We start from the raw sequence: 115343 nt of genomic DNA, 5'->3' as shown, positions 1-115343 counted from the left end.
AATGCAGCATCCCCCGTTCACTTGAGTTAATGTTAATTTGATCCTATGAACTCCTTATTATGTATGGGGTTTAACCTTTAAAAGCCGATCCTTTGGGGGATCGGCTTAATTGTATTCCTTAAATTTGTCTGTTCTCCACGGATTTCATACGGTTTTGATCATCAGGCAGCCGGTCATTACTGTTTTCCTGACCTGCTTCTACTTCACCGTGGGCGGAGACAGCCCGGGCAAAGTTTGTGAACTGCCTTTTTTCGTCATCCTGCTCATGCTTAAGCTTAAGAAGCTCTTGCGGATCCTGAGTTGTCATCGTGTAACCTCCTAAGAAATCGAATCAATCTGTTGATTCACACTACAGAAGTTTTCCATTATAACGCCCAGCTTATGCAAGAAATTCACAATCCTTTATGTAATCGTATAATCCAGCATTGTTTAACCTGCCAGCGCTTTAATCCCCTGTATACAGAAATAGACCCCGAATCCGATCAGAGAGATGCCTGAAATCAATGAAACCCACTTTAGCATATGATCGTTCAAATAACGGCGCAGCCCCGTTGTCAGAGAAGCTACAGTCAGATCCCAGAGCGCCAGCCCAAAGAATATCATACTGCTGTAAATGAACAGGTGTGCGGTACCATAAGCCGAAGCGGTTTTTGCCAAAATGGAGCCATAGATGCCAAGCCAAAACAAAATAGACAACGGGCTTGTAATCGACACCATAAAACCGGTCATAAAGCTTTTGGTTAACGACTCTTTATTGCGCATAGTGGCTTGAATATCAACTTTGTTAGCAGTGCTAATACTCTCCACCCCGGAATAGACCAGTACTAATCCTCCAAAAAGCCATAAAAAAATTTGAATTTCTGGCATATTCAGAAACCGGACCATTCCAAGATAAATAAGCAGCATAAATATGCCGTCAGCGATCATCGAACCGGCCCCGACACTCCACGCATTCCAGAATCCATTCTTAATTCCCTTGTCTAAACGTGCAGAATTTACCGGCCCCATGGGCGCAGCTAATGTTAAACCCAAGAAAATATAACTTAGAAGCAACTGGACGCTCAACCTTCCTCACTCCCCCATAAAAGGTAACCTTGTACACTTTATGTTCTGGAGCAGCGGATCATACATCTTGTACCTAAACAATGCCCATGTTGGACAGCTTTTCCAAGGGACTTATAGCAATACATTAAGGCTCCAATTTAACTTGAACAGGAAGTTGTTTAACATACTTATCAGATTGCTTCATGCGTTTAATCATTTCCTCATATTCAGTTCTGTAGGGTGCAATGTTTTTTATTTTTTTGAAGTTTTTAATGGAGGTCGCTGTCCCGTCCTCAAACCCCTTTTTACCGGGAATAAATAGGATTTCATCATTAAAGAATGAGCCGGACGGCAAATAATACCGGACTCCAATTGTATTGTGCTTAGTGTTCAGCAAATCCTGACCGAATGCTGTGAATCCTAAGCTTTTCAAATCAATTCCCATAAGGTTTGCAATCGTGGGGAGGATATCTGTTTGCCCCCCCGTAAGCTCAACTCTTTGTCCGGAGTGTTCCCCCGGCAGATGAATAAGGAGCGGAATGTTTAGGGTGCTGATCTGCTTGTGATAACGGATGCCAAAGGTCTGGCTGATCTTCTCGGGATTATATTTCTTTTTGCTTAGTCCGAAATGATCCCCGTATACGACCAGAACACTCTGGTTCCAAAGCCCGGCATGTTTGAGCTTCTCAATAAAGGTGCCAAGCGCATAGTCCGCATAGTTAACAGCCGTCAGATAATTACCCAGTAGTTTTCCGTTCAGGTCCGGGTTTAACTTCAATCTCCTGCTGGCCTTAGGTATATTAAAGGGAGAATGACTCGATACAGTAACCAGTTGTGCATAAAACAGCTTGTTGTTTCGATGCAAAGACTGCAGCTTTTCGATAGCTACCGTATACAACTCTTCATCAGAGGCTCCATAACGGTTAAAGATTTCCTGCTTAAAATAGGGTTTATCATAATACTTATCGAAGCCTAATGCCGGATACAACCGGTCCCGGTTCCAAAAGCTTACCTCATTAACATGGAAAGTGTTAGCAATATACCCCTTGGCGTGCAGTAGCTTTGCTAGGCTGGGAAGGTCGCGGTCAGCGTATCTGGACGACATGGCTGGATCACCAACCGGGTAAATAGAAGTGTTGCTCGTAAATTCGGCATCTGAGGTATTCCCCCGCCCTATTTGTGAAAAAACATTAGGGAAATAGAAGCTTTTGGCCGCTAGCTTATTTAAATTTGGAGTTACTTCCTGCCCTTGGACCGATAGATTCACAAGAAAATTCTGAAATGATTCAAGCTGGACTACAATCAGGTTATATCCTTTTCCAGCACCGAAGTAAGCCTTTTGACTGACCTTCTTATATTCAAACATTTTGACTGGAATTGGGCCGCTTAATGTTTTGAATTTCATATCAGCCATACTGAAGAGAAAGACCATCAGCAATATAGCTGTTCTCCTGAAGAGTAAATTACGTAGCATTGGATTCCCTTTCTTTTGCTTCATGCTGCTTTGCTTATTGTGGTTCTTACAGCTGTAATTATGCAGCTTTGGAGGATTTGGGTACAAAAAAACAGCGTCAATCCCATGAAAAGTCATGGTCAGACGCTGCTGTTTGAGTTGAACCATAGGGAAGGTCCAGGGAATCGTTAATGTGGAGAGTTCATCATTGCGTGCTTAACGATTACGCGGCGAATGAAGAATGAGGTACAGAGACCGATTAATGTGACAATCATCGCGAATATGAACACATTCTGGGAACCGAAGGTCAGTGCTTTTGCTAATTCGGCCTGTTCTGTCGGTGCGGAGGAACTATGCAAGTAATTCTGCATGCCGCCTGTAAGAATACTGATCGCGACGGCTGTGCCGATTGCCCCAGCGACTTGCTGCAAGGTATTCATTATTGCCGTACCGTGTGGGTACAGCTCAGGGGGCAGTTGATTCAGGCCATTCGTTTGCGCCGGCATCCATACCATAGAGATTCCTACCATAAGTCCGACATGCAGCGTCACTAGGAAAGCCACAGAAGATACAACGGATATACCGGAGAAGAACCATAACGCTGCCACAACAATAATGAGGCCTGAAATGACAAGTCCTCTCGGACCATATTTGTCGAACAAACGCCCCATCCGCGGCGATAAAATACCGTTCAACGCACTGCCCGGAAGCAGCATGAGGCCGGCGGCAAATGCAGTTAGTCCCATACCGTTCTGAAGGAACAACGGCAGAATAATCATACTCGACAAGATGATCATCATACATGCCAGCACAAGCACCAATCCAACGATGTACATAGGATATTTGAATACGCGCAGATTCATCATCGGTTCACGCATCACATTCTGACGCAAGGCAAATAATACGAGCGCAATCAGCCCAATGATAATGGAAGACATCACGACTGCACTAGTCCAGCCCCCTTCACCTTCCCCTGCTTTACTGAACCCGAACACTACCCCGCCGAAGCCGATTGTAGACAGTATGACAGACAATACATCGATGCGGGACTTTGTGATCTCGGTAACATTATCCAAATACTTCAGCCCCACCAATAACCCCACGATCAAAAACGGAAGCGACAGCCAAAAAATATAATGCCAGGTGAAATATTCGATTAGCAGACCTGCTACAGAAGGACCGGTTGCCGGCGCGAACATGATAACAAGTCCGACGAAGCCCATGGCCGCTCCGCGCTGCTCCGGCGGATATACAATAAGTATCGTATTGAACATGAGCGGTATTAACAATCCCATACCCACCGCCTGTAAGACGCGAGCCAGCATCAGCATTTCAAAATTAAAAGCGAGTGCTGCAATTAAAGTACCCACGATTGAGCTGGCAAGCGAAGCGATAAACAGCTGTCTGGTCGTGAACCTCTGCAGTAACCAACCTGTCATTGGCATCAGTATACCGAGCGTCAGCAAGAAGCCTGTCGTCAGCCACTGCGCGGTCGCCGCGGAAATTTTGAACACATCCATTAAATTACTTATCGCAATATTAAGGGCTGTTTCGCTGAACATGCCGACGAACCCGCAAATCAGCAGCGACGCCATGATAGCCCTCGTATTGTATTTCTTCATTATTTGGTCTCACTCCTATGCACAGGTTACGATCGTACAGGTGTAATGTGAATCAGTCCCGGAGGATGCTCTTCATCCGCAGATATTCCTCTTCCGTGATTTCACCCCTAGCAAATCGTTCATTCAAGATTCTCTCTGGCGTATTGTCATCAATACGTGATTCCCCTCCTCCCCTAACCCATTTTATTACCCAATAAACTACACCTAGTATCAGCAAGAAATTGATGACCAATCCAAACATACCGAACCCAAAACCATAACCCATCATCATAGGGTCTCCTCCATTCATCGAACGATTGGGAGACGAACATGGACTGTAGTCCCCTTATGAAGCTCACTCTCAATATTGATAGCTCCGCCATGAGCATCCACAATTGCTTTTACAACAGCAAGACCTATTCCTGCCCCGCCAGTCTTCCGGTTCCGTGATTTCTCCCCGCGGTAAAAACGTTCGAAGATATAGGGAAGTTCATCTTCAGGTATCCCCATCCCCGTATCGGATACAATAATGACGGCCTCTGTTTTCTCTTGGGACACTTCAATTTGAATTCGTCCAGCACTCGTATATTTGTATGCATTGCTTATCAGATTGACGAACACCTGAACAAGCCGCGAACGGTCCCCGGTGATCCAGACGTCATTTATACTTATCAGGTCAACTGAAAGTTCTTTCTGCCAAAACTGGCTGGATACAGTATTTAACGACTCTTCTACAAGCTCATTAAGGGATATAACCTCAGTCTTCAACTGAATCATTGGATTCTCTGCGTTAGCCAGATTTTCCAAATCACTGATAAGGCGGACTAGCCGCAGAGCCTGGTCATGGCACACTTGAAGCTTCTCCGGTGTCGGTTCCCAAACGCCATCCTGAAAGGCTTCCAAATGGCTTTGTATCGTTGCTAGGGGTGTCCGAAGCTCATGTGCCACGTCGGCGGTCAGTGATTTCCGAAACCGCTCTTGCTTTTCAAGCCCGTCAGCCAAATGATTGAGGGCATGCCCCACATCATCAATCTCATTATTGTGATTTAACACTTCAACCCGGGAAGTGAGATCTCCCTGCCTCATCCGCGAAGCAATATCTTTAATCTCTAAAAGAGGCTGGCTAATGCTTTTGGCCATATAGCGGCTAAACAGATACGTACCGGCTATAACGAGAAACATTGCGGCCCATAACAATAGATTAAACATTCGCAGAAACTGCTGATTCAGGCTCTGCGATGTTTTGTTCAATGATTGGAACGCTAATGTTCCCACCTGCTGATTATCTTTAACAATTTTTTTTGTAATGGAATCTTGCAATAGCAGAGAAGCATCTTGTCTTTGCATTCCCATCTGGCTAGTGTCCCAAAGTAACTGTCGATTGATGTCATAAACACGAACGATATATTCACTAACCATCGCCTGGTGCGAAATGATCATCCATACGTTTGGATTCCATTGGCCGGAAGACTCATGATAAGCATCCTTCAGGTCTTCCAGCAAACTTTGTATTTCCGCCTCTTCCTGGTTTCTTTGATATTGGTTGAAGGAGATGTTCATGACTATGTTGACAAGCAGGACAATGGATAGAAGCGCAGCAAGAGCCACACCCGCATGGGATATAAGTAACTTTCTGCTCAAACCGCCTCTATGTAGCATCTGAATTCACCAAGAATTTATACCCTACGCCAAATACGGTACCAATAAAAAGAGGGTGCTTAGGGTCATCGCCAATTTTTTGTCTAATATTCTTAATATGAACATCGATGGTTCGCTCAAATCCTTCATAGGAATCGCCCTGGGTAAGGTTCACCAGTTCAAGCCGTGAGAACACTCTCTTGGGGTGCTTCGCTAAAGTTTCCAGCAGCTTAAACTCCATCAGGGTAAGAGATACGTCCTCCTTGTTCATTCTCACCTCATAACGCTCTAAATCCATTGTTAAAGCGCCTTGGGCAAAGGACAGCCGTGAACTATTCTCTTGCTGCGGCAGATTGGTTCTTCTTAAAAGACTAATAACCCGGGCGAGCAGCTCTCTTGGGCTGAATGGTTTGGTAATATAATCATCAGCTCCGATCATTAGCCCGTTCACCATATCGTCTTCACTGCTTTTTGCAGTCAGCATGAGAATGGGAACGTTCGATGATTTGCGGACTATTCTGCATACTTCCTCTCCGGTCATATCGGGAAGCATCAAATCCAGCACGATCAGATCGGGCTGTAAGGTCTCAAAAAGATGAATCGCGCCTTTTCCTGTATCGGCTTCATATACAATATATTTATTTTTTTCCAAATAAGCCTTAATGACCTGAAGAATATGTTCTTCATCATCCACCACTAAAATTTTCACGGACTCATCACCTACTTTGTTTGAAAAAATAAGATAGACCTCATTTTATTGAGATCTATCTCATTTCTATGAGGTCTTATCTTATCATGATCGGATTCGGATTAGAAGTTCATCATACTGCTGCCATGTTGAGCATTTTGCATCATACCTGACATGCCCGTTTCGGATGAATTACTGCAATTGTCATGCATTTTCTTGATTTGATCCTCTGACAGGTTGGGGTGCATTTGCTTGGCGAAGGGCAGCATTTTCTCGAATAATCCTCTGTCGTTATTATCATTATTTGCTGTTGCGGCGTACGCACCTGCGGTTCCAATTCCCATCACCAGTATTAATGCCGTTAAGCAAATCCACAATTTCTTCATTTGTATCTCCTCCTTATAGTTACACTATATAAAAGAGTTATGAAGAACAAATTTGCAGCTTATGAAGAAGTTATGAAGCTGCAAAAAAATATTAATTACAATATTTCGATATACCCTTCTGTTCCATTTACACGAATTTGTTGCCCGTCTTGGATCAGTTGGGTAGCATTCTGCACACCGACAACTGCCGGTAAGCCATATTCACGTGCGATTACCGCTCCATGGGTCATCAATCCGCCAACTTCGGTGACCAGGCCTTTTATGGATACAAACAATGCTGTCCAGCTGGGGTCAGTAAAGGAGGTCACTAATATGTCTCCATCCTCTAGATCGGCATCCTCCATATTGATAATGACCCGTGCCCGTCCTTCTGTCACTCCGGAAGACACAGGCAGACCTACAATAGCATCGGAGGGTAAATCCCCTCTCTTGTACTCACCTGTAATAATCTCACCATCAGACGTAATTACACGTGGCGGGGTTAGCTTGTCATATAATGTATACTCATCTTTTCGTTTGCTGATCGTCTGATAATCCAGTTTATGGCTGCGAATGACTTCGTGAAGTTCTTCGAACGTTAGATAGTATATATCTTGTTGTTCATGAATAATGCCTGCTTGCACGAGTTGTCCGGCTTCTCTCAATAAGGCTTGTTTATATAAGAAGTATCGATTAACCATACCATATTTGGGATATTCCCTATACCCGCTGAAATTACGGATACGGTCGATCATTACTTTGGTTTCTTTGGCTTTTTGAGCACCATCCGGTAATTGCAGCAATCGCTCTAATAACTCTTGCTCTTTGGTCAAAGCTTCCTGACGGCCTTGCTCAAATTTCCGAGTGCCGGCATTAGGCTCAAGGTTCTTAATGTTACCCAGAAGGATGGGGATAAGTATAGCCGGTTGTTCGCTCCAGCGAGTTCTGGTAATATCGATTTCTCCGGCACATCGCATTCCGTATTTACTGAGATAATCATACAAAGCGTCATGGGCTTCCTGTCCGCCCTCCAGCTTAACTAATTCATCCATGAAATGATCATCTTTAACATGCTGTAAATAATCAATCACTTCTGGATATGGCCGAATCACATCTGCAACTTCTAACAATGCAAGGCCAATTTCCGAAGTGATATTGCTTGGTACAGATTGAGATAGCGTATCAGCGGCGTTTTTCTCGCCTAACCATTCGTTCATCTTTTCATTGATCCATAGTGAAGCATCCATCACAGCCTTAATCACAGCTGAACTTTCCTTGTCAAACAGAATCTTCTTCAACTCTTGTATGTCTTCTTGAATAAAGTCCATTAATTCTGATCCGGATTTCGTTTGGATCGTTTGTTTTAATGTTTCTATTGATGTTTGTGTGTTTTTAATCAAATTGGGTACGATTGCCGGATCGATTTCATTCCGGGCTTGAAGACCTGGAGAGGACATTGTTGAATTACTTTTAGGGGGGCTCAGCGTATCCGCATCAATTCTTGGTAATGTTTTTATAAAATTACGCTTTAGTATCGTCGAGATTGCATCATAAATGAGCGGCTCGTGTTGCCCAAAGGTATGTAATAATTTATCCCGGCTTTCCGGTGAAGCCAGCATTGGTGTAACATCAACAAATAATCTTCCACCCGCTTTATAACGGGGTCCAAAGGAAGTGAGCTGGAAAATCGACATTCCGAGTGGTTTCAACGGGTCCGTCATCATTTGCTGATGACCGACAGATACATAGACGTGATTGTCCGGATCATTGGCTTCCGGGACCGGGTATAACGTAGTGATGGGCCGGCTCTGGACAATATAAAAGATATCCTGGTCCAGACACCACTCGATATCCTGGGGGCAACCCAAATAAGCCTCGATCTGTCTTCCGGTGCGTGCTAGCTGTAAAATTTGCTCATCCGTAAGTGTTTGTGTCTTCTGCAGATCGGGAGCGATCTCACGAGTTACTGTCCCGCCTTCTTTTACTCCATACATCGCCAGTTTCTTGGCAGTTATCCGTTTATTAACGATGTCCTCTCCCTGTACTTTATAGCAATCAGCAGATACCAGGCCTGAGACCAATGCTTCGCCAAGTCCAAAACTGGCATCGATGGACAACAGCTTTCGGTTAGAAGTAACCGGATCAGCGGTAAATACAATTCCTGAAGCCTGCGGGAAAACCATCCTTTGGACGATAACAGATAAGTAAACTTGATGATGGTCAAATCCATTTTGTATACGGTAGATTACCGCGCGTTCTGTAAATAGGGAAGCCCAACATTTGCGAATATGCTGCAGGATTGACTCTTTGCCGATGATATTCAGATAAGTGTCATGTTGACCAGCAAAAGAAGCATGCGGTAAATCTTCAGCAGTAGCACTGGAACGCACGGCATAAGCGTGTTCTTCGCCGAGCTGGGAAAGATGGAGAGTTACTTCTTCCGCAACATTGGAGGGAATTTCGATTTCCAAAATGATGTCCCGAATCTTCCCGCTGATCTCATCAATCTGATCCCGATTATCTGCGGTAAGCAAGGTTAGCCGATTCAATAAAGCGTGATACGGTTCGTTATGTTCGAGGGCTTGCTGAAATCCAGCTGTTGTCACACAAAAGCCTTCGGGTACCTGTATTCCTTCTATTTTGGATAATTCCCCTAAGTGTAGCCCTTTTCCGCCAACGAGCAAAAGCTGCGTATTGTTCACTTCCTCAAACCCGATAACCAAAGCACTCATACACATCTCTCCTAACGATTAGGTTGCGAAAATCATTCTAAAGCTTCATGCAGACGACAGCTTTGCCTTGTACAGAACCATTTCCGAGATCCTGAAGTCCCTGGGCTGCCTGATGTAACGGGTACTGCCGATCAATAACGGGTGTGACTTGGCCTGTTTCGACAAGCTCTTTCCAAACCAGCTGATCTCCGTGATTGGGTTTATGCACGAGTACTTTGATCTTCTTCCTTTCAAGCAGAGAAACTAACGGAGCCCACAACAGATTCGTGATAATCCGTGACATAGGGCCTCCGATCATGATATAGGCACCACCATTTCTTAGTGCGCGCTTCAATCTGAAAATGGATTTATTTCCGACTACATCAAGTATCAAATCATATTGTATACCTTTTACCGTGAAGTCTTCTTCCGTATAATCGATCACATGATCCGCACCTATAGCACGTAGTATATCCAGCTTCCCGGTGTTATCAACTCCGGTCACTTCTGCCCCATGCAATTTGGCGTACTGGATTGCGAACGTCCCGACTCCGCCGCCGGCTCCATTGATAAGAACATGCTGCCCGCTTTGCAAATTCCCCGCATCACGCAGGCCCTGCAAGGCAAGTACGGCTGCTTGAGGAATGGCTGCCGCGTCTATGAAGCCTACTCTCGCAGGCTTTGGCGTCAATGCTCCCTCTGCAGCGCAGACATACTCGGCAAATCCGCCCCAGCCGCAGCCGGAAAGATCCCCAAAAACCTCATCCCCCGGTTTAAATCGTGTAGCAGCTGCACCAACCGCAATGACCTTCCCTGCAATATCTGCCCCAAGGATCCGGTAACGCGGTGTGCGGAAAGCTCCCAGCCGGTTTATGAACGGTTTCCCGCGCAGGAGGTCCCAGTCCCAGGAGTTAACCGAAGCCGCATGGACTTCGATTAAGACTTCATGATCCTTGGGATCAGGGATATCTACCGATTCTATCCGGAGGACTGCTGGTGTTCCATAAGAATCATAGACCATTGCTTTCATCGAGTCATGTTCTCTCATGTACATTCTCCATTCGATCGGATTTTGGGGAGTATTCTATAGTTTCATATTAAATTAATTCCGTTAATATTCATAATATAGTTTATTCTTTCTAGGGATTCATACGAAACGTTCAGCAAAATGGTTACTACCTATGACACAGTAAAAAGCCCAAGTACCGGCTGCTCCGTTCCAATGGGCCTCTATGGTTACTTTCTTACCGTTATGATCATCTTGGCCATTCTGGTTTCACCCGTCGAACACGGTAAAATTTATTATTTCATGCTGGAGCGAGGCCTGTACCCGTCTTATGATCTTCCTAAGCTGCTCTCCGATGACGTTGCAAATGCGAATAAAGCTTTATCCCTGTAACTGGGCAGCACATTAAGAAAAGGGGATGTTCTAAAAGCCTTTTAAGGCCAATAGGACATCCCCGTTTTTCATTCCAGTTATTAGGTTGTTGTACATGAAGCTGCCTAACGCGCCCGCTGACGGAAAAGAGTACCTTTCTTTTGTCCAAAGCTGTTTTCCCTTGGATGGTCTCCGCCTTCATTCTCCTTCTTGCTCGGAGTTACGGCAAATAAGGACAGCAGTGCTCCAACCGCCCCTACGGCTGCCATAGTGCCGAACAATACCCAATGCCCCCGGTTCATGAGGAGTGACACGACTGGAGGTCCCAGCGCAACCCCGATAAACCTCATACTGCTGTATAAAGAGGTGATCGTACCCCGGTTCTCTTTCTCAATCCCCTCTGTAATCAGCGCATCCATGCAAGGCAGTACCACACCGATCCCAATACCGCTTACAGTTAAGAATCCTACCATGAAAAATATATTCTGACTAAAGCCTGTAATGAGCATTGCCGCCGTTAACAGAACCATTCCCCCGAAGCCAAGCCATTTCATTAACAGCTTATTTTTTCCGATGATTTTCCCGCTTCCGTAAGAAGCCAGACACAATAGTGCAAGGGGGATTGCCAGTACATATCCCTTAGAAGCTCCATGCAGATTATACTTCGATTCCAAGGTCTCTGATAAATAGAACAACACTCCGAAGGTTGCGAACATGCATATTCCGCCAATCGTAAATATCGCATACAGCCACCGGCCCTTTTTATGCAGAATTTCTTTAATGCCGGTTAAAAATTGCCCGATGCTTTTGACTTCGGTCTTCTCCTCTGACTTTGGTTTCTTTACCAGAAACACAACCAGGGTAAATGAAATCAGACACAGGACCGGGATAGCAATAAACGGAGCATACCACAGCAAAGTACCTAAATAAGCGCCCAGAATCGGACTTAGCACTTTACCGAAGGTATTAGAGGTCTCAATGACTCCTAATCCTTTACTAACCTCCTTCTCATCCTTGAACAGATCCCCTACGAAAGGAAGAACAATCGGGAATGCGCCTGCTGCTCCAATCCCCTGGAGAAAACGTCCCCCAAGAATGACCCAATAAGCCGTTACTCCTGTAAAAAACCATGCAGCCGCAACACAGACTGCGCCCCCTAAGGCTGCTAGGATGAGACTGGGTAATATGACGATTTCCCGTCCAAAGCGGTCCGATAGATATCCGGCAATTGGAATCATCAGGATGGCGATTAGGCCATATACCGTGATGACCATACTGACTTTAAAAGCATTAATACCCAGCTCTTTTGATATTTGAGGCAGTATAGGTAATAACATGGAATTGCCAAGTGTCATAATTAACGGAATCGAAGCAAGTGCGATTAATGCCCCTTTATTACCTTTCATTGAAGAACCACCTTCTTCTTTATTGCTACCCTTGCTTATTGTGGTTCTTAAGGCTGTATTTATTCAGTCCGTTTGTAAAAAGCGATGTCCTGAAGAAAGTGCATAAACATTCCTGCTGACGAGGAAACTATAGTGGAAAAACTCAAACGAGATATACAAGGAGGATGTTCTTTTGTATTTCTATAAAGAAGGATTGATTAACGACATCGTCGTTGATAAGCCGGATCCAGCCGCAGCCAAAGTGTTGCAGGAGATTCTTGGCGGACACTATGGGGAAATGCGGACGATGATGCAGTATTTTTTCCAAAGCAGCAATTTCCGGGGAAAAGAAATCCAGTTTCGCGATTTGCTTCGCGGCGTATTCTTAGAAGAGATTGCCCATGTAGATCTGGTACAGCATACCATTAACCAGCTGCTGAACGGATCCGGTGAAGCGCAGGCCGGAAATGCAGGCACAGATGGTGCACCTCTCGATCAAGCAGTGAAGCATGCCAATCCGCATCATTTCATTGTGGGTGCACAAAGCTCACTGCCTGTAGACGCGGCGGGAAATCCGTGGATGGGGAATTATGTATACAGCCATGGCAATCTGATCAGCGACCTCTTGAATAATGTTGTCCTGGAATCGACTGGTGTGCTCCAGAAAACCCGGATTTATGAAATGAGCTCCAATAAAACATTCCGTGAAACCTTGGCTTTCCTGATTGTACGCGATAATGCCCACCAGAACGCATTTGCAAAGGCACTCGAAACTCTGGGCGTGAATTGGGGTAATATATTCCCAATACCGAACTATGACATCAATAAATATCCCGAATGCCGCAAATATGTAGATATGGGCTACCATAATGCCCAGTTCAACTTTAGCCTGGATCCATCCAGGATGGCCGAAATCTTCCAGGGTACTTCTCCTAGCCGGAATAAAGGCACTCTGGAGGTAGTCCCGCCTCCGCCTGGTTTCCCGGTCCCGGTTATGCCAGAGATGCCTAATGAGCATAGTCCGGGTCTGCAGGACATGAATTTCTAAGGTTTATAAATATGATGTATACAAGAACTCCAAATCTCTCCTGATCTAATGTTTAGGAAAGATTTGGAGTATACATTTTCCTATAAGCTTTAAGCTCCAGTACGTTTAGTGCGGCTTGCTGCGCGTCTCTTGGAGGGTTTGCTGTCTTTATCCGTCTCATCAAACGGCTTCAGCTGCTTCAGGCTGGCCTGCAAAGCATCCATAAGATCGAGCACATTGGCTGTACTCTCTTCGGTTGTCGTTTGGACTTCCTTACCCTCCATCTTATCCTCAATGGCTCCCCGCAAGCGCGCTTTATATTCATCTCTATATTTCTCGGGTTCAAAATTACCTGTTAACCGTTCTATAAGCATTTTTGCCATATCCAGTTCCCTGCGGTCTACTTTTTCTTTATCCGGCAAGTTAGGAATCTGAGATTTGTCGCGTAATTCCTCAGCATAGAACATCGTGACCAGGGAGAGTACACCGTCTATCACCCTTACTGCAGCTAAGCTGCTTTTCTGCCGGATCGTTACATGGGCAACACCGATTTTTTGGGTAGCTTCCAGTGCATTCACGAGCAGCTTATATGCATGCTGGCCGGTCTCCTCCGGCGAAAGATAATAGGTCCTTTGAAAATAGATCGGATCAATCTCGGACCAATCAACAAAATCGATAATCCGGATTTCCCGTGAGGTTTCCGAAACCAAATCCTCTAGTTCCTGGTGCTCAAAAGTAACATATTGTCCTTCTTTGTATTCATAGCCTTTGACAATATCGCTCCAGGGAACTTCTTCTTCGCATTTGGGGCAGGTGCGTTTATATTGGATCGGTTCTTTATATTCGCGGTGGAGCATCCGGAGTGTAATATCCTTATCCTCGGTAGAGGCATACATTTTCACGGGAACATGGACCAACCCGAAACTGACAGCCCCTTTCCATATGGCCTGCATAACGGTATCCTCCTTTTTTGTTCTCAATTGCCATTTATTAACCTTATACCGCGGTATGCAATCAATAGGAAGTTGAGTGCCATGATTGAGGGTACCCAAAAAGGGTAACTTAGTTCTACTCATACAGGATGATTAACGCTAAAGGGGGAATTACTGTTGAAGAATCATGGAATTCTAGCGCATACACATCAGGTTTTGTTCTGACCTTTAACAAGAATATAACTAACTGGTTTCTTTAAAAGTTTAAATTTTACTCCGAAGGGTAAAGTTGTAAGGCAACATGATAACAGCGAAAGAAAGGGAAGGCCGAAGTTTCCATGCAACTTTTAAAATAATACTACTTAAACTAGACGTTCTGGAGGGACACCATATGATATCAAACGAACAAGCGATGAACGCTACAGGGCTCCAAACCAACATCAGCCTGGAAAGCCTGCATCATGCGCCTCACAGCAATTGGGCCTATCAGTATAATAAGGATTCCTTCCATTTACGAGTCAGAACCAAAAAACAGAACGTGGATAAGGTCTTTGTACTAACAGGAGATAAGTATGACTGGGAAGCCTATCACAGCGAGCACGAAGCGAGCACGAGATGAACAAAGTCTCGTCCGACCATTTCTTTGATTACTGGCAGACAACGGTTCAGCCTGAGCATCGGCGCTTCTCCTACGGGTTCCGCTTTCACTCCGGGGAAGAGACCGTGTGGATGACCGAAAACGGCATTTTTGCTGAAGAACCGGAGGCTCCGACAGGGTTCTATGACCGGCCGTATATTCATCAGATTGATTTGTTTCAGGCTCCTGAATGGGCAAAGTCAGCTGTATTCTATCAGATCATGCCGGACCGTTTTGCGAACGGCGATCCAGAAACGGATCCGGAAAATATCTCACCATGGGGGGATAAGCCCACAGAGGAGAGTTTCTTTGGCGGTGATCTGCAAGGCATTATCGATCATCTGGATTATTTGGAGGATTTGGGGATTACGGCCATCTACCTTACCCCCATATTCAAAGCACCAACCAACCATAAGTACGATACAACCGATTATAAACAAGTCGACCCGCATTTCGGTGATCTGGAGCTGCTGAAGGAGCTGGTGCAGAACGCACACTCCAAGGGGATACGGATCGTGCTTGATGCGGTATTCAATCATATTAGTGCTAATTCCCCGCAATTTAAGGATGTAATTGAGCACGGGGAGCAATCGGAATATGTGAACTGGTTCCATATTAACGAGTTCCCGGTTAAGGTCAGGGAAGGAGATCCGAATTATGATACTTTCGGGTTTGTTGAACAAATGCCGAAGCTGAATACCGCCAATCCGGACACCCGTGAATATTTACTTGATATTGCAGAGTACTGGTTGAAGGAAATCGGTATGGACGGATGGCGTCTGGATGTGGCAAGCGAGATTGATCATGCCTTCTGGAGGGAATTCCGCAGACGGGTCAAAGCGGTTAATCCGGAAGCCTTTATTATCGGAGAAGTATGGAACGATTCCTTGCGCTGGCTGCAGGGGGACCAGTTTGATTCGGTAATGAACTATCCTCTGTCCGACCGCTTGATCGAATATCTGCGATCGGATGAAATGGATGCTGAAACCTTTGCTTCCCACATCAGCGGACTGCTGATACGTTATCCGCAACAGGCTAACGAAGTTCTTTTCAATCTGATGGCCAGTCACGACACGCCGCGTGTCCTCACACAGCTTGGAGGCGATAAACGAAAGCTGAAGCTGGCGATTGCCTTTCTGCTAACCTTCACAGGAACACCTTGCATTTATTATGGCGACGAGATTGGACTAGAGGGCGAAGGCGATCCGGATTGCCGGAAATGCATGATCTGGGACCCAGACGGACAGGACCGGGACTTGTTCAACTCCTACAAGGCGCTAATCCGGCTTCGTAAGGAGCATCCGGCTCTGCGCACCGGTGATTTCAGATTTTTGCAAGCGGAGCCGCGGGAACGTTCCTTTGTCTATGAACGGAAGGATAGCAGTACCCATTTGACCATTTGGATGAATGCTTCTGAACAGCCTGTTACCCTGTTCCTTCCTTTGGACGGGAGCTGGCAGGATAGCTTAAACAGCGAACCTGTCGTATCCACTGAGGACAGTATTAAGGTTGAACTGGAGCCTTTCAGCTTTAAAATATTACTCAAAATCTAAACATGAACAAAAACCTTTCAGAACACACCGTCAGATGCCTTGGCGGTGTGTTCTGCCCCTAAAATCAGCGCTTCAGCTTATTCGTTTCGGCCGTAATAGAGCTTAAGATTCGTTACATCCACCAGATACAGAATATCAACACCCTTGGGACTGCGGTCCACTGCCAGCCGTTCCACCGGGATGCCGGGGGCCAGTGAGGTTTCGGTCCAGGCTCCCCCTGTATTTACTGCCATAAATGCCCGGTCACTGCCGCTGCTTTTTACGTAATAGATTCTTGCCGCATTTCCTGTCCAGGTCACATCAATGGCTGCATTCGTCGGAGCAGCATTATAGACCGTTTGCCGTGTCCAGCCCCCTGTGCCATAAGTGGCCTGCTTCACCGAAAAGCTTGTACTTCCCTCTTCACGATAGCGGTATGCGATATATGGATGTCCATCAGAATCTACGGTCATCTTTGCACTCTGGACACCCGGGCCACCGGGATCGCTGCCACTTTGTACATAGATTTCGCTAGGAGCCAGAGGCTGTACAATATCCGCCGTAGTCAGTGAGACTGGCGGCACCACAGATGTTCCGTCCGCCTTAGTAAAGATGTTCATAGATGGGCTGTATTTCAGATAAGACAATTGATGGCGCAGAGGACTGGCCGCAAAATACGCCCACTCAAACAGAATATGAAGATCTCCGTTCGAATCGAAGACCAAATCATCAGGGTAGACAGACCGGTTCAGGTGGGACGCAATCACCTTGATCTGGCTCCACACCGACTCTGCGTTATTCCAGCGGAACAGGACGGCCTCTCTTTTTCCTGCTGTATCTTTGTCGACACGGACCAGCAAGTACAAATCCCCGTTCGGGGCGGTTGTAACGATCGGATAAGTTACATTCATCCCTTGGGGAAGCTCATCTGAATGATTCTGGGGAATGCCGCCTACCGTATCTGAGCGGTAGTAATTCCATGGTTTGCTGTGCATGGAAGCGAAGACGTGAAACCGTCCGCTTCCGTCTCTGGCTATGGATGGCTGATTATGGCCTAGATCATCATCAAATTCCGCCGGGACAGTACCATTCATTAACGGGAGTTTGCTCCAGATGCCGTCGTTGTCCCGTCTCGCAATGGCTACCGTATGCTTGCTTGCGATTGACCCTGGCGCATTATATGCCATATACGCATATTCAAAACCTAGTCCATAAGTATCAATAGGCGACCACCAACCGGCCTGATTACTGGAATCCATCGGGAAAGGAACCTCTTCAAGCACCGCAGCCGCGTTTCCCGTAGCCGCCGGAAGCAGAGTCAATAGCGCCAATATAACGAGACTGAGATTCCACTTTCTAAATGTGTTCATTGTTTCGCCTCCCTCAGATAATTGCCTCTAGTATGCATACCTTGCTAATCCAGAACAAAACCACTCGAATGTAAACGCATTCATTAATATCTTTTCAAAAATGCTCGGCACCACATCCTTCGCTGTTGGCTTTTCCGGTATCGCAGGTCTAAGATAACACCCGGATGAAGGAAATGTTACTGTACTTTTGCAAGAATGCTGTACAAGCTTCGATTTTTGTAGACAAATAAAGAAAAGCCCGGAATTCGGACTTTTCAAAATGCGGTTACGCTTAAGTTAATATTCTCCTTTGATTACAAAAAACGAGCCCCGGATGGTTCCAGCCAGTTTAGACTTTTGCCGGGCAAACTTAAATTTTGCTTTTAGCTCCTTGGGAACCTCCATCCCCTCGGAAAGCTTAAAACCAACCGCCCGCTTCTTGGGATCATCAACCGTATACATAACATTAAGCGCTAGACCATCCTCGTAAAAAACGTAGGCAAACCGGATATTCTCCACTTGAAAACGCGAAGTTTCTAAAGGCTTGGCCGCAAATTCTAGATCACGTTCTGTTTTCAAAATCCGGTTCACATAGTCAAGGGTCTCCTGGCTTTCGCTGGCGGGTACAACGGTAAATTCATGCTTGTATTTGTTATTAAAGTAACGGGCTTCGTTCGCACGCAAACCGGCAAGCGCTTCTGCAACGGGTGAAGACTCTAAACCACTTGTAGACACATTTTTAAAATCAACGATATAGGACATGCCCCTGCCTCCTTTTATCTCTTTATTTTTTCACTACAGGAATCCACATTTCACCATAAACCTGGCCGTTTCGCTGCCCCATCAGGGCTGTTGTGTTCGGCCCTCCTACATAGGCGAAATTCTTGGCTTCCGGCAAGGCTTGACCAAAGGCAACCCCGGCCAGCTTATTAGTTAATTCATCAGCTGTCTTCGCTTCCCCTTTAACCACCAGATAAGGCCCTTTTGGAAATTGGATCACTCTGGCGTCTTCAGGTGCCGCAGCATCCGTCATGACACCTGCATAATGCATCATCTTATTGTTCACTGCTTCATTCACGGCAAAAATGTAGTCATTCACGGCAATGCCTTTTAAATAATCCAGTCTTCCATCCTGGCTGACGGCCTCCCAAAATTCGGTCTTTTCTTTGTTAATACCCGCATAGTCTGTGTAATCACTCTTAAGCTCAGTTCCTAAACCTACAACTGTAAAGCCTTCTTTTTCTTCCAGGGTAAATAGAGTCATGTTCAATCCCTTCCTTTTCTTCTGGATTTGTCTTTAGCACTTAATAGTTATATGATAGCCTTAAATCATGTCAAATAGTGATACTGTTTAGGAGCTCCCATGAAAAAAGTTGAGCGGATTAATATCATCATGCGGTATATCAACAACCGTGCCCACTTTACTATTTCTGAAATCATGCGTGAATTTAATATCTCCCGTTCGACCGCCATTAGGGATATCAGGGAAATTGAGGCCCTGGGCATGCCGCTTGTTGCAGAAGTCGGTAGGGATGGAGGATACTCTGTCATGCGCAACTCGGTCCTTCCCGCGGTCCGTTTTACCGGCAATGAGGTCAAAGCTCTATTCATTGCCTTTATGGCCACAAGAAATCTCCAACTCCCCTATCTTCAGAGCCGTCAGTCTTTAACGGAGAAATTATTGGGCCTCATTTCAGAAAATCAGCAGGAAGACCTGTTTCTTTTAAATCAGATCCTGCTGTTTGAAGGGACCAATCCGAGTAATCCAGACCTGCTGGATCTTTCGGATCTGCCGCATCCCATGCTGGAAAAACTGATCCAGATCCTTTTATTGGACAGCTATTTATTGATTAGCACAAAGGAAGAAACTTATCCTATTTATCTCCTGCACCTTTACCGTGATAAAAGCCTTTGGCTGATTGAAGCCTTTAACCTGAAGAATGAAATGAAAGAGATCTATCCTGTCGACCATCTTACTAATGTCATTCCCTACCCCGAGAAAAAAAGAGTAAGCAAAAAAAAGATTTTTGAGAACCTAAGTAAGCAGGAAGAGGCAATCAATCTTGTTCTGGAGCTCGGTCCAAACGCCATTGCCCAATTTAAGAAATACCATCCCTTAAAAGTGTCACTATCCTATACGAATCCTTACCAAACCACAGCGATTCTGAAGACCTTTATTCATGTAAATAAGCCTGAGGAATTGACTGAGATAACCAGCTGGCTGCTTTTCCTGGGCGAGGATATTAAAGTTAGGGAAATGCCGGAAGAACTCTTAGCTGGTTTACAAAAGAGATTGCATATATACGGGTCCGAATAATAAATCGAGTATTTTATCGTCTGCTCTTCGATTCTTCCCCTGATAAGGATAACAATGAATATGAATCGCAGGATTAAAATTGATTTCGATGATACCATAATTATCCTCATTTGCTTCTACGTTGCTGTCCCCGATCATCATATCCACTCCGCAAAAGGTGGCTCCTGCAGCTTTGGCTGCCCGGATCGCAAGTTGTTTATAGCTTTCGGGAATATCGTCTGTATAATCGATACTGTCTCCACCCGTACTGATGTTTGAGTTTTCTCTCAAATAAATGATTTCACCGGGTCGCGGGATATCGAAGGTGTTCAGGGATTGATTTCTCAAAAACAGCTTTTCAGCTTCGCCTAATTGAATCCGTTCAAGCGAGGTTCTGTACCCTCTGCCCCTTAAAGGATCTTTGTTCTTTTGGCTGACAAGCTGTTCGATCGTCTGAATTCCATCTCCAACAACATTGGCGGGTACCCGATGCAGGATACCGACAACCTCATCCCCCATCACCAGGAACCGGTATTCCTTTCCGGATATAAACTCCTCAAGTAAGATCGTCCGGTCATGAGCAAAGGCCATTTCAACCGCTTGCTGATAATCTTCCTCTGTAAAGCTATGGGGGAAAATGGTGATGCCCAGTCCAAAATTGGTTGATTTCGGTTTAATTACAATTTTTCTTTCCCGATGAAGTTCATAATCCTTTATAGCCTCTTGTGGGCTTTGATAAGCTTTTCCGGCCGGAACCCGAATTCCGTGATGCTTCAGAACTTCCTTCGTAACAATCTTATTTTCCATGATTAGAACTGTGCTATAGGAATCTAAGGCGGTTTTTGTTGCCTGTTTTACGTATTCTTGATGGTCTCCTTTTGTAAGGACGACAAAGTTATCATCACGATCTATGAGCTCAAAGCGGATTCCGCGCTTAACAGCAGCTTTTAATAAAAGCTGAGTCGACAATTCTAAATCTTCGTAACCTGTGAACTTGTATCCGGCTCCGGAGCTTTCCTCTGCATATTGCTTTGCCCTATCCAGGTGATAATCCAAATAGGATGAAGCCTGAATTTCTGCTTTAATGACAGAGGCGTAACTAAGCTCCGGGTTCATTAGAATGTTCTTTTGCTCTTTCAGATACTGGACCATTGCCTGATCGTCAGGCTGAAGTGATTTGTTCATTTTTAGCATTTCATCAATAATGGATAAGCCCTTATCCCGTAGTTCCCCATGGAGCCCTGTCATCAGAAGTACGTCCACGTTTAAATCCGCTTGCTGCTGTTCTTGTTGGGTAAAGGGTTCATCCTGCTTCAGCAGAAGATAGACAAGAAATAAATGCACAAACTTCAAGGTCTGCAAAGCGATTCCGTTCTTAAAAAGCGGGTTCAAATCAAACATCCTTAGTTCTATGTAAGCTACCCCGTGATCCTGAAGCTCCTGAAGCGGATGCTCCCCTTTCGCCGGCTTCAACCGGATGGGGCTGTAAAACTCTTTTGCACTCAGCAATTCCTTAGAAAGAACCAAATCCCTCAAATCGCGCACATATTCATCTATAGATTGAAACGAAACATACAAAGGTTTTTCATTCCGGTAACCGCACACACTATTGCGGAGTGAACTCATATTGGGGAAGAAGTGACTCTCGTCATCTAACTGATCGCTTAAGGAAACACATTGTTCTACATAGGATTTATTAAATACGGGACTTGCGCCTGTCAAATAAATCAGTAACCAGCGGTATTTCAGAATGTTCCGTGCAACTTTTAAATAAACTCCGTCTTTGAATTGCTTAAAGCCACCATGACTTTGTGAAGCATGATATAGCCTTTGCAGAAAATCCTCATCGAACGAAAAATTAAAGTGGATTCCGCTGAGCAGCTGCTTCTTTTTTCCATACTTTCTGGCCAGCTTCTCCCTATAAGCGTCTTCAAAGGGGTCATTCATCCGGGCAACGGGAATATCCTCTTCATGCGGCAGCGCCGGTGGATTACTGCTGGTCCACAAATACTCATCGCCCAATTCTAGCGTCACGATATCCTGAAGTGCATCCAGGAAATGATAGGTCTCCTCAATGGTACGGAAGACGGGGGTTATCATCTCCACTTGACTTTCCGAAAAATCCGTTTTGATATAAGGATGATCCATTTTTGAGCCAAAGGCTTTCGGGTGCGGAGTTAGGGCAAGATTCCCCCGCTTATCGACCCGAGTGTTCTCTTTTTCAAGGCCAAATTGTCCCTTTAGGATGTCTTGAGTTAAATTGTTGTCAATTATGTAATTTAAAAATTCCGGGTTTAGCTTCACCATCGTATATACCTTCTTTCATTATCGTCTATATTGAATGAACTTAAAGTTTTTAGAGTACAGGATCAGTCGCACCTACGGTGGATATTTGGACTTTCGGCCGCTGTTGTCCCCAGATTTCTTGATTTATTCTGCTGTTAGCAGTTGAAATCCGGAGACAAATGCGGTCGCTAACGCTCCTACAGTTCCAAAATCCCCCTCCGGCACTCCTTTCCTTATCTCAAGTTTTTAAGTTCAATCTATATAGATTGTTCTTATCCAGTTATTATCCATCAAATTATTTTGATGGGTAGAGCAAATTTTTACCCGCGCTTTATGTAGTCGGCGGGTAAAAAACACAACATACGTCGTCCGGCAAAAGATACTTCATAACCTTCTCATTGATACTGTAATAATTCCAGCGGCCTTCTCGCCGGCATTTAATTAAATCTGCATCAAACAACAGCTTAAGGTGATAAGACAGCTTAGATTGCGGAAGATCTACAATTCCCTCCAGATCACACACACAGACTTCAGAATGTTTATTAATTTCGAGTAAAATCGCTAAACGCTTCTGATCGGCCAGCGCCTTGAACTTTTGTTCGTAATTCGTAAAAAGCCGTGATTGTTGTTCTGTATCCATAGATTAACCTCATCAAATCAAATTTATTTGATGCGTTTATCGTACGCCATAAAATTGAATTCGTCAAAGTGTTTTTATGCAGCAAAAGAAAGACTGCCGGCAAATGCTCAGGCAGCCCTTCTCTTCCTTACAAAGTCGTAGTATGCTTCTCGTCATATTCGCTGGACAAGGTCTTAAGCGATTTGATTTTACCATGGGGATGCTGATCTTGCTTTCGTGACTTCCAGGCATCTTCTCTTCTTTTTAACTGGTGAGTCATACAAGAATCCTCCTCGGGGAACTGAGATGTATACTACTTCCTTAGGATGTCATTCCCGGGCTTCGTTCATTCATTATTTGATGCGGCACTATACAACCGCCATAAAAGCGTTTACTATTTTCTATAGTACATTGTGAATTGAGAAGGAGACATAGGCCAAATGCTGGAGCCAAACATAACCAACCAATTGAAAAAAACGCTGAAAGCAAGCATCGACAACAACGAAATCGCCGGCGCGAACTTTATGGTGATCAAGGACGGGAGTGAAGTTTTTTACCATGAGGACGGTATGGCTGACATAGAGTCTGGACGCCCTATTACAAGGGATTCGATTTATCGTTTATACTCAATGACGAAACCGGTCACCGCCGCTTCCGTCATGATGCTGCTCGAGCGTGGGGAAATCGATTTGTTCGATCCTGTAAGCCGCTATATACCGGGTTTCAAAAACCAGCTGGTTGAGAAAAACGGTGAACTGGTGCCTGCCAGCCGGGAGGTGTGCATACACGATTTGCTGAACATGACCTCTGGTCTGGTATACGGCGGAACGGACAAAGCCGGGCAGCATACAGACGTTTTGTTCCAGGAACTGGGCAGCCGTTTGTACACGGATAACGCGATGAGCACCATGGAATTCGCTAACCGCCTGGGCCAAGGCCCCCTTTCATTCGACCCGGGATCGTACTGGCAATACGGAACGTCGGCGGACGTTCTTGGCGCAATTGTGGAAGCGGTTAGCGGCATGCGCTACGGGCAATTTTTGCAAAAAGAAATGTTCGACCCGCTGGGAATGCAGGATACCGGCTTCTGGCTGTCTGGAGATAAAAGAGCGCGTCTTGTGAACACCTATCAGGATGACGGCGAAGGCGGACTTAAGCTGTACGCGGAAAGTCATCTAGGCATCGTTCATCAGATGGACCGGGAACCGTTGTTTGAGTCCGGCGGAGCAGGACTTGCGTCTACGATTGACGATGCGGCCAAATTTACGACGATGCTGATGAATCAAGGATCTCTAAACGGAGTGACTTTATTGAAGCCTAGAACGGTTCAATATATGACCTCGGCTTCCTTAAGCAGCTGGCAGCAAAAAGGCTTCGATACATGGCATTCTCTGTGCGGACATAGTTATGGTAACCAGATGCGCATCATGACTGAGCCAGGGAAAGCCGGTTGCCTTGGCAGCCGGGGTGAATACGGCTGGGACGGCTGGCTTGGGGCTTATTTCACCAACAGCCCAGCAGATGCGCTGACCGTATTGTTTATGGTTCAGAAAAAGGATGCCGGCACGATGGCCGTTACCCGCAAGCTCCGCAACATCGTGTTCAGCACGCTGTAAGACAAAAAGGGTCCATTTCCTGTTCCGGGTAAAGAACAAGAAATGGACCCTTTTATCTATAAGCCGCAGCCTTCTCCTGGCTCAATCGTTTTACCACTGGGCATTATCTCTGTTGGTGTGAATGACTTCAAGCAGACGGTCAGGAAAATTGGTATAAACTCCATCCACACCCCAGGAATAGGCTTTATCCATGTTGAGCTGATAATTTACTGTATAAGGCATTACCTTGAGCCCGAAATTCTTAACCTGTGCTACATAAGCCGAACTGATCCCCTGAAAATTCGGGCTAATACCTACTGCGTATGATTTTATGTCTTTCAGATAAGTTTCTGAGACTCTCACTGCGTTGTAATCATACCAGACCAGCTGATATAACGGAATGTCCGGATTGATTCTGTGGAATTTGCGTAAGCTGCCTGCGCTGAAGGAATGAATGGCTACCACATCCTCCAGATCATATTTCTGAATGGATTCATTGATAAGGGTTTCAATATCAGTACCTGGTGCGGAATCCTTGATCTCCAGAATGTATTTGATCTCTTTGCCGAACGTTTCAAATACCTGGTCAAGCGTGGGAATGGTAGTGCCGGCATATTTGTCCCGGGCAAACATCGGGTAGGCCTCGTTGAACCAGGTTCCCGCATCTAGCCGTTCCAGCTGCTCTAGGGTCATGTTTTTTACATAGCCCTTGCCATTAGTTGTGCGGTTAACGGTATCATCATGAATCACGACCGGAATCCCATCCTTGGTTAAGTGGATATCCATCTCAATAATATCCGCCTTCATCTCGGCCGCCAGCTCAAAAGCAGGGATAGTGTTCTCCGGAGCATACCCGGACGCGCCGCGGTGGGCTATCGTGTAGACTTTATCTGCAGGATCCATAATCTCTTTCACCTTCACCCGGATCGTCGGGGAATAAGCGTAAAGTATTGTTAACAAAGAAACAAACAGCAATACATGTATTCCGGTAAAATACGCTTTGTGCCTGAACACCTTCATCATTTCGTTACCCTCATTCTTCTCTATCCTTAATGACATGAATATTATACTAACAGTTGGCCTAATTAAAATCTACAGGTTTCATTACTTGGAGTAGTTCATCCTTGCTATTATACTTATCATAGTTTAGGCATAAGGAGGACGTACGTTGGAAATAGTAGAGCTGGACCATCAGCACAATCAGCGGGAAATCTCGAGATTACTGGAAGAGCACAGCCAGCGGGCGGATCACAGCATTCCGCCGTATGAACGCGAAGAGCTCTCTCTGGCAGCTTACGAGAATGGGACCTTCATTGGCGGTATCACCGGGGATATCGTCTGGAATATATTAAATGTGCACCTGCTGGCCGTCGACCCTACGTACAGAGGTAAGGGTCTGGGCGGTGAACTTCTGCAAGAGCTGGAAGCCAGAGCCCGGCTGCGCGGCTGTAAAGTGAGTGAATTGACAACAATGAGCTGGCAGGCACCACATTTCTATCAGAAGCAAGGGTACGAAATCTTCGGGGAGATCAAGGATTGCCCGCTTCAGGGTCATACCAAGTATTATCTGAAGAAGAACCTATAGTCCGTTTGCGATAAGGTGTAATCCTGATAATCGCCAACATCACAAAAGCTCCCGGGCTGCCCGGGAGCTTCTTACTTATTATTATGATCATCCCAAAATTGCGTTCCTGTTTCTTTTAATTAACTGATTTGTCATACTGCAGATAGACTACATGCGTCTGCAGGTATTCATTCAATCCATGTTTACCATCCGCTCCGCCGATGCCGGATTTCCGCCAGCCTGCATGGAAGCCCTGCATCGCTTCGAAGTTCTCACGGTTAATATAGGTTTCACCATATTTCAGGCGTTTGATAACCTTCATGGCGACATTAAGATTTTGCGTATATAAAGAAGAGGTCAAGCCGAATTCGCTGTCATTTGCAAGTGCAATGGCTTCATCCAAGGAGGAAAAAGTAATCACCGGGATCACGGGTCCGAAGATTTCCTCTTGTACAATTTCCATGTCATTCGTAGCTTCTGAAATGACCGTCGGTTCAAAAAAGCTGCCTGCCCCCTCTACCTTTTTACCGCCAAGGAGGATTTTTGCACCTTCTTCAACCGCCCGGTCCACCTTTTGCTGGACTGAATCTTGTGCGGCCTTGTTGATCAGCGGGCCCATCTGAATATCTTTATCTTTTAACGGATCACCGTATTTCACTGCCTTCATGGCCTCAACCAGACGGGCCGTGAATTCGTCCTTGATCTTCTCATGCACATAGACGCGTTCCGCACAGTTGCAGACCTGACCCGTATTGATTACCCGTGAATCTACGATGGCTTTGATAGCCAGATCCAGGTCGGCATCGTCCATAACAATGGCTGGAGCCTTACCGCCAAGCTCAAGACTAACCTTGATGATGTTCTCTGCAGCAGCTTCCATCACCTTCTGTCCGGCCGGCACGCTGCCTGTCAGGCTGACCATTCCGACCTTAGGATTGCTGGCCAGCTCATTGCCCACCTCAGCGCCTCTGCCTGTGACAAGGTTGAATACCCCTTTGGGCAAGCCTGCTGCGTCAACAATTTTACTAAAAGCGACAGCATTATTCGGCGATTCTGCACTTGGCTTGACGACAATCGTATTACCGGTGATCAGGGCCGGAGCCATCTTCCGGGCAATCAGAAAGAACGGGAAGTTCCAGGGCAGAATACCCGTAGTTACCCCTATTGCTCGTTTAAATACAAAGATGTTCTCGTTATCGCGGTCGCTCTGAACGATTTCACCTTCATAGCGTCGTGCCCATTCAGCCATATAATCCATATAATCTGCTGTAAAGTTAACCTCTACGGTAGATAATTCCAGTGTTTTGCCCACTTCCTCGGAGATCAGCCTGGCGATGCTGTCCGCCTCCGCACGAATCCCGTCTGCGATGGCATGCAGATACTTCCCGCGTTCAACCGCAGGTGTCTCCTCCCAGGCAGATTGGGCTTCTTCCGCAGCATTGATGGCTCGAATGACATCATTCCTGGTAGCCTTGGGAACCTGTGAGATCACTTCATCAGTTGCAGGATTCGTTACTTCCATCCACTCTTTGCCTTCTGCTTCGGTAAATTGGCCATCGATGTACATCAAATGTTTGGTCACTGCTTCTCCCCCTCAAGGTGATTGTTCCATTTCCCACCAATAGTGTAAACGCTATCAATATTTATTGTCAATAAGATTCACATTTTTTATTTGTTTTTGTGTTGTTTTTTATTGACTTCTTGAGTTAAGCTATGGTTAGGGTTATTTCGATTGGAGGGATAAGGAGTGAAAGTCAGTTTTTTTTCCACTTGTTTAGTAGACCTCATGACCCCGAAGGTCGGGATCGCAATGGTTGAGGTTCTCGTGCGGCTGGGCTGTGAAATCGATTATCCGGCTTCGCAGGTCTGCTGCGGTCAACCGGCCTACAACAGCGGCTATCTGGAAGATTCCAAGCTTGCGATGAAGAATATGATGCTTGCCTTTGAGAGCTCCGATTATGTCGTAGGTCCCTCCGGCTCCTGCGTCGCTATGTTTCATGAATATCCGAAGATCTTCAAGGGGGATCCTGAATGGGAATTGAAAGCGGTTACTTTAAAAGAAAAGTCTTATGAATTCACACAGTTCATTGTAAAAGTACTCGGCATCACGGATGTGGGGGCAAGCCTTGACGGGACGGCCACCTATCACCGTTCCTGTCATATGACCAGATTGCTGGGTGAGAAGGAAACCCCTTTTCAACTGCTGGAGCATGTAAAAGGGCTGCACATGGAGCCGCTCAAAAACAGCGATAACTGCTGCGGCTTTGGCGGGACCTTCTCGGTAAAGATGCCGGATATTTCCGAGCAGATGGTCGATGAAAAAAGCAGCTGTATCATAGACACCGAAGCAGATATTCTGATCAGCGCAGATATGGGCTGTCTGTTGAATATCGGCGGCCGCCTATTCCGCAAGGGAGAACCTGTGAAAATTATGCATATTGCGGAAGTGCTGAATCACCAGAATCCTGTGATTGCCAAAGGAGGAAGCCAGAGTTGAGCCTGCAAACGGATAAACGTGATTTCAGCGAACGGACTACAGACGGACTCGGGGATTCATTTATGCGAAATGCCGTAGGTTCAGCGCAGGACAGTCTAAAGACCCGGCGTCTGTCCGCGGCTACCGCTCTCGGAGATTGGGAGCAGTGGCGGACCGCAGGCCAGCAAATCCGCCAGCATACCCTGCAGAACCTGGATTATTATCTGGAGCAGCTCGCAGGAAACATTGAGAAAAAAGGCGGCCATATTTATTTTGCAGCAACCAAAGAAGAAGCCAGCAGCTATATACGGGATGTTATCGTGCAGAAACAGGCTAAAAAAATCGTTAAATCCAAATCTATGGTCACAGAGGAAATTGATCTGAACCATGTTCTGATTGAAGCCGGCTGTGAGCTGATTGAGACCGATCTAGGGGAATATATCCTGCAAATGGATGATTGGGATCCGCCATCACATATTGTCGCTCCTGCACTGCATAAGGACCGGCGGCAAATTCAGCGGGTGTTTGCGGAGAAGCTTGGATATACAGATGACGAAAGTCCAGAGAAGCTTGCCCGGTTTGCCCGGAAGGTCCTGCGGCAGAAATTTCTGGAAGCTGAAGTCGGAATCACAGGCTGCAACTTTGCTGTTGCCAACCTGGGGGCTATTAACCTGGTGACCAATGAAGGCAACGGAGATCTGACTGCGGCCATCCCCAAAACGCATATCGCCGTGATGGGCATGGAGCGGATTGTACCCACTCTTGCAGAAATGGAGGTGCTGGATAATCTCCTCTGCCGCAGTGCTGTTGGGCAAAAGTTAACCAGCTACATTACCGTAATGGGACCCTCCGCAGCTGGTGACACAGACGGCCCTGAAGAATTCCATCTGGTTGTCGTGGACAACGGCCGCTCAGACATTCTCGGCAGCGAATTCAATGAAGCTTTACAATGTATACGCTGCGGGGCTTGCCTGAATGTCTGTCCGGTCTACCGCCATATCGGCGGTCATGCCTATGGATCTATTTATCCAGGGCCGATTGGTGCTGTCATCACACCGCTGCTTGGCGGATACGATGACTTCAAAGAGCTCCCTTTCGCCTCCAGTCTGTGTGCCGCCTGTACAGATGTATGCCCGGTCCGAATTCCGCTTCATGAGCAGCTTATCCGGCACCGGCAGAACATCGTAAAGGAGAACCGCACCGGTTCCATGGAAAGATTCCAGATGAAGGCGGTGGGGCGGCTGCTGTCCTCCCCTGCTCTATTCGGTAAAACATTGCGGTTTGCGCATCCGGCCAGCCGGCTCATGAGCAAGCATGGCCGAATTGTCAGAGGGCCGGAACTGATCCGTGGTTGGATTGGTTCCCGCGATCTTAGCCAACCCGTCAAGCAGCAGGACAGCTTCAGGGCTTGGCTGGATAAACGAAAAGGAGAGTCGGGCCAATGACAGTATTACGAAATTATCATACATCAGGGAATAATAAGGAATCCTTTCTCAATACGATTGCCTCCAAGCTGGGACGGGAACGCAGACACGAGGTCCGGCTGCCGGATATTCAGAGTTTGCTGCCGGACAGCTATGGAAGTCTAACTCAAGACGATCTGATAGATATCTTAAAGGAGCAATGCTTTTTTATACACACTCAGGTCATTGAGTCGAAGCCGGAGATTCTGCAGAGGACACTCGATGATCTGATTGAAGCCAGTGGCGGAGGAAGCGTAATGATTTCCGGCGATCCCCGGTTTGCCGCTTACGGACTTATGTTCCCGGGTTCATTCGTCTGGGAGGAAGCTGCAGGAAGAGAGCAGAATATTATGCGGGCTGAATCGGCGGACACGGCGGTTATTTTCGCTGATTATGCTCTTGCCGAATCAGGGACAATTGTTGTGGAAAGCCGGCCGGATCAGGGACGATCCCTTCACTTTCTGCCTGCCCATTATATTGCGGTAATTGAAAAGCAGCGGATCGTGCCTCGCTCCACACAGGCAGCAGCAGCCTTGAACCGGCGGGTTCTGACCGGCGAACCGCTGGGCTCATCGATAAATCTCATCTCGGGCCCGTCTAATTCTGCTGATATTGAGATGAAGCTTGTTGTCGGGGTGCATGGACCTTTGAGCGCCACTTATGTGCTTATATAGAATGTAGTACAGTATGCTCGAAAAAAAAGAAGACCCAAAGCCCCGGTCTTCTTTTCCATTTTCTTTTACTTCTCCCAAAGCTCAATCAGCCGGCCGTCAGGATCTTCAATCCAAATAAACGTTCCATATTCACTTTCCTCTTTTTGCTTGGCAAGAGGTACACCAATCTGTTCAAGATGCTTAAGGGTCTCGTTCAGATTATTTACCTGGAAGTTTAGCATCACCTGTTGTTCTGTTGGAAAGTAATTGTCATTCTCGGTGAAAAAAGAAAAGATCGTCTCATTTCCTGGTTGGGGTTGGATCACTGTCCCATTCCAATCTCCTATCTCAATCTGCAGCACTTCGCTGTACCATTTTGTTATTGCTTCCAAATTCTTCGTTCTCCAAAATATGCCTCCAAAACCTTGTATCATCGTATCTGCTCCCCTCTACCAGCTGATTTTGTAGCATTACGGTTTCATTAGATATTCGATACTTAAAGTGAAGTTCCTTTGACAGGAATTACTCCGCACGGCAAAGCTTAATAAAATAACAAAATACTTATGAATACGAAAAGCCAAACCGCATTGCTGTGCGGTTTGGCAGATAAATATATATTCGATTATTACTGAATTAATCGTTGTTGCTCATCCAGCCAAAATGGAAGCTTCCCGGCTGGTCCACCCGTTCAAAGGTATGCGCTCCAAAGTAGTCTCTTTGCGCCTGCAGCAGGTTGGCCGGAAGACGTTCGGACCGGTAGCTGTCATAGTATGCTAACCCGGAAGCAAAGGCTGGAACCGGAATGCCCCGTTTTACCGCGATCGCCACCACATCTCTCCACGCTTCCTGGTAGTTATGAACTACGCTGCTGAAATACTCGTCCAGGAACAGGTTTTTGAGCTCAGGGTCACGGTCATAAGCGTCCTTGATGTTCTGAAGGAAGCCGGCACGGATAATGCAGCCTCCGCGGAAGATCATTGCGATGCTGCCATAGTTCAGGTTCCAGTTATACTCGTCCGATGCCACTCTCATCTGGGCAAAGCCCTGGGCGTAAGAGGCAATTTTGCTCGCATACAGCGCTTTGCGGACTGCCTCAATGAATTCCTTCGCGTCGCCGTCGTAGCCCTTGACCTCAGGCCCCTTCAGGCGTTTGCTTGCTGCCACACGCTCTTCCTTCATCGCCGAAATAAAACGTGCAAACACGGATTCAGTAATGATTGATAACGGAACGCCGAGATCAAGCGCATTCTGACTCGTCCACTTGCCGGTTCCCTTTTGACCTGCAGAATCCAGGATTACATCGACCATTGGTTTGCCGGTTTCCGGATCAGCTTTGGAGAAGATGTCGGCAGTAATCTCGATGAGATAACTGCTTAACTCTCCCCGGTTCCATTCTGAGAAAATCTCATGCAATTCTTGAGTGTCCAGGCCCAGTACATCCTTCAGGAGCTGATACGCTTCACCAATGAGCTGCATGTCGCCGTATTCGATGCCGTTGTGGACCATTTTGACATAGTGCCCGGCACCGTCTTCACCGATATAAGTCGAGCAAGGATCGCCGTCCACTTTAGCAGAAATGGCAGTCAGGATTGGTTCAACCAGCTCGTAGGCATCCTTCTGCCCGCCCGGCATAATCGCCGGCCCCTTGAGTGCACCTTCTTCACCGCCCGATACGCCTGCCCCGATAAAACGGAAGCCTTGCGCCTGAAGCTCTTTGTTCCGTCTCTGGGTATCCGGGAAAAAGGCGTTCCCGCCGTCAATCAGAATATCCCCTGGTGATAAATGCGGCACCAGCTGCTGAATTGTATCATCTGTCGGTTTGCCAGCCTTAACCATAATCATGATCTTGCGCGGCAGCTCGAGTGATTGGACAAACTCCTCAATGCTGTAGGCACCAACGAAGTTTTTGCCCGCTGCTTCTGCAAGCAGCTCATCTGTTTTCTCGCGGGAGCGGTTGTACAGTGCTACCGAGAACCCTTTGCTCTCCATATTCAAGGCCAGATTCTTACCCATGACGGCTAAGCCGACCACACCTATCTGTTGTTTACCCATCGTCAATAGACCTCCCTATGATTTGTGCAGGACAATTATACCTGTGGAGCTTTTTTCCAGTCGGCTGCGAATTTCTCCAGCCCCTGATCAGTCAGCGGGTGCTTGGAGATTTGCTCGATGACGCTGAACGGAATGGTGGCGATATGCGCACCGGCCATCGCAACGCGGGTCACATGGTCCGGATGGCGGACCGAAGCGGCGATGATCTGCGCATCCAGGTTATGAATGCGGAACAATTCAGCGACTTTTACAATAAGCTGAACCCCATCCTCTGAAATATCATCCAGACGGCCGAGGAACGGTGATACATAAGTGGCTCCGGCACGGGCTGCCAGCAGCGCCTGGTTCACGGTGAAGATCAGCGTTACGTTTGTTTTCACGCCTTTTTGAGTCAGGTACCGGCAGGCTTCCAGCCCTGCGAGCGTCATCGGGATCTTGATGGTAATGTTTTTATCATAGTTATTGATCTTGATCAGTTCGTTCGCCTGTGCGATCATTTCTTCTGCAGTAATGGTATCCGGGGTTACCTCAGCGGATACGGACTCAACCTCAGGTACGGTCTGCAGAATTTCTGCAATGCGGTCTTCAAACTTCACGCCTTCTTTGGCCACGAGAGACGGATTCGTTGTAACGCCGGACAGTACGCCGATCTGGTATGCTTTTTTGATGTCTTCTACATTCGCTGTGTCGATGAAAAATTTCATTGTGATAACCTCCATTTTTTAGTTGAACTAATCTTAGTATTAAAAATTTGAAGCATCGGGCAAAGAAACATCGTTTTCTTCTTCTTGAACACCGTTTGCAGCTTCGGCCGTATCGAGCCACCAGTGATGTCCTTTTTTGGCCAGCAGCTGATCTGATTCGGCAGGTCCGAATGAACCCGCAGCATAGGTGTGAAGCGGAACAGAATTCTTCTCAAAAGCATTCAGGATTGGCTGCACCCATTTCCAGGATAGCTCAACCTCGTTCCAATGGGCAAAAAATGACGGATCACCATGTAAAGCGTCATGTATCAGGTTCTCATAAGCCTCAGGAACCTCAATAGAGCTGGTGTGGAAATCAATATGCATGGCCTTGAACTTCCCTTTATGCTGTGGATCTCTAGCCTTTAGCTGTAGGGTTACCCCCTCGTTCGGGCTGATCTCGAACACCAGCAGGTTTGGGATGTCATTCTCTCCGGCCGATGAGCTCTGTTTGAGCGGCTCTTTGAACTCGATCACAATCCGCGTCGATTTCTCCTTCATGCGCTTTCCGGTCCGGATATAGAACGGCACATCCTTCCAGAATGGATCGTCAATCTGTAGTCTGGCCGCAATAAAGGTATCGTTCGTTGATCCTGCCGGAATTCCCGGCTCGGAGAGATAGCCCTGTACCGGCTTGCCCTGGATTGTGCCAGCTGTATATTGCCCGCGGATCACGTCAAACTGGACATCGCCTTCATCCAGCGGCTCCAGCGCCTCCATAACCTCTTTCTTCTTAAAGCGTACCTCTTCCGGGGAACTGTCCTTCGGCAAGCGGATGGCGAGCATCATTAACAGCTGCAGCATATGATTCTGGAACATATCCCTGAGCGCACCTACATGATCGTAATAACCCGCTCTTTCTTCCACACCTACAGTTTCTCCTGCGGTAATCTGCACGTTGGAGATGTAACGGTTATTCCAAAGTGCGTGAAGCACCGGATTACTCTGCTGGAACACATCGAGCTCCTGCACCATCGGTTTGCCGAGGTAATGGTCAATGCGGTAAATTTCTTCTTCAGTAAAAGCCTCGCTCAGCTTCAGATTCAGTTCCTGTGCAGACTGCAGATCATGTCCGAAGGGCTTCTCAATTACCAGGCGTTTCCAGCCCTTGGTGTTACCCAGCCCGCTTTGTTTAATATTGAAGGCTATTGTCTCAAAAAACTCCGGGCCAACAGACAGATAGAACATCCGGTTCGGGGAACCTCCCGCCCGTTTCTCCTGCTGCTCAACCCGCTGAAGGAGCTTCGTATAATCCTCTGTATGCCCAACATCCAGCACATTATATCGGAAGGACTTCAGGAAGCTGCGCACGGACGCAGAATCTTTCACTTCCCGCCGGGAAAAGTCCCGGATCGACCGCTCCACCATCGCCTGAAAGGCTTCGTCAGCTACTTCTCTTCGGCCAAGACCAATCACAGAGAATGAATGGTTAAGCTTGTGATCGAGAAAAAGATTATACAGCGCAGGGTAGATTTTTCTCCGGGCCAAATCTCCTGTCGCTCCAAACAAAACAAACGTGGTTGCCTCCATCTCCATTCTCCTTCTGCTCTGGTTTATCTTTCCTGGTTACACTATAATACAAATACGACCCATACAAGTAATTAATATATTTCACAGGAGCTATAGACTATGTCTATGATAAATTTCGAGTTATACAAGGTTTTTTACTGGGCTGCCAAGACCGGGAGCCTGACTCAAGCCGCCAAATCGCTGTTTATTACCCAGCCGAGTGTCAGCCATGCGATCAAGCAGCTGGAGGACAGCTTAGGCCTGTCCCTATTTATCCGGAACTCCAAAGGAGTTGCACTTACACCGGAAGGTGCCACTCTCTACTCTTACATTGAACAATCGCATATTCTTATCACACAGGCCGAGAAGAAAATGGCTGAGCTCAAAAACCTCGATAACGGGGAGCTTCGTATTGGCGGCAGTGACTCCCTGTTCAAGCATTATCTGCTTCCGTTCATTGAAATCTTTCACCAGCAGTATCCCGGCATCCGTCTTCATCTGATCCATGGTACGACACCGGAAGTGATCTCCTATTTAAAAGAAGGTCTCGTCGATCTGGGCGTCGTGCGTATGCCGATCACCGATCCGCAGCTGGAAGTGCGGCAAGGGCTTCAGCTGCAGGACTGCTTCATCGCAGGCAGCCGTTATGCCGAACTGAACCAGAAGGTGCTCTCTATCGAAGAACTGCTTCGGTATCCTATTATCCTGTTCTCGCGGAGCAGCCGGGCACGTATGGCCATTACGGATTTGTTCCAGGGCTACGGATATGAGCTGAAGCCCGAATTCGAGGTCGGCAGTGTGGGACTGCTGATCGAATTTGCCCGCAAAGGCCTCGGGATCTCCTTCGTGACCCGGGAATTCGTATCCAAGGAGCTTGAAGAGGGCTCCCTCTTTGAGATCAAGCTGGATGTACAGCTTCCTCCTGCCCAGGTGGGTATGATGACGATGCGGTATATGCCGCTGACGACTGCAGCCAGCAAGTTCATCGAGCTAACCCGGAGAGCCTAATCTTGGAGAAATGCATTTAATTCTAATTTATAGGGTTAAGGAGGAAGCATAATGACTGTTGAACGTTTTCAAATCCGGGTACCTGATGAAGTACTCGATGATCTGAAGTACAGGCTGAAACATGTCCGCTGGCCGGAGCCGTTAGGACCAACCGGATGGGAAAAAGGTACTGATCTAAGCTATCTGCAATCGCTCGTTACCTATTGGCAGGAGCAATATGACTGGCGGGAACAAGAAGCCAAGCTCAACCGCTTTTCACAGTTTCGCAGTAATGTCGATGGGATAGATGTGCATTTCGTTCATGAACGCGGAAAAGGACCAAGCCCAATGCCGATTATCCTAACTCACGGATGGCCGGACAGTTATTTGCGGTACCAGAAGATTATTCCTCTGCTTACGGATCCGGCCCGTTACGGCGGTGATCCTGAGGACGCTTTCGATGTAATAGTCCCTTCACTGCCCGGATTTGGCTTCTCCAGCTGTCCGGACTATCGCGGGATCAACAATTCACGTGTTTCTGAGGTATGGGCTAAACTAATGACTGAGGAGCTCGGGTATAGAAAATTCGCTGCTGCGGGCGGGGATATCGGTTCCGGAGTGACCCGATACCTGGCATCGAACCATCCGGAACTTCTATTTGGCATCCATCTCACCGATATTGGTATTATTAGAGGCCTTATGAATCCCAATGATCAGGCAGAGCTTTCCGAGGAAGAACTGCAATATAAACGAAGTGCCCAGGAATGGATATCCCGGGAGGGCGGCTATATGACCCTTCAATCGACCAAACCTCAGACCCTTGCGTATGGACTTTCCGACTCACCTGTAGGACTCGCCGGCTGGATTATTGAAAAATTCCATGCATGGAGCGACTGTAAGGGGAACCTCCGGAACAGCTTCAGCGAAGATGAACTGCTCACGAATATCATGATTTATTGGGTTACCAATACGTTTGGGTCTACAGCCCATATATATTATGAGAATACGCATTCATTGCCGGCACTTGGCCGGATAGAGGTACCGACAGGCATTGCTATTTTACCTGCCGATGTCTTAACACCGCCCAAAGATTGGGCTATGCGCAACCTGAATATCACCCGCTGGACCTCATTGCCCCGGGGCGGGCATTTTACCGCCATGGAGGAACCTGAGCTCATGGCTGAGGATATTCGTGCCTTCTACAGACCCTTTAGAACCTGAATGGAGAAAGAATAACAGATACTCACACACAAAGATGCCCTCTGCCGCAACGCGGGGGCATCTTTGTGTGTGGATATAGTAAAGAATCAAGAATCAGATTGCTGCCTGATACGGGTGCGTCCGCTTACTTTAATTCGATGGTCTGGTTCAGATTGGACTCTTCTGTATCCTGATTCGTTAACCGTTTGAACAGGTAAGAAGCCTTTTCAGCCAGGTTACCGCTCTTCCAGTATTCAGCCGCTTCGGCGTGAACCTGAATCAGAATCACATTCGGATCATCATAGCTGGTCTTCAAAAAAGCATCATAGCCCGCATTCCAGAATTCTTTTTTCTTCTCCAAATCCTGCACGATTCTTGCTGTTCCACGGATGGATACATAGGATTTACCGGCGTATACGACATTCACTCTCGGATCATGAAGGACTTCGCCGAACTTGCTGGTATCTTTTTTCGTCAGGAACCATAAGTCTCCGTCGAATTCAACCTCCTGAGTCTTCATTGGACGGGATACCAGACCTTCCGGCGAGATCGTCGTGAACATTGCCGTATCGATCCCTTTGATAAGTTCTCTTACCGTCTCAACCGCTTCCTGATGATTATTGTTCATCGTTGACATGCTTATCGCCTCGTTTCTTCACAGTTATGGGAATAGGTTATCCAATCGTCTACCTATTATTAACCAAAGTTACAAATTTCGATCTCTTTGGCGTGCATTCTACACCTCTTTATTTATAGCAATCTGCTCTATGCACACCCTTATCAGACCTTTTCAAAGAGGAAAATCCTGTAGCACTTATATTGACTTTCCAACATATAGTGATTAAAATAAGGAACGCACACTAAATATAGTGTGATAATCATTTTTAGCCTATCTAGCAATGGTTCCAGGCTTCTATCCTATTAAAAATTGCAGCAATATTTACAGGAGGACTGACACGATGCTGGTCGCATACGATTCAAAAACGGGGAACGTCAAACGGTTCATCAGCAAGCTTAAGCTGCCGGCTGTGCAGATCGAGGAGCATATGACGATAGACGAGCCTTATGTACTAATTACATACACCACCGGCTTTGGACAGATTCCAGAGAAAGTGTCTGCTTTTTTGAGTAACAATTACAGCAATCTGAAAGGCATCGCTGCCAGCGGCAATAAGAACTGGGGCGAGCTGTTCGCCCATAGCGCGGATTTGATAGCAGACCGGTACAATGTGCCCGTCATTGGGAAATTTGAATTATCCGGTACATTTGGCGATGTGGAGCGGATTAAACAGGAGGTGAGCCGGGTTGCGGCATATTGAACTGAACAACATGTTGATGAAGCGGGACGAGAGCGGCTTCTTTCAATTAAATAAAGACCTTGAGGCGGTAGCCGAATTCATGCGTGACGTGGAGCGGCGGAGCCTGGTGTTTGCAGATACTAAAGCCAAGGTTGATTACATGATCGAACAGGACTTTTATGAAAACTTTTACTTACAGTACAGTGTGGCTGAGATTGAGGAAGTCTACCGGATTACCCACAGCTATAACTTTACCTTCCCCTCTTATATGGCGGCATCGAAGTTCTATACGGACTATGCTGTAAAAAGCAATGACCGCAAGCAATATCTGGAGCATTATCCGGACCGTGTGGCTGCTGTAGCACTTCACCTGGGACGCGGCAACGCTGAGACCGCCGGGGTACTCGCCCGTTCGATGATGGAACAGCGTCTGCAGCCGGCAACGCCCACCTTCCTGAATGCCGGTAAAAGCCGGCGCGGCGAGCTCGTCTCCTGCTTCCTGATCGAGATGGATGATTCGCTTAATTCCATTAACTATGTACTGAATACCTGCATGCAGCTGTCTAAGATCGGCGGCGGTGTAGCCGTTAACCTGTCCAAGCTCCGCTCGCGCGGGGAGACGATCAAGGGTGTCGAGGATGCGGCTAAGGGCATTATGCCGGTGCTCAAGCTGATGGAGGACGGCTTCTCTTATGCCGATCAGATGGGTCAGCGTAAAGGCTCCGGTGCAGCCTACTATAATATTTTTGGATGGGATGTTCTGGAATTCCTCGACAGCAAGAAAATTAACGCTGACGAGAAAACAAGGCTTAAAACCCTCTCCATCGGCCTGATCATACCGAACCGCTTCTACCAGCTGGCTAAGGATAATGAACCGCTGTATGTATTTGCCCCATATACTGTGTACAAGGCTTATGGAATACACCTGGATGACATGGATCTGGATGACATGTACGATAAGCTGCTGGCCGATCCGCGTGTGAAGAAGAAAAAGGCAATGAATGCACGGGATATGCTGACCAAAATCGCCATGATTCAGCTGGAATCCGGCTATCCGTATATTATGAACAAGAGCAACGCGAATGAAGCGCATGCCCTGAAAAATGTCGGCCAGATCAAGATGTCCAACCTCTGTACGGAAATCTTCCAGCTGCAGGAAACCTCGGAGATTAACGATTACGGGCAAGAGGATATCATCCGCCGTGATGTAAGCTGCAATCTGGCTTCCCTTAATATTGTTAATGTTATGGAGCATGGCAAAATCCGTGAATCCGTGCATGAAGGCATGATCGCCCTCACCGCCGTTAGCGATATGACCAGCGTCTCCAACGCCCCTGGTGTAGCCAAAGCAAACAAAGAAATGCACTCTGTCGGCCTCGGTGTCATGAATCTCCACGGTTATCTGGCCAAGAACAATATCGCCTATGAAAGCGAACAGGCCCGTGATTTTGCCCGGACCTTCTTCATGACCATGAACTATCATTCACTGGAAAAGAGCATGGAAATTGCTGCGGCAACCGGCCGCTCTTTCCAGGGGTTTGAGGCATCCGATTATGCTTCCGGAGTTTATTTCGAACGTTACCTGACTACGGATTACCGTCCGGTTACGTCAAGAGTGCAGGAGCTGTTCGGGGATATGTATATTCCTTCACCTGCTGACTGGGAACAACTGCGGGATAAGGTAAAGGCAAACGGCCTCTACCATGCTTACCGGTTAGCGATTGCACCGACAGCGAGCATTTCCTACATTCAGAATGCCACTTCCAGCGTGATGCCGATTGTGGAGCAGATTGAAACACGGACTTATGCCAATTCAACTACGTACTATCCGATGCCCTACCTGCGGCCGGATAATGTGTTCTTCTATAAATCGGCTTACCAGATGGACCAGTTCAAGGTGATTGACCTGATCGCGGAGATTCAGCCGCACATCGATCAGGGTATCTCGACGGTTCTGCATGTTAACAGCGATGTATCTACACGGGAGCTGGCCCGCTCTTACCTGTACGCTGCCCATAAAGGCCTGAAGTCGCTGTATTACACCCGGACCAAGAAGCTGTCCGTTGAGGAATGCCTCACCTGCTCGATCTAACAAGGAAGGCTCTGGCCGCAGAAAAGGAGATTGCAAGATTATGAGCGCTATCCAAGCCGTTAACTGGAACCGTCCTGACGATGATTTCTCATTGATGTTCTGGAACCAGAACATTATGCAATTCTGGACGGATGATGAAATTCCCCTATCGGATGATAAAATGTCCTGGCTCACGCTCAGTGAGCAGGAAAAGGACTCTTATATGAAGGTACTAGGCGGCTTGACGCTGCTGGACACCATTCAGGGCGGAGTCGGCATGCCGCAGATTATGGAGCATGTCGATGGCCTGCAGCGCAAGGCTGTGCTGGGCTTCATGGGCATGATGGAACAGATTCACGCCAAGTCGTACAGCAGTATTTTTACCACCCTCGCTTCTACAGAAGAAATTGACGGGGTATTCCGCTGGGTGGAAGAGAACCCGCATCTGCAGTTCAAGGCGGAGACTATCTCTCAGTATTATAAAAACATTGAATCCCCTAAAGACTTGTACCTCGCTATGGCAGCCTCCGTGCTGCTGGAGAGCTACTTGTTCTACAGCGGCTTCTTCTACCCGCTGTATCTGGCCGGCCAAGGCAAAATGACCTGCAGCGGTGAGATTATCGATCTGATTCTGCGCGATGAGAGCATTCACGGGGTGTACGTCGGTGTTCTGGCGCAGGAGATTTTTGACGGACTTGAGGAAGACGAGCAGCGTGACCTGCATCAGACACTTGTAGGCCTGCTCCGCCTGCTGCACGAGAATGAAGAACGTTATACGGAACAGGTATATGCTCCTATCGGACTGGTGGACGAGGTTAAGACCTTCCTGCGCTACAATGCCAACAAAGCCATGATGAATCTCGGTCATGATCCGCTGTTCGATGAGGAAGAGATTAATCCGATTGTGCAGAACGGCATCAGTACCCACACGAAGCAGCATGACTTCTTCTCGAAGAAAGGCAACGGATATATCCGTGCACTGAACGTGGAGCCGCTGAAGGATGAAGATTTCCAGTTTTAACAATAAAACAGCTGCAGTTCAGGACTTGTAAACCGTCCTGGGCTGCAGCTGTTTTTGGCTTTTAATACATTCGTTCTTCACCGGTAATCGGATTTTTGAATGCTGACTCGATATCGCTACTGGTAAGCTCATCCGCAAACTCGGGTTCATTTTTACCGGAGGAGATCGCAGGAGTCACTTTCTTAACCGGCGTAGCTTTGGGATCCGTTGTTTGTTTTGACTGTTTATCCATAGGTAAGGATCACTCCTTCAAGGCATAATTTGCCCCTATAGGATACCAATATCCAAGTGGTTTTATACAATTCGGAGTTGTGATCGTAGTTCTTTACAGAATAGGTGACAACAACCTTGCTACAGCTTCTTTGAATTTGGCCAGCTTCGGCCGTACCTCGTATCTCTCGAGTGTTAACTCCGAGCACTCAGTACTATCTTCTAAGAATAAGTCATGCAGCTGACCGGCAATGACTTCGTCACAGACCAGTGCATTCACCTCAAAATTCAGCCGGAAGCTGCGGGTATCAATATTCGCTGTACCGACAGATGCGATCTCTTGATCCACTACAATCGTCTTCGCATGCATGAATCCTTTTTCATATTGCAGGATTTTGACGCCATAGGGCAGCAGTTCACCGGCATGCGCCAGGGTTGCCGAATAGACAAACATATGGTCCGGCTTATTGGGTATCATGATTCGTACGTCCACTCCGGACATCAGCGCGATTTTGCAGGCATCCATAAAGCTGGCATCCGGAACGAAATAAGGCGTTTGAATGTAGATGCTCTTCTTGGCGGAACCGATTAATTTCAGATACATATTTTTCAGATGCTCTGTCTGGGAATTGGGGCCGCTGGAGATGATCTGAACCACACTTTCACCGGTATGTCTTTCCGTACGGAACGGTAACTGCTCCGGGTGCTTTTCACTGCGATTCGCAGCCTTGTTCCAGTCCAGGAAAAACCGGCCTTGAATCTGATCGACAGATCCTCCCTTGATCCGGAAATGAGTGTCCCGCCAATAGCCCATTTTTTTGTCGAGACCGAGGTACTCATCCCCGACATTAAATCCGCCGATATAGGCAATCTCTCCGTCAATAATGCACAGCTTTCTGTGGTTGCGGTTATTAATCCGGAAATTAATCAGCCGGAACAGCGACGGGAAGAATACTTCCACCTTCCCTCCATATTCGATTAACTCCTTGAAGAAGGAACGTGATATCCGCTTGGAGCCGATCTCATCATACAGAACGCGTACCTGGACGCCTTCCTTCGCCTTAAGTGTCAGCTCATCCCGTAGCCTGGTCCCTAATTCATCGGGTTGAATGATATAATACTGCACGTTGATTTCTTGGGTTGCATTGCGGATATCCTCGAACAACGAATTAAATTTCTCCCGCCCGTCATTAAATATCTCAATTTCGTTGTCGGATGAGATAATTGCGTTGGAGGATAACAGGTTCATCTTTAGCAGATCGGCATACTTGGCTGTAAGTCCCCCTTGATAATCTACATTCATCAGCTGTTCATCGATAGCCGATTGAAGGTACATCCGCTCTTCAGCGGTTAGGTTGTAGAAATTTCTCTGCTTAAGCTGTCTGCCGAAGAAAATGTAAAACAGAAATCCGACCACGGGGATAAAAAACAAGACCATCAGCCAGGCCCATGTGGACCCGATATCTCTACGCTCAATGAAGACAACAATTGCAGCCAAAATAATATTGAGTATGGTTACAAGAGATAGACTAAGTGTGAAGAGGCTCCCCCATTCCAAATCGTGCCAGCCCCTTTCAGATGCATTTGCTGCGTATAGTTTGTACAGTAACTATTTAATAACCAAACATCCCCCCACTCGAAGCAGCAGCTTCATGGGGAGTTGTGGAAGATAGAAGCGGATCGCTCTACTTCAAGTATTTTCCCGTGCACCTGAGATTACGATATACTCCTGATTCATTTCGCTCATGCCTGACATCCTTTTGGTTCATATTGATGTTAGTATACAATCATAGGCAATCTCTTAGGATCGTGTCAATACATAACCGGTCGATATATCTTCACAAATTTTTGATCAAAGAAAAAGACGCAGGAACTACTCCATGGAGTAAGTTATTGCGTCTTTTATGCGTAGTGTTGTCTTAGAAAATCGTTGGCACCATTCCCCCGTCCATGCGGATCGGAGAACCTTTGAAGGCTGAAGCAAATGGACTGCATACGAACGCAGCCAATCTGCCAATCTCATAAGGCCTGATGAAGCGCTGGATTTCGGATTGGGGAAGATGGGTACTCATGAAGGTTCGTTCTTTCTCAGCAAAAGACCTCTCATCATTGGCGTAGATGCCTTCGATAATCTGCTGCACATTTTCAGACAGCGTTGGGCCAGGCATAATCGTGTTTATGGTAACTTCGGTCCCGATAGTCAGTTTGGATAAGCTTTTGGACAAGGATAGCAGCATCGATTTGGTCATACAGTACTGCGGCATTTGCCCGGATGGCATCACTGCTTCTTCACTTGCGATGAAGATAATGCGTCCGTAACCGTTCTTAAGCATCCTGGGGAGATAGAATCTAGCCAAACTGTTCGCTGCCAGTACATTCGTCCAGAAGTATCGCTCCCACACTTCATCATCAAGGTCCTCATACCGCATCATTTCGTAGATGCCTGTATTGTTGACTAGAATATCAATGTCGGGGAACTTCGCAAATAAGGCTTCCCTCTGCTGAGCATCTGTAATATCAGCGGTTGCATTCCGGGGATTGGTGGACGGAAATTGCTGCCGGATCTCCTCTACAACGCGTTCGACTTCTTCCTCACTTCGGCCATTGATCAGCACATGTACACCTTCCCGGGCGAGCTCGATAGCGATTGCTTTCCCAATCCCTTTTGTCGATCCCGTTACTAGAGCCGTTGTATTCGTTAATCCCATATCCATCGTTCATCTCTCCTTGTGTTCTTACTGCACTGGATAGAGATTATGATACCTGGTCCGGCACTTCTGGTAACTAGCCTGTCCCGCCATCTTACTTGTTGGACACGCCAATTTACTAAACCGTCGTCACGGCAGGACTTAGATGTTCGGAACGCCAATGGGCTGGAGTATCTCCTTCCCACAAACGGAAGGCGCGGTAGAATGAGTTTTGATCCTCATATCCGATAAGGAAGGCTACTTCTTTAATATCTAGTGAAGGGTCGGCCAGATATTCCAGTGCCTGCTCATGCCGGGCCTCAGTTAACAGTTGTTTGAAGCTGGTTCCCTCGTCCGTAAGCTTACGCTGCAGAGTGCGGTTACTCACTCCGAGTTGCCTGGCGACAGCCTGAATATCCTGGCGTCCTGCTGTGAGATTACGTTTCATGATCCATTTGACAGTCTCGGTCAAAGAGCGGCTGCTTTGCCGTTCATCCAAGGAATGATCCAGCACGGGTGTCAATATCTGCAGCAGCTCTTCGTTATAGGAGATAAACGGGAGGTCAAGATGTATCCTGTGCAATGTCAACCGGTTATGTTTCGCCCCGGTCTGAATCGGCGCGCCAAAATACGTCTCCAGTGCCCGTACGTCTCCCATAGGGTACGCGAATTCAACGAATTTGGCATTCACCTGTTGTCCGGTGCCCCGCCGGCCGAGCTCCAGCAGAGTAGCCAGGGTGATTCCGGCTAATACCGGCGGACCGGTCTGCACACCGGACTGCCAGTTCAGATCAATCGTACAGCTATCTCCCTCTTCATTGATTTCTAAGTTCTCAGGCGGGCACATTTGTTTATACCGGGCCATCCGGTATAACGCATCGCGATAGTTGCGGGCGTGGTATGTCGCCAAGACTGAAGGCGGGTACTGTGCTGTTTCAAATGCGCTAGATAACCTGATAATACTATGTGAAATGTCTCCGACGAGATCGGAATATGCCAGCCAGATTGCAAAATATTGGGCGGTGGTAACCCCGTTTGAATCCTTTATCACAGTGAGCGGCAATCCTGCTTGCGAAGCGACTTCGTGCAGCGATAACCCCATGTGGCTTAATCCTGTCCAGAACCCTGGCGGGATCTTTATACGTTCAGAAGGAGGATGGAATGCCAACTTGATCGTCCTCTCTTAATCTAATACCATTTATTCTGAATCCGAGGGATTAATAATAGCGAGAACCTGATGATCCTTCCAGACTCCGTTGATCTTCACATTGCTTCGGGCGATGCCTTCTTTGTGGAAGCCCACATTCTCAAGCACCCGGATAGAACCGGGATTCTGCGGCGAAGCTTCTCCGCTAATCCGGTGGAATTTCAGCTCCTCGAAGGCATAACGCACGACCTGTTTTACGGCTTCCGTCATATAGCCCTTCCCGTTATATGCCTGATCCAGGCTGTATCCGATCATGCAGCTCTGGAGCGCACTCCGTACCACAAAGGATAGCCCAACATTACCAATAATCCGGTCATCCTCTTTAAGGCAGATTACAAAATCATATCTCCGGTCATCTTCCCTATCCGCCCTGCCCTTTATTATCGTCTGCAGCTGATGCTCCTCTGTATAAAATCCCTCCTGGACGCTTGGCGAGAATTGCTCGAAAAACTCCCGGTTACGCTTGTACAGGGCTGTCATTTCTCCGGCATCCTTTTCCTCAGGGAACCGGACATAAACTCGCTGCTCTAGCAATTTCATCATCTCCGCCTCTCTTTCATTTAATAGGTTCAGATATCCCCGCAAAATATTCCAAAACGACTTCGCGGAAATCGTGGGCAGCCCGGGAAATATACCTGCTTTTATGCCACAATAATGCGATTTCCCGCACCATTCCCGGATCCTCTATTTGGAGATATCTGAGAGAAGCCCGTGAATCCCTTGCTGTACCGGGAATAAAGGCAATACCAACCTCGGCTTCCACCAGTGAGACTAATCTTGAAGGTTCATCCCCTTCATACACATAGTTTAGAATAAAACCTGATGACTTGCATACAGCGTCCGTCAGATCACGGGTACCGTACCCTCTCTTTACACCCACAAACCATTCATCTCTTAATTCTGCCAAGGTCACACTAACCCGGTCTGCCAGATGGTGACCTTTAGGCACAGCAACAAGGATCGGATCGTTGAACACAATGATGCTCTCAATGTCTTCGTCTTCTATAGACGGCGAGGACAAACAGAAGTCCACTTCACCTCTAAGTAACCGTTCAACCATTTCCTTGGTAGTTAGCATTTGCACATGAAAGTGGATGGTGGGCTGCTTTTTACGGAAAGCTCTCAGGATATTTGGTAAAGTACTTGCCGCAGTCACCGCTAATTCGAGTGTGCTCTGTTCCGGGCTGGACAGATCTTTGAGCTCCTGCTTCCCCTGCTCTAATTCAAACAAAGCTCTTTCTGCGCGGCTGAGGAACCGGATGCCAAATTCATTTAATCGCAGTCTCCTGCCGCTGCGGTCAAATAAAGGAACTCCCAGATCCTCTTCCAGACGCCCGATCGTTTTGCTAAGCGAGGATTGAGTAACATGCAGACAACGTGCAGCTTCGGTCATATGCTCCAACCGGGCTACCGCCAGAAAATATTGCAGCTGAAGAAGTTCCATTCCGTATCCTCCATTCATTCCTTTGCGTCTATGAAATCATACCATGAAATGCGTTGGAATAAATAAAGGAATTCAAGTACGCTTACTTTAACAAAATTTAGAGGGAGGGCAACAAGGATGAATGCCCGCAGCAGGTGGTTATTGATTTCCGTGGGATTAGGAGTACTCTTAAATCCGTTAAATTCTTCGATGATTTCCGTTGCAATTGCCAGACTTCAGGACGTATACAAGCTTAACTATACTAACGTGTCCTGGGTTATTTTTTCATTTTACATTGCCAGTGCTGTTGCACAGCCGGTGATGGGAAAGGCCAGTGATATCTTCGGACGCAGAACAATCTTTCTTGCCGGTCTTGTTGTAGCATTCGCTGCCTCATTACTGGCTCCGCTATCACCTAGCTTCGGCTGGCTCATTGTATTTCGTATTGTACAATCCGTCGGAACAAGTATGATGGTTGCTGTTGGAATGGCTATCATCAGGATTCATATCACGGAGAAACAGGCAACCGCGCTGTCCGTGATGTCGATATTTCTGTCAGGAGCAGCCGCAATCGGCCCCTTTATTGGCGGGACTTTAATTCATTGGTGGGATTGGAAGGCTATATTTTTCGTAAATATTCCGTTTGTGGCGGCTAGTTTCGTGCTTGCCTGGAGAACAATACCAGAGGACAACCCGCCAGTAACCACCGCTAAGTGGTTTGAATGGATGGATCTGTCGGGGATCCTGCTCTTTACAATTGGTCTGGTCTCTTTGCTCATTGGACTATTATCAGCGAAATCATCCGAAGAAATTGCATTCTTACATGTTATTTTAGTGGGGATTGGGCTAGCTTTTCTAACGGCTTTTGTCAGACATGAGCTAAAAGCGGCGTCACCCTTCATTCCTTTGCGCACCTTCGTTAAATATCCTGAGATGACGTGGGTAAATGTGGAGTACATGCTTGTTAATGTGCTGTTTTATGCGCTCTTTTTCGGCTTGCCCTCCTACTTGCAAATGGTGCGGGGGGTCAGTGAGTTCCATACGGGAATTCTCATGCTGAGCTTAGGTTTATGTTCACTTGGTGCTGCTCCAATAGCAGGACGGTGGATTGATAAATCTGGTCCAGCGCCAGCTTTACTTGTATCCGCAGTACTAATGACCTTCGGATCCGTGTGGCTCATAACATTGGACGGAAATTCACCGGTTATCAGCGTTTGTATTGCACTGGCGGCATTCGGCATAAGCAACGGCCTGAACGGTGTTGGCTTACAGGCTGCCTTGTTCCAAAGCTCTCCTAAAGAGATTATTGGTGTAGCCTCCGGAGTCTTTAATACTTCCAGGTACCTCGGGACGATACTCTCCTCATTGTTGATAAGCATCGTTATGGGAAATAAGTTCAGCAGCGGAGGCTTACAGGTGCTTGGCATGATCCTCACGGTAATCGCCTTATCTTTGGTGTTCATGAGCTGGCGCCGCCGGGAGTCAGAGAAATTACAGAATGCGCAGCTTCGCTAAAAATAAAACAAAAACAAGGGAGAGGTCTGCCACTCCCTTGTTGGATTATGTTCCCTATTCGTGAGAGTTATCGAACCGGTACGTCCAGAATTGCTCCGTGCCGAACCGCATACGGATTTCTTCATCAGACAGCTCCCGGTTGCCAACGAGCTCCGCTGCCTGGAACTGCGAACGGTGCGCCTGAATCGACGCCATCTTTCTGTCAAGAAACGCGGTCACGTCTATGGTTACATCCGCCTTCCCAATCATCTGCTCGTGATTGCTCGCGAATGCGCTGCAATAAACCAGCGGCCGCTCTGCTGAAGGAAGCTTGCCAATCGTGCGGATAACCGCGGCACCGGTTGCATCATGATCCGGATGCACACTGAATCCCGGGTAGAAAGTAATGACCAGCGAAGGGTTCAGCTCCTTTACCAGTGCCATAATCTGTGCATCCAGCAGTTCCTTGTCTTCAAACTCGATCATTTTGTCATGAAAGCCAAGCATTCTTAAATCCTGAATCCCAATTGCCTTACAGGATGCTTCGAGTTCCAGTTTGCGGATTGCAGGCAAGGTGACCCGGTTCGCAAAGGGAGGAATGCCCATGTTACGGCCCATCTCTCCAAGTGTCAGACAGGCAAAAGTAACTATCGCTCCACCTTCTATGTACTTGGCCAGCGTTCCTGAGGCAACGAAGGATTCATCATCGGGATGGGGCAACACCACTAAGATGCGCTGATGTCCCGCTTGTTTAGGTTTCATAGCTGCATGCACCTCCGCTTTCATTCGAATTTGTCCCGGCTCAGCTGCAGGGCGACGACCAGTTTACCCTGACTGTCGTGCCCGGCCATGATAAGCCGTTCAGTTTCAGTCTCATCTACATGGGTAAGGCCTTCAGCATATACCCAGCCCTGCTCCGTCTTTAAGCCGACCCGGTATGGGCCTGTTCCAGAGATCGAACCATGGGTATAACGGATGCCTGCATTACTGATGAATGCTGACGCCGGATGTCTCGTACTGTCCAAGTGATTGGCATAGGCACCTGTCGTGAGTTCAAGATGGATGAACAGGTCCTGACCGGTAAGCTGGTCGATCCTGTTCTGGATGTCTTGCGGGTTTATCAGCTGCATAGTAGCCTCCTTGTTGTCTGGTAGTCTATCCTTCAATTACATCTGCACGCAAATCCGTTGCAATCTCAAGCATTTTGGGAACGATGGCTTCGGCTGAAAGAGCTACATATAGATCTCCCCCATATAACCGGAAAGGGATTTCGCTGTCCCCAAGCCTCCACATAAAAAAATCCCCCTCGATGGTCATGATGCTCTCTGGTCCTTTAACGGAAAAAGACTGTGAATACGTAAAGTCAGGCTGGGACGCAAAATACTGTTTGCATTCTTCCAAAGTGATTGCTTGCTCCGGAAGGTTGTCCTGCATAGATCGTGTAATCCGAAAACGCTGATTCATTGTATACCTCCAAATGTACGAAATCTGCTCAGAAACATCATCATTGTTCCTTCAATGCGCTTACTGCTTCGAAATGTTATTTTCTCATTCCTTGTGTCCACTGTCAAAACCATGCATGCCCATTCATGTTTATTAATGTTAAAAAGGTACATAGCAGCCGCTATGCACCTTACCAAATGCCCTATTGTATTACTCCTGATTCAAAAACAACCGGGTACGCTCCAGCTTTGGACTGCCAAAGATCTGCTCTGGCGTGCCCGATTCGGCAATCTCCCCGTTGTCCATAAAGAATATACGGTCCGCCACATCGCGGGCAAAACTCATCTCATGGGTCACAATGATCATCGTCATGTTCTCCTCTGCCAGCTGGCGGATCACACGCAGTACCTCGCCGGTCAGCTCGGGATCCAGTGCCGAGGTCGGCTCGTCAAAAAGCAGAATATCCGGATTCAGCATGAGCGCTCTGGCAATCGCTACCCGCTGCTTCTGTCCGCCGGACAGCATGGACGGATACACATCCGCCTTATCTGCAAGGCCTACCTTGGAGAGCAGCTCGCTGCTTCTGGCTGTAATCACCTGCGGGTTCTCCCGTTTGAGCGTTCTTGGAGCAAGCTCGAGATTGCCCCGCACAGTAAGGTGAGGGAACAGATTGAAATGCTGAAACACCATCCCCATGCTTGCGGTGATCTCTCTGATCGCCGCATGCCCGGCATATTTACCGTTCTCTACCAGCGGCTTGCCGTGAATGAAGATGCTGCCGGCGGTTACTTCCTCGAGATGCACCAGACTCCGCAGCATTGTGCTCTTACCTGAGCCGGAAGGCCCAATCACTGCTACGACTTCTCCCGGGTTCACCTCAAAGGTAATTTGCTTCAGCACATCAAGGCTGCCGAACGATTTCTGTAATTGTTTGACATCAATCATACTACTCATAGTTGGACAGTCCTTCTACTCAAATTTGAAACGTTTTTCCAGTGCTTTGAAGAATAAGGTCAGCACCAGGGTCATCAGCAAATAAATCACGCCGGCAACGACAAACGGGGTTACCGTAAAGTCACGGTTCACTGCAGTCTTTGCATAATTCAGCAGCTCCGGTACGGCTACAGCATAGAGTAATGCAGTGTCTTTGACCAATGTAATGGATTCATTGGCTACGGCAGGCAGCGCGACCCGGAACATCTGGGCGAGAATTACCTTACGGAGAGTCTGCCATTTGCTGAGTCCTAGCACCTTAGCCGCTTCATGCTGCCCTTTATCAATCGAAAGCAGCCCGCCGCGGAAAATTTCAGCAAAATAAGCACCATAATTAAGAATAAAGCCGAGACAGGCCGCAGCGAAGCGGTCCATAACCAGATACTGTCCGATCACCGGAATCTGCGGCAGGCCGAAACAGAAGAATAGCAGCTGCAGCAAAAGCGGTGTTCCGCGCATGACGTAAACATAGGTATGCGCAATCCAGGCCAGCGGCTTAACCCGGCTTTTGGCCAAGAGTGTGACCAGCATTCCGAGCGGAATGGATAATATAATGACAATCAGGAACAGCAGGGCCGTTGTCCGCGCACCCTCCAGCATCGGCCCGGCTATCTTGATAATATAATCGATATTCATTTCTTCAACCGACTCCTAAAGGTAACAATCTAGTTCAGTACTTTATTCTCGCCAAACCACTTTGTAGAAATTTCAGCCGCCGTTCCGTCACTGCTTAGTTCATCAAGTGCTTTCTGCAGCTCAGTCAGCAAAGCCTCATTGCCTTTTTTAATGCCGATGCCGTATTGCTCAGGGGCAAGAGATTCATCCAGCAGCTTGTAAGTATCTGTTTCTTTTGACATATAATATTTGGCCACCACTTCGTCAATCACCACGCCATCCAGACGTTTGGATTTCAGATCCGTCAGTGCAAGAACATTGTCCGGGAATTCGGACACACCGGCAATCTTTGCTTTTAGCGGGCTGGCTTCCAGCGCATCTGCAGCCGACGAAAGACTTTGCAGTCCGATTTCTTTCCCGGCCAGATCATCCAGCTTCGCAAGCTCTGAATCCGCAAGCACGACTACTACCTGGCTGTTCTCCAGATAAGGCTTGGTGAATAATACCTTTTCCTTGCGCTCGTCAGTGATCGTATATCCGTTCCAGATCATATCAATACGTCCACTGTTCAGTTCGGATTCCTTGGCTGACCAGTCAATCGGCTGGAAGGTTACCTCTTTACCCATCTTCTCCGCCGCTGCTTTCGCATAATCGATATCGAAACCGACAATTTCGTTGTTGTCATCCCGGAAGCCCATTGGAGCAAACTTATCATCTATACCGATCACCAGCTTGCCGTCATTACCTCCTGAATTGGAGCAGCCTGCGACCACTGAAATTGCCGCCGCTGCCAATAGTACCCATAATCTACGTCTCTTCATCTTTCTAATCCCCCTAGTAAAATTACATATGATGCCCCGCGCTTTAGTTCGGTAACACGTTATCAGTTTATCATAATAACATACCGTGTTAGTTAAGTCGATAGAGAAGAAAGACACCTTTGTGTCAATAGAAAGCAGATTAACAAAAAAAGCTAAGCAGCTGTAAGACGCCGCCTAGCCCTCACTTAAGGTCTCTTTCCAGATTCTGTCCACTATTGAGCCTATTTCAAGCAGGACTGGTTCACTTTGTTTATCCTTTGCATAACCAAAATGCAGATCTACATGGAGATCAATGCCCTTCCATAATTTCAGCCTATTGTCTTCTGCAAACCGCATGGCTATTGGTTCCGCCAGTAATGAACAACCGATTTCCTGTTGAACCAAATTTCCAATCAACGATTCATCATCTACATACATAATTCGCTCTGGAACGATATCCTGCTGCAGGAAATAGTCGATGGACTGTTTATAGAAGGGGCAGTTTTGTGTTGTCCAGATCCACGGTTTCTCCGCAAAATATTCAAGAGACAACCCATCTTCCGGCACATCCCAACTATTGGGATATACTACAATCATCCTGAAGGAGTGCAGTTTGATAGACTTAATGGAGGGATGTGCGATATTACCATAGTAAAAACCTGCTTTTATATTGGAACTGGTAGGCATTCTGAAATGTACTTGATCAATTTCGCTATACGAAGGATATGACCCTCTGTATTCACCCCGATTCGAATGTGATCGACTTGATTTTCCTTTAACTCATTCACCTTAAGTTGAAATTTATCGATGGAAGAGAGTATATTTTGCGCTTCTACAATCAGCTGTGAGCCTTTTTCAGTAATTGTCATTCCCTTGGACGATCTGTGAAAGAGAGCGAACCCTACTTCCTTCTCTAAGGATTTGAGGTGGGCACTCACTGCCGGCTGACTCGTATTTAGCTGTGCTGCAGCCTCGGTTAAGTTGCCTGTTTGGGCTATTTTAATAAAAGTTTTCAATTGATATAGCTCCAATGTACCAGTCCTCCTTTGAAATATTTGTCTGAACCATCCATTTTTCTGATCGATCCCATCAGAACTTGAAATTGGACGGTTTGTTGTTTGATAGACTATAGTAACTCCAGAAAGACTGTAAGAGGAGTGTGTATTCATGACAGTTTTGCTTGCAATGTGCTTATTCTCATTATCCATGTCCATTTCCCCAGGCCCGGTGAACATGACGATTCTTGCAGCTGGAGTTAATTATGGCTTCAAGCGCTCGTTTCCTTTAGTATCTGGAGCAACCATTGGATTTACGTTTTTACTGTCTGCTGTTGGTTTAGGGATATCCAATTTAGTAGCACAAGCTCCTGTCTTTTACGAAATTCTAAGGTATGCTGGGACAGGATATATGAGTTATATAGGCTATAAAATTATGGTATCCCGTCCGGAAATTGAATACAAGGAGGAACAGCTGCCGCGTTATCGTCATGGTTTTTTTATGCAATGGCTTAATCCCAAGGCTTGGATTGCTTGTCTTTCCGGTGTAACTTCGTTTGGTTTAAATTCATCGCTTTCATTGCTTGTTATTTTTGTAAGTATTTATTTCTTCATATGTTATCTGTCACTTGCTGCCTGGGCCCTGCTGGGATCCAAGTTGCAATTCCTCACGAAGGTGAAAAACGGCATGAGGACTTTTAACATTATAATGGGGGGCTCATTAATTATTGTAGCAGTTTATCTACTGTTTTCACATTTGTGATCTTAAGACAAACAAAAGTGCCTTTAATGAAAAATTATTTTTTCTAGTAACATACAGCCAGAATCGACCCTAATTTTGATCTTCGATGTACTAGCGCTGGATAAAGAAACCGGAGCTATGGTTTGTTTGGTTCCACTAGAAAGCAGATCCAGCGTAACCAACACCCGTTCATCCTGGAGCACCGTTACTGAGACGGGCTGATCAGCACTATATACAAATGAGAGACTGCTGTCCTCTGTTGTATCGTTTATCGTATATACAGCGAATTCCCCGCCTTGCAGCTCAAGGACAAACCGGTCCCACAAAATGTCGAAGAAGAACCGTTTCTGAAGACCTTCCAATTTGCTGTCCTCCACAATACGCATCCCTGTCCGGGAACGGTAATTATAATGATTTCCTTCCGTACGCAAGCCGCTATAGGCCACCCCTTTCCCCGGAAGCTCATCGAAGTCTGTCGCCCGGACGGAACATCCCGGAATTCGAAACACCGCATTTGTAACTTCAGCATTATACCTGCAGTTTCCGATCTTCATGTTCTCCAGATATTGATCGAAGATGCGGCAGGCCTGTTCGTAACCCGGGTGGATTCCCCCTCTGGTATACTCCATGATTTGGTCCCAACCCTCAGGCAGGTTAACCGAGTATGGCGAATTCTTGGTGTCCATTTTTTTCCACGGCCAAAGATTATACCCAATATTCAATTCCGCGGCGAGCGGATAGAGCGCTGTGTACCATTCATTGAGATTCTCACCTGTTTCCCCTAACCACAGAGGTGCATTCAGCCTTTCGGATACTTCCAGGAATTCATAAAAAGAGCTGATCTCCGGGTAGCAGGCATATCTGTGAAAATGCACAACCATGTTGTCATCATATTTTTTGAAGAAAATGCTGGTGTCTGTTGCCCAGTGATGGCCTTCAATCGATAGCATATGCTTCTTATCCACGGTCCGGATCGCTGCAATGGCTTCTTCATAAAACCGCACAAGCTTAGGGACTAAATATTCAAAGTCTTTCCCTGGTCCAGGTGTTTTGATCGGTTCGTTAAGCAGGTCGTATCCGCCGACAATCCAGCGGTCCTTGTACCGGTCTGCAAGCTGCTTCCAAAGGGCGATCCCCTTATTCCAGCTGTCTTCATCTATAAACAGCCTCGGCACATCATCGATAGAGTCGTCGATGTTCTGACCCGTCTGCCCGCCCGGCGCACCATGCAAATCCAAAAAGGCATAGAGCTTAAATTCCTCGCACCAGTCCAAGCAGCGGTCAATCAGCTGAAAGCCTTCTTCCTTCCACGCGATTCCCGGCTCATTCTCCATTAAAATACGCCAGTTGAACGGAATCCGGATCGAGTTATATCCCTGCTCAGCCATTATCCTGATATCTTCTCTGGTGATATAGTTATTTCTGAATGCGTTCCAAAATTGCTCGGAATATTTCGAACCGGTTAATTCACGGATAACAGCCTCGATTCTCTGGGGTCTGTCAAATCTGCTGTTCCCGTCTGTCGTCCACATGTACCCTTCCGGAAGCAGCCAGTTGCCGAGCCCCCAGCCGGATAGAATAATTTCTTCGCTTTCTTCGTTCACAATTGATCTGTCCTCTGCTCTCAGAAAACCTTTGACTCTCGAATTGCTTAATTTGTCATTCACCTAAGAAGACACCCTTTCGCAAATGGAATTGAAGCGTTTACAATTGTGTGCAGTTTCTATTAATTTCCGCATCAAATGCTCATAGCCAGCCGGTTCATTGAAGTGGAGAACATCCACCATTGGAATCCATTTGCGGGGGGGAGCTAACCCCACCCCCAAAGACGATTTAATCATTTAATCCTTTTCCATCCAGAATATGCGGTGTATATTTTTCGACCCTTGCTGCCCGCGTTTTGGATTGTTTAGGAGCTGTGAAATAAAGAATATATGCCCGTTGCCGGCCGGGTGTTAATGCTTCAAAAGCAGCCTGAAAGCCAGGGAGTTCAGCAAACCTGGACTGAAGTTCTTCAGGGATATCGGATTCTGTAGTCTTAAACTCCACTTTCAGCCCGGCGGTTTCTACTTCTATCGCCTCGTAAATATAGTCTTTCAACATGGGCTCCAGCTCCGTTATTTCTGTAACACTCGTGAACCGGATCTGACGTGATCCCTGTACATTCTTAGTTTGCTGAGTTAGAATCCCGTGGACATCACGCAGCAAAGCCCCTTTTACAAATAGAACCGCACAATATTCCTTAAATCCATGAATTAACAGAATGTTTCCATTCTGAAAGGTGTAGCAAGGTACACCCCACTTCAGTTCTTCGGTCAGCTGACAGTCAAGCATAATCATTCTCAGCTTCGCAAATTCTTCACTCCACTTATCGGCTTTACTGAAAAAAAACTCAACTTTAGGATTCTTGGTATCATTTGTCATCCAGGAGCACCCTTCTTTGTTCATCATAATTGTATGTATGCATATGGTGCAGCTTACAACGGTTCAATTGTACTGCATTTTTATCACAAAAGCTGAAAATTGTCTACTCGCCCCCTATACGTAAAAACGGCTGCACGCCCTATTAAAGGGTCTGCAGCGGTTTCCTGCTAATACGGCGTCTCGAAGACCCACATGATATAAAACTGGAAATAAAGGGAGTGTCCCGGTATACTTGAAAAATAACCCGACTCTTTAACTTGGAAATGGAGAGCATACATATGATTACTCATACCACTCCTTCGATAAAAAAACAGGTATACGACCGGATTTCCTATCTCGGGACCGTTTCCAAAGCCGATCTGCTGCATCATTTTGCATTAGCCAGCAGCAGCATGACACGCTTGCTTGAAGAAATGACTTCACAAGGTCTGATTATCGCCTCCGGACTAGGAAGCTCTACCGGCGGAAGAAAGCCCGTGTTGTTCCAGACCCGTCCGAGATACCGCTACCTGCTGGGACTTGAAATATCACGCATTTATTCTAAACTCGGCCTCTATGATCTGCATCTTAATACATTATCTGTGATCCGCTGGGAAATGGATGCGCAGATGACACCTGAGCGTTTGACTGATTATGTTGAAAATGCTGCCGCTGACTTTCTTGCGAAGGAAGGGATCTCTGCGGATCAAGTCCTCGGCATAGGGATTGGTGCGGTCGGTCCTCTGGACCGCAGGAAAGGGGTCATTCTTGAACCGGAGCTATTCCCCTCTCCTCACTGGAAGAACGTTCCGATCTGCGACATGCTTACGGCAAGGCTGGGCATTCCGGCCAAACTGGATAATGGCGCAAATACCGCATTAATCGGTGAACATTGGGCGCTCCGAAATGATAATATTGAGCATGCCCTTTATGTACATGCAGGGATCAATATCCGCTCAGCTATGATGTCCGGCGGTAAGCTCATCCGGGGAGCGGTGGATACGGAAGGGGCGGTCGGCCAGATGATCATCCAGACCGGCGGGCCAAGACTCCGGGGGATAGGGAACTATGGAGCGCTGGAAGCTTTTGTATCAGTGCCATCCCTGGTTGACCGTGTTCGTGCCCAGCTTAAGTCCGGGCGCAGCAGCCTGCTGTCTCCCTTTTCGCCTGACCATGTTAATTTTGCAACACTGGTTGACGCCCTTTCACAGGGAGATCTTCTCGTTAAAGAGCAATTTGCTGAAACGGCCCGCTATCTGGGAATTGGGCTGGCCAATTTGATCAATACCTTCCATCCTGAATACGTAATTCTGGGCGGCCCGCTTGTGAGCGCTGATCCCCTGGTCTTCAATATTGCACTGGAGACTGCAAAATCAAATATCTACCATTACCCGGAATACAGTCCGGTATTCTCGCATGGAATGCTTACGGATGAGGCCGTAGCTACTGGCGCAGCCATCATGGTGCTGCATGAATGGGAAGGGAATGAATAGCCATTCCGGGAAAAAGCACATGTTAAAAGAGCAGAGATGATCCCTTTACGGGGAAGATCTCTGCTCTTTTTATATCCGAAACTAATTCTTTAACAGCTTATTCTTTTAGCTTAACCAGGAAGGTGCTGATTTCATATGGTTTAAATTCGCGGGTCATTTCCCAGCCGACTACCGCCTCTTCCAGCGGACGTTCCATTAAGTCGCAAGCCTGCCAGGAATGCACAGTATAATCACTTCCCAACAACACAGTGCTGCGGCTGCCCGTATATTCATGCAGCCGGACGATAAAGCCGTCTCCCTGCTCAGCCAGCTTAACAGCGTCAATCGCGATACCTGGGGCATCTGTTCGGATCAGTGATTTGCCGGCTCCTGCGGAGTATGAACCCTTTACCGCTCTAAGCGGATTATTCAGTGCCCATGCCTCCTCGGCTGTCTGGCCTGCGACCCAGTCTCCTATATGCGGCAGCAGCGCATAGGTGAATTGGTGCTCGCCTTGATCCGCCTGCCAGTCCGGCTCGGTAGCTGATTTGATCAGCGACAGCCGCATAACATGATCCTTGATGTCGTAACCGTATTTACAGTCGTTCAGCAGACTCACCCCATAACCCCGTTCGGATAGATCAGCCCATTGATGACCTACACTTTCGAACCGGGCATAATCCCAGCTTGTATTCCAGTGGGTCGGGCGCTTCACGTTGCCGAACTGAATATCGTATGTGGCTTCCGTCGCCCGCACGGCAACCGGGAAGGCTACTTTCAGCAGCTGATGCTGTTCATGCCAGTCGACCATCGTCTCGAAGTCAATACGGCGGCTAACCGCATACACTTTCACTCTTTGAATAATACAGGAATCCAAGTATTGCCACTTTAACTGCAGAATGGCAGCGAGCGGTCCGTTTTCGGTCAATTCTATAGTCTGCAAATCAGTGATTTCCCGCTGTTTCTCCTGATAATACAGATCAATATCCCAGGCATCGTAATTTTTCGGTTTATCCTCGAACACCTGCAGGACATTGCCGCATTCATCCGGCGCTAACACCTCCCGGCTGGCTGTACGGTCGTAAATCCGTACCAGCTGCCCGGACGAGTTCCATTCCAGAATATAGAAAGGCGTCGTCAGCCGCGAATCCTCCCATGTAAATGGTGTTGCCGCCCTTATTGAAGCAGCCGCTTCAGTCGTAATTACTGCCGTTCCCATCATAGGAATTGCGGGTACCTCAATCAGCCATTCACCATTGAGGCGCTGCGAGCGCAGCACATGCCCATCTGCATCTCTCCACACCAGTTCCTGAGGATCGGTGCAAGTCAGGCTGAGCAGACCTGCCCGGTTAAAGAAAGCTCCATTAAGCACGGTGTAACCTGTTTCGATGGCTGAGCCGGATATGGAGATAAGCGCGGCCGCGGCGTCATCTGCAGCTTGTGTGCCTATCTTCTCTGCTTCCATATATTCAAGCCTTGAATCCTCATATACCTCCCGGATGGAGGAGCCGGGAATAATATCATGGAACTGATTGCGCAGGATAATCTTCCAGCCCTCAAGCAACTCCTCTGCCGGATACTGCAGGAAGCTGCCTGATTCGGCAGCCAGCAGAACCTGCAGCCATTCGGCCTCCCGGTACAACAGTTCCAGCTTGCGGTTCATACGTTTGTTGTATGCCTGGCTTGTATATGTGCCTCTGTGGTATTCCAGATAAAGCTCACCATCCCAGGTGTGGACATACTGGTCAGTGTTCTTCACCGTTTTCTTTAGACTTTCGAAATACTCATCAGCCCGGCCGGTCTTAAGGGTAGGGATGCCAGGCAAACGTTCGAGCCGGCGGCGCATTTCCAGCATTTCACGGTTCACACCCCCGCCCCCGTCACCGTACCCGTAGGACAGCAGCAGCTCGCGGTTCAGGTTCTTATCCCTGTACTGATCCCAGATTCCCTGTACAGAAAATGGTTCAATCACGCCGTTGTAGGTATAATACGAGGCGCTGGAGCCCGGCCCTTCAGGCGTAGTTATGAAATGGGTCAGTACTTCACTGCCGTCGATTCCTCTCCAAGTGAAAGTATCATGCGGCATGCGGTTATACTGGTTCCAGCTAATCTTCGTCGTCATGAAGGTATCAATGCCGGATTTGCGCAGGATCTGCGGCAATGCCCAGCTGTAGCCAAAAACATCCGGCAGCCAGAGGTACTTGCACTCGCCTCCGAATTCTTCCCGGAAGAACTTCGTTCCGTACAGAATCTGGCGTACCAGTGATTCTCCGCTGGTCAGATTGCAGTCAGCCTCCAGCCACATGGCGCCTCCGGCTTCCCAGCGTCCTTCTGCCACCCGTTCGGCGATCTGCGTGTACAATTCGGGATAATCATGTTTGATGTATTCATACAGCTGCGGCTGGGTCTGCAGAAAAATATACTCCGGAAACTGCTTCATCAGCCGCAGTACAGTGGAGAAGGAACGGGCTGCTTTTTCCCGTGTATGCGTCAGCCGCCACAGCCATGCGACATCAATATGGGTATGTCCGATAGCCGTTACCGTAACCGGATGCTCCCGCTTCATACCAGCCAGCTGTGTCGCGAGCAGATCATCTGCTTCGGCCACAGAGGAATAAAAGGCATCACTGCCGGGCTTCGACCAATCCAGCAGGTTAAATGCACGGTCCAGTGCCATCAGCAGCCCCTGCTTCTCCGGCTGGTTCTCTGTAAGCTGCTTAGACACTCCAAGAACTGCCCGGCCTGTATAATACAAATTGTCTGCTGCATCATCCAGATAAGCCAGCTCTGCCTGCTTAATCCGGTGTTCCTGAAGAACCGGCTTTCCGCCGCCTTCTAGCCCGGACCACAGCCGGAAGGTGAAATCGAGCGTACGTCCGGCGGCATCAGCCTCAAAAAAAACCTCCTGGTGATTGGAATCCACCCCCTGGTACGGTTTACCGTCGACAAACAGCAGGGCTTCGAAGCCGCTGTTGGTGCCGCCTCCGGTTCTGCCGAAGTCAAACCGCCCGGTAATACGTCTGCCCTGCCATTCTGCTGGGATCTTAACTGATTTATTCAGCCACAGATAAACATCCCGCCCGCTCCAATACGCTCCAAGGCGCAGCGTCTTCCCGCCTTCCAAAACCGGCGGATACATGCCGTTACCCCCTACTTTATCCTCTACGACCAGCCAGTCTTCCAACTGGAAAGTTTCGCGATACCGATACTCCGCTAGTTCTGCAATGCGTGCAGCCAGTTTTTCTTCTGTCCAGAACATACCTTTATCCTCCTTTTCATAACACGTGTTATAAGCCGGGGAAAAAGACGTTACGCACTTTCTCCCGGTCTTAGAAGCGCCGGCAGCCACAGCTTGCCCGGCGTTCCCGGCCCTTGCCCGATCTGCTTCAGTACACAGCGGACCGCTTCTTGCCCCATGCCGACATAAGGAATCTCTACACAGCTCAAGGATGGCAGGCTAAGCCTGTGGCCTTGGATTGTATTGTCCGCAGCCATGATCCGCAGATCCTTACCGATCCGCAGGTCTAAGCGGTGAGCCGCCCGGTACAAGTCGGGAACAGCACTGGACCAGTTCACCAGCACTGGAGGCAGCTCTCCGCCGGCTTCACCTAACTGCGACAGCCATTCCTGCCATTCCACCCTTCCTTCTTTCTCCTCATGACGGGAGACTGATGGCTTCATCCCATGCAGGTTACACCATTCTGTATAGGCATCCCTCCGGTTCCTCTCTGCCCAAATGACACGGCTCCCAGCGGAGCTATGGAAGACCTCGGCATATACCGGAGCGGTTGTCCCGGCAGGATCTCCCGCAAGCATGTAATCCAGCGCCATCCCCACACTGCCCCGGTAATCGGCCAGAATGGAATAGATTCCCTCCGTTCCGTCATACCCTTCCACAGAGACATAGGGCACACCCGTTTCCTTCACCTTGAGGGCCCACTCTCTGTTCCGGTAGCTGGTGTCATCCAGTGTTACGATACCGTCGATCTTCCTCTGATGGTAGAGATCCAGTAGTTCGTTTCTCGCGTCTCCGGAATTTCTCTGGCCGGGTGAGCAGAGCAATATGTGATAGCCGCTGGCTTCACATTCCTGCTGCATCCCCTCAAGCAGCCGCATGAACAGCGGATGGCGTGTATCACCGTATGCAGCAAGAGTCATACTGCGGCCTGTCTTCATACTGCGCGCCTGGGCATCCACATGATAGTTCAGCTCACGGATGGCGGACAGCACAGTTTCACGTGTTTCGGCACTGACCCCGATTCCAGGCGTATTGTTCAGCACGGCAGATACCACACTGCGGGATACACCGGCAAGCTTAGCTACATCATGACTAGTGATTCTTTTTTTGACCATAATAGCACCTCGGCAAAAGTATAACACGTGTTATAAATAGTGTATATATTAAAAGCCTGCAACAGGAATAACTCCTGTTACAGGCCGGAGACGAAACAGCTAGTTTAGCTTACGGATACTTCTCTGTTAACTTAGCTTTTGCTGAATCAGCACAGCCAGTTCTTCAGCGGTATCCCACACGATCGGGCGGATTTCTTGTAACTGTACAGTAAGCTTGTCAGCATCACTGCTATTTACAGTCCAAATTACAGGGATACCCCTACCCATTGCATAGCCTGCCGCAAAATATACCCCGGGCGCCTGACCGGTTACATCTGCAATAATCAGTTTATTGTCAGCGATTAGGCCCAGATCATATTGTTCATTCTCTGGTAACTCGGTGTGCGTCAGCAAAGTTGGCATATAACCGAACTGACCGATTTTGGGCAGCAGCTTTTCCTGCCATTCTTCGTGTATTTCATTACCGCCTTGGATGAGAATGGAACAGGCTTTTAACTTCTTTCCTCCGGCGCTGGCAGCTGCTTCATTCCACCCTTTTTCCGTCAGCTTGAAGTTCATGCCTTCCCGAATGAGGAGTTGCTCGTTTCCAAGCTTGTCTATAATATAAACCAGTTCCTGCAGGTTGGGAGAATAGGTCAGGTTATAGTTATTGGAGAGCGGATGAATGGCAACCGGTTCCTCAGGGCCTTCGGAATGCCTGTACAAATATTGCAGCAGACGGTTACCTTTATCTTCAATGGTAACAGGAATATTTGGGGAATTGGCGATGGATTCCAGATCATCTGCCTTAAGATAGACCTTGTCATCACAGTCTGTCTTCTCCCGGATATAAGCAGATATGATATGCAGCAGATCCCGTTTCTTCGGATGCGGGAGTGCATTAATGGACTCGTAGCTGTCCCGCCGCAGATGATATAGCCCGCCTGGTGAACAGGAGCAGTTAAGATAGTTATCGTAATCGCCTTCCTGTTCAATGGGAACAATCTCGTCACAGAACAAACAATGTTTCTTCATCATAATCTTTTATCACCTCGTATCAATTGCTACCCTCTACCTTACCAATATTTTTGAATAAAGTAGACTGGAATATACTGCCGTTGATGTTTCCGGTGAGTATAAGTTGATTTATTGAATAATCCGCTGAAGCTCTTCCTTGGTTGCTGTGTATTGCGGTTTAAATTCCTTGGAATTCATGTAACCGGCCAGACTGGACAGGAACTGTCTGCCTTCCGGCGTTACGCCTGCCTTGTCAGCGTCCAAGGCGCAAACCAGCAGATTACCGGCCCCGACCCGGCACTCAAACAGGAAGCCCAGCTTATGATTGCGTTCAAAATTGTCAATTGTTTGCACCATTGGACTCCATGCTGAATCTGTTCCGTCCATAATAAGCGACTTTGAGTTCTCAATAATATTCCACCAAGGATAAGTGGAATGCTCTTCGCACAGGAAGTCACGGAACACAGGATGGCTGTTTTCGATCAGCAGTCCCATAGTACCAACAGGTACAGGCCGGTTCATACTCTCAGAAATCGAGCGGAACATCGGGTAGCACCAGAAATCCGTACAGTAATAGCCTTCGATAGCATTATTCAGCGACTCCAGCTTCGGCATCAGCAGTACATTTTCACCTTGCTCTAGCAAAGCCAGCGCTTCATCACTTAGTGCATGGAAGATCCGAATCCCATCAAGCCCGGTACCGCTCTGTTCCGGATAGATCCACAGATCGTAGCTTTTGCGGATATCGGTTCCCGCGATCCGGAGATTTAGTACGGCTGAGGTCATGGCTGTTACGGCTGGAAGATCGATAGTCAGCCGGGAGATATCGAAATAATTCGCTCCTGCCTCCACTTCTGTTTGGTGTGTACCTTCCGCCAGAATTTCATCCCCCGCCGTCAGTTCCCAGTTTAGTTTAACGGTTCCCGGTGATCCGGTCCGGAACCAGCTCAGTTCGATGTCCGCACTAAAGCGTTCACCAGAGGCATAGTTATATTTCGGGAATCTTGCGAGCAGAACAGCGTCGCTGCAGAAAGTGCGCCACTCTTCAGGGGTGATCATTCCCTTGGAATCCATAAAGGCATCGAGGATGCCGACTAGGGCAGTGCCCTGTCCGCTGAAATCCTGCAGATCCAGCAGCTGGAAGCCGGCAAGCTTCCTGGTGCGGAAGGCTGCCTCCAGCTCTTCTTTGTAGCAGGCTGCTGCAAGCTTCCCCGAGGCCGCGAAATATTTAGCTGCGAGATGGCCCAGGCCCTTCTCTTCCAGCCGTTCACGGAAGACTTCGAAATTTTTTGCCTTGAGCGATCCGGTGTATTTGGCGATCTCTTCATAATTGGGATAGGCTGCGTACTGTCCAATCTCATGAGAGATTACGGGAATATGCGGAATCCATTCTCCGGATGCATCGTCCGCCTGAACGGTTTTGGCCTCCGTACCGTATTGAATCTGGATGGTCCCTCCACCTTCCGCTTCCGAAGACGCCCCGGCCGCTGGGACGAACTGGTCATCATAATCCTTCATCGTACCCGGCAAGCCGGTTTGTACATGACCCTGTGGTGCATCGCACATGGCATATGACCCACGGAATAACCGCTCTTTGGAGAAGCGCACGCCGCAGAAGAAATCCTCATGCTCCAGAATTTCCGGTACCCATTGGTGGTTATTGGAGCCCTGTGTGTACAAGGGGCGGCTGTCAAATGCCTTATATTCCTTCAGGATGGAATCAATCTTGGTTCTGCTCCCCCACAACTCGTTGCCGAGCGACATCATTACGAAGGATGGATGGTTGCCGAATGCCTTCAGAATCTTGTATCCTTCGCTAACCAGATAATCCTGCTCAGCCTGATTATGCCTATCATCAGTTGGCTCTGTGACCGTTCCCCAGAAAGGAAGCTCCGGCTCCATATAGATTCCGAGCAGATCCGCAGCGGTAAAGGCTGCTTCCGGCGGACAGCAGGTGTGAAAACGGTAATGGTTGATGCCGTAGGATTTAGAAATTCCAAGAATTCTCACCCATTCCTCAACATCAGTCGGCGCGTAACCGGTCAAAGGAAAGATCAGCCCGTCATGCTTGCCGCGAAGAAAGGTCTTCTGGCCATTAATTGTAAACTTATCGCCGTCTGCCTTGAATTCACGTAATCCAAGGACCAGTACGGTTTGGTCGGCTGGCTCTCCTTCCCCTTGGGACAGGGATAACGTAAGGTTATAAAGATTAGGTGCGAATTCACTCCACAGCAGAGCATCTGGCCCCAGATTGTACTCGATGGTGAATGCTCCCGGAGTGAGCGTAAATTCCTGACTTGCAGCCGAATGTTCCAGCTCACCGTTGAAGCTTAAAGCCGACACTGCCAATACGCTGTCAGCTTCACCTTCCAGTGTGGCTGTAATCTTGACGGAGCGGGAAGATACATCCGGGTCGAGGCGGATTCCGCTTAGATATGATTTGCCGTAAAACTGGAGTTCCATGCGGCCAGTGATTCCGTTCCAGTTGGTCTGGGTGTCCGGTGAGGTTAGATGTCCGCCTTTGGTCGGATAACCGGTATTATCAACCCGGATCGTTATTGTCTGAGTGCCTGTACCAAGCAGGCCGGTCAAATCATATATATGGGCGGTATTCAGGCTGTTGGCGCTTCCAATTTCCCGGCCATTCAGCCACAGAGTCGTCAGGCGCGTCCGTTCCAGATACAGCAGACATTTCTTACCGGCAAGCTCTTCGGGAATCACGATCTCCTTCGAATACCACGCCGATCCTTCGAACAGGTATTCATCGGTTAATGCGCTGATTACAACCTCTTCATTCTTTGGTCCCTTGCGGGCATGCGATGTAGTATCCGGCAATAGGATATTATCTGAAAAAGGCAGTACCAGCCCCTGTTTCCCTTCATCCAACTGCAACTTCCACTCGCCTTCAAGATTGATCATTGTCTGCAAAGATATCACTCCCAATTATTAATCTCTCAAAACCTATCATAGCTTTGTTTATCATTATAGCCTCTCATGTATCCGTTATCAATTAATACAATAACAACGATAACATAAATAACAACACAAGCCATGAGGTTCCCCTCACGGCTTGTGGCGATAGTTCACTAACGGCAGGTTGTTTCATAGTTTCAACACTTAGACTTGTCCGGCCCAAATACAAGGCCGGCTGATTATTTGGCCTGCTCTATTACTTGCATAACCCGCTCACTGTGCTCAAGCATCCTTGATACCCTGTCCATGTCCTTCTCACGGATAATCTGTTCAAAAGCAATAAATTCATCGTACATACGGTGGGGATGATGTTTATGGTCCACTTGGACGGGCTTCTCTTTATTGGCAACATACTCAAAGCTATTGATGATATTCGCTGAGCCGTGCATGCGCAAATATCCTTGAACCCCTTGAATGTTCATCGCATTCGGAGCCGTACTGTCTTTTGCACCAATACAAACACATTTGAAATTCCCGTAATCGAGCAACAGAACACCCGAGGTATCTATTCCGCGCTCCATGTTTGCCAGATACTCTACTTTCCCAGGGCTGCCGAAGAACCCGACAACCATATGGATGTTATAAATGTTGATATCCATCAACGCACCTCCGGACATTTCCGGATTAAAGGCAGGCTGTACCTGACCCGCCTGAAAGGCATCGTATCTGGACGAATACTGGGAATAGTTGCATTCGACGATTTTGACAGGCCCGAGCTTAGGGAGATATTCCTTCATTAATAAGTAATTGTTCAAATATTGATTCGTAATTGCCTCGATCAGGACGAGTCCGCTCTGAACCGCCAGCTGTTTAAGCTCCAGGAATTCACGCAAATTGGAGGTGAACGGTTTTTCGCAAATGACATGCTTGCCGCGTAGTAATGCTTCCTTCGTGTAAGAATAATGAAGATGATTCGGCAGCCCGATGTAGACGGTATCGACTTCATCATCCAGCAGCATCTCGGTGTAATTGTCATAGATCCGCGAGATGCTGAACTGGTTCTGCAGAGACAGCAATTTTTCACGATGATCCGGCTTAGAACTGATGGCTTGCAAGCTAATGCCGGGAATCTCATGAACAAAGCTTAACAAATCCATTACTATGTTGCCCGCGCCTGCAATTCCCAATTTCATATTAGCTGCACCCCTCTATCCCGCGCTCCAGGATCTCCATAACGGCGATCGTTTCTTCGTCTTTAACCGTCTTCTCCTTGCCGTGTACAATCACTTGATAAATGTCATCGTATACCCGGGCATAGTCCCCCTGCTCAGAAATGACCTTTTCTTCATGATAGTTACCCTCAGCATCCAAATAGGTTAATGTGCCATAATGCTCCGGGGCATCAATTCCGAAATCGGGATGTCCCTTTGGCAGATAAAATAGCTTAAGATGCTCTTCCTGGCGGTCCTCCGTATGTTTTACGAATACGCCTTGTTTACCGTATACCACAAAACTCGGCCGTGCCTTTAACCGGAAAAAGCTGGATTTGACCGATACCTTAAGCGTTCCATAGTAGAAATCCAGATCGAAGTAATCATTCATTCTGCCGGAGCCAAGCAATTGCCTTACATCGTAATGAACGTTATCAGGTTCCCCGAAATAGGAGATCACCTGATCAATGGTATGGACGCCATGTCCGTATAAGTAACTATTGTATTTGGAAAAATGAGTAGCATTATTCGGTGTCTGCGGGCGGTAATAATCATAATTCATCTCCACCTCGAGCAGTTCACCAAGCTTGCCTGAGTCAATAATCTTCTTTGTCGTGAGGAAATCCGAGTCGTAACGTCGATTCTGATAGCTCTGGATGACGAGTCCCTTTTCTTTGGCGTATTGGAAGATAGATACAGACTCATCCTTAGTCATCATGAACGGTTTCTCAACAAGCACATTTTTGCCATGGTCAAGCGCCATTTTTGCATAAGCGTAATGGGAATCTATAGGAGTGCAGACAACGATCAGCCCAATTTCCTTATCGTTCATTAAAGCTTCAATATCATCTGTATAAAGAACGCCGGGCACTTTCTCCCATTCCCCTTTATCCGGATTGCGGGCGTAGATCGTCTTTATTTTTAAATGCTCCCGGTTCATAGAAAAAGGCAGATGATAACGGTTCGTGCTTTTGCCGTTCCCAATATAGCCGATAGTTAACATGTGATTTCCCCCTCAGGTCTTTTTCATCTATTATAGAAGAACAATGCCGGCCGTGAAGGATACGGAGGCAAAACGGTACATTCAACCATATATTCGCAGCCGTGACCGTCCATATCTGAACAAAATGTTTACTGAGGTGAATCTGTTGAAATTATTGATGCAATTATCGGACATGTATAACTTTACACCCAACGAAAAAAGTATCGCCGCCTATATCCTGCTGCATAAGGAAAAGATGCTCCACTTCAACATTCAGGAGCTTGCAAAAGCAACCTATACTTCCCATTCGGCGATTAACCGGTTAACCCATAAGCTTGGGCTGTCCGGTTTTAAGGAGTTCATCATCAAGCTTGCCCGAGAATTCCAGCAAGATACCCAGAATAGTTCCAGTGTTGATCCTAACTATCCGTTTAGTATTGAGGAGACGCCGCTTGAAGTAGCCATGGATATCTCAGAATTATTGAAGAAGACGATAGCCAAAACCTATGCATATATGGATAATGACCTGCTGGCACAAACAGCCGGGGTGCTGGATCAAGCCAAACGGATTTTTATCTATGCCTTAGGGGATTCCCAAATCCGGGCCAAAAGCTTCCAGAATAAGCTGATAAAAATCAACAAGTATGTAGTGATTGCCACGGAGTTATATGAATGGGCGTATCATACCGTTAATCTGACGGAAGACGACTGTGCAATTTTTTTGACCTATCATGGGAAATCAGCGATTTATTTAAGAGCAGCCCGGCATTTCAGACAGGAAAAGATTCCATTCATCACGATCACAGCCGCCAGTCAAAGTGAATTGGCACAACTGAGTACGCTATGTATCCATGTACCTGATGATGAAGTTAAACACGCGAAAATAGGAACCTTTTCATCACAGATTGCTTTTGAATATGTACTTAACGTGATCTACTCCTGTATCTATAAGCTATCTTATGAAAATAGTGAGTTCACTTCAGAGTCACAAAAAAGCGCCTACGTCACTGATATGATGGAGGATATATAACACATGAAATTATGCCATGGCTGACAACGAAGAATGCTGTGAGAAGATTACATTTTGATATTAACAAAGCATAGTTGGAGTGATCAGGCAGCCAAGGCTTTAACCGAGCTCCTTCTCTGACTGCCTGAGATGATTGCTATTTCATTTCCAGTATGGATTCACGTACACTTTTGGGAAGTTTGCCTACAACCATATCGTAAGAGTGGTTAATCATGTCAAAGATGTCGGACAGAGGCAGGGAACCGTCGACCATCACGGTGTTCCAATGCTTCTTATTCATGTGGTACCCTGGCCGGACAGCATCATGCTGCTCCCGCAAATTCTCCGCAATGATCGGATCACATTTCAGGTTTAGGCGAAATTCGTCTTCTGCTCCCTCAAAAATAAGCGCGAACATCTTCCCTCCGACTTTGAGTACCATAATCTCAGGACCGAAGGGATACTCCTTCGTTGCACCTTGTTTTTTCAGACCGTATGAGATAATCCTTGTTTTCATATCAGCACCTCACTCAATCACAGACTTAATGTGTCTACAATATGTTCAAAAGACAGAAAAGTCAATCCTTCTTATATATCCTCAAACCCCATTCCGCTGTAACAGAAAAATGGATACTTATCCATTGCTCTACCCATACTACTTATAACTATATGAGGAGGGAAAATGATATGGCTGAGGAACGTTTGTTGATCGCAGCATTGGGAGGGGTACATGAGATTGGCAAGAATATGTATTTTCTGCAATATGGAGATGACATCATTGTGATTGACTGCGGCTCTAAATTCCCGGATGAGAGTCTGCTTGGCATTGATCTGATCATCCCCGATGTTGCTTATTTATTGAATAATCCCGACAAGGTAAGAGCACTGATCGTGACGCATGGTCATGAGGACCATATTGGCGGCATCCCCTATCTTCTCAAGCAATTAAACCTACCTCTGTACGCCTCCCGTCTGACGCTGGGACTGATTGAGAATAAGCTCAAGGAGCATGGACTGCTTCGCCAGACCAGCCTGCATCGCATTGATTCGGATTCTGAGCTTACGTTTGGTTCCATTTCAGTGTCCTTCTTCAACACCAATCACAGCATTCCTGATTGTCTGGGTGTCGTCTTTGATACGCCGGAAGGAACGGTTGTGCACACGGGCGATTTCAAATTTGATATGACCCCTGTCAACCGGCAGTACCCGGATATACATAAAATGGCCGACATTGGCAAAAAAGGAGTCCGGTTTCTGCTCTCGGAGAGCACAAACGCCGAACGTCCCGGATTCACTCCATCCGAGAAGCTGGTCGGCGCCCATATGGAAGAGGCTTTTCAAAAAGCGGACCGCAGAATCTTTGTCTCTACCTTCGCTTCCAACGTCCACCGGCTGCAGCAAATCGTTGATGCCGCAGCTCTAACCGGCCGTAAGCTTGCCCTGCTTGGCAGGAGTATGGTCAACGTTGTAGCTGTATCCCAGGAACTGGGCTACCTTAACATTCCGGAAGGTATGCTTGTTGAACCAGCCGAAGCAGCCAAGCTGCCTCCGCATGAGGTGGCTGTTATGGTCACAGGCAGTCAAGGAGAACCGATGGCAGCCTTATCCCGTCTGGCAACTTCGAGCAACAGGCAGATGAGTATCAGTGCCGGAGATACCGTGCTGCTGGCCGCGAATCCGATTCCAGGTAATGAACGCAATGTATCACGTATTGTTGATAACCTGTACATTCTAGGCGCAAAGGTTATTTATGGCTCCCGAAGCGAGCTCCATGTCTCCGGACATGGCAGCCAGGAGGAGTTAAAGCTGATGCTGACGCTAATGAAACCGGAATACTTTATTCCAATTCACGGGGAATATCGGATGCTGCACCATCACCGTCTGCTGGCAGAGGCTGTCGGAGTCGAAGGTGATAAAATCTTCCTGCTTAAGAACGGGGAGCTTGTGGAGTCATCGGGCGGCGTTGTTCGTCAATCAGGGCGGGTACCTGCCGGGCAGATTTTTGTCGACGGACTTGGAATTGGTGATATCGGGAATGTAGTCCTGCGCGACCGGCGCCAATTGTCTGCAGACGGTGTATTGATCACAGTGATCACTTTAAGCCAAGCCGATGGACGGCTGCTAAATGAACCGGATACAATTTCACGCGGCTTCATTTACGTCCGCAATTCAGACAAGCTGATGGAAGAGATCAACCAACTCGTCGCCGCAACACTGGAGAAATTAAGCAAAGCCGACCTTGGCCAATGGAGCATTATGAAGCAAACCATCAAAGAAACCTTAGGTAAATTCCTTTATGAGCGGACGAAACGGCGGCCAATGATTCTTCCGATCATTATTGAAGTGTAGATCCAATCCCTTATTGATGATAAGTACGCAAGATGATCCACCTTAATGGGTATGCTAACTATGGTTCAAATTTTAACGTCAAAGGAGCTTGATTATGACAGGAATTTTAGGCGGCAACCCAAAAGAAGAACCGATGCATTATGGTGAAATCTATGGTGTTTGGCAAGCCTCTATGGTAGCTAAGGGTGCACTTTCTTGTTACCGGGCTTTTTTGTATCACGCCGGTGACAATGATCTCAAAAAGGTACTACATTCTATGATTGATCAGGCGGAACTGGAAATCAGTGAATGTGATGCGCTGCTGGCAGAATAGGGCCTTGCTTCCGCCCCTGCATTGCCTCTCCGGCCAGAGGCTAAGCTGGAGGATATTCCTGTCGGTGCACGGTTTACGGATCCCGAAATCGCAGCCAAACTTGCAGCGGATAATGCAGCCGGACTTGTTGCCTGCAGCCAAATGATGGGCCAATCGATCCGGGAAGATATCGGAGCTTTGTTTGGTAAATATCATCTGACCAAAGCCGGAATCGGCGTTAAGGTTCTGCATCTGTCCAAGAAAAAGGGGTGGCTCATTCCTCCACCGCTTCAAGTGAAAAGACCAGAACCTGTTAATGCTTAAGTTTTGAGCGTTACCTGCCCTATTTGGGAAGTAAAGAAGGCCCGCGATGTTTCGCGGGCCTTTGTTTTGGTTGTCCTACATCGTCCTTCAGCAGAATAGACTAATTAAAAAAGGAGGACGACACCATTAACATCTTCGTCGGTTATATTTTTCTGGGGTTATCCCTTTCGGCGCCTCTGGGCCCCATTAATGCAGCGCAGCTGGACAAGGGTCTGCGCGGCGGGTTTTGGCATGCCTGGGCTGTCGGCCTGGGGGCGATAAGCGCCGATATCATTTACATGCTGCTCGTTTATTTCGGTATGATTCATCTGCTTGATGCGCCGTTTGTCAAAGCCTTCTTATGGTTGTTCGGATTTTTTGTCCTGGTCTATACAGGTGTGGACAGCATCAGAAACACAGGGGATATTACCGCAGCAGAAATGAGGGGGAGTGAAGCTTCACTCTTCAGATCCTATCTGTCGGGATTCCTGATGTCGCTGTTCAATCCCCTCTCCATCCTGTTCTGGCTGGGCATTTATGGCTCGGTTCTAGCCAAGGCTGCAAGTGAGTATCCGATGCAGCAATTATTGATTTATAGCGGAGCCATTGTACTCGGCATTCTGCTTTGGGATGTAACTATGGCTGCTGCCTCCAGTATTTTCCGTAAATTGCTGACTGTCAGGGTATTGAGGGTGATCTCTGTGTTATCCGGTCTGTCATTAATTGTTTTCGGCTTTTATTTTGGCGTACAGGCTGCCCGGCTGCTCTTTTTCAGCTAAACCTTGTTCTTACGCAGCCGGATGCCTTTAATCCGAAATTCAGGCCCGCCCGGCAGGCTGCGGTGCGCATCCGTCATTCCATCTGTCTGCGATTCTTGCTTTGCAGTACCGGATGAATGCTTTTTCCGCATCCGCTGGACAATGAAGTCACTCAGCGCAATTACTGCGACAATCAGCAGACTGATGTAGAAGCCAGGCCGGCTGAGTGCATGAAAAAGAGTGCCCGCAACCGCTGCGCCAATCAGCAGTAATCCGGTCCAGCGTTTGATTCCGCTTAATTTATCAGGCTTAAGCAGTTTTGCAGACGAGAGCAGGATAAAGGACCAGTTATACAAAATCATAAGTCCGGCGGCTGTAGTAATGTACTCATATACCTTACCCGGTAACCACAGCGACATCATGATTGCACCCAGCAAACCGACAGCAATCAGGCATAGGGCGTATAGCGGATATTTATCCTTTAGTTTCTTCGAGAAAACCTTGGGGGCATCCCCTTCCTGGGCAAGGGTGAGCATCATGGAAGTTATCGCATAGAGCGATGCGGTCATTGTAGAGAATCCGGCAACAATTAAGACACCGTTAAATACATGCGGTACAAAAGCCAAGTGGTCACTCCGGAGTGCAAGCACAAACGGGCTTTCCTTCGGATTGAAGGCTTTTAACGGCACCATCGTCACAGCTAGGCCAATGGACAGGACATATAACACAGCCAGGACAAGCAGCATGACCTTGCCTGCTTTGGGAGCCTCCTCCGGTTTCTGTAGCCTGTAGGACATAATCCCGAGCACTTCTATGCCGCCGTAGGCATAATAAGCAAAAATAAAGGCTGACCATAATCCAATCGTTCCTGACGGCAACAGTTCAGGCATACTTAAGGGAAGTTTTGGTGTATACTTGCCCCCGCCAATCCATCCAGCCAGTAGTGCCAATGCAATTACCAGGAACATCAGTATAGCAGCCACTTTAATGACAGCCAGCACATTTTCAACCCGGTCAAACCCTTTATTGCCGAAAAAAACAATGCATAGGCCCAAGACGGCAAAACCAGCCGCAAAGATCCACATCGGCACAGCCGGGAACCAGAAGCGGGAGAATATGGACAAGGCCGTGAGCTGGCTCCCCATAATCAATAGTTCCGAGAACCAGTATACCCAGCCGCTCCCGAATCCGGCCCAGTTGCCGAAAGCCTTCTTGGCATAGGAGCGGAAGGAGCCCTGCTCGGGGTGTTGTGCCGTCATTCGGGCCAATGCATCAAATACCATATAGGTTCCAATTGCCGCTAAAATGTAGACAAGCAGTACTGCGGGTCCGCCAATCGTGATCGCCAGGCCTGAGCCAAGAAAGTACCCTGTACCTATAGTTCCAGCTACTCCTAATAAACTTAGCTGCCACCATTTTAATTTTTTGCCATCCTGTGTCTTATCTGAAGCTTGGTTCATGAATTCCGTCCTCATCACATTTAGGATTTTGAGAGTTATCTCATTATGTAGAATCCCCTTTTATCCTAAATTCATGAAAAAAATTTATTCTCCGTCCGCAGCAAAAACCCGCACATGGAGTACTTACCTCCATAATGCGGGTATCCGGGAGATTGCCGGGGCCTCTACCCTTTAGGCGGGTATGGAACATTTCCGTAGCACTTTTACATTCCTTTTGTACAAAACTGGGATTGCCGCTGCGATTAGGATCATCCCCATAAAAGCGGGTGAGGCAGACCCAAGCGATACATAGATTTGACCTCCAATCAGGGGGCCAATTACTCTGGCCAAAGCCTGAATGGATTGGCTGCCTCCTTGAACCCTTCCTTGTTCACTGGAATCAACAGACTTGGAGAGCATTCCATTGAATGAAGGTCCAAAGATCGAATCACCAAAACCAAAAATAAACATCCCGGCGATCATAAGCGGATAGAAGGTGAAAACAGCGGACAGCGCAATAAGACTATAGCCTATAATTTCCGATACCATTCCAATAATTGCTATTTGCTGATCACCAAATTTCTTCAAAAGCTTGGGCATTATGAAAGCCTGGGAAAAGATGTCCTGGAAACCCATAATTGAAAACATAAGTCCGATGAGTGCAGGCTTCCAGCTGAAGGTATCCATTGTGAATTGTGAAAATACGGCCTGTAAAGATCCGTTAGGTATCCAAAGCAGGAAGGCTGAGATCAGCAGTCTCCTTAAATTTTTCATGGAAAGCAGGTTTGCAAGCTGTGTGAATGGATTCATTCTTATCAAAGGAATCTTTTTCAATCTATTCTTCTTTTCAAGGCTTTCGGGCATAAATAATAATCCATATACTACATTCAATAAAGTGATGACGGCTCCAAAATATAGAGGCACTGAATAACCAAACCTGGCAAGAAATCCGCCTATTGTCGGGCCAATCACAGTGCCAGCACCTACAACCGCACTTACCCAGCCAAAATATTTAGTTCTCTGCTGCGGAGGAATAATGTCTGAAAAATACGCGAAAATGGTGCTTATGCTCCCGCCTGTTATACCTTCAATAATGCGCCCGGCAAATAGTACCCATAGCGCTCCTCCCAGGCCAAAAACGAAGTATCCGACTGCAGAACCCAAAAGACAAACCAGAAGCAGTGGACGCCGGCCATATTTGTCGCTCAAAACCCCAAGGACGGGAGCTGCAAAAAATACACAGATTGCATAAACAGAGGTCAGCAGCGTAACTGCAATCGCTTGATCTCCCGGATTAGTAATATAAGGCTGTACTACGAATGGTACGACAGGTGCTATGATACTGAAGCCTAATCCGCAAAGAAACACAGAGATCAGACCGAAGATTAAAGCGTGCTTATCTACAGTGTGTTCCGGGTTTGGTGTATGGTTTGATCTGGATCTAAACATGAAATGCTCCTTTCAAAAGCGATGTTTTTATTTCCTGGGAAACAAAAACATCGTAACGCATTATTGTTTCCTAGTCAACAAAAATTAACAGCAAAAAAACAGCCTGCTCTGATCAGAGCCCGGCTGCCTGTGGTTTAATTTCATGAATCTATATTATTCCGGCTTAATATTCGTAGCCTTTTTCTTTATTTCAGCATCCAAATGAGTATTATACTTCTCCACAAAGTTAAGCATAGTGTCAAATTGCTCCTCAGTGACTTGTTCAAACACGGTCTTATCCCGCTCTTGAAATTCCCGGTGCAGTCCCTCATGGATGTTATAGATTACTTCCCCCTGCCCAGTAAGCCTAAAATAAATTTCTTTCTTATTCTCTGGCTTCTGGTAGCTTTCGATTAGGCCTTTTTCTAAGAGTTTTTTAGTTATTTTACTTATGGCGCCTCTAGTCATATAAAAGGACTCCGCAAGTTTGGTCACGTTGGAATCTGCATTTTTACCAATGTATTCTACGCAGTGTACTTCAGAAGATTTATAACCTCTAAGCGCATCTTCCATCTTATCTTTATTAAGTGAAACCATCTTGTTATATAAGTCCCTGAAACGGGTTGTGAGCTGTTCTTCTTTGTTCATGGTCTATCCCCCTGCCCCCAATGATTGTCATTGCTTGAGGCGTCTTCCTCTTTTGTACAGCCTACTCGACTGCTTTTTGAACATTGTAATCATGAAGTTCAATATCTAATTCTAATCCAAGTGCAAGCTTCGCCAGCTGACTGCCAATAAACGGCCCCATCGTTAAGCCGGATGCTCCTAGGCCGTTAGCTGTAATTAATCCCTCCCAGCCGGGAAAAGCGCCGATCACCGGAAGAAAACCCGGGGTAAATGGGCGGAATCCTACTCTGACCTCCTGAAAAGTACTGTCAGCTAAACCGGGAGCAAGCTCCAGCGCTTTATTCAGAATCTCCTGCATCCCGCCTGCTGTGACCCTTGTATCATAACCTTCAATATCATTTTCGTGAGTCGCCCCTATGACAATTTTCCGGTCTTCAAAAGAGAGCAGATATTGATCCGTAGGCGGTATGATTACCGGCCAGGCGCCGGTATCTTGTTGGTCAGCAACCGTTACATGCATGATCTGCGCTTTTTGGAAATGAACCTTGAAGCGTATGCCTAAGGGCTTCAGCAAAGGACCTGCCCAAGCGCCTGCACAGACAATAACGGTGTCAGCCGTGAAGTTGTTGCCACCGGAAACTGCTCCGGTGACTCGATTATTGTCAAATTGCAGTGCTGCGTCACCGTGCAGCAGGACGGCTCCGTTTCTTTGGGCTGACCGCAGCAGCGCATCACGCAGGGCACGCCCGTCTATTCGTGAGGCGCCGCTGATCTGCACGGAATGGTAGCCTTCGGCCAAGAGAGGAAACCGGGCCTGAGTTTCTTCTTCATTAAATACCGTAATCTCGCCGATTTCCGGCGCATCCGCTTGCCTCGATTGAGCCCGCTCGTACATCCTGCTTATTTTCTCTACATCTTGATGAATACTTAAAGCGCCTACGTTTGCATACCCTGTATCGGTTTCACCTTCACTATGGAGTTCCGCAATTAACCCGGGGTAAAACCGTGCGCCTGCTTTTGCCAGCCTATACCACGCCTGATTACGCCGCTGCGACAGCCAGGGACAAATAATACCAGCTGCGGCATCCGTCGCCTGCCCGTGATCCTTACGATCGATAATCAGCACTTCTGCTCCCGATTTTGCCAGCTGATATGCCGCTGAAGCGCCGAGAATCCCTGCGCCGATGACGATGACTTTCTTCATGATGACATTCCTCTCCTGGACAAACATCTTCTTCTAATATCGTTTAATTATCGTTCGCTGATCAGCCGTTCCAGCTTAGGGAACACACGCAGTGCATTCTTATAAAAGACTTCCTCCCAGTAAGCTTCCGGGATAAGATGTTTTACAAACTTAATGTACGCCTCCAGCGGAACCAGGGGCCAGTCGGTGCCAAAGACAAGCCGGTCATACTTCTCTGCAAATACGATGGCGCGGCGGAAATGGTCCGTATACGTCTGCTCTGTCAGAAGGCGGTCAACTTTAGCAGGATCACCAACGATCCAGCCGGACAGATCTGTGTACAGGTTCGGATTCTTCTCCAGCAGCGCAGCCGTCTCCATGACCCACGGATCACCCAGATGGCAGAGCATAAAGGTAATATCACGATGTTTCAAAAAGGTCTCTTCCATAGACAGCGGATGTGAATATTTGAGCAGCCCTCTGTCCGAATAGGTTAACCCGCCATGTATGACAACAGGAAGCTGGTATTTGGAAGCCAGCTTGTACACTGGCGCGTAAATCTCATCTCCGACATTGAAATGATAATAGCCTGCGTACAGTTTGATCCCAACGGTTTTCTCCTGGCTCAGCGATTCTTCCAGCGCTTCAAGCTGGCCTTCCAGGTGTAAGGTCAGCGGATTGATCCCGACACAAGTAAACAGATTGTCCGGAAGCTGTCCGCCCAAATCCAGCAGCATCGGATTCAATGCTGCGGCATCGGGAAACCCACCTGCCACAGTTTCAGTAACACCCATCCCCACACCGGCAATCACACCGGAACGCCGGAACTCTTCAAGCAATCCTTTTTCGGAGTAATCGATTTCGGCTAATGTCTGCGCCGTCTCATGAAAGACTTCAATATTGGAGTAATGAACATGTGCATCTATGATTTTCATGGATAAGTCCTCTCTTCAGTTTACTTCATAAACTTGATTGTTAACAAATCTTCGTAGGCCTGCTCCGGAATCTGCAGGTCCGAGATGAGATGAAACTGAGGTTTGCTAAACTGCTCGCTCCCGTCCCGCAAATATAGCTTTTCTGTTGTAAAGGATGCTACCACATGTGTGTTTACCATCAGCTCGGCAGCGTCCAGCTCAGGGTTGGCGATTAAGGTCAACTGCTGCTTCCGCTCTCTGGAGCTATACTGAATGATTCCGCTTGGACTGTTCAACTCACATTGTACTCTGCCCGCTTTATAGATAATGTTCTCACCGCTTGCGTTCTTTACACGCCCTCTGCTATCCATCAGCTCACTGCCTATCTTATAGTAGCCCGATGAGATAAGCTCAAGCGGATACAGAGGCGATCCGGTATGCTGCTCAATCCGGACTGTAGAAGCAAGTACCGGCGCGCCGGGAAGAAGCAGAAAATAATGATGAAGGGTAAGCCCCCTGAATTTCGGATTGTTCGTTATGGTTACGCTTATCCGGATACCCGACCAGCGGTTCCCCATATTATCACTCAATTCAGTAAAAGCAGCTTCCCGCGGCTGTTCAATCAGGCTGAGCGGAGATAACCCGCTGATACCGGCCGAAAGTCCGCCCATCCAGGGATTCCACCAGGATTTGGGTGCCGGATGCGGGAAAGAGGAGTCAAGCCACTCTTCGCCGCGGTACTCTAGCGAAAACAATGCCGGAGCAAAGCTGCTGCTGGCCTGAATCTTAAGCACCCCATTATCCGCAACAAGCACCTCAGCCTGGCCTACATATCTGGTTTCCTGGATCATTTCGTTGCCGGAGCCCGGGAATATAAGATAACTCTTATCCATTTCGTAAGTATCCAAATCAAGCTGCACCGTTACAAGATCAGCTTCCGTACCCTTTTTGGAGAGCAGCGGAAGGTTCACCTCATTAAGCTTTTGCTCAGCATTCACATCAAGGCTGTGTTCCTCGATGCTGTTTAATAGGAAAAAAACACCTATCCGGCCGTCTAAAAAGGTTTTCTTGTGCTCCTGAAGCCGCACTACCATTGAACCGCTTAGAAAAGGATTCCCGTCATTAAAGATGACTTTTAGCTGCGGTGAAGTGTTCAGTTCCTCCGAATCTCCCTGGAGCAAAGCGAACGAACGGAAATCTCGCCAGATGCTCCAGGTTCCCAGAGCAATGCGGAGCGGCTTGGTCTGAAAGACGCTGCCGGCAGGAATCTCCTTAAGCTGATGCTCCACGGCATACATCCAATGATCCCTGATCAACTTCAACTCTGACGGCCAGGTAATCCCCCGCGTGGTTTTGCCGTCATCCGCAAATAGCCAGTTCTCTGTAAGCTCGTCTGCTTCCCAATAGTCTAGACTGGAGGCATGAACGCCTTGATGTAAGTCTATATACTCACCCCGGTAAGGCATTACGCCTCCATCAAGGCCAAAGCTAAAGCTGTCCTTCAGATATAATTCTTCGTTCCGGTCTGAAGAAGATGTATTATGAATTTTGTAATGACGCGTAAATATTCCGTTGCTGTAAAGCTTTACTACTACAGTAAGCAGTAATCCTTCTGAGGAGTCCAGCGCGTATTGGGCTTCCAGCACCATAGCTTCCTCTTCCCTATAATGAACCACCTGTAAGACTGGATTTTTCTTGAATTCATTGGTGTAAGGGAGACCGAATTTTGGATGGAACAGCTTGAACGCCCGATGTCTGCCCTCATAGAAGGTAAGAGCATTGCTGAATTTGTCAAGATGTGCCGCATACGAACCGTTGCTGATCATGCAGCCCATATCTGTTTTACCGCCAAAAGCAGTATGAAGCCCTGGGAGCACGAGACTAAGCTCTTGTTGGACGACCGATGACTCACGGCTTTCTTCACTCGCGGTAATTTTTACACGATGATGCCACAGCCCGTATACCAGTACTTTTGCAGCAAGCGGAACTGTTCTTCGGCTTTTAGAAGGAACAGAGACCCGTACGCTGGGCTCCTTAAAGAATAGAATGGAATCACTTGGCAAATCAAGGGCGAAGTCCGTCTCGGTGTCGTATTCGTTCTCCACAGTCAAATCAAGCTCGATGTCTTCTCCAGCAAAAATATCACGATTCGGCAGCTCCAGCTTGAGCTTAACCGGAAACTTCGGCTCCACGCCAAGTTTAAATACGGCAGGTAAGCCGTTAATCAGCAGTTCAGCTTCTACTACCGGATGCGTCTGATAAGCATTTTGTTCTTCTTCAACCGGATGGATATAAAAGCTGCCTTCAATGGACTCTGATGCTGCAATAACCCTGGATTCGTTCAGCTCAAAACGGATTTGCGGATTGCTGATGCTTTTAACCTGAAGCGATAAGGGTTGTCCGCTTTTATTCACTGCTTCATAGACAATGGGATAACTGTTTCCAAAAGGAAGCTGATGCTGCCGAGGAATGGTCGCCTTAATCAGATAATCCTCAGTTTCAATCAGCCGCAGGCCCCGCCCCGAACGTTCATACTCCATCTTCAGCTGAAGCTGATCCTTGCTCCACGTATATGTAAAATAATCAAAACCGTTTTCCTTCCGCCCATCCGGCTGAACGGAGATTTCGCGGGTACTATCTTTATACCAGTCTATCGTTTCAAAGTAATGTTTGACCGCTCCTGTATGCAGGACAGAAGGGATAAAGTTCATGAGGTGTGTGGAGTCATCGCGTTTTTCCCAGAAAAAACCGCTTTTCTTATATGTCGGAACCGCTTTGGTGTTGCCGGGCCAGGTATACAGGTCCAGCCGCGGCCAGCCAAGCTTGATGGTTTCCTCAATAGCACGCAGAACCAGCATCTTGCCGATTTTGCGCCCGTGGTAGTCTGGCCTGACATTCAGCAAAGGTATATATAATGCTCCCGTATCTTCTTTGTAATGAGAGAAGCTGCAATATCCGATGACCTCTTCAGCGACTACAGCCAGAAACAGTTTGAGGTGAGTGCTGTTGCGATGCTCATCGATCACACTCTGTTCCGTCTGATACGCATTATCTCCTCCCCAGCTTTCATAACTTCTGTTCCACATCTCCGCAATGGACTTCGCGTGTTTGCGGGGTTCATATTCTTCGATAACAACTTCTCCGGCTTGCAGCATTAATATAGTACCTCCTTTGATTGCTGTGTACGCCTTACTTTTCATGGTAAGGTATGGATAATCTTGTATATTTCTTTTCTAGTATATACTAGTAAGTTCATCCAAAGCTATTTCAGGATTAACAGCCTGGTCCCGGCAAAATAGCCGATAGAAACAAACAGAAGCGACCAGGTGAAAGCGCCTGCCAGGGTTACGAGTAAAAACTTTCTGAAGGACATGGCACTGATGCCGGAGATATAGCTTGTGACATGTCTAATTCACGGAATAAAGTAGGCAAAGAATATCGCCCAGTTACCGAAGCGGGAAAACCACCTTTTCACACTGGCAAATCGATTGGGCGTAAGCCCTACCCATTTCCCGAATTTATCGACCGCCGGCTGTCCCAGCCTTAAACCGATGGTATAGCTGATCAGCATGCCGGTTATTGAACCTATGAAACAAACAAGGACTGTTATCGAAAAATTCAACACCATTATAGAGGACAAGTAACCTACAAACAGCATCAACAGTTCGTCCGGAACGGGAAGCCCAATAATACCTAACGCCAGAAGAGCAAATATGGCTAGATATCCGTACTGTGAAATCATCTCAATTATCCAAGGCATCTATTCACTTCCTGCCTGACGAATTTTTCCGTTCAAATACCACACTATATCAGACGAATTCATCGGCACTTTTCACTGCAAGGCAATAGATGCCCTAACCGAAACAAGCGAATTACATGTCACTAAAAATAACATTGACAAAAATATGAGGTGTGTTTTATTATAAATTATATGATAAATGTCACATTAAATAACATATGAAATCTTGTATAAGCCCATTAATCGGAGTGGGCGTCTCGACCAGGCAACCGTAAATTGCCCCAGGCTACAAGAGGATGCATGAGCTGATCAGGCTTGTATTTTGATTGCAAGAATACAAGAGCTGCTTCACTTAGCGCCTCTTCCGCCTGGGGTTTATTGCATTACTACTACATTTCCTAAAGGAGCGAACCAACTATGACTAAGACTAATGCGCTTGCCGAATTCCAAATGCAGCTTCCCCGTGACTGTACCTTTACCCCAAATGACTGGCAGATTCTGTCCCAGTATTGGTATCCGGTGGCTATTGCTGAAGAAATCCAAGATAAGCCGGTTTCAGTTAAACTGCTGGATGTAAAGCTGGTCTGTTACCGCAGTCATGGCAAGGTTGTGATTGCGCGTGATCTTTGCTTCCACCGGGGTGCTCCTTTAAGTCTGGGCTGGGTTGAGAACGAAGAGATTGTCTGTCCTTATCATGGCTTCCGCTACAACTGTGAAGGAGCCTGCACTTCAGTTCCGGCGCATCCGAACGCCAAAATCTCACCTAAGCTAAAGCTGATCATGTATCCTGCTGTGGAGAAATATGGTCTTATCTGGACCTCGCTGGCAGGAACTGAGGAGCAAATTCCGGAATTCTCCGGCTGGGATGATCCGGATTTTATTAACATTCTGCCGCCAAGCTTTGACATTGCCGGTTCGTCCGGCCGGCAGATGGAAGGCTTCCTAGACGTCTCACACTTCGCTTATGTACATGCAAATTCGTTCGCAGACCCCGACAACACTGAGGTTCCGCAGTACAAAGTAAGACGTGAAGGGAATGAACTGTTTGCCGATTATTGGAGCACCGTCAGTAACTACGGGAAAGGTCAGGAGAATCCGGCACCGGAAGGGTTCATGTGGCTGCGGGCATTCCGGGTGTTCGCCCCATTCGCCGCATCGCTTACCGTACATTTTCCTGAGGACGGAAAGCTAATGATCCTGAACTGCGCTTCTCCTGTATCTGCAAGATATACGCGGCTGTTCTGCCCGATCTCACGTAACTTTGACAAGAGTGTGCCGACCGAAGATACGATTAACTTCAATCTCCAGGTGTTCTCAGAAGACAGAGCGATGGTCGAAGCACAGACACCGGAGGATCTGCCGCTGGATCTGACCGCCGAAGCCCATATTCCTGCAGACCGCACTTCTATCGCGTACAGACAGCTGTTGACTGAGTTAGGGCTTGGAAGAAATTATACCTCCTGAGTTCGTAAAGCGTAATTTCCGCATAAAAAAGGGTGTATGTAATTGTTCGCTACTAGAACAATTACATACACCCTTTTCGCTTGTTATTTAAGCTAACTCTACCGGGAACTTTGGCTTAATACCTTCCTCGTATGCCCTTCTTTCTCGCCTGTCTCCGTTCCCGTTTAATCTGACAAGTGCGGCATCTCCTTCAGATTAAAGTTCAATGACCTTAGTAGCAATGTTCCTGCAAAACTCCCGGTCATGTTCTACAAACAGCAGGGTCGGAGTGAATTCAAGCAGCAGCTCCTCAATTTGCATCCGGGAGATGATATCAATATAATTTAGCGGCTCATCCCATATATGCAGGTGAACTTTTTCGCTAAGACTCCGGGCGATCAGCACTTTCTTCTTTTGGCCACCGCTGTACGATGACATATCCTTTTCAAATTGCACTCTGGCTAAATCGAGCTTTCTTAAGATTGCCTTAAACAAGCTTTCATCGATATCATGCTGGCGCGCATAGTCCGATAAGCTGCCCTGCAGAAATGAGGTGTCCTGGGATACATAGGAGATTTTCAGCTGGCTGCCCGTTCGGACAATACCGGAATAGCCTATCTCTTCGCCGGTGAGCAGTTTGAGCAGACTGGATTTCCCGGAGCCGTTTTTGCCGGAGAGTGCGATACGCTCGCCCTGTTCAATCACAAAGCTAACGTCAGTGCATACGGTACGTTCCCCGAAATGAATAGAGACATGGTCGAACTCAGCAAGCTGCTTCTTATGATAAGCAAGCTGGGTAATTCTCAGGCTGCTGGAGCTCTCTATATTCTGAAGAAGCTTGGATTTCTCGTTGATGGCCGTCTGCTGCCTTTGCTCGATGGATTTCGAGCGCTTCATCATTTTGGCGGCCTTATGCCCGACATACCCTTTATCTAACTTTGAACCTGAATTCCGTGTGCCGTTTTTTGTCTTCTCTACTTCATGAGACCAGTTGCTAGTGCGTTTAGCGGCATCCGACAGGCGTTTGATGTCTGTACGCAGCTTGTCATTCTCCGCCAGTTCAAAGGCATCTTGCCGCTCTTTATTGTCCCACCACTCGGAGAAATTGCCTTTTTGTATGTCAATCCCAGTCTTATTGATGGAGAGAATATGGTCTACACAATTATCCAGGAAGGCCCTGTCATGGGACACCAGAATATAGCCGCTCTTTCCCTTGAGATAATCACTGACCAGTTGTCTTGCCTCCATATCCAGATGATTGGTCGGTTCATCGATCAGCAGAAACCGGTCCTCCATCAAGAATAAAGCTGCCAGCAGCACCTTCGTCTGCTCTCCGTTCGACAGCGAGTCAAAAGGACGGTAGAGCACATCATCTGAAACCTGCAGCAAGGTAAGCTCACGCATGAATTGCCACTGCTGGGCATCCGGGCAGATCTCTCCGATCACGTCTATAGTCAGATATTCTTTATGCTCTACCGGGAAGGGGAAGTATTCAAAGCTGACTTTCGCGGATATACTTCCGCTGTATTCATATTTGCCTAGCAGCAGATTCAGAAAGGTCGTCTTTCCTCTTCCATTTCTCCCCGTAAACCCTAATTTCCAATCCGTATCCAGCTGAAAGCTTACATTCTCGAAGATGTTATCGTAGCTGCCGTCATAGGCAAACGTTAAGTTCGACACATTGATTAATGACATGAAATGATCCTCCTGTATAAAAAAATGAGCTGCAAGAAAGTTCGCTTCTCGCAGCTCAAATAAATACAGCAAACCCAGCCCTCTGGAGGGCTGAATAGGCAATTATTCTGAGTGAAAGGATGCAGTAACCTTCTTGCATATAAAGAATAAAACAAGCGAAATAGAACTCGCAGGAACTGTTTTATTGTTTTATATAAGCGCAAGAAATCCTACATTATCCTTGTCAACTCCTGTCATTTAGGTATGGGTATCATAACATTGCCGCGTCTTGATTTCAACACTTCCTCAAATCCGCTACAATCAGCATATCCATATGACGTGCGTTCCGAAGCAGGAAATGTACAAGACTTTCCTTGAAAAAGGACCGCCATGCCGCTCTTCGGGATTGCCCGATAATCAGCTGGGTCGTTTGCACATCATTCATCCGGCTTAACAGATGCTCATGAAGATTACCGCCTCTGCCCGCCTCGGCAGTTTCCATTTTTCCGCCTAACCTTTCCGTCAAATGCCGCAGTGTATCAAGCCGCTTCTGCTCATCATCCATGAGGGGCGCCCCGCAATGCACATAATTCACATACCACTCTGCCTTTAAACGGTGTGCGATGCGGAAGCCGCGGCGGATCAGCCGTTCTGCCTGCGGCCCCAGATCCACACACACAAAGATAACCTCACGCCTGCTCCAGGGGCCGCGCAAGGATGTATCCCGGTCCCATGCTTCCAGCCGTTCATCTACATCATCCGCAATTTCACGCAGGGCCAGCTCGCGCAGCGCGATTAGATTGCCGAGCTTAAAGAAGGATTCCAGCGCCTGATTCACCTTCTCGGAGGCGTAAATTTTCCCTTCCCGCATCCGTTCCTGCAGCATTTGCGGCGTGACGTCGATCAGCTCGACTTCATCAGCCATTTTGAGTATGGCATCCGGCACCGTCTCACGAACCCTCACGCCGGTTAATTGGGCTACCGCATCATTCAGGCTTTCCAGATGCTGAACATTAACTGTAGTGATAACCGAGATCCCGTGCTCCAACAGGCGGATCACATCCTCATACCGCTTACTGTTAGGACTGCCGGGTACATTCGTATGTGCCAGTTCATCCACCAGCACAACCTCCGGATGGCGCGTAATTATGGCTTCTGTATCCATTTCTTCCAGCTGCGTTGACTGGTAATGAATCCTGGCTCTATTTATCAATGGCAACCCGCCGATCTGCGCCTGGGTTTCTTTTCTTCCGTGGGTTTCCAGCAGACCGATCACCACGTCGATCCCCCGGTTCAGCAGAAGATTGCCCTCCTGCAGCATTTTATAGGTTTTGCCTACTCCGGGAGCCGCACCGATATAGACCTTGAAGGTTCCTTGGCTGATTGTTTCAATTTTCCGCTCCAGTTCTTGACTGGTCAGACGGTGAAAAGGCTCCTCAGTTTTCTTGGGTAATGATTTGACCGGTAATATCCGTTCCCCGTCCTGCTGCACCCGGTCTGCCATCAGAAACACGTCGATATTCCGCGTTTTCCGCAGCACCTGATTCGCAATGGAGCCCTGCCACTTTTCCTGCCAGCGGCTTTTTTTTGAATGCCCCATCACAATCCGGGTCACGTTATTTTCCGTGGCATATCGTACAAGGACAGAGGGCAGCTGGCGGCTATGGTCCAGCGGAAGCTCTTCAAATTTCCCTTCCAACCGGTCAACCAGCTTCATGATCGAGCGCTTGAAGGTTTGCTGATCCTTGGTCAATTTGCGGCCTGGCAATACAAAGGTTACAACCCGCAGATCACCGTTGAGGCGCTTAGCAATCTGTTGGCCTCTCCTTACGTAGAGCGAGCCGTTCCAGTGATACTGGCTAGAGACCAGAATCCGCTCCGTAGCACCGGAGGGGCCGGTGAGTCCCTCAGCTTCGCGGTGTTTCTCCAGCGATTCATTTACCCCCTCCGCCACCAAACGCAGCGACAGTTCACGGAGAACGCCGAGATTTCCTCTACGAGACAATGCAGGATGTGCCTGATCACCCAGGATGCCTTCATCAATCCGCTTAAGAATCGTCTCTGGCGATACATCGATTAGCCGCACCTCATCCGCAAGCTCCAGGGTATTCAGCGGAACCGTCTCTTCTGAACGGATCCCTGTCATTTGAAAAATGATTTCGCCTACTCCACCCAGTTCATAAACATTAATCGTCGTTATAATGCTGATGCCATGGTCCATCAAGTAGTGAATATCTTCCAGCCTTGTCGGAAAACGGGCTCCCGCGCGGTTGCGGTGGGCCAGACCATCCACCAGAACCACTTCGGGATTACGTTCAATTATGGCCTCTAATGGAAGATCCTTCTGCTCCTTGCTGCCCTGCCACCAATGGATGCTGGTTATTCGTTCAAGATCCGCCAGCTGCTGGACCGTTTCAGACCGCCCCATAGTCGAAACTGCACTGATGACCACATCAATGCCCTGCTGCTTCAGCAGCTTGCCTTCCTCCAGCATATGATAAGTTTTGCCCGAGCCGCTGACAGAACCGATGATAATCTTTAATCTGCCCCGGTGCAGCTTGTAGATGGAATACAGGATTTCTTCCGGGCTTTTACGTTTGTAAGGTGCCATACCTATCCTCCATCCCGAACCGGCAAGTACCCTGCCCGCAAACCGCGCAGACAGGGCATGAGCCGGATTATTTCTTTGATAGTTCCGACAGAGCCAAATTGAGCTTCAGCACATTTACACGTTCCTCGCCGAACAAGCCCAGGTCACGGCCTTCGGTGTTCTTCACAACCAGCGCCTCAAGCTGATCCACAGGAATGCCGGTCAGATTACTGATTCTGGGAATTTGCACCCTGGCAGCTGCAGGCGAGATATGAGGATCAAGTCCCGATCCGGAATTGGTAATCAGATCAACGGGCAATTCACGAATTGGCACCTCCGGGTTATCCTTCTTCCACTGTGCGATACTTTCACGGGTACGCTGCAGCATATCCGGATTGGACGGGCCATAATTGTTCGAGCCCGAAGCTTCAGCCTTGTAATCGATGCTCGATACCCGGCCTTGAAATAACGACGGATCTGTGAAGCTCTGTCCGATCAGTTCAGAGCCGACTACCTCGCCGCTGCTGTTCTTAAGCAGACTGCCGTTAGCCTGTGACGGCATGAGCACCTGGGCAAGCGCAGTTGAGGCCAGCGGATACACAATCCCGCAAAGAATAATAAATACGGTGCTGAGCCTTACTATGCTTATGAAATAAGAGGTCTTGGAAACGGAAGATTGCTGGTTTGATTCGTTATTTAACATTATTAATGTTCATCCTTTCTGCCGCTATAACTTGTTCCGCTAGATCCAAAGGCTGACAACCATATCAATCAGCTTAATTCCGAGGAACGGCACCACCACTCCACCGAATCCGTAGACGAAAATATTACGCCGAAGCAGCCTGGTGGAGCTCATCGGCTTATAGGATACGCCCCTCATTGCAAGCGGGATCAACAGCGGGATAATGATCGCGTTAAAGATCAGCGCGGAGATAATTGCCGAGCTTGGCGAGCCAAGCCCCATAATATTCAGCACTTCCATCTCCGGTATAGCCAGTGTAAACATCGCCGGGATAATGGCAAAATACTTGGCAATATCATTGGCGATACTGAACGTGGTGAGTGCGCCACGTGTCATGAGCAGCTGCTTGCCGATCGCCACAACCTCAATAATCTTGGACGGGTCTGAGTCCAGATCCACCATATTGGCCGCTTCTTTGGCAGCTGCAGTACCGCTGTTCATTGCCAGCCCCACATCCGCTTTCGCCAGTGCCGGCGCATCGTTGGTGCCGTCACCCGTCATGGCCACCAGCTTACCTTCCTTCTGCTCACTGCGGATGACCTCTATTTTATTCTCCGGTGTACTTTCGGCAATAAATCCGTCTACACCCGCTTCAGCGGCGATGGTAGCTGCAGTTAACGGATTGTCACCAGTACACATAATGGTTTTGATTCCCATTTTGCGCAGCTCTTCGAACCGCTCCTTCATTCCAGGCTTAACGGTATCCTTCAGGTAAATGAGTCCGTAGATGCGGTTGCCTACTGCTACAGCAAGTGGAGTGCCGCCTTTGCCGGCAATGCTGTTCGAGTGCTGATCCAGGTTATCCGGTATGATTCCTCCTTGAGAAGCCACCCAGCGTTTCACGGAATCCACAGCCCCTTTGCGAACTTTATGGCCATCTGGAAGATCCATTCCGCTCATCCGCGTTTCCGCCCGGAATTCTATAAACTCTGCTCCTGAAGCAAGTCCGGCATCGTAGCTGTACCCCAGCTTTTTGACGAGCTCAATGACAGACCGTCCTTCCGGTGTCTCGTCCTTAAGTGAACTAAGAGCTGCCCATATGGCTACATCTTCCTCTGTCTCCTTACCAACAGGAACAAATTCGCTCGCCATCCGGTTCCCGAAGGTAATCGTCCCGGTCTTATCCAGAATCATTGTATTGATATCCCCGGCGGCTTCAACGGCCTTGCCGGACATCGCCAGTACGTTGAATTGGGTAACGCGGTCCATCCCAGCAATTCCGATAGCCGAGAGCAGTCCGCCGATTGTCGTAGGGATCAGACAGACCAGCAGAGCGATCAATACCGGTATTTCCAGATCAACGTCAAGGTAGCCGGCAATAGGACGCAATGTAACCACAACAATCATAAAAATAATCGTCAAGCTGATCAAAAGGGTATTCAACGCGATTTCGTTCGGTGTCTTCTGGCGCTTCGCTCCTTCGACTAGGGAAATCATCCGGTCCAGGAAGGACTCGCCGGGATCACTGGTAATCCGCACCTTAATCTCATCACTCACCACTCTCGTACCGCCGGTAACCGAGTTGAAGTCTCCGCCCGCTTCCTTAATGACAGGAGCCGACTCGCCTGTAATCGCGGATTCATCCACTGAGGCCAAACCTTCGATGACTTCACCGTCGCCGGGAATCAGTTCACCTTGGCTGACTACGACGATATCTCCTTTGCGCAGCTCGGAAGAAGCTACGATTTTTATCGAACCTCCAGTCACCTTGTTCGCGGAGATATCCTGTTTCGTCTTCTTAAGGGAATCCGCCTGCGCTTTGCCGCGCCCTTCTGCCAGTGCTTCTGCAAAGTTGGCGAATAATACAGTGACCAGCAGGATGACGAAGACCGTAATATTGAACCCGAGAGCTTCCGAGGCATGAAAGTAACCGGGAAGCAGCACCATCATTAAAACAATAAACGTACCCACTTCAACCACGAACATGACCGGATTCTTCATTAGGGTCACCGGATTCAGCTTCACAAAGCTGTCTTTGACCGCATTTCGGATCATGGGACCACTCAACAGCTTCTTTTTCTGTACAGTACTCATTTCTGTTCTTCCTCTCCCTAGCGTAGAGTCAAATGTTCGGCAATCGGACCAAGTACAACAACCGGCAGGAATGTCAGTGCACCAATAATCAGCACCGTAGCGATAAGAATACCGGTGAACAGGCCGTTGTCTGTGCGGAAGGTACCGATCGTCTCAGGAACAGGCTGCTTGCGGAGGAGCGAACCTGCAACTGCCAGCAGAGCGATGATGGAAACATACCGTCCGAGCAGCATAACCACTCCGGTCATCATATTCCAGAAGGTGTTATTATCCGCAAGCCCCTCAAAGCCAGAACCGTTATTCGCTGCAGCAGAGACGTATTCGTACAGGACTTGTGTCAGGCCGTGGTATCCTGAATTGCTTATAGCACCTTGACCCAAATCCGTCAGGAATGAGGCTGCTGTAGGAACCAGTATAATCAGCGGATGGATCAAAATGGCAACTGCAATCAGCTTCATCTCCCGGGCTTCAATTTTGCGGCCGAGAAACTCCGGTGTCCTGCCGACCATCAGTCCGCAGAGGAAGACGGCTAGGATGGCGTACATCAGCATGTTCACTAAGCCGACCCCTTTGCCTCCGAAAACATTATTTAACATCATCAGTGCCAGCGGAGTTATACTGCCGAGCGGTGTCTGTGTATCATGCATATTATTGACGCTGCCTGTCGTGGCCGCAGTCGTTACTGTCGTGAACAAGGAGGATTGCGGTATCCCGAAGCGCACCTCTTTCCCCTCCATGCTGCCCTGTGAAGCATCGATGCCCATGCTGTTTATCGCCGGATTCCCGCTGCTCTCCGCATAATAGTTAAGTGACAGCAGAAGCACGAACAAGGTCATCATGGCGGCGAAGATTCCCCAGCCCTGCCGTTTATTCTTGGCGAACAGACCGTACATATAGGGAAGAGCTGCCGGCAGCGTCCACATTGACAGGATTTCAATCACATTGGTGAGCGGTGATGGATTCTCGAACGGATGCGCCGAGTTGGCTCCGAAGAAGCCGCCGCCGTTCGTGCCCAGATGTTTGATCGATTCCAGGGAAGCAACCGGACCCGTAGCAATCTGCTGTACTTGACCTTCTAACGTTGTTAACTGAATCGAAGGCTTCAAGGTTTGCGGAACCTGCAATCCAACCAGCACCAGGGTAATAAGCAGTGCAAGCGGCAGAAATACACGGGTGTGTGCCTTAACGAAGTCTTCAAAGAAGTTTCCCAGTGACGCCCTGCCGGTTATCCCTCTTACAAAAGCGACTGCTACGGAAAAACCGCTGGCCGCAGAAGTAAACATCAGCATGGTTATCACAGCCATTTGCGAGAAATAAGAAAGTCCTGTCTCCCCGCTGTAATGCTGAAGATTGGTGTTAGTAATAAAGCTGATCACCGTGTTAAAAGTAAGCGTCTGTTCCATTCCGGTTATCCCGTTTGGATTGAGCGGCAGGCCGGCCTGTAAGCGGAGAACGATATACCCGAAGGCAACCAGTACAATGTTGGTCGACAAAAAGCTCAACGCATAGGTCTTCCATGACATTCCTTCACGTTTATGAAGACCGCTTAATTTGAAGATCCCGCGTTCAACACCGCCGAAAATGCGGTCTGTCTTATTCGGTTCATTTGAGAATACATGATATAAATAAGTACCTGCCGGTTTTACCAGCAGCAGCAGTATAGCAATGACTACGATAATTTGCACAATGCCCACAGATGACCCTCCTTAATATATTGCTCTAGTTATTTAGAATTTCTCCGGATGAATCAAGGCGTACACCAGATACAGAAACAACAGGAGGGTTACTGTTAACACCACTGTCATGATTCTGTCCCTCCCTTATCCTCAGCCACATGCCCGCACCACTGTGCAAACGCGTAGAACACTCCGAATATTGCAGCGAGCGCTGCTACCATATACACGTCCATCATCGTCCTCACCACTCCTCTCCAGGATGATCTGTCTCTTTAGCATCTCTAATTTCTGAATTCAGCTTAACACTACTGCCATTAGTTCAGGGTTAGGGTTAGTCTGACAGAATTAAGATTGCATTAAGATTTGTCTGAGTGTAGACTCTGGACAACTTCTTCAGCCTGCCTCGTGACTTCAACATCCTCATAATCACCTATCCCTTTTAAGTCGTATTGATCATAACCTTTCTTAATGGTATAGAGCAGTAACAGTACCACGGAGAATAGACCGATATTTTGCAGCCATTCATTCATCAATAAGACCCCTTCTGCTGTGCAATATTCTTCCTGTTCAGCGTACCACTCTGGCCGTTAGTACTGGATTAGGGTTACCGCGAGGGAATATAGATTGCATTAAGAGATGAAGCAACAGCAAAAAAACCATGCTCCCGGAAGAACATGGCTCATCTCATATTGATATTAATTTTGAAAAAATCAGATAACTCTGCTATCTTCTCCTGCCTGCAGCATCCTGTAGCCGACTCCGATGTGGGTCTGGATGATCTTAGACTGCGAAGGTGATTTTTCGATTTTTTTGCGCAGAGTCGCCATAAATACACGCAGGGCAGGGATATCATAGGTGTGACTGCCCCAGATTTCCTTCAGGATATAATTATGCGTCAATACTTTGCCTGCGTTCTTGGCCAGCAGACACAGCAGCTTATATTCAATCGGGGTCAGGTGGATTTCTTCCTGTTCCATCCATACGCAGCCTGCGGCATAATCGATTTTTAAATTCCCGTTGGTAAAAACCGACGCATCCTTCTGCAGCTTGTCACTGTCATAGCGGATACGCCGCAGACTGACCCGCAGCCGGGCCAGCAGCTCCTCCACACTGAACGGTTTTGTCAGATAATCATCTGCACCTGCATCCAGTGCATCAATTTTGTCACGGTCCTCGCTGCGTGCGCTGACAACAATAATGGGAATATTCGACCAGGACCGGACTTTTTTGATAATGTCCACACCATCCATATCCGGCAGCCCCAAATCCAGAATCATTATATCCGGCTGATGGGACACCGCCTCTAAGATCGATGCTTCGCCGGTCTCAGCTGTATGATATTTGTAGCCTTGTGTCTCCAGCGTGGTCGTAATCAGCTTGCGGATCGGCTTGTCATCCTCTACAACAAGAATCAATGGTTTATTCATGAACATTCACCTCCTCAGCCTGCAGGGTGAAGCTGAACACCGTGCCCTGCGGAACATTATTCTTTACTTCAATTGTACCTCCATGAGCATGCACTATCGATTTGCACAGTGACAGCCCCAGCCCCAAGCCGCGGCGGCTGTCTCCGCGTTGATTGTCTGCCGTATAAAACATATCAAACAGCTTGCTCTTGGCTTCCTCAGATATCCCGGGGCCGTTATCGGATATTTCGACCCTTACCCGTTGTTGTTCGCGTCTCGCCGACACAATGATTTTCGAACCGGCTTGAGTATATTTGATTGCGTTGTCCACTAAATTAATGAGAACCTGAACAATCAGCCGGGAATCCATTTTGGCCATTAGCAGCTCATCTTCCAGCATCGTTTGAATAGTGTGCTCTACACTGTTGCGGTTAACATGCATCAGCGCTTCAGCAATAACCTCTTCCAGCAGCTCCGCCTGAAAATCCAGATTTAAGCTGCCATTGTCAATCCGCGTAATGGACAGTAAATTCTCCACCAGGTTGATCAGCCACATGGAGTCGTCATATATATCCGTGTACAAGCCTGTTTTCTGTTCCTCGCTCAACACCATAGAGTTTCCCATAAGAATTCCGGCATTACCGGAAATACTGGTAAGCGGCGTACGCAGATCATGGGAGATCCCCCGCAGCAGATTGGCGCGCAGCTGTTCCTGCTGGATTTGCAGCGAGATTTCCTTTTGCCGCTCATTCAGCAACTCTTTCTCCAGTGCTAGCGCACATTCTCCGAGCATGGCAATCATAAGGCTTTTCTCGAAAATTTCCAATGGCTCTTCCTGGTCCATCACAATGGCAGCTACTGCGAATACGGTATCCCCGCCACGGACGGCATGGTACAGACAACTGGCAGCCGAAAAGGTATCCGTGGTTGCTCCGGCACGCTTATTGTTCTTGTACACCCAATCTGCAACAGCCCATTCGTTCACACCGGTATATGCCCGGAGATTTACCGCTGATTCTACCTTTGGAAAAATAAGCGGCTCGGCTAAGTTGTCCTGCTCCACGGGGTAGAATATGACCGTCCGGTCCAGCAGCTTCACCATTTGGATTGCAGTTTCATTGACGATCGCCGGGGCACCCTCCGCCTGCTGCAGCTTACGGCTTGTCTCTAAGAGTACTTCAGTCCGGTACGCTTTTTGCGCAGATTGGCGCGCCTGTTCCTTGATCCGCATGGTAAGAGTACTGCTTATAATAGAAGCCAGCAGCATGACCAGAAAGGTAACCGGATACCCGGAATCATGCGCTTCTAAAGAGAAATACGGCTTAGTGAAGAAAAAGTTGAAGACAAGCACGCTTAAGATCGAAGTTATCGCACTGTAAAGCCTGCCGCTGGTAACCATAGCATTCAGCAGAACTCCCAAAATGTACACCGTGATGATATTCGCTTCCCGGAATCCTAGAAATTGAAACCACAGTCCGATTAAGGTGCAAACCGTCAGAATCCCGATCGTCTTCAAGGTGTCTGCCAGTGAGAGGCGCGGCTTCACATAGGCCGGAAATCTGTTATAGGGAGCCGGTTGGGTATCCGGAATAATGTGTATATCAATATTCGGTGCCAGCGCAGTCAGCTTTTCTACCAGACTGGTTTTAGTGAGCCATCTTTTTTTACTGCTCTGGGAACGGCCGATCACAATCTTGGTGACCCGGCTTGATTTGGCATATTCCGCAATCTGACCAGAGACATCTTCACCATATACCGTGGCAAGCTGCGCACCAAGCTGTTCGGCGAGCCGCAGATTTTCTCTGAGCTCCGCCTTGCTTTTGGGTGTGAGGTCTTTGGTTTTTGGCGTTTCTACATAGAGTGCCGTAAAAGATCCGCGGAAAGCTTCAGCCATCCTAGCTGCTGTGCGGATTACCTTTTTACTTGAGGCAGCGGAAGACAGACAGACTAGAATATGATCTGCTGTGTTATAAGTATTCTTATTCGCCCTTTCACTGTATCGCTGAGCGATACGATTCAGCTGATCTGCGGTATAACGTAAAGCGATTTCCCGTAAAGCGATTAGCTTCGTTTTGACAAATATAGACGATCCGGCTGCCATTTCCCCCTGCTCCCCAGGGTATAGCTTTCCTTTGCTCAGACGTTCGATCAGATCATCGGGTGGAATGTCGACCAGTTCAATTTGATCGGCACTGTCAAATACACTATCCGGTATACGCTCGGTTACGGAGTTGCCGGTAATTGCCGAAACTACATCATGCAGGCTTTCTATATGCTGGACATTAATTGTTGTATATACGTTAATTCCCGACCGCAGCAGTTCCTCGACATCCTGGTATCTTTTTTTGTGCCGGCAGCCGGACGCATTGTGATGAGCCAGCTCATCCAGCAGAATCAGGTCAGGCCGTCTCCGGATGGCAAGATCGAGGTCAAATTCGCGGATTGCGGCTGTTTTGGAAGGAAGCTCCAGCGATGGCAGCTGTTCCAGGTCATCGGCAAGAGCCGCTGTTTCCGGACGGTGATGCGTCTCAATGTAGCCGGCTACGACGTCCACGCCTTCCTTCTGCTCCTCAAGAGCGGCATAGAGCATGGCGCTGGTCTTTCCGACCCCTTCTGCATATCCAAAAAATATTTTTAGCTTGCCGCGTTTTTTCTCTGCCGTGTTCCCTGGGGTCTGCTCCAGCAGGACAGCAGCTCCGGTTCGGTGAGGTGCCATGTCAAACCCCTTTCTGACAATAGAGTTGCTGTTAGCTAGTATAGCATGCACCAAATCAGCGTAGTATTACAACTTTGACCCTGGCGTTAAGATTGCATTAAGATTTACCCGGCACAAACAAGGGAACTTCTAAGCAGCCGTTACATGTCAATAAAAACATATGACAAGATTGTAATCTTATTTTAATAAACGTCATACAACCCTTACGGACACAGAGATAATCCGGTCATTAGCAATTTATGTTAAGAAAATATATGTTAGGGTTGATTCAGGTGATCGACCAGACTGTAACAACAGGAGGTAACATACATGAACACAACTCATAGCAAAAGACGTTTCCGGAACTTTACGATCGGAGTCAGCTTAGGAGCAGCCTTACTGGCTGCCGGAACCGGAATTACCGGGAACAGCAGTACTGCCTACGCGGCAACAAGTACAACGCCTGCGAACTCCGTCTCTTCCAGCATTGCCGATAAAATTATTGCAACGGGATTGAAGTATCAGGGAGTTCGTTATGAGTATGGGGCTGAATCAGGGATTACCAGTTCTTTTGATTGCTCTTCATTTACGCAATTTGTTTTTGAACACAATGAAATCTCTCTCCCCCGTTCTTCTAAACAGCAATCGACGGTTGGAACCTATGTATCTAGAAATGAGCTTCAGCCAGGTGACCTTGTATTTTTCTATTCTCCGGTTCACCATGTTGCGATTTATATGGGTGACGGTAAAATACTGCACACGTATGGCGATGATGGAGTGACTATTACTCCCCTGAACACTGGCTGGTGGGCTTCCCACTATACATCAGCCCGCCGCGTATTGCCTACAAACGGACAAGCTGCTTCGGATAGCGGATCGGCTTCAGCTTCACCGGATCCTGCCACTCCGGCTTCCTCTGATGTATCGTCTCAGGAACAGACCATTGGGGATGCTTGGGATTGGCTCAACAATTTTGAATAAGCAACTTAATTAAATCGTATAATCCCTGAAATGCAACAAGCCGATTCTGTTCATGAACAGAACCGGCTTGTTTATTTTGTATGCACCAAAGATAATAGATTACCCGGCAGTACGCTGCGAGTTGCGATGAAAGATTAATTAATAACCGGTTTGCCCGCTTCTTCTTCCTCCCATGCCAGTCGCGCAAGCGGAAAAGCAGAAATCGCCCGCTCCAGGATTCCCTGCACATGAGCAATGGCCACGCCGTAATTTACAATTGGCACGCCCTTTAAAGCCGCCTGTTCCATCCGCCACAGCATCTGTCTGCGGTTGATCATACACCCGCCGCAATGCACAATGAGCGCATAATCGTTCACGTCTTCCGGGAAGCTCATACCATTCGCATGATGAAACTCGATGTTTCTGCCGGTCGCCTGCCGGATCCAGCGCGGAAGCTTCACACTGCCGATATCGTCCGGCTGCGTGTGATGGGTACAAGGCTCGGCAATCAGCACCTTGTCTCCATCCTCCAGCCGGTCGATCGCCCGTGCGCCCCTGACCAGTTCCTCCAAATCCCCCTTATGACGGGCAAACAAGATAGAGAATGAGGTAAGCGGAATATCCTTAGGCGTATCTGCGGCAACCTTCAGAAAAACCTGCGAATCGGTAATCACCAGCCGCGGCTTCCTGCCAAGGCTCTCCAGCGTTTGCTTCAGTTCATGTTCCTTGGTAACAACCGCTATGGCATCGCTCTCCAGAATATCACGGATGGTCTGCTGCTGAGGCAAGATTAGCCTGCCTTTGGGCGCTGCTTTGTCAATCGGTACGACCAGCACAACCAGGTCACCGGGAGTGAGCAGGTCTCCTACGATGCGGAAGCGGTCATCCTCCTCCGGAACTGCAGTAGTCAGCGCTTTCCTCAGCATGCTGACCCCCTGCTGCTCTGCCGCAGAGACAGGGATGACTTGGAATCCCAACAGCTCTTGCGATATTTTCACCAGTTCCACAAGGTCTTTGCGATTCGATTCATCCGTCCGGGTTAACAAATCCGTTTTATTCAATACCCCAATGACAGGGATGTTTTTGCTCTGAATAAGTCCGGCAATCTCTTTGTCAAAGGAGGTCACGCCACTGTAAGCATCGATAACCAGGAGGGCAATATCGGTTTTGTTCAACACTTCCAGCGTTTTCTTTTTGCGCTGCCCCCCAAGCTCCCCTTCATCATCAAGACCTGCTGTATCTATTAGCACGACAGGCCCGAGCGGAAGCAACTCCATCGATTTATAGACAGGGTCTGTAGTCGTCCCTTTCACCGGAGACACAACGGCAATGTCCTGCTTAGCCAGCGCATTGATTAGGCTGGATTTGCCGGCATTGCGCCTGCCGAATAAGGCGATATGCAGGCGGCTTCCACGGGGGGATTCGTTCAGGCTCACGTTATTCTCTCCTTGTGCCAAAGTCTAAATCAACGCAAGTATTGTTTATTTACCGGGTACACCGGGCTTCGTTATCTGATTAAGATTCAATATCTGGTCAATCTGCTCCTCCGGAAGCAGCCGGGATTCCACAAGCACTTGGCGTACAGATTTACCTTCACGGCTGGCTTTTTTAGCAACTTCAGCACTCTTCTCATACCCGATGTGGCCTATGAATGCGGCAGCAAGCACGGTGGAGTTCTCCAGCAGCTCACTGCACCGCTCAGCATGGACAAGAATTCCCCGTACACAGCGTTCCTCGAACAACCGGACGGCATGGTCCAGAATCTCCAGCGATTCCAGCAGTGATTCCGCAATTAGAGGCATAAAAGCATTCAGCTCCAGCTGGCCGCCGGCAGCAGCCAGGGTAACCGCTGTATCATTGGCTATTACACGCATCGCTACGAGTCCGGTCATCTCGGCTATTACCGGATTGACCTTACCGGGCATGATCGAAGATCCTGCCTGTACGGCCGGGAGCTTAAGCTCCCCAAGCCCGCCTGCAGGTCCGCTTGCCAGCAGACGAAGATCTCCTGAGATTTTCAGCAGATTCACAGAGGCGGCTTTCAGCAGGCCGGAGACTTCAACGAATACATCCATATTCTGGGTCGGGTCCATTGGAAACTCACTGCGCGACAGACCGTAGCCGGTCAGATCCTGCAGCAGATCCGTCATATAGAATGTATATTTGGCCGGCGCATTCATTCCGGTGCCGATCGCTGTACCGCCTATATTGATTTCCCGCAGCCGCTCCTCCGCTTTATAGAGCCGCCAGCGGTCTCTAGCGACCGCTTTGGCGTAGGCACCGAAGCTCTGGCCAACTGTCATCGGCAGCGCATCCATCAGTTCCGTACGTCCCAGCTTCAGCACATCTGCGAATTCAAGCTCTTTCTCCTGCAAAGTCTCCTGAAGGGAAGCGAACGCCTCACTCAGTCTGCGGACCAGGCCTATTGCAGCAATTCTCAGTGCTGTCGGGTAGACATCATTAGTGGATTGGCAGCAGTTAACATGATCCAGCGGATGCACCACCGTGTAGTCTCCAAGCACTCCGCCCAGCAGCTCAACCGCCCGGTTAGCCAATACTTCATTAACATTCATATTGGTCGAAGTCCCTGCACCGCCTTGCAGCGCATCAACTGTAAACTGCTCCATGTATTTCCCGGCCTGAATATCATCACAAGCCTGCACAATGGCAGAACCAATCTCCGCCGGATACGTATTCAGCTTCAAGTGGGCCAGCGCCGCAGCTTTTTTCACCGTGACCAGGCTCCGGATCAAATTCGGGTTAACCGCCCGCCCGCTTACAGGGAAGTTCTCCATGGCCCGGGCCGTATGAATTCCATAATATGCTGACTCCGGGATATCCCAGCTGCCTAATGCATCCTGTTCACTGCGCAATGCTCTGCGTGCCTGCTCCATCGTTTTGCTGGCTCCTTAGGTTAAGAACTCACATGCATAATTTCGAGCACACGCGGCAAGATGCCTTTGAAGTAAGCAAATGCAATGCCGTAGTTCGTGATCGGCACCCGCTGGTTTCCTGAGTTCGCCAGCCGCATCATCAGCTGCTTGCGGTTGAATATACAGCCGCCGCAGTGTACGATCAGCTTATAGCCGGAAAGATCAGCCGGGAAGTCAGGCCCGACACTGGTTCTGATCTCCAGTTTGCCTCCTGCTATTTCCTGCAGCTTCGCCTTCACCAGTTCACGGTCAATCTCCCCGTTATGCGGATGATGGATACAGGCCTCCGACAGCAGCACCTTATCCCCCGGCTGCAGGCTGGCAATCGTCTCAGCCCCGGCTACAAAGGTCGGCAAATCCCCCTTAAACCGTGCCATTAGAATGGCAAAGGTGGTTAATGGCACGTTGGCCGGTAGAATTTCGCTCACACTGTCGTATACCTGGGAATCCGTGATGACCAGATCCGGCATCCCTTTGAGGTTCATCAGCAGTGTCGGAAGCTCAACTTCAGTAACGGATAAAGCCATTACATGATGATCCAGTAAATCACGCAGGATCTGCTGCTGGGAGGACACTAACCGGTATTTCGGTGCAGGAATGGTCTCCGGCATAACCATCACCACGACTTGGCCCGGGCTCACCAGATCGCCAAGTATACTGGCACGCTCAAATTCGGCAGGGGCGAAATCGCGTATCGCATGGCGCAGGCTTCCGAAATTTATATTTTTCTTTGAACTGACCTTGACGAACGGGATCTTCAATTCTGTTTTTAACAGATCCACATCGACATAGTGATCATCTACTTTCGTAATCACACCGATTACGGGAATGTTGCGTTTGACCAGTTCATGGTACCATTCCTTTTCCAGCTTATAATCATCAGACTCCTCCGAGAAGATCAGCAGGCTAAGATCAGTCAGATCCATAACCTCCCGGGTCTTCTGGACACGGAAACGGCCAAGGTCGGAATCATCATCAATCCCGGCGGTATCGACGATAATGAAGGGGCCCACTATAGGGATGTCAAAAGCCTGGAAGACCGGTTCAGTCGTTGTGCCCGGCTTGTCGCCGACAACCAGAAAAGGCATTCCGGTAAGGGCGTTGATCAAACTGGATTTCCCGGAATTCCTCCGGCCAAAAACAGCAATATGCATCTTGTTAGATTGCGGTGTGGATTGCATGGTGAACCTCTCCTTATGAGTCTATTAAAAGCGTAAATCCCGCTCGCCGTTCTCGATCCGCTGCAGCCGGTCCTTAGTAATCTTCCGTGCGGCTTCCTTGGGAATATCATCGAGCCCTTTGCGGATGATTTCTTCACCGAGTGCACGGGTTTCCTCATCTGCGTAATCCAGTAAATATTCTTTAAATGTTAAAAGCGAGTTCGGCTGGCACACATTATGAATCTGCCCCGATTTCGCCAGACGCATGAACCGGTCACCGGTGCGCCCTTCCCGGTAACAGGCGGTGCAATAGCTGGGAACATAGCCATCCCGGCAAAGTCCGCGGATAATTTCTTCAGGCGAACGATGATCACCAACTTCGAACTGGGGTTTTTCCTTGGACATCCCTGCTAATCCCTGCTTTGCCTCCATATAACCGCCTACACCTGTACTGGACCCGGCACTCACTTGGGAAATCCCGAGCTGAATGACCTCATCGCGGAAAGAAGGTTCTTCACGGGTGGATAGGATCATTCCGGCATAAGGAACAGACAGCCGCAGAACGGCAACCAGCTGCTTGAAATCATCATCCTTCACCAGGAATGGATACGTTTTCAAATTTACATTGTCCGCCTCACGCAATCTGGGAACGGATACCGTATGCGGGCCAACCCCGAACCGTTCTTCCAGGTGTTCTGCATGCATTAACATCGCAATGGTGTCATATTTGTGGTCATATAAACCGTAAAGAACACCTACGCCGACATCATCGATCCCGCCCATCTGTGCGCGGTCCATGGCCGTGGTATGCCAGTCATAATCCCGTTTCGGACCGTTGTGATGCAGCGCTGCATAGGTGGGTCTATGATAGGTCTCCTGAAAAAGAATATAGGTCCCTATCTCCGCATCCCTCAGCTTCTGATAATCTTCAATTGTGGTTGCTGCAATATTGATGTTCACTCGGCGGATGCTGCCATTATCGACCTTTACGGAATACACCGTTTTGATCGCATCAACGACATAGTCAATGTCACACTGCACCGGGTCTTCTCCTGCTTCAATAACCAGGCGTTTATGGCCCAGATCCTGCAGCACACGGACTTCATCCGCCAATTCATCCTTGCTCAGCCTCCGCCTTACAAAATCCTGATTGGACTGCTTATATCCGCAGTATTCGCAGTTATTGACACAATAATTGCTTATATACAAAGGAGCAAATAATACGATTCGGTTGCCGTATATTTTCTCCTTAATCACCCTTGCCGAGCTGTAAATCTCTGCTAGAATTTCTTTATCCGTAACCTCCAGGAGTACTGCAGCTTCCCGGTGGGTCAATCCCTTGCAGGACCTGGATTTCTCTAAAATGGACCGTACAACGGCCTCTTCACCGGCCAGCCTCTTCGCCTCTTCCAGGCTGGATAATATCTCTGCGTCATTGATAAAATCCGCCGGTTCCCAATCCTTCCGCAAATGCTCCATCCTCCTAACATCTTTCTTTTCAAGATTGGCCGTGACTCCAGAGAATGTTTGGACTTCCGGCCGCTGCCCACCTGCAGGTTACCTGATATTCCGCTAAGCGAATATTGATAACTAGGTGTATACTGATCAAGCTAAGTGGAATTTCTCCATTTATTTTTGAGTCCAACATTCAGATAAGTGTGCTAGTGGGAAAAACTCCACTTAAATGTATCGATTTCCCCCTCAGAAGAGTGTATAGACCGAATTAAGTGGAGGTTTTCCATTTAACTATCATAAATATTGAAAAATGATGGGATTAGATGGAGAAAATCCACTTATATATTGGATCTTGCTACCTCAGTTCAGAAACCGGGCATACTAACCTCCGAACCTTCCTCAGAACAGAGCATTAAAGCCCATCTGCCTAGAGCAATACTTACCCGCACCTCGCTACTCCGGACCCGACTGCCTCAATACTTCGAGCGCACCGTATAGTGCGTATGCAGCAGCTCATGGGCAAGGTGACTGTTCGGTTCGCCCAGAAATTCCTCGTACAACACCTTGATAAAAGGATTGTTATGCGATTTACGGATGGTCTGCGCCTCATCTTCGGAGTAAATCGCCTTAGCGCGTGCGGCTTTGATATCAATCTGCTCGGCGGTTTTGGCATCTACGATCGGCTGGCCGCCTCCGGTAATACAGCCGCCGGCGCAGGCCATCACTTCCATGAAGTCATAGCTTTTCTCCCCCCGCTGCAACGCCTCCATTAACTTACGGGCATTGCCGAGGCCGTGAACGACCGCTGTACGGATCTGCTTGCCATCCGGCAGCTCAATGGTATTCTCCTTGATTCCAGTCATGCCGCGAACAGCGGTATATTCGACCGTGTCGAGCGGTGTGCCTGAGGTCAGCTCGAAAACCGTACGGAGGGCGGCCTCTGCTACGCCTCCGGTTGTGCCGAAGATCGCTCCTGCACCGGAGCCGATGCCAAGCGGATGGTCAAAAGCCTCATCCTTCAGGTTTACAAAGTCGATTCCGGCCTCTTTGATCATCGCTGCCAGCTCACGGGTCGTCAGTACCCAGTCCACATCCTGCATATTTTCATGAGCCAGCTCTTCCCGTGCACCTTCAAACTTCTTCGCCGTACATGGCATAATCGAAACGACCACAATATTCTGCGGCTCGATACCCAGCTTCCCGGCCACATAAGATTTAATCACAGCCCCTTCCATCTCATGCGGGGATTTGCAGGTAGACAGGTTAACCAGCATATCCGGGAAGTTATGCTCCATAAACTTCACCCAGCCCGGACAGCATGAGGTCATCAACGGCAGCTTCTGGCCGCTGCTGAGCCGGGAGAGCAGCTCGGTACCTTCCTCCATAATCGTTAAATCCGCCCCGAAGTTCGTATCAAACACTTTATCAAAGCCCAGCCTCCGGAGCGCAGCCACCATTTTACCGGTAGTTCGTGTGCCGACCGGCAGGCCGAATTCTTCTCCAAGTGCAACCCGTACAGCAGGGGCCGTCTGTACCACAACATATTTGTCTGGATCTGCAATCGCATTCCAAACATCACTAATGTTCTCATGCTCTGTTAGTGCGCCTACCGGACAAGCCATAATACACTGGCCGCAATTGACGCAGGTGGAGTCAGCCAGTGAGCGGCCAAAGGCTGTGGAAATCACAGTATCAAATCCCCGCTTGGCAAAGCCGATGGCACCTACGGTTTGCACCGTTCCGCAAGCGCCGACGCAGCGTCCGCAAAGGATGCATTTGGAGGCGTCACGCAGAATGGCCGGTGAAGAATAATCCTTTTCCCGGCTGGACTGTTCACCGGTATAAGTAACTTTACGGATATTCAGATCATTCGATACGGTCTGCAGCTCACAACCGCCTCCGCGTGAACAGCTGAGGCATTCCCGGTCATGATCGGACAGCAGCAGCTCAACAGATGTTCTCCGTGCATCGCGGACCTTCTTCGTGTTCGTCAGAATCTTCATGCCCTCTTCTGCGATCAGGGTACAGGATGCGATTAGCCTCGGGCCGACTTCAACAACGCATACCCGGCAGCTTGAAGAATGGTTAACCCCCTTCAAATAACAGAGGGACGGAATATTAATGCCCTGATCACGGGCTGCCTCCAGCACGGTGGTGCCTTTGACGATTTCCGTCTCGGCCCCATCGATCATTATCTTAATCGTGTTCAACCTGATCACTCCTATCGTCAGACTATCGCTACCGCTTTGAACTTGCACACATCGAAGCAGACGCCGCATTTAATGCAGGCTGCCTTGTCGATGACATACGGTTCCTTCACTTTGCCGGAAATCGCATCGCTTGGGCATTTCCGGGCGCAGAGACTGCAGCCGCGGCACAGCTCAGCATCGATTTCATAGGAGATCAGGGATTTGCAGACACCGGCCGGACATTTGCTGTCCGTAATATGAGCCATGTATTCATCGCGGAAATATTTAATGGTCGACAATACCGGGTTGGGAGCCGTCTGCCCTAATGCACACAGAGAGGCGTTCTTAATCTGCAGCGACAGCTGCTCCAAATTCTCGAGATCCTCCAGCGTCCCTTTGCCTTCGGTAATCTTATCAAGCATCTCAAGCAGCCGTTTGGTACCGATCCGGCATGGGGTGCATTTGCCGCATGATTCGTCACGTGTGAAGTCCAGATAGAACCGGGCAACATCCACCATGCAGGTATCCTCATCCATAATGATCATCCCGCCGGAGCCCATCATGGAGCCCAGACTGGTCAGTGTATCAAAATCAATGGTGCAGTCCAAATGCTCTTCGGTCAGGCAGCCGCCCGACGGGCCTCCGGTTTGTACGGCCTTGAATTTTTTCCCGCCGGGGATCCCGCCGCCAATTTCAAAGATGACCTCGCGCAGCGTTATGCCCATCGGAACCTCAACCAGCCCGGTGTTCACAACCTTGCCTCCGAGTGCAAACACCTTGGTGCCCTTCGATTTCTCGGTCCCGATACTGGCGTACCACTCTGCGCCGTTCAGAATAATCTGAGCAATATTAGCAAGCGTTTCCACATTATTGATGATCGTCGGCATTCCCCACAATCCTTCAACAGCCGGGAAGGGAGGCTTTGGTGTCGGCATCCCCCGGTGGCCTTCAATGGAGTGAATTAGAGCGGTTTCCTCACCGCAGACAAACGCCCCCGCGCCAAGGCGCACATCAATGTTAAAGGTGAAGCCGGTGCCAAAAATATCATCGCCCAGCAGCCCGTACTCGCGTGCCTGATTCAGCGCTTTGGTAAACCGCTGTACCGCGATAGGATATTCTGCACGGACATAGATGAACCCCTGGTTCGCGCCAATGGCATACCCTGCAATGGCCATCGCCTCGATGACCGAGTGCGGATTGCCTTCCAGGATCGAACGGTCCATGAATGCACCCGGATCACCCTCGTCGGCATTGCAGATAACATACTTCTGCGGTTTGTTCTGTTTGGCCGCGAACTCCCACTTAAGACCGGTGAGAAAGCCGCCTCCGCCGCGTCCCCGCAGCCCGGACCGCTTAACCGTGTCAATCACTTGCTCGCGGCTCATCGTCGTAAGCACCTGGGCAAGCGCTTTATAACCGTCACTTGCAATGTACTCATCTATGACTTCGGGATCAATGGTTCCGCAGTTGCGCAGCGCGATACGAACTTGTTTTTTATAAAAGTCTGTTTCCTCAAAGCTCAGGATTTCCTCGCCATGCCGGGTCTTTTCGTATATTTTCTTGTCATAAGGCTTGCCGTTCAGCAAATGCTGCTCCACCAGAGCAGGAATGTCCTTCACCTCCACCCGGCTGTAAAAAATACCCTCAGGATAGACGATCACGACTGGCCCCAGCTCACAAAGACCGAAACAGCCCGTGCGTACGACCTCCACTTGGCTCTCAATCCCGTGGCTGGATATTTCCTGCTCCAAAGCGGCGATGATTGTATTAGAATCCGAGGATGTGCATCCTGTACCGCCGCACACCATCACTGATCTGAATGTAATGGACTCGCCGGAGGCCCCGGTGATTCTCCGGTTATCCAGACGGCTCTGCGTTAGCGTGCGTATAGCATCAAGATCCGTTAACAGCTTCATGCCAATACCTCCCGTTAAAAATGTGCGTGAATTGCCGGGAATCAATTGTACTCATTAAGAATTTTCGGCACGGCATTAGGCACTAGGCGTCCATGCACTTTTTCTCCGATGGTCATAACAGGGGCCAGCCCGCACGCTCCCAGACAGCGTGTCGCTTCCAACGTGAATTTGTTATCCTCTGTCGTTCCTTGCACAGGAACCTTGAGCTCTGTACTGAGCCGGTCCAGCACCGCTTGAGCCCCTTTGATGTAGCAGGCGGTTCCCATGCAGACATGAATTACATTCTCTCCTTTCGGAGTCAGGGAAAAGAAATGATAAAACGAAGCAACCCCATAAATTTCACTTAAGGGCAGGTTCAGCTCTTCCGAAACCACCTGGAGCACAGGCTCCGGCAAAAAGCCGTATATATCCTGCACTTCATGTAGTACAGGGATCAAAGCACCCTTCATGAGTTTGAACTGCACGATGGCGTGTTTCACTTTCTCCAGCTTCTCATCGGCTTCGGCAATGTCGGCGCTAGAGCAGGTTTGTTGGTGTTCCATTTAGGCAGGCTCCCTTCATCCAGATTAGAGCAGCGCGTTTTCATGTTTAAGCTTCAACCGGTTCCAGCGGCGTTCAATTTCATGCTCAAAATCCTGCAGCAGCTCGGTATCCTTCACCAGATGCTTCGTTTTGCCCATACGCTTCAGCCAGTCAACCGCCGGGATCCGCTTGCCCTTCTCTTCCGGATTATAGGTAATGCGGGTAATGCCCTGTTCAATCTCATACAGCGGGAAGAAGCAGGAATCTACAGCCGCCTTCACCAGCTCATTGCCTTGGTCATCCGGCGTCTTCCAGTTGAGCGGGCAGGCGCAGAGGATTTTGCCGTAGGCCGTACCCACGTTATTCGCATACCACTGCGCTTTAGCCGCTTTTTGCAGCAGATCCTGCGGATTGCTCTCCGCACCGGTAAACACGTAAGGAATATTGCAGGCAGCCAGTATTTGCGCGGTGTCTTTGTGATGTCCTTTTTTGCCCTTCTGCGCTTTGCCGACACCGGAGGTGCTGGTCATGTGTCCCACCGGCGTGCTATAGGACAGCTGGGAACCGGTGTTCATATAGCCTTCATTGTCGTATTCCAGAATGATCATTTTATGGTTGCGCAGGGCTGCGCCTACGGTCGCTCCCATCCCGATATCCATACCGCCGTCACCGGAGACCATCACAAAGGTAACATCATCAGCCACCTGGATTTCCCCGCGCCGCTTCAGCTCATAGAACGCATCCACCATCCCTGCCAGTGTAGCTGCACCATTCTGGAAGAGGTTGTGTACGAAGGTCTGTTTATGGGAGGAATACGGATAGCTTGCCGTGACCACATACGCGCAGCCCGTCTGGAACAATACGACCATGTCACCCTCAATGCCTTTGAAGAACAGCTCCAGGGCGGAAAGTGCGCCGCAGCCGGGGCAGGCCCCATGTCCGGGAGCTAAGCGGTGAGGCTTCACGGTCAATTGGCGCAGCGGGGGCAGCTTGACTTTGAGCAAGCCGGTTTCTTCGCTTTGGGTCACTTGGATCAGTCCGGTTTTAAATGCATTGCCATGCATCGGTTCGATGACCGGCGCAAGAGCGTCTTTTTCTTCACCGGGATAATATCCGTAATAGTCAAAAGGCTTCTCCGCACTGCCTTGCTCCGCTGCATCGATGGCCAGCTGGAAGAAGGCAGCCGCATCATCCGCATAGAAATCCTTACCGCCCAGGCCAAAGATCCGCGAGAGAATGATGGTTTTGTTGTCTGGATCAATTTGCAGTGCCGAGCGGATTTCATGTGTCAGATTGCCGCCCTGTGCACCATATGAGTCCGCACGTTCGCCGACAAGCAGAGCTTTGACATTCTTAAGTGCTGCACGCAGCTCCTCTCCCGGAAACGGCCGGATGATATTCGGGCGGATCAGCCCTGCCCGGATCCCTTTTGCACGCAGCGCGTCGACGGTATCCTTTGCCGTCTCACCTGCAGAATTGAGCAGGAACAAGGCGTATTCGGCATCATCCATCCGGTACAGATCGAGAACCTTATATTCACGTCCGGACAAAAGCGCGTATTCCCGGGCTACCTCACTGTATACTTCGCCTGCCTTTTCAAGCGCTTCGAACAGCTGGTAGTGGTTATTAAGCAAGTCATCACCGCCCATGTGCGCACCGATGGTCACCGGCCGGGACGGGTCAGATACATTCGCGTAGGCGTGGTTCGGATTCGGGCCTACAAACTGCTGAACTACAGCGTTATCCTTGAAGTACTTCACTTTTCGTTTTTGGTGGGAGGTGAAGAAGCCGTCATAAGCCACAATTACCGGCAGCCGGACCTCCGAGTGCTCGGCAATTCGGAGTGCCATAATGTTCATATCGTATACAGCCTGAGGTGTGCTGGCTGTCAGGATGACCCAGCCGGTATTCAGGCCGTAATACAGGTCGGAGTGATCACCGCGGATATCCAGCGGCCCGCTGACCGCACGGGTAACAAGATTTAGGACCATTGGAAAGCGGGTGCCTGATTGGGTAGGCAGCTGCTCCAGCATGTACAGAAACCCTTGCGAGCTGGTGGCATTGATGACCCGTGCGCCGGCCATAGCTGCGCCATAGCAGATGCCGGCGGAGCCATGTTCACCGTCCGCAGCAACCAGCTGAATATCATGCTGCCCGCGGGCCTTCATCTGATCGAGATATTGGGCTACCTCGGTGGACGGAGTGATCGGGAAATAGCCCATCATGTGGTAGTTGATCTGTGCGGCTGCTGTAGCCGCCATTTCATTGCCGGATTCAAAGCATGTGACCTGCTCGGCAGGTACAGCATCAGATAATTTATTTTCACTAACAGCCATTAGTAGGTTCCTCCCTCTTCATTTAACAGAACACTTGGGCAACTCGGTTCAGCTCGGCATAGCCGGGTTCTTCGCGGAGGCTGGTCAGCGCATCCGAAGGGCAGGCTTCGACGCATTTCAGACAGCCCTTACAATACTGATAATCAATGCCCCGCAGAACCTGCTGCAGGCGGCCGCGCTTGTCTTCTGCCGATTCCCATACAAAGCAATAGTCAGGGCAGACATTATCACAGGCCGCGCAGTTGATGCATTTCTCCGCGTGGAACTCCGGCAGCAGCCCGGCGCGGGAACCGCCCAGATCCTTGAGAATACTGTTGCCCTGTGCAGCGATCACTCCGCCTGGCAATTGTGTTTTGTAACCAAGCAAGGATTGTACACGTTTGAAAGGTTTAATCTGCGAACCTTCCGGTACGTCATACGTTTTGAATTGCACCTCATTGTAGCCCCGGTCGAATGTGCGGAGGTTGGGCTCCACGAGCTGCGGGTATTTCTTCTCGAACGTTCTGCGGATAACGGTACGCATCGCCTCGGGATCGAGGAAATCACAAATACGGAACATCGCGCCAAGCATCGCGGTGTTGATCTTGGTTCTCTCCTCAACGGCTATCCCCATGGCATCAATCAGGGCAATCGTCCCGGATTCAATCTTCAGACTTGAACGTACTTCATCGAAGTCGCGGGTGGTGTTGACCAGAACGACCCCGTCCGGCTGCAGGCCGCTTGCCACGTTCACAATCTTGTACAGAGCCTCGTGGAAAACCGCGATCAGATGCGGCTCTTCAATCGGACTATGATCTCTGATCTCAATCTCCGGATCACAGAAGCGGACAAAGGTTTTCACGGGAGAGCCTTTTTTCTCAGAGCCGTAGGAAGAGAAGTTAGCGGCGTTAAAGCCCAGCTCGAGTGCGCCGGTCTCTGCCAGCATTTTTCCTGCCAGGTTAGCGCCAAGTCCGCCGATGGATTCAAGCCGGATTTCAAAGAAGCCGAGTGCGTTTTTCTTCGTCAAAGTAGACAACTGGTTTCCTCCTTTGTAATGCTGCTGAAATTCTATACAAAGCAAGTGAATTGTTTCACTTACTTCCTTATAAGAAAGCTCACCTTGCGGGTTCTTCCTTAGATAAGCCGGGAAAATTACAGTGGTCGCCGCGGCTCAGCTCCAGCTTGTATCCGGAGACGGCAATCCGCATCTCAATACAGCTCCTACAATGCGCGGGATCATCGCCCATACAGATTTTATGCTCATAGAGCGCATATTTGCGGCGGACCTGCAGCGGGGACAGAATAGGCATAACCACGTTCGCTCCTGCCGCAATCGCCTTTTCCCGTCCAACCGGATCAAGTGTGCCCATAGCAGTGGTAGCTGGCATTAAAGCATCGGGAACCATTAGTCTTGCCATGGCGATCATGACCAGAGTGTCCTCAACGGTTCCGCCGGCAGCCTCTTTAAGCGGCGTTGCACTATGGGGGATAAACGGGCCGATCCCGATCATTTCCGGATGGAACTCTTGCAGGAACAGCAAATCTTCGGCAAGATGCTGATAGGTTTGGCCGGGAAGCCCCACCATGAAGCCGGCCCCTACCTGATAACCGATCTCCTTCAGCAGTCGCAGACAGTTCATGCGGTTGTCATACGACATGCCGGGATGCAGCGATTCATAGAGCTGGCGCGATGCTGCCTCATGGCGCAGCAGATACCGGTCTGTACCTGCATCGAACATAGCACGATAAAAGGCTTCACTTCGTTCGCCGACCGACAACGTAACTGCCGCATCGGGAAAAAGACGTTTGAGATTTGTGACAATCGAGACCATCGCTTGTTCTGTAAAACGGAAATCTTCCCCGCTCTGCAGTACAAATGAACGATATCCAAGCCGATACCCTTCTTCAGCACACTCGAGAATTTCTTCCTCCGTCAGCCTATACCGCTGGGCCAGAGCATTGGATCGGCGCAGACCACAATACATACAATCCTGTTTGCAATAGTTGGAGAACTCAATCAAACCGCGGGAGTAAACGCTTTCATCATAATACTGCTTGCGGGTCTCAGAAGCTAAAAGATATAACCGTTTCTTAAGGTCGGGGGTTAAATGCTGGAGAAACCAGATGATTTCATCTGCTGTGAGCACATGCTGTTCAGACAATTTGCTTAATAGGGCGTCCATCGTACAACTGCCTCCATCCCTCACGGCAGACCGAAACCAGCCACTCCACTGACTGTTTCCTTCTACAAAAGCTTACGCGAGAAGAATTACTCTAGACTATGCAGCACTCCATACTTAAATTCCGGGTTTTGTCTGCTTGTTTTTGATCTTTTTGCGAATTGTTGAAAAGATTATGCATATCTCATATGCTCTATGTAGATAGGGTGTTGGGGAATAATGCATTTTTGAAGTAGAACCAACGGCTGGAAGCAATCGGGTAACAACTATCTGAGGTGATTTCTGCTAATCATATTCATTATAATTTTGGGAGGTAATGACTGTGAATTCTTATACAATTAGACCCGTTGCAGAGGCAGATACTCCTTTTTTATGGGAAATGCTCTACGAATCTTTATATGTTCCTGAAGGACAACAACCTTTTAACCGGAACGTGATTAATGAGCCTTTTTTATCCAAGTATGTAGAAGGCTGGGGTAAAGAAGGAGACCTGGGATTCATTGCAGCAAATAGCAAAGGTTTATCTGTAGGCTCCATTACGGCCCGATTGTTCACGGAAGACAATAAGGGATTTGGTTATGTTAGTAAGGATATACCAGAACTAGGCCTGGCATTAAAGCCGGAATATCGAGGAAGAGGAATTGGAGCAGCACTATTAAAAGCACTTATTGATGAAATGAAAGAAAAGGGAATAAAGGGAGTATCATTAAGTGTAGATCCGGGTAATTTGGCGGCAGTGAGATTATATCAACGATTCGGTTTTAAAGAAGTAGGAATGGTTGGTACATCAATAACAATGGTTGCATACCCATAGATTTTTTGAGCTAACATGAACCTTTGCTTAATAAAACAGGGCAGTCAAGGACATTATTTTGTCCACGGCTGCCGCTGTTTATATCGTTGTGGATGATCTTATACTTATCACCAGAGGGCTTATAAGGACATTGTGTTGGTCAGCTTGCCCAGCTTTTCGATCTCCACGGTCACGACATCGCCGGCCTTCAGGAATACCCGCTGTTCTGGAGGATAACCGAGCATGACACCTTCAGGTGTACCGGTCAGAATGATGTCGCCCGGCGCGAGTGTCATATGCTGTGAGATGTAGCTGATAATCTCATCACAATGGAAGATCATATCCTCCGTGTTGGAGGATTGCCGCATTTCACCGTTAACTGTACAGGAGATTCTCAGGTTATTCGGGTTCCCTGCTTCATCGGCTGTTACCAGATAAGGGCCTATCGGAGCGAATTTATCACAGGTTTTGCCAAGCAGCCATTGCTGGGTGCGGAATTGCAAATCACGGGCAGACAGGTCGTTCGCGCAGCAGTATCCGAAGACATAATCCAACGCTTCCTCTTTACTAATATTAAAAGCCTTACGGCCAATGACAATGGCCAGCTCCGCTTCATAATCCACTTGCTGCGAGACAGCAGGCAGAGGCACAGGCTCCAGATGCCCTGCCAGCGCATTGTTGAATTTGCTGAACAGAATCGGTGTCTGCGGGACCGCCGCCTTCGTTTCTTCCGCATGCTTGCGGTAGTTCAAGCCTACACACACGATTTTCCCGGGGCTGGTTACACACGGCGCAAACTCCAGCTTGGATTCATCCAGCAACTGAAGCTTGCCGTAAGGATTATTTTCAGCTAAGTGTTGAAGGTTCTGCAGCCGCTTGAGGACTTCCGTCCCTCCCTCGATGACGTCCTGAATCCTTAATTGTGCAGTTTCCGCTTGTCCATAGACTACAGAGGCTTCAGTAACGTCCAATATCCCGTCATTCGTATGTATTCCCAGGCGGTAACCGCCGTCTTGAATGTAGCTGAGCAGCTTCATAATATCTTGTCTCCTTTCGTTATAAGTTTATAGTTGATCTCTAACAAGATTATCATACACATTCTTAAAAAATAGCAAATTAGATTTGTGAATTGATGCACATGCACGTTAATAGTATAATTCAAATAGTGAATAAGCCTTTGTACAGGTAAATCCAATGAGGAGGAAGCATCATGGAAGAAGTACGGATTCAGAAAAATGACCGTGCAGTAAGCTTTAGAGTGATTGAAGATGTCGGGGAATATATCGTATTTGATATGTCATTGACCGGCCCCGCCCGGAACCGGATGAGTTATAGCGGTGGTGTTTTTCAAGAGGCATGGCAGGCAGTTGAAGCTATTTTAGGGGAAATCAGCATTCCTGAGGAACTCCGCAAATACGCGAACAGATTTTAACAAACGGCCCCGCCTTGGGGCCTTTTCTTTTATTGAACATTTAGTATCAGTTGAAGATCTCATAGACACTTAAATAAGGTTCAGAGTGAACATACCGGAATCCGGCCCTTTCAAGTACTAGGCGAGAAGCTGTATTCTCAAACTCCGCTTTCCCTACAATTTTGGGCTCCGTCCCGAGTTTATGCAATTCTGTAAATCCCCATCCGACTGCTGCTATTGCCGCCTCAGTCCCATAACCACAGCCTTGGTAAACTTCCCGGAAATGATAACCGATTTCTATATCCTTCAATTCAATTTCCGGTCCGTGATATTTCGTTAACCCTACAGAACCAATCAAAGCTCCGGTTGATTTCAGAATAATCGCCATGTCATAACCTGCCTTTTCTTCGAGCAGATTCACCTTTTTGGACCAGGCTGCAATATTATTATTAATAATTTTTGCCCAAAATGCCGGCGTCAAGCAATCCGGTTCTTGAAAGTAAAACCACCGCCTGCGGGAGTCCTCATGAGACATCTCAACGAATGTCTGCAGATCTTCCTGTTGATAGGGGCGGTACAGCAGCCGCGTACTCTTAAAACATTCATTTATAGACACTGATAAATCCCCCCATTATTGATTATGCTCTAGCAGCTGCCAAAGCTCCATCTCAGGGTAGACCGGAAACTCCATCCGAT

General features: G+C 48.3%; 100 protein-coding genes, 3 pseudogenes and 1 riboswitch (1 of these 104 only partly in view). Of the genes and pseudogenes, 26 read left to right on the top strand and 77 right to left on the bottom strand.

Annotation, left to right across the window (positions count from 1 at the left end):
- Positions 1–118: 118 nt before the first annotated feature.
- From JRJ22_RS13245 to JRJ22_RS13200, 10 genes are all read right to left on the bottom strand, one after another.
- Positions 119–307 (bottom strand): hypothetical protein, encoded by a 189-nt coding sequence (locus JRJ22_RS13245; protein ID WP_206104867.1) that lies wholly within the window; start codon positions 305–307, stop codon positions 119–121.
- A 122-nt stretch (positions 308–429) separates the two neighbouring features.
- Positions 430–1065 (bottom strand): LysE family transporter, encoded by a 636-nt coding sequence (locus tag JRJ22_RS13240; protein ID WP_206104866.1) that lies wholly within the window; start codon positions 1063–1065, stop codon positions 430–432.
- 124 nt (positions 1066–1189) lie between these two features.
- Positions 1190–2665: an LTA synthase family protein gene (locus JRJ22_RS13235; protein WP_206104865.1), complete on the bottom strand. Its 1476-nt coding sequence runs from the start codon at positions 2663–2665 to the stop codon at positions 1190–1192.
- A 20-nt stretch (positions 2666–2685) separates the two neighbouring features.
- Positions 2686–4119 (bottom strand): MDR family MFS transporter, encoded by a 1434-nt coding sequence (locus JRJ22_RS13230; RefSeq protein WP_206104864.1) that lies wholly within the window; start codon positions 4117–4119, stop codon positions 2686–2688.
- A gap of 52 nt (positions 4120–4171) precedes the next feature.
- The gene (locus tag JRJ22_RS13225; protein WP_206104863.1) at positions 4172–4390 is read right to left on the bottom strand and encodes an SHOCT domain-containing protein; all 219 of its coding nucleotides are present in this window, start codon (positions 4388–4390) and stop codon (positions 4172–4174) included.
- 14 nt (positions 4391–4404) lie between these two features.
- Positions 4405–5739: a sensor histidine kinase gene (locus tag JRJ22_RS13220; RefSeq protein ID WP_232381132.1), complete on the bottom strand. Its 1335-nt coding sequence runs from the start codon at positions 5737–5739 to the stop codon at positions 4405–4407.
- A 7-nt stretch (positions 5740–5746) separates the two neighbouring features.
- Positions 5747–6445, bottom strand: a complete 699-nt coding sequence (locus JRJ22_RS13215) for a response regulator transcription factor (protein ID WP_206104861.1) — start codon at positions 6443–6445, stop codon at positions 5747–5749.
- 101 nt (positions 6446–6546) lie between these two features.
- A complete protein-coding gene (locus JRJ22_RS13210) occupies positions 6547–6810 on the bottom strand; it encodes an FAD/FMN-containing dehydrogenase (RefSeq protein WP_206104860.1) in 264 nt (87 codons plus the stop codon).
- Between the two features lie 95 nt (positions 6811–6905).
- Positions 6906–9521: a phosphoenolpyruvate synthase gene (gene ppsA / locus JRJ22_RS13205; RefSeq protein WP_206104859.1), complete on the bottom strand. Its 2616-nt coding sequence runs from the start codon at positions 9519–9521 to the stop codon at positions 6906–6908.
- Positions 9522–9558: 37 nt separating this feature from the next.
- The gene (locus JRJ22_RS13200; protein WP_206104858.1) at positions 9559–10548 is read right to left on the bottom strand and encodes an NAD(P)-dependent alcohol dehydrogenase; all 990 of its coding nucleotides are present in this window, start codon (positions 10546–10548) and stop codon (positions 9559–9561) included.
- 120 nt (positions 10549–10668) lie between these two features.
- Here JRJ22_RS13200 and JRJ22_RS29225 point away from each other — a divergent pair, with 120 nt between their 5' ends.
- Complete coding sequence (locus JRJ22_RS29225; RefSeq protein WP_232381131.1) at positions 10669–10899, top strand: hypothetical protein; 231 nt, start codon at positions 10669–10671, stop codon at positions 10897–10899.
- A 104-nt stretch (positions 10900–11003) separates the two neighbouring features.
- Here the strand turns inward: JRJ22_RS29225 and JRJ22_RS13190 are convergent, their stop codons facing one another.
- A complete protein-coding gene (locus JRJ22_RS13190; protein ID WP_206104857.1) occupies positions 11004–12284 on the bottom strand; it encodes a bacillibactin exporter BcbE in 1281 nt (426 codons plus the stop codon).
- 172 nt (positions 12285–12456) lie between these two features.
- On the opposite strand from JRJ22_RS13190, the gene JRJ22_RS13185 reads away from it, so the two are divergent.
- Positions 12457–13311 carry a manganese catalase family protein gene (locus JRJ22_RS13185; protein ID WP_206104856.1) on the top strand — a complete coding sequence of 285 codons (855 nt, stop codon included), beginning with the start codon at positions 12457–12459 and terminating at the stop codon, positions 13309–13311.
- An 89-nt stretch (positions 13312–13400) separates the two neighbouring features.
- Here the strand turns inward: JRJ22_RS13185 and ku are convergent, their stop codons facing one another.
- Complete coding sequence (gene ku, locus JRJ22_RS13180; protein WP_206104855.1) at positions 13401–14243, bottom strand: non-homologous end joining protein Ku; 843 nt, start codon at positions 14241–14243, stop codon at positions 13401–13403.
- Between the two features lie 370 nt (positions 14244–14613).
- Here ku and JRJ22_RS29550 point away from each other — a divergent pair, with 370 nt between their 5' ends.
- On the top strand, positions 14614–14841 hold the full coding sequence (locus tag JRJ22_RS29550) for an alpha amylase N-terminal ig-like domain-containing protein (protein WP_332461382.1): 228 nt from the start codon (positions 14614–14616) through the stop codon (positions 14839–14841).
- Positions 14838–16412 (top strand): alpha amylase N-terminal ig-like domain-containing protein, encoded by a 1575-nt coding sequence (locus tag JRJ22_RS13175; RefSeq protein WP_332461381.1) that lies wholly within the window; start codon positions 14838–14840, stop codon positions 16410–16412. The genes JRJ22_RS29550 and JRJ22_RS13175 overlap by 4 nt, the downstream gene beginning before the upstream one ends.
- A gap of 77 nt (positions 16413–16489) precedes the next feature.
- On the opposite strand, the gene JRJ22_RS13170 is transcribed toward JRJ22_RS13175, so the two are convergent.
- The 3 genes from JRJ22_RS13170 to JRJ22_RS13160 form a co-directional block, all read right to left on the bottom strand.
- Complete coding sequence (locus tag JRJ22_RS13170; RefSeq protein ID WP_206104854.1) at positions 16490–17761, bottom strand: BNR-4 repeat-containing protein; 1272 nt, start codon at positions 17759–17761, stop codon at positions 16490–16492.
- A gap of 276 nt (positions 17762–18037) precedes the next feature.
- A complete protein-coding gene (locus JRJ22_RS13165) occupies positions 18038–18502 on the bottom strand; it encodes a DUF8821 family protein (protein WP_206104853.1) in 465 nt (154 codons plus the stop codon).
- A 22-nt stretch (positions 18503–18524) separates the two neighbouring features.
- Positions 18525–19004, bottom strand: a complete 480-nt coding sequence (locus JRJ22_RS13160) for a GyrI-like domain-containing protein (RefSeq protein ID WP_206104852.1) — start codon at positions 19002–19004, stop codon at positions 18525–18527.
- 99 nt (positions 19005–19103) lie between these two features.
- On the opposite strand from JRJ22_RS13160, the gene JRJ22_RS13155 reads away from it, so the two are divergent.
- Complete coding sequence (locus JRJ22_RS13155; protein ID WP_206104851.1) at positions 19104–20057, top strand: helix-turn-helix transcriptional regulator; 954 nt, start codon at positions 19104–19106, stop codon at positions 20055–20057.
- On the opposite strand, the gene gshAB is transcribed toward JRJ22_RS13155, so the two are convergent.
- From gshAB to JRJ22_RS29220, 3 genes are all read right to left on the bottom strand, one after another.
- Complete coding sequence (gene gshAB, locus JRJ22_RS13150; protein WP_206104850.1) at positions 20022–22343, bottom strand: bifunctional glutamate--cysteine ligase GshA/glutathione synthetase GshB; 2322 nt, start codon at positions 22341–22343, stop codon at positions 20022–20024. The two genes, JRJ22_RS13155 and gshAB, sit on opposite strands and share 36 nt — an antisense overlap.
- Positions 22344–22653: 310 nt before the next feature.
- Positions 22654–22962, bottom strand: coding sequence for an ArsR/SmtB family transcription factor (locus JRJ22_RS13145; RefSeq protein ID WP_206104849.1), 309 nt, complete (start codon positions 22960–22962; stop codon positions 22654–22656).
- A 127-nt stretch (positions 22963–23089) separates the two neighbouring features.
- Positions 23090–23221, bottom strand: a complete 132-nt coding sequence (locus JRJ22_RS29220; protein WP_232381130.1) for a DUF6254 family protein — start codon at positions 23219–23221, stop codon at positions 23090–23092.
- 187 nt (positions 23222–23408) lie between these two features.
- Between JRJ22_RS29220 and JRJ22_RS13140 the strand changes: the two genes are divergently transcribed.
- The gene (locus JRJ22_RS13140) at positions 23409–24557 is read left to right on the top strand and encodes a serine hydrolase domain-containing protein (RefSeq protein WP_232381129.1); all 1149 of its coding nucleotides are present in this window, start codon (positions 23409–23411) and stop codon (positions 24555–24557) included.
- A gap of 90 nt (positions 24558–24647) precedes the next feature.
- On the opposite strand, the gene JRJ22_RS13135 is transcribed toward JRJ22_RS13140, so the two are convergent.
- Complete coding sequence (locus JRJ22_RS13135; protein ID WP_206104847.1) at positions 24648–25595, bottom strand: glycerophosphodiester phosphodiesterase; 948 nt, start codon at positions 25593–25595, stop codon at positions 24648–24650.
- A gap of 109 nt (positions 25596–25704) precedes the next feature.
- Here JRJ22_RS13135 and JRJ22_RS13130 point away from each other — a divergent pair, with 109 nt between their 5' ends.
- Positions 25705–26121: a GNAT family N-acetyltransferase gene (locus JRJ22_RS13130; RefSeq protein WP_206104846.1), complete on the top strand. Its 417-nt coding sequence runs from the start codon at positions 25705–25707 to the stop codon at positions 26119–26121.
- Positions 26122–26236: 115 nt separating this feature from the next.
- Here the strand turns inward: JRJ22_RS13130 and aldA are convergent, their stop codons facing one another.
- On the bottom strand, positions 26237–27682 hold the full coding sequence (gene aldA / locus JRJ22_RS13125) for an aldehyde dehydrogenase (RefSeq protein ID WP_332461380.1): 1446 nt from the start codon (positions 27680–27682) through the stop codon (positions 26237–26239).
- A 165-nt stretch (positions 27683–27847) separates the two neighbouring features.
- Here aldA and JRJ22_RS13120 point away from each other — a divergent pair, with 165 nt between their 5' ends.
- Genes JRJ22_RS13120 through JRJ22_RS13110 form a run of 3 tightly spaced genes read left to right on the top strand, consistent with a single transcriptional unit; the run spans position 27848 to position 30713 of the window.
- Positions 27848–28597 (top strand): (Fe-S)-binding protein, encoded by a 750-nt coding sequence (locus tag JRJ22_RS13120; protein ID WP_206104845.1) that lies wholly within the window; start codon positions 27848–27850, stop codon positions 28595–28597.
- Positions 28594–30021 carry a LutB/LldF family L-lactate oxidation iron-sulfur protein gene (locus JRJ22_RS13115; protein WP_206104844.1) on the top strand — a complete coding sequence of 476 codons (1428 nt, stop codon included), beginning with the start codon at positions 28594–28596 and terminating at the stop codon, positions 30019–30021. Before JRJ22_RS13120 ends, JRJ22_RS13115 begins: the two co-directional genes overlap by 4 nt.
- Complete coding sequence (locus JRJ22_RS13110) at positions 30018–30713, top strand: LutC/YkgG family protein (protein ID WP_206104843.1); 696 nt, start codon at positions 30018–30020, stop codon at positions 30711–30713. The genes JRJ22_RS13115 and JRJ22_RS13110 overlap by 4 nt, the downstream gene beginning before the upstream one ends.
- A 65-nt stretch (positions 30714–30778) precedes the next feature.
- Here the strand turns inward: JRJ22_RS13110 and JRJ22_RS13105 are convergent, their stop codons facing one another.
- The 4 genes from JRJ22_RS13105 to zwf form a co-directional block, all read right to left on the bottom strand.
- Complete coding sequence (locus JRJ22_RS13105; protein ID WP_206104842.1) at positions 30779–31126, bottom strand: VOC family protein; 348 nt, start codon at positions 31124–31126, stop codon at positions 30779–30781.
- A 199-nt stretch (positions 31127–31325) separates the two neighbouring features.
- Positions 31326–32744 carry an NADP-dependent phosphogluconate dehydrogenase gene (gene gndA / locus JRJ22_RS13100; RefSeq protein WP_206104841.1) on the bottom strand — a complete coding sequence of 473 codons (1419 nt, stop codon included), beginning with the start codon at positions 32742–32744 and terminating at the stop codon, positions 31326–31328.
- A gap of 35 nt (positions 32745–32779) precedes the next feature.
- Complete coding sequence (fsa, locus tag JRJ22_RS13095; RefSeq protein WP_206104840.1) at positions 32780–33448, bottom strand: fructose-6-phosphate aldolase; 669 nt, start codon at positions 33446–33448, stop codon at positions 32780–32782.
- Between the two features lie 39 nt (positions 33449–33487).
- Positions 33488–35017 carry a glucose-6-phosphate dehydrogenase gene (gene zwf / locus JRJ22_RS13090; protein WP_206104839.1) on the bottom strand — a complete coding sequence of 510 codons (1530 nt, stop codon included), beginning with the start codon at positions 35015–35017 and terminating at the stop codon, positions 33488–33490.
- 99 nt (positions 35018–35116) lie between these two features.
- Here zwf and JRJ22_RS13085 point away from each other — a divergent pair, with 99 nt between their 5' ends.
- Positions 35117–36004, top strand: coding sequence for a LysR family transcriptional regulator (locus JRJ22_RS13085; protein WP_206104838.1), 888 nt, complete (start codon positions 35117–35119; stop codon positions 36002–36004).
- Positions 36005–36055: 51 nt separating this feature from the next.
- Positions 36056–37204, top strand: coding sequence for an epoxide hydrolase family protein (locus JRJ22_RS13080; RefSeq protein WP_206104837.1), 1149 nt, complete (start codon positions 36056–36058; stop codon positions 37202–37204).
- A gap of 124 nt (positions 37205–37328) precedes the next feature.
- On the opposite strand, the gene JRJ22_RS13075 is transcribed toward JRJ22_RS13080, so the two are convergent.
- Entirely contained in the window at positions 37329–37820 is a 492-nt protein-coding gene (locus JRJ22_RS13075; protein ID WP_370656191.1) for a pyridoxamine 5'-phosphate oxidase family protein, read from the bottom strand.
- 322 nt (positions 37821–38142) lie between these two features.
- Between JRJ22_RS13075 and nrdI the strand changes: the two genes are divergently transcribed.
- Genes nrdI through nrdF form a run of 3 tightly spaced genes read left to right on the top strand, consistent with a single transcriptional unit; the run spans position 38143 to position 41573 of the window.
- Complete coding sequence (gene nrdI / locus JRJ22_RS13070) at positions 38143–38502, top strand: class Ib ribonucleoside-diphosphate reductase assembly flavoprotein NrdI (protein WP_206104836.1); 360 nt, start codon at positions 38143–38145, stop codon at positions 38500–38502.
- Positions 38489–40573 (top strand): class 1b ribonucleoside-diphosphate reductase subunit alpha, encoded by a 2085-nt coding sequence (nrdE, locus tag JRJ22_RS13065; protein ID WP_206104835.1) that lies wholly within the window; start codon positions 38489–38491, stop codon positions 40571–40573. The genes nrdI and nrdE overlap by 14 nt, the downstream gene beginning before the upstream one ends.
- A 40-nt stretch (positions 40574–40613) precedes the next feature.
- Complete coding sequence (nrdF, locus tag JRJ22_RS13060) at positions 40614–41573, top strand: class 1b ribonucleoside-diphosphate reductase subunit beta (RefSeq protein ID WP_206104834.1); 960 nt, start codon at positions 40614–40616, stop codon at positions 41571–41573.
- 61 nt (positions 41574–41634) lie between these two features.
- Here nrdF and JRJ22_RS13055 read toward each other — a convergent pair whose 3' ends face one another.
- The 6 genes from JRJ22_RS13055 to JRJ22_RS13030 form a co-directional block, all read right to left on the bottom strand.
- The gene (locus tag JRJ22_RS13055; RefSeq protein WP_206104833.1) at positions 41635–41805 is read right to left on the bottom strand and encodes a hypothetical protein; all 171 of its coding nucleotides are present in this window, start codon (positions 41803–41805) and stop codon (positions 41635–41637) included.
- Positions 41806–41898: 93 nt separating this feature from the next.
- The gene (gene cls, locus JRJ22_RS13050; protein ID WP_206104832.1) at positions 41899–43341 is read right to left on the bottom strand and encodes a cardiolipin synthase; all 1443 of its coding nucleotides are present in this window, start codon (positions 43339–43341) and stop codon (positions 41899–41901) included.
- Between the two features lie 361 nt (positions 43342–43702).
- Entirely contained in the window at positions 43703–44497 is a 795-nt protein-coding gene (locus tag JRJ22_RS13045) for an SDR family NAD(P)-dependent oxidoreductase (RefSeq protein WP_206104831.1), read from the bottom strand.
- Between the two features lie 112 nt (positions 44498–44609).
- Positions 44610–45572, bottom strand: coding sequence for an AraC family transcriptional regulator (locus tag JRJ22_RS13040; protein ID WP_206104830.1), 963 nt, complete (start codon positions 45570–45572; stop codon positions 44610–44612).
- A gap of 96 nt (positions 45573–45668) precedes the next feature.
- Entirely contained in the window at positions 45669–46217 is a 549-nt protein-coding gene (locus JRJ22_RS13035) for a GNAT family N-acetyltransferase (RefSeq protein ID WP_408637897.1), read from the bottom strand.
- A 16-nt stretch (positions 46218–46233) separates the two neighbouring features.
- Complete coding sequence (locus tag JRJ22_RS13030; protein WP_206104829.1) at positions 46234–47121, bottom strand: LysR family transcriptional regulator; 888 nt, start codon at positions 47119–47121, stop codon at positions 46234–46236.
- 117 nt (positions 47122–47238) lie between these two features.
- Here JRJ22_RS13030 and JRJ22_RS13025 point away from each other — a divergent pair, with 117 nt between their 5' ends.
- Positions 47239–48615, top strand: a complete 1377-nt coding sequence (locus JRJ22_RS13025; RefSeq protein ID WP_206104828.1) for an MFS transporter — start codon at positions 47239–47241, stop codon at positions 48613–48615.
- A 54-nt stretch (positions 48616–48669) separates the two neighbouring features.
- On the opposite strand, the gene bshB2 is transcribed toward JRJ22_RS13025, so the two are convergent.
- The 8 genes from bshB2 to JRJ22_RS29210 all read right to left on the bottom strand — a co-directional run bounded on the left by bshB2 (position 48670) and on the right by JRJ22_RS29210 (position 53476).
- Positions 48670–49356 (bottom strand): bacillithiol biosynthesis deacetylase BshB2, encoded by a 687-nt coding sequence (gene bshB2, locus JRJ22_RS13020; protein ID WP_206104827.1) that lies wholly within the window; start codon positions 49354–49356, stop codon positions 48670–48672.
- A gap of 20 nt (positions 49357–49376) precedes the next feature.
- Positions 49377–49724 (bottom strand): YojF family protein, encoded by a 348-nt coding sequence (locus tag JRJ22_RS13015; protein WP_206104826.1) that lies wholly within the window; start codon positions 49722–49724, stop codon positions 49377–49379.
- Between the two features lie 25 nt (positions 49725–49749).
- The gene (locus JRJ22_RS13010) at positions 49750–50058 is read right to left on the bottom strand and encodes a hypothetical protein (RefSeq protein ID WP_206104825.1); all 309 of its coding nucleotides are present in this window, start codon (positions 50056–50058) and stop codon (positions 49750–49752) included.
- 189 nt (positions 50059–50247) lie between these two features.
- Positions 50248–50991, bottom strand: a complete 744-nt coding sequence (locus JRJ22_RS13005; protein WP_269751882.1) for an amino acid ABC transporter ATP-binding protein — start codon at positions 50989–50991, stop codon at positions 50248–50250.
- A 15-nt stretch (positions 50992–51006) separates the two neighbouring features.
- Positions 51007–51666, bottom strand: coding sequence for an amino acid ABC transporter permease (locus JRJ22_RS13000; RefSeq protein ID WP_206104824.1), 660 nt, complete (start codon positions 51664–51666; stop codon positions 51007–51009).
- A gap of 29 nt (positions 51667–51695) precedes the next feature.
- A complete protein-coding gene (locus tag JRJ22_RS12995; protein WP_206104823.1) occupies positions 51696–52466 on the bottom strand; it encodes an amino acid ABC transporter substrate-binding protein in 771 nt (256 codons plus the stop codon).
- 174 nt (positions 52467–52640) lie between these two features.
- Positions 52641–53132: a LysR substrate-binding domain-containing protein gene (locus tag JRJ22_RS29215; protein ID WP_232381128.1), complete on the bottom strand. Its 492-nt coding sequence runs from the start codon at positions 53130–53132 to the stop codon at positions 52641–52643.
- Positions 53111–53476 carry a LysR family transcriptional regulator gene (locus JRJ22_RS29210; RefSeq protein ID WP_232381127.1) on the bottom strand — a complete coding sequence of 122 codons (366 nt, stop codon included), beginning with the start codon at positions 53474–53476 and terminating at the stop codon, positions 53111–53113. Before JRJ22_RS29210 ends, JRJ22_RS29215 begins: the two co-directional genes overlap by 22 nt.
- Before the next feature lie 136 nt (positions 53477–53612).
- Here JRJ22_RS29210 and JRJ22_RS12985 point away from each other — a divergent pair, with 136 nt between their 5' ends.
- Positions 53613–54203, top strand: a complete 591-nt coding sequence (locus JRJ22_RS12985; RefSeq protein ID WP_206104822.1) for a LysE family translocator — start codon at positions 53613–53615, stop codon at positions 54201–54203.
- Positions 54204–54226: 23 nt separating this feature from the next.
- On the opposite strand, the gene JRJ22_RS12980 is transcribed toward JRJ22_RS12985, so the two are convergent.
- Both JRJ22_RS12980 and JRJ22_RS12975 read right to left on the bottom strand, forming a co-directional pair.
- The gene (locus tag JRJ22_RS12980) at positions 54227–55849 is read right to left on the bottom strand and encodes a cellulase family glycosylhydrolase (protein ID WP_206104821.1); all 1623 of its coding nucleotides are present in this window, start codon (positions 55847–55849) and stop codon (positions 54227–54229) included.
- Positions 55850–56015: 166 nt separating this feature from the next.
- On the bottom strand, positions 56016–56606 hold the full coding sequence (locus tag JRJ22_RS12975) for a YdeI/OmpD-associated family protein (RefSeq protein ID WP_206104820.1): 591 nt from the start codon (positions 56604–56606) through the stop codon (positions 56016–56018).
- 278 nt (positions 56607–56884) lie between these two features.
- Between JRJ22_RS12975 and JRJ22_RS12970 the strand changes: the two genes are divergently transcribed.
- Positions 56885–58078, top strand: a complete 1194-nt coding sequence (locus JRJ22_RS12970; RefSeq protein ID WP_206104819.1) for an ROK family protein — start codon at positions 56885–56887, stop codon at positions 58076–58078.
- Between the two features lie 97 nt (positions 58079–58175).
- Here the strand turns inward: JRJ22_RS12970 and JRJ22_RS12965 are convergent, their stop codons facing one another.
- The 6 genes from JRJ22_RS12965 to JRJ22_RS12940 all read right to left on the bottom strand — a co-directional run bounded on the left by JRJ22_RS12965 (position 58176) and on the right by JRJ22_RS12940 (position 68533).
- On the bottom strand, positions 58176–61316 hold the full coding sequence (locus JRJ22_RS12965; protein WP_206104818.1) for an alpha-mannosidase: 3141 nt from the start codon (positions 61314–61316) through the stop codon (positions 58176–58178).
- Positions 61317–61366: 50 nt separating this feature from the next.
- Positions 61367–62410: a LacI family DNA-binding transcriptional regulator gene (locus JRJ22_RS12960; RefSeq protein WP_206104817.1), complete on the bottom strand. Its 1044-nt coding sequence runs from the start codon at positions 62408–62410 to the stop codon at positions 61367–61369.
- A gap of 126 nt (positions 62411–62536) precedes the next feature.
- Entirely contained in the window at positions 62537–63427 is an 891-nt protein-coding gene (locus tag JRJ22_RS12955) for a hypothetical protein (RefSeq protein ID WP_206104816.1), read from the bottom strand.
- 108 nt (positions 63428–63535) lie between these two features.
- Positions 63536–66325, bottom strand: coding sequence for a DUF8487 domain-containing protein (locus tag JRJ22_RS12950; protein WP_232381187.1), 2790 nt, complete (start codon positions 66323–66325; stop codon positions 63536–63538).
- Positions 66326–66558: 233 nt separating this feature from the next.
- Positions 66559–67512, bottom strand: coding sequence for a Gfo/Idh/MocA family protein (locus JRJ22_RS12945; protein ID WP_206104814.1), 954 nt, complete (start codon positions 67510–67512; stop codon positions 66559–66561).
- Position 67513: 1 nt separating this feature from the next.
- Positions 67514–68533: a Gfo/Idh/MocA family oxidoreductase gene (locus tag JRJ22_RS12940; protein WP_206104813.1), complete on the bottom strand. Its 1020-nt coding sequence runs from the start codon at positions 68531–68533 to the stop codon at positions 67514–67516.
- 145 nt (positions 68534–68678) lie between these two features.
- On the opposite strand from JRJ22_RS12940, the gene JRJ22_RS12935 reads away from it, so the two are divergent.
- A complete protein-coding gene (locus JRJ22_RS12935) occupies positions 68679–69542 on the top strand; it encodes a MurR/RpiR family transcriptional regulator (RefSeq protein WP_206104812.1) in 864 nt (287 codons plus the stop codon).
- Positions 69543–69678: 136 nt separating this feature from the next.
- Here the strand turns inward: JRJ22_RS12935 and JRJ22_RS12930 are convergent, their stop codons facing one another.
- Positions 69679–70038, bottom strand: coding sequence for an MmcQ/YjbR family DNA-binding protein (locus JRJ22_RS12930; protein WP_206104811.1), 360 nt, complete (start codon positions 70036–70038; stop codon positions 69679–69681).
- Positions 70039–70208: 170 nt separating this feature from the next.
- On the opposite strand from JRJ22_RS12930, the gene JRJ22_RS12925 reads away from it, so the two are divergent.
- The 3 genes and pseudogenes from JRJ22_RS12925 to JRJ22_RS12915 all read left to right on the top strand — a co-directional run bounded on the left by JRJ22_RS12925 (position 70209) and on the right by JRJ22_RS12915 (position 73244).
- The gene (locus tag JRJ22_RS12925) at positions 70209–71870 is read left to right on the top strand and encodes a ribonuclease J (RefSeq protein ID WP_206104810.1); all 1662 of its coding nucleotides are present in this window, start codon (positions 70209–70211) and stop codon (positions 71868–71870) included.
- A 94-nt stretch (positions 71871–71964) separates the two neighbouring features.
- A pseudogene (locus JRJ22_RS12920) lies at positions 71965–72486 on the top strand (DUF3231 family protein).
- A gap of 125 nt (positions 72487–72611) precedes the next feature.
- Positions 72612–73244: a LysE family transporter gene (locus JRJ22_RS12915; protein WP_206105119.1), complete on the top strand. Its 633-nt coding sequence runs from the start codon at positions 72612–72614 to the stop codon at positions 73242–73244.
- Here the strand turns inward: JRJ22_RS12915 and JRJ22_RS12910 are convergent.
- The 7 genes and pseudogenes from JRJ22_RS12910 to JRJ22_RS12880 form a co-directional block, all read right to left on the bottom strand.
- Entirely contained in the window at positions 73241–74683 is a 1443-nt protein-coding gene (locus JRJ22_RS12910) for an amino acid permease (protein WP_206104809.1), read from the bottom strand. The two genes, JRJ22_RS12915 and JRJ22_RS12910, sit on opposite strands and share 4 nt — an antisense overlap.
- 171 nt (positions 74684–74854) lie before the next feature.
- The gene (locus JRJ22_RS12905) at positions 74855–76111 is read right to left on the bottom strand and encodes an MFS transporter (RefSeq protein WP_206104808.1); all 1257 of its coding nucleotides are present in this window, start codon (positions 76109–76111) and stop codon (positions 74855–74857) included.
- Positions 76112–76264: 153 nt separating this feature from the next.
- The gene (locus JRJ22_RS12900; protein WP_206104807.1) at positions 76265–76738 is read right to left on the bottom strand and encodes a MarR family transcriptional regulator; all 474 of its coding nucleotides are present in this window, start codon (positions 76736–76738) and stop codon (positions 76265–76267) included.
- A 61-nt stretch (positions 76739–76799) separates the two neighbouring features.
- A complete protein-coding gene (locus JRJ22_RS12895; protein WP_206104806.1) occupies positions 76800–77921 on the bottom strand; it encodes an NAD(P)/FAD-dependent oxidoreductase in 1122 nt (373 codons plus the stop codon).
- 47 nt (positions 77922–77968) lie between these two features.
- Complete coding sequence (locus JRJ22_RS12890) at positions 77969–78835, bottom strand: amidohydrolase family protein (protein ID WP_206104805.1); 867 nt, start codon at positions 78833–78835, stop codon at positions 77969–77971.
- Between the two features lie 20 nt (positions 78836–78855).
- Entirely contained in the window at positions 78856–81969 is a 3114-nt protein-coding gene (locus JRJ22_RS12885) for a GNAT family N-acetyltransferase (RefSeq protein WP_206104804.1), read from the bottom strand.
- Positions 81970–82076: 107 nt separating this feature from the next.
- Positions 82077–82574: pseudogene (locus tag JRJ22_RS12880) on the bottom strand (DedA family protein).
- Positions 82575–82759: 185 nt separating this feature from the next.
- Positions 82760–82862: riboswitch (purine riboswitch) on the top strand.
- A 108-nt stretch (positions 82863–82970) separates the two neighbouring features.
- Between JRJ22_RS12880 and JRJ22_RS12875 the strand changes: the two are divergent.
- Positions 82971–84017, top strand: a complete 1047-nt coding sequence (locus JRJ22_RS12875; RefSeq protein ID WP_206104803.1) for an aromatic ring-hydroxylating oxygenase subunit alpha — start codon at positions 82971–82973, stop codon at positions 84015–84017.
- Between the two features lie 195 nt (positions 84018–84212).
- Here the strand turns inward: JRJ22_RS12875 and JRJ22_RS12870 are convergent, their stop codons facing one another.
- From JRJ22_RS12870 to JRJ22_RS12830, 9 genes are all read right to left on the bottom strand, one after another.
- Entirely contained in the window at positions 84213–85691 is a 1479-nt protein-coding gene (locus JRJ22_RS12870) for an Lsa family ABC-F type ribosomal protection protein (protein ID WP_206104802.1), read from the bottom strand.
- Between the two features lie 274 nt (positions 85692–85965).
- Complete coding sequence (locus tag JRJ22_RS12865) at positions 85966–88281, bottom strand: histidine kinase (RefSeq protein WP_206104801.1); 2316 nt, start codon at positions 88279–88281, stop codon at positions 85966–85968.
- Positions 88282–88348: 67 nt separating this feature from the next.
- Positions 88349–88963, bottom strand: a complete 615-nt coding sequence (gene kdpC / locus JRJ22_RS12860; RefSeq protein WP_206104800.1) for a potassium-transporting ATPase subunit KdpC — start codon at positions 88961–88963, stop codon at positions 88349–88351.
- Positions 88964–89002: 39 nt separating this feature from the next.
- Positions 89003–91036, bottom strand: coding sequence for a potassium-transporting ATPase subunit KdpB (gene kdpB / locus JRJ22_RS12855; RefSeq protein WP_206104799.1), 2034 nt, complete (start codon positions 91034–91036; stop codon positions 89003–89005).
- 17 nt (positions 91037–91053) lie between these two features.
- Entirely contained in the window at positions 91054–92730 is a 1677-nt protein-coding gene (gene kdpA, locus JRJ22_RS12850; protein WP_269751881.1) for a potassium-transporting ATPase subunit KdpA, read from the bottom strand.
- Between the two features lie 33 nt (positions 92731–92763).
- On the bottom strand, positions 92764–92841 hold the full coding sequence (gene kdpF, locus JRJ22_RS29735; RefSeq protein WP_206105117.1) for a K(+)-transporting ATPase subunit F: 78 nt from the start codon (positions 92839–92841) through the stop codon (positions 92764–92766).
- A gap of 227 nt (positions 92842–93068) precedes the next feature.
- Positions 93069–93242, bottom strand: a complete 174-nt coding sequence (locus tag JRJ22_RS12840; protein ID WP_206104798.1) for a hypothetical protein — start codon at positions 93240–93242, stop codon at positions 93069–93071.
- A gap of 180 nt (positions 93243–93422) precedes the next feature.
- Positions 93423–94139 (bottom strand): response regulator, encoded by a 717-nt coding sequence (locus tag JRJ22_RS12835; protein ID WP_206104797.1) that lies wholly within the window; start codon positions 94137–94139, stop codon positions 93423–93425.
- A complete protein-coding gene (locus JRJ22_RS12830; protein ID WP_206104796.1) occupies positions 94132–96834 on the bottom strand; it encodes a sensor histidine kinase in 2703 nt (900 codons plus the stop codon). The genes JRJ22_RS12835 and JRJ22_RS12830 overlap by 8 nt, the downstream gene beginning before the upstream one ends.
- A gap of 309 nt (positions 96835–97143) precedes the next feature.
- On the opposite strand from JRJ22_RS12830, the pseudogene JRJ22_RS12825 reads away from it, so the two are divergent.
- Positions 97144–97656: pseudogene (locus tag JRJ22_RS12825) on the top strand (C40 family peptidase); the annotation flags it as partial.
- A gap of 272 nt (positions 97657–97928) precedes the next feature.
- On the opposite strand, the gene hydF (JRJ22_RS12820) reads toward JRJ22_RS12825, so the two are convergent.
- The 10 genes from hydF (JRJ22_RS12820) to hydE form a co-directional block, all read right to left on the bottom strand.
- Positions 97929–99209 (bottom strand): [FeFe] hydrogenase H-cluster maturation GTPase HydF, encoded by a 1281-nt coding sequence (gene hydF / locus JRJ22_RS12820; protein ID WP_206104794.1) that lies wholly within the window; start codon positions 99207–99209, stop codon positions 97929–97931.
- Positions 99210–99254: 45 nt separating this feature from the next.
- Positions 99255–100667 carry an aspartate ammonia-lyase gene (locus JRJ22_RS12815; RefSeq protein WP_206104793.1) on the bottom strand — a complete coding sequence of 471 codons (1413 nt, stop codon included), beginning with the start codon at positions 100665–100667 and terminating at the stop codon, positions 99255–99257.
- A gap of 20 nt (positions 100668–100687) precedes the next feature.
- Positions 100688–101887 carry a [FeFe] hydrogenase H-cluster maturation GTPase HydF gene (gene hydF / locus JRJ22_RS12810; RefSeq protein WP_206104792.1) on the bottom strand — a complete coding sequence of 400 codons (1200 nt, stop codon included), beginning with the start codon at positions 101885–101887 and terminating at the stop codon, positions 100688–100690.
- 24 nt (positions 101888–101911) lie between these two features.
- A complete protein-coding gene (hydG, locus tag JRJ22_RS12805; RefSeq protein WP_206104791.1) occupies positions 101912–103345 on the bottom strand; it encodes a [FeFe] hydrogenase H-cluster radical SAM maturase HydG in 1434 nt (477 codons plus the stop codon).
- A gap of 449 nt (positions 103346–103794) precedes the next feature.
- Positions 103795–105540 (bottom strand): NADH-dependent [FeFe] hydrogenase, group A6, encoded by a 1746-nt coding sequence (locus JRJ22_RS12800; RefSeq protein ID WP_232381186.1) that lies wholly within the window; start codon positions 105538–105540, stop codon positions 103795–103797.
- Positions 105541–105548: 8 nt separating this feature from the next.
- The gene (gene nuoF / locus JRJ22_RS12795; protein WP_206104789.1) at positions 105549–107426 is read right to left on the bottom strand and encodes an NADH-quinone oxidoreductase subunit NuoF; all 1878 of its coding nucleotides are present in this window, start codon (positions 107424–107426) and stop codon (positions 105549–105551) included.
- 41 nt (positions 107427–107467) lie between these two features.
- Positions 107468–107968 carry an NADH-quinone oxidoreductase subunit NuoE gene (nuoE, locus tag JRJ22_RS12790; protein ID WP_206104788.1) on the bottom strand — a complete coding sequence of 167 codons (501 nt, stop codon included), beginning with the start codon at positions 107966–107968 and terminating at the stop codon, positions 107468–107470.
- Between the two features lie 24 nt (positions 107969–107992).
- A complete protein-coding gene (locus JRJ22_RS12785; RefSeq protein ID WP_206104787.1) occupies positions 107993–110284 on the bottom strand; it encodes a thiamine pyrophosphate-dependent enzyme in 2292 nt (763 codons plus the stop codon).
- A gap of 22 nt (positions 110285–110306) precedes the next feature.
- Entirely contained in the window at positions 110307–111299 is a 993-nt protein-coding gene (locus JRJ22_RS12780) for a 2-oxoacid:acceptor oxidoreductase family protein (protein WP_206104786.1), read from the bottom strand.
- Positions 111300–111378: 79 nt separating this feature from the next.
- Positions 111379–112446: a [FeFe] hydrogenase H-cluster radical SAM maturase HydE gene (gene hydE, locus JRJ22_RS12775; protein WP_206104785.1), complete on the bottom strand. Its 1068-nt coding sequence runs from the start codon at positions 112444–112446 to the stop codon at positions 111379–111381.
- Positions 112447–112759: 313 nt separating this feature from the next.
- On the opposite strand from hydE, the gene JRJ22_RS12770 reads away from it, so the two are divergent.
- On the top strand, positions 112760–113257 hold the full coding sequence (locus JRJ22_RS12770; protein ID WP_206104784.1) for a GNAT family N-acetyltransferase: 498 nt from the start codon (positions 112760–112762) through the stop codon (positions 113255–113257).
- Positions 113258–113376: 119 nt separating this feature from the next.
- Here JRJ22_RS12770 and JRJ22_RS12765 read toward each other — a convergent pair whose 3' ends face one another.
- Positions 113377–114273 (bottom strand): fumarylacetoacetate hydrolase family protein, encoded by an 897-nt coding sequence (locus tag JRJ22_RS12765; RefSeq protein WP_206104783.1) that lies wholly within the window; start codon positions 114271–114273, stop codon positions 113377–113379.
- 173 nt (positions 114274–114446) lie between these two features.
- Here JRJ22_RS12765 and JRJ22_RS12760 point away from each other — a divergent pair, with 173 nt between their 5' ends.
- Positions 114447–114668 (top strand): hypothetical protein, encoded by a 222-nt coding sequence (locus tag JRJ22_RS12760; protein WP_206104782.1) that lies wholly within the window; start codon positions 114447–114449, stop codon positions 114666–114668.
- Between the two features lie 46 nt (positions 114669–114714).
- Here JRJ22_RS12760 and JRJ22_RS12755 read toward each other — a convergent pair whose 3' ends face one another.
- Both JRJ22_RS12755 and JRJ22_RS12750 read right to left on the bottom strand, forming a co-directional pair.
- Entirely contained in the window at positions 114715–115263 is a 549-nt protein-coding gene (locus tag JRJ22_RS12755) for a GNAT family N-acetyltransferase (protein ID WP_206104781.1), read from the bottom strand.
- 15 nt (positions 115264–115278) lie between these two features.
- On the bottom strand, positions 115279–115343 hold the 3' portion of the coding sequence (locus tag JRJ22_RS12750; RefSeq protein ID WP_206104780.1) for a MerR family transcriptional regulator. The gene runs 817 nt beyond the window's last position; the window shows 65 of its 882 coding nt (coding positions 818–882); its start codon lies off the right edge, out of view; the stop codon is at positions 115279–115281.

It is taken from the genome of Paenibacillus tianjinensis, assembly GCF_017086365.1.
Classification (GTDB): domain Bacteria; phylum Bacillota; class Bacilli; order Paenibacillales; family Paenibacillaceae; genus Paenibacillus_AQ; species Paenibacillus_AQ tianjinensis.
Note: the sequence above shows the minus strand (reverse complement) of the source record. Positions and strands in the feature narration are given on the sequence as shown.

Excerpts from the sequence above, each read along its gene's own strand:
- JRJ22_RS13110 (WP_206104843.1), top strand. The coding sequence starts at position 30,018 with ATGACAGTATTACGAAATTATCATACATCAGGGAATAATAAGGAATCC.
- JRJ22_RS13075 (WP_370656191.1), bottom strand. The coding sequence starts at position 37,820 with ATGTCAACGATGAACAATAATCATCAGGAAGCGGTTGAGACGGTAAGA.
- JRJ22_RS13155 (WP_206104851.1), top strand. The coding sequence starts at position 19,104 with ATGAAAAAAGTTGAGCGGATTAATATCATCATGCGGTATATCAACAAC.
- kdpF (WP_206105117.1), bottom strand. The coding sequence starts at position 92,841 with ATGACAGTGGTGTTAACAGTAACCCTCCTGTTGTTTCTGTATCTGGTG.
- hydF (WP_206104792.1), bottom strand. The coding sequence starts at position 101,887 with ATGCAATCCACACCGCAATCTAACAAGATGCATATTGCTGTTTTTGGC.
- JRJ22_RS13225 (WP_206104863.1), bottom strand. The coding sequence starts at position 4,390 with ATGATGATGGGTTATGGTTTTGGGTTCGGTATGTTTGGATTGGTCATC.
- JRJ22_RS12765 (WP_206104783.1), bottom strand. The coding sequence starts at position 114,273 with ATGAAGCTGCTCAGCTACATTCAAGACGGCGGTTACCGCCTGGGAATA.
- JRJ22_RS13000 (WP_206104824.1), bottom strand. The coding sequence starts at position 51,666 with ATGAATATCGATTATATTATCAAGATAGCCGGGCCGATGCTGGAGGGT.
- hydE (WP_206104785.1), bottom strand. The coding sequence starts at position 112,446 with ATGGACGCCCTATTAAGCAAATTGTCTGAACAGCATGTGCTCACAGCA.
- JRJ22_RS13200 (WP_206104858.1), bottom strand. The coding sequence starts at position 10,548 with ATGAGAGAACATGACTCGATGAAAGCAATGGTCTATGATTCTTATGGA.
- JRJ22_RS12930 (WP_206104811.1), bottom strand. The coding sequence starts at position 70,038 with ATGAAAACAAGGATTATCTCATACGGTCTGAAAAAACAAGGTGCAACG.
- JRJ22_RS12955 (WP_206104816.1), bottom strand. The coding sequence starts at position 63,427 with ATGATGAAGAAACATTGTTTGTTCTGTGACGAGATTGTTCCCATTGAA.
- JRJ22_RS13175 (WP_332461381.1), top strand. The coding sequence starts at position 14,838 with ATGAACAAAGTCTCGTCCGACCATTTCTTTGATTACTGGCAGACAACG.
- JRJ22_RS13135 (WP_206104847.1), bottom strand. The coding sequence starts at position 25,595 with ATGTCATTAAGGATAGAGAAGAATGAGGGTAACGAAATGATGAAGGTG.
- JRJ22_RS13190 (WP_206104857.1), bottom strand. The coding sequence starts at position 12,284 with ATGAAAGGTAATAAAGGGGCATTAATCGCACTTGCTTCGATTCCGTTA.
- JRJ22_RS12995 (WP_206104823.1), bottom strand. The coding sequence starts at position 52,466 with ATGAAGAGACGTAGATTATGGGTACTATTGGCAGCGGCGGCAATTTCA.
- JRJ22_RS13235 (WP_206104865.1), bottom strand. The coding sequence starts at position 2,665 with ATGGTTCAACTCAAACAGCAGCGTCTGACCATGACTTTTCATGGGATT.
- JRJ22_RS12865 (WP_206104801.1), bottom strand. The coding sequence starts at position 88,281 with ATGGCACCTTACAAACGTAAAAGCCCGGAAGAAATCCTGTATTCCATC.
- JRJ22_RS13005 (WP_269751882.1), bottom strand. The coding sequence starts at position 50,991 with ATGAGTAGTATGATTGATGTCAAACAATTACAGAAATCGTTCGGCAGC.
- JRJ22_RS12925 (WP_206104810.1), top strand. The coding sequence starts at position 70,209 with ATGGCTGAGGAACGTTTGTTGATCGCAGCATTGGGAGGGGTACATGAG.
- nuoF (WP_206104789.1), bottom strand. The coding sequence starts at position 107,426 with ATGAAGCTGTTAACGGATCTTGATGCTATACGCACGCTAACGCAGAGC.
- kdpC (WP_206104800.1), bottom strand. The coding sequence starts at position 88,963 with ATGTTAAATAACGAATCAAACCAGCAATCTTCCGTTTCCAAGACCTCT.
- zwf (WP_206104839.1), bottom strand. The coding sequence starts at position 35,017 with ATGGAGGCAACCACGTTTGTTTTGTTTGGAGCGACAGGAGATTTGGCC.
- kdpB (WP_206104799.1), bottom strand. The coding sequence starts at position 91,036 with ATGAGTACTGTACAGAAAAAGAAGCTGTTGAGTGGTCCCATGATCCGA.
- JRJ22_RS12950 (WP_232381187.1), bottom strand. The coding sequence starts at position 66,325 with ATGATCAATCTTGAAGGCGAGTGGAAGTTGCAGTTGGATGAAGGGAAA.
- JRJ22_RS13170 (WP_206104854.1), bottom strand. The coding sequence starts at position 17,761 with ATGAACACATTTAGAAAGTGGAATCTCAGTCTCGTTATATTGGCGCTA.
- JRJ22_RS29220 (WP_232381130.1), bottom strand. The coding sequence starts at position 23,221 with ATGACTCACCAGTTAAAAAGAAGAGAAGATGCCTGGAAGTCACGAAAG.
- JRJ22_RS12960 (WP_206104817.1), bottom strand. The coding sequence starts at position 62,410 with ATGGTCAAAAAAAGAATCACTAGTCATGATGTAGCTAAGCTTGCCGGT.
- JRJ22_RS13105 (WP_206104842.1), bottom strand. The coding sequence starts at position 31,126 with ATGATACAAGGTTTTGGAGGCATATTTTGGAGAACGAAGAATTTGGAA.
- hydG (WP_206104791.1), bottom strand. The coding sequence starts at position 103,345 with ATGGAGCATTTGCGGAAGGATTGGGAACCGGCGGATTTTATCAATGAC.
- JRJ22_RS13160 (WP_206104852.1), bottom strand. The coding sequence starts at position 19,004 with ATGACTCTATTTACCCTGGAAGAAAAAGAAGGCTTTACAGTTGTAGGT.
- bshB2 (WP_206104827.1), bottom strand. The coding sequence starts at position 49,356 with ATGAAACCTAAACAAGCGGGACATCAGCGCATCTTAGTGGTGTTGCCC.
- JRJ22_RS13210 (WP_206104860.1), bottom strand. The coding sequence starts at position 6,810 with ATGAAGAAATTGTGGATTTGCTTAACGGCATTAATACTGGTGATGGGA.
- JRJ22_RS12785 (WP_206104787.1), bottom strand. The coding sequence starts at position 110,284 with ATGGCTGTTAGTGAAAATAAATTATCTGATGCTGTACCTGCCGAGCAG.
- JRJ22_RS12900 (WP_206104807.1), bottom strand. The coding sequence starts at position 76,738 with ATGAACAAAGAAGAACAGCTCACAACCCGTTTCAGGGACTTATATAAC.
- JRJ22_RS12965 (WP_206104818.1), bottom strand. The coding sequence starts at position 61,316 with ATGTTCTGGACAGAAGAAAAACTGGCTGCACGCATTGCAGAACTAGCG.
- JRJ22_RS29225 (WP_232381131.1), top strand. The coding sequence starts at position 10,669 with ATGGTTACTACCTATGACACAGTAAAAAGCCCAAGTACCGGCTGCTCC.
- JRJ22_RS13015 (WP_206104826.1), bottom strand. The coding sequence starts at position 49,724 with ATGCAGCTGATAAACCCGCAAGACATCCAGAACAGGATCGACCAGCTT.
- JRJ22_RS12770 (WP_206104784.1), top strand. The coding sequence starts at position 112,760 with ATGACTGTGAATTCTTATACAATTAGACCCGTTGCAGAGGCAGATACT.
- JRJ22_RS12895 (WP_206104806.1), bottom strand. The coding sequence starts at position 77,921 with ATGAAGAAAGTCATCGTCATCGGCGCAGGGATTCTCGGCGCTTCAGCG.
- JRJ22_RS12910 (WP_206104809.1), bottom strand. The coding sequence starts at position 74,683 with ATGAACCAAGCTTCAGATAAGACACAGGATGGCAAAAAATTAAAATGG.
- JRJ22_RS13080 (WP_206104837.1), top strand. The coding sequence starts at position 36,056 with ATGACTGTTGAACGTTTTCAAATCCGGGTACCTGATGAAGTACTCGAT.
- nuoE (WP_206104788.1), bottom strand. The coding sequence starts at position 107,968 with ATGGAACACCAACAAACCTGCTCTAGCGCCGACATTGCCGAAGCCGAT.
- JRJ22_RS12945 (WP_206104814.1), bottom strand. The coding sequence starts at position 67,512 with ATGAAATTGGGAATTGCAGGCGCGGGCAACATAGTAATGGATTTGTTA.
- JRJ22_RS13010 (WP_206104825.1), bottom strand. The coding sequence starts at position 50,058 with ATGAATCAGCGTTTTCGGATTACACGATCTATGCAGGACAACCTTCCG.
- JRJ22_RS12830 (WP_206104796.1), bottom strand. The coding sequence starts at position 96,834 with ATGGCACCTCACCGAACCGGAGCTGCTGTCCTGCTGGAGCAGACCCCA.
- JRJ22_RS12975 (WP_206104820.1), bottom strand. The coding sequence starts at position 56,606 with ATGACAAATGATACCAAGAATCCTAAAGTTGAGTTTTTTTTCAGTAAA.
- JRJ22_RS13230 (WP_206104864.1), bottom strand. The coding sequence starts at position 4,119 with ATGAAGAAATACAATACGAGGGCTATCATGGCGTCGCTGCTGATTTGC.
- gshAB (WP_206104850.1), bottom strand. The coding sequence starts at position 22,343 with ATGGTGAAGCTAAACCCGGAATTTTTAAATTACATAATTGACAACAAT.
- ppsA (WP_206104859.1), bottom strand. The coding sequence starts at position 9,521 with ATGAGTGCTTTGGTTATCGGGTTTGAGGAAGTGAACAATACGCAGCTT.
- JRJ22_RS12870 (WP_206104802.1), bottom strand. The coding sequence starts at position 85,691 with ATGTCATTAATCAATGTGTCGAACTTAACGTTTGCCTATGACGGCAGC.
- JRJ22_RS13045 (WP_206104831.1), bottom strand. The coding sequence starts at position 44,497 with ATGGATATGGGATTAACGAATACAACGGCTCTAGTAACGGGATCGACA.
- JRJ22_RS13025 (WP_206104828.1), top strand. The coding sequence starts at position 47,239 with ATGAATGCCCGCAGCAGGTGGTTATTGATTTCCGTGGGATTAGGAGTA.
- JRJ22_RS13055 (WP_206104833.1), bottom strand. The coding sequence starts at position 41,805 with ATGGATAAACAGTCAAAACAAACAACGGATCCCAAAGCTACGCCGGTT.
- JRJ22_RS12905 (WP_206104808.1), bottom strand. The coding sequence starts at position 76,111 with ATGTTTAGATCCAGATCAAACCATACACCAAACCCGGAACACACTGTA.
- JRJ22_RS12885 (WP_206104804.1), bottom strand. The coding sequence starts at position 81,969 with ATGCTGCAAGCCGGAGAAGTTGTTATCGAAGAATATGAACCCCGCAAA.
- JRJ22_RS12760 (WP_206104782.1), top strand. The coding sequence starts at position 114,447 with ATGGAAGAAGTACGGATTCAGAAAAATGACCGTGCAGTAAGCTTTAGA.
- gndA (WP_206104841.1), bottom strand. The coding sequence starts at position 32,744 with ATGGGTAAACAACAGATAGGTGTGGTCGGCTTAGCCGTCATGGGTAAG.
- JRJ22_RS13035 (WP_408637897.1), bottom strand. The coding sequence starts at position 46,217 with ATGAAATTGCTAGAGCAGCGAGTTTATGTCCGGTTCCCTGAGGAAAAG.
- JRJ22_RS12940 (WP_206104813.1), bottom strand. The coding sequence starts at position 68,533 with ATGTTAACTATCGGCTATATTGGGAACGGCAAAAGCACGAACCGTTAT.
- nrdF (WP_206104834.1), top strand. The coding sequence starts at position 40,614 with ATGAGCGCTATCCAAGCCGTTAACTGGAACCGTCCTGACGATGATTTC.
- JRJ22_RS12890 (WP_206104805.1), bottom strand. The coding sequence starts at position 78,835 with ATGAAAATCATAGATGCACATGTTCATTACTCCAATATTGAAGTCTTT.
- JRJ22_RS12875 (WP_206104803.1), top strand. The coding sequence starts at position 82,971 with ATGACTAAGACTAATGCGCTTGCCGAATTCCAAATGCAGCTTCCCCGT.
- JRJ22_RS12815 (WP_206104793.1), bottom strand. The coding sequence starts at position 100,667 with ATGGAGCAGGCACGCAGAGCATTGCGCAGTGAACAGGATGCATTAGGC.
- JRJ22_RS13040 (WP_206104830.1), bottom strand. The coding sequence starts at position 45,572 with ATGGGGTTATCGCTGCACGAAGTCGCTTCGCAAGCAGGATTGCCGCTC.
- JRJ22_RS29215 (WP_232381128.1), bottom strand. The coding sequence starts at position 53,132 with ATGCCTACCAGTTCCAATATAAAAGCAGGTTTTTACTATGGTAATATC.
- ku (WP_206104855.1), bottom strand. The coding sequence starts at position 14,243 with ATGCAGGCCATATGGAAAGGGGCTGTCAGTTTCGGGTTGGTCCATGTT.
- fsa (WP_206104840.1), bottom strand. The coding sequence starts at position 33,448 with ATGAAATTTTTCATCGACACAGCGAATGTAGAAGACATCAAAAAAGCA.
- JRJ22_RS13245 (WP_206104867.1), bottom strand. The coding sequence starts at position 307 with ATGACAACTCAGGATCCGCAAGAGCTTCTTAAGCTTAAGCATGAGCAG.
- JRJ22_RS13165 (WP_206104853.1), bottom strand. The coding sequence starts at position 18,502 with ATGTCCTATATCGTTGATTTTAAAAATGTGTCTACAAGTGGTTTAGAG.
- JRJ22_RS12835 (WP_206104797.1), bottom strand. The coding sequence starts at position 94,139 with ATGAATAAACCATTGATTCTTGTTGTAGAGGATGACAAGCCGATCCGC.
- JRJ22_RS13145 (WP_206104849.1), bottom strand. The coding sequence starts at position 22,962 with ATGGATACAGAACAACAATCACGGCTTTTTACGAATTACGAACAAAAG.
- JRJ22_RS12840 (WP_206104798.1), bottom strand. The coding sequence starts at position 93,242 with ATGAATGAATGGCTGCAAAATATCGGTCTATTCTCCGTGGTACTGTTA.
- JRJ22_RS12970 (WP_206104819.1), top strand. The coding sequence starts at position 56,885 with ATGATTACTCATACCACTCCTTCGATAAAAAAACAGGTATACGACCGG.
- JRJ22_RS13085 (WP_206104838.1), top strand. The coding sequence starts at position 35,117 with ATGTCTATGATAAATTTCGAGTTATACAAGGTTTTTTACTGGGCTGCC.
- nrdI (WP_206104836.1), top strand. The coding sequence starts at position 38,143 with ATGCTGGTCGCATACGATTCAAAAACGGGGAACGTCAAACGGTTCATC.
- JRJ22_RS12985 (WP_206104822.1), top strand. The coding sequence starts at position 53,613 with ATGACAGTTTTGCTTGCAATGTGCTTATTCTCATTATCCATGTCCATT.
- JRJ22_RS13030 (WP_206104829.1), bottom strand. The coding sequence starts at position 47,121 with ATGGAACTTCTTCAGCTGCAATATTTTCTGGCGGTAGCCCGGTTGGAG.
- JRJ22_RS29550 (WP_332461382.1), top strand. The coding sequence starts at position 14,614 with ATGATATCAAACGAACAAGCGATGAACGCTACAGGGCTCCAAACCAAC.